Origin of the sequence: Wolbachia endosymbiont (group A) of Aleiodes leptofemur (assembly GCF_964028465.1) — a bacterium.
Taxonomy (GTDB): Bacteria; Pseudomonadota; Alphaproteobacteria; order Rickettsiales; family Anaplasmataceae; genus Wolbachia; species Wolbachia pipientis.
The window spans coordinates 689,165-804,507 of the sequence record NZ_OZ034782.1; the positions used below are offsets into that span (position 1 = coordinate 689,165).

General features: G+C 35.1%; 98 protein-coding genes and 9 pseudogenes (2 of these 107 running past the window's edge). 54 read left to right on the top strand and 53 right to left on the bottom strand.

Going from position 1 to position 115,343, the window contains the following annotated elements:
- From ABWU67_RS03805 to ABWU67_RS03820, 4 genes are all read left to right on the top strand, one after another.
- Positions 1 to 196, top strand: partial view of an IS110 family transposase gene (locus ABWU67_RS03805; RefSeq protein WP_353281687.1) — the final stretch only. 710 nt of this gene lie to the left of the window's left edge; the window shows 196 of its 906 coding nt (coding positions 711–906); its start codon lies off the left edge, out of view; its stop codon occupies positions 194 to 196.
- Between the two features lie 424 nt (positions 197 to 620).
- On the top strand, positions 621 to 785 hold the full coding sequence (locus ABWU67_RS03810) for a hypothetical protein (RefSeq protein WP_156768652.1): 165 nt from the start codon (positions 621 to 623) through the stop codon (positions 783 to 785).
- On the top strand, positions 775 to 972 hold the full coding sequence (locus ABWU67_RS03815) for an IS3 family transposase (protein ID WP_353281689.1): 198 nt from the start codon (positions 775 to 777) through the stop codon (positions 970 to 972). The genes ABWU67_RS03810 and ABWU67_RS03815 overlap by 11 nt, the downstream gene beginning before the upstream one ends.
- Position 973: 1 nt before the next feature.
- Complete coding sequence (locus tag ABWU67_RS03820; RefSeq protein ID WP_353281690.1) at positions 974 to 1,150, top strand: hypothetical protein; 177 nt, start codon at positions 974 to 976, stop codon at positions 1,148 to 1,150.
- 167 nt (positions 1,151 to 1,317) lie between these two features.
- Here ABWU67_RS03820 and ABWU67_RS03825 read toward each other — a convergent pair whose 3' ends face one another.
- Positions 1,318 to 1,464, bottom strand: a complete 147-nt coding sequence (locus ABWU67_RS03825; RefSeq protein ID WP_341822155.1) for a hypothetical protein — start codon at positions 1,462 to 1,464, stop codon at positions 1,318 to 1,320.
- A 535-nt stretch (positions 1,465 to 1,999) separates the two neighbouring features.
- On the opposite strand from ABWU67_RS03825, the gene coxB reads away from it, so the two are divergent.
- From coxB to ABWU67_RS03855, 6 genes are all read left to right on the top strand, one after another.
- A complete protein-coding gene (gene coxB, locus ABWU67_RS03830; RefSeq protein ID WP_010962498.1) occupies positions 2,000 to 2,764 on the top strand; it encodes a cytochrome c oxidase subunit II in 765 nt (254 codons plus the stop codon).
- Between the two features lie 15 nt (positions 2,765 to 2,779).
- Positions 2,780 to 4,330, top strand: a complete 1,551-nt coding sequence (gene ctaD, locus ABWU67_RS03835) for a cytochrome c oxidase subunit I (protein WP_264373931.1) — start codon at positions 2,780 to 2,782, stop codon at positions 4,328 to 4,330.
- Position 4,331: 1 nt separating this feature from the next.
- Positions 4,332 to 5,219, top strand: coding sequence for a heme o synthase (locus ABWU67_RS03840; RefSeq protein WP_353281692.1), 888 nt, complete (start codon positions 4,332 to 4,334; stop codon positions 5,217 to 5,219).
- 175 nt (positions 5,220 to 5,394) lie between these two features.
- Entirely contained in the window at positions 5,395 to 5,832 is a 438-nt protein-coding gene (rnhA, locus tag ABWU67_RS03845) for a ribonuclease HI (protein WP_151807582.1), read from the top strand.
- Positions 5,825 to 8,947 (top strand): AsmA-like C-terminal domain-containing protein, encoded by a 3,123-nt coding sequence (locus ABWU67_RS03850; RefSeq protein WP_353281694.1) that lies wholly within the window; start codon positions 5,825 to 5,827, stop codon positions 8,945 to 8,947. The genes rnhA and ABWU67_RS03850 overlap by 8 nt, the downstream gene beginning before the upstream one ends.
- Positions 8,948 to 9,016: 69 nt before the next feature.
- A complete protein-coding gene (locus ABWU67_RS03855; protein WP_353281696.1) occupies positions 9,017 to 9,976 on the top strand; it encodes an IS481 family transposase in 960 nt (319 codons plus the stop codon).
- Here the strand turns inward: ABWU67_RS03855 and ABWU67_RS03860 are convergent.
- The gene (locus tag ABWU67_RS03860; RefSeq protein ID WP_353281698.1) at positions 9,929 to 10,270 is read right to left on the bottom strand and encodes an ABC transporter substrate binding protein; all 342 of its coding nucleotides are present in this window, start codon (positions 10,268 to 10,270) and stop codon (positions 9,929 to 9,931) included. The two genes, ABWU67_RS03855 and ABWU67_RS03860, sit on opposite strands and share 48 nt — an antisense overlap.
- 676 nt (positions 10,271 to 10,946) lie before the next feature.
- Between ABWU67_RS03860 and ABWU67_RS03865 the strand changes: the two are divergent.
- Both ABWU67_RS03865 and ABWU67_RS03870 read left to right on the top strand, forming a co-directional pair.
- A pseudogene (locus ABWU67_RS03865) lies at positions 10,947 to 11,304 on the top strand (transposase).
- 131 nt (positions 11,305 to 11,435) lie between these two features.
- Positions 11,436 to 15,548 (top strand): ankyrin repeat domain-containing protein, encoded by a 4,113-nt coding sequence (locus ABWU67_RS03870; protein ID WP_353281699.1) that lies wholly within the window; start codon positions 11,436 to 11,438, stop codon positions 15,546 to 15,548.
- Positions 15,549 to 15,659: 111 nt separating this feature from the next.
- On the opposite strand, the gene ABWU67_RS03875 is transcribed toward ABWU67_RS03870, so the two are convergent.
- Positions 15,660 to 16,610 (bottom strand): IS481 family transposase, encoded by a 951-nt coding sequence (locus ABWU67_RS03875; protein ID WP_353281701.1) that lies wholly within the window; start codon positions 16,608 to 16,610, stop codon positions 15,660 to 15,662.
- A gap of 85 nt (positions 16,611 to 16,695) precedes the next feature.
- Positions 16,696 to 16,929, bottom strand: a pseudogene (locus ABWU67_RS03880) (transposase); the annotation flags it as partial.
- A 204-nt stretch (positions 16,930 to 17,133) separates the two neighbouring features.
- Here ABWU67_RS03880 and ABWU67_RS03885 point away from each other — a divergent pair.
- Positions 17,134 to 18,090, top strand: coding sequence for an IS5 family transposase (locus ABWU67_RS03885; protein WP_353282231.1), 957 nt, complete (start codon positions 17,134 to 17,136; stop codon positions 18,088 to 18,090).
- Here ABWU67_RS03885 and ABWU67_RS03890 read toward each other — a convergent pair.
- Both ABWU67_RS03890 and ABWU67_RS03895 read right to left on the bottom strand, forming a co-directional pair.
- Positions 18,031 to 19,264 (bottom strand): annotated as a pseudogene (locus tag ABWU67_RS03890) (IS256 family transposase). The gene ABWU67_RS03885 and the pseudogene ABWU67_RS03890 sit on opposite strands and share 60 nt — an antisense overlap.
- Positions 19,265 to 19,506: 242 nt before the next feature.
- Positions 19,507 to 19,959 carry an ankyrin repeat domain-containing protein gene (locus tag ABWU67_RS03895; protein ID WP_353281703.1) on the bottom strand — a complete coding sequence of 151 codons (453 nt, stop codon included), beginning with the start codon at positions 19,957 to 19,959 and terminating at the stop codon, positions 19,507 to 19,509.
- A gap of 712 nt (positions 19,960 to 20,671) precedes the next feature.
- On the opposite strand from ABWU67_RS03895, the gene ABWU67_RS03900 reads away from it, so the two are divergent.
- On the top strand, positions 20,672 to 23,458 hold the full coding sequence (locus ABWU67_RS03900; protein ID WP_353281705.1) for an ankyrin repeat domain-containing protein: 2,787 nt from the start codon (positions 20,672 to 20,674) through the stop codon (positions 23,456 to 23,458).
- A 3-nt stretch (positions 23,459 to 23,461) separates the two neighbouring features.
- Here ABWU67_RS03900 and ABWU67_RS03905 read toward each other — a convergent pair whose 3' ends face one another.
- The 3 genes and pseudogenes from ABWU67_RS03905 to ABWU67_RS03915 form a co-directional block, all read right to left on the bottom strand.
- The gene (locus ABWU67_RS03905) at positions 23,462 to 24,226 is read right to left on the bottom strand and encodes an Rpn family recombination-promoting nuclease/putative transposase (protein ID WP_353281707.1); all 765 of its coding nucleotides are present in this window, start codon (positions 24,224 to 24,226) and stop codon (positions 23,462 to 23,464) included.
- Positions 24,223 to 25,770, bottom strand: coding sequence for a group II intron reverse transcriptase/maturase (ltrA, locus tag ABWU67_RS03910; RefSeq protein ID WP_353281708.1), 1,548 nt, complete (start codon positions 25,768 to 25,770; stop codon positions 24,223 to 24,225). The genes ABWU67_RS03905 and ltrA overlap by 4 nt, the downstream gene beginning before the upstream one ends.
- Before the next feature lie 633 nt (positions 25,771 to 26,403).
- A pseudogene (locus tag ABWU67_RS03915) lies at positions 26,404 to 26,649 on the bottom strand (PD-(D/E)XK nuclease family transposase); the annotation flags it as partial.
- Between the two features lie 770 nt (positions 26,650 to 27,419).
- Here ABWU67_RS03915 and ABWU67_RS03920 point away from each other — a divergent pair.
- From ABWU67_RS03920 to ABWU67_RS03945, 6 genes are all read left to right on the top strand, one after another.
- Positions 27,420 to 29,126: an ABC transporter ATP-binding protein gene (locus tag ABWU67_RS03920; protein WP_341822101.1), complete on the top strand. Its 1,707-nt coding sequence runs from the start codon at positions 27,420 to 27,422 to the stop codon at positions 29,124 to 29,126.
- Between the two features lie 195 nt (positions 29,127 to 29,321).
- Complete coding sequence (locus tag ABWU67_RS03925) at positions 29,322 to 29,540, top strand: hypothetical protein (RefSeq protein ID WP_010962563.1); 219 nt, start codon at positions 29,322 to 29,324, stop codon at positions 29,538 to 29,540.
- A gap of 93 nt (positions 29,541 to 29,633) precedes the next feature.
- The gene (gene argS, locus ABWU67_RS03930) at positions 29,634 to 31,340 is read left to right on the top strand and encodes an arginine--tRNA ligase (RefSeq protein ID WP_010962564.1); all 1,707 of its coding nucleotides are present in this window, start codon (positions 29,634 to 29,636) and stop codon (positions 31,338 to 31,340) included.
- Positions 31,341 to 31,434: 94 nt separating this feature from the next.
- The gene (locus ABWU67_RS03935) at positions 31,435 to 31,659 is read left to right on the top strand and encodes a hypothetical protein (protein ID WP_010962565.1); all 225 of its coding nucleotides are present in this window, start codon (positions 31,435 to 31,437) and stop codon (positions 31,657 to 31,659) included.
- Positions 31,637 to 31,939: a type II toxin-antitoxin system RelE family toxin gene (locus ABWU67_RS03940; RefSeq protein ID WP_233395579.1), complete on the top strand. Its 303-nt coding sequence runs from the start codon at positions 31,637 to 31,639 to the stop codon at positions 31,937 to 31,939. Before ABWU67_RS03935 ends, ABWU67_RS03940 begins: the two co-directional genes overlap by 23 nt.
- 325 nt (positions 31,940 to 32,264) lie before the next feature.
- Positions 32,265 to 32,420, top strand: coding sequence for a hypothetical protein (locus ABWU67_RS03945; RefSeq protein WP_341822103.1), 156 nt, complete (start codon positions 32,265 to 32,267; stop codon positions 32,418 to 32,420).
- Positions 32,421 to 32,939: 519 nt separating this feature from the next.
- Here ABWU67_RS03945 and ABWU67_RS03950 read toward each other — a convergent pair.
- From ABWU67_RS03950 to ABWU67_RS03960, 3 genes are all read right to left on the bottom strand, one after another.
- On the bottom strand, positions 32,940 to 34,235 hold the full coding sequence (locus ABWU67_RS03950) for a Na+/H+ antiporter NhaC family protein (RefSeq protein WP_353281711.1): 1,296 nt from the start codon (positions 34,233 to 34,235) through the stop codon (positions 32,940 to 32,942).
- A gap of 955 nt (positions 34,236 to 35,190) precedes the next feature.
- A complete protein-coding gene (gene ccmA / locus ABWU67_RS03955; RefSeq protein WP_015589045.1) occupies positions 35,191 to 35,814 on the bottom strand; it encodes a heme ABC exporter ATP-binding protein CcmA in 624 nt (207 codons plus the stop codon).
- Positions 35,815 to 35,817: 3 nt separating this feature from the next.
- Positions 35,818 to 36,249, bottom strand: coding sequence for a hypothetical protein (locus tag ABWU67_RS03960; RefSeq protein WP_174515653.1), 432 nt, complete (start codon positions 36,247 to 36,249; stop codon positions 35,818 to 35,820).
- A 196-nt stretch (positions 36,250 to 36,445) separates the two neighbouring features.
- On the opposite strand from ABWU67_RS03960, the gene aspS reads away from it, so the two are divergent.
- Together aspS and ABWU67_RS03970 are read left to right on the top strand one after the other, a co-directional pair.
- The gene (aspS, locus tag ABWU67_RS03965; RefSeq protein WP_353281713.1) at positions 36,446 to 38,248 is read left to right on the top strand and encodes an aspartate--tRNA ligase; all 1,803 of its coding nucleotides are present in this window, start codon (positions 36,446 to 36,448) and stop codon (positions 38,246 to 38,248) included.
- A 51-nt stretch (positions 38,249 to 38,299) separates the two neighbouring features.
- Positions 38,300 to 39,562, top strand: a complete 1,263-nt coding sequence (locus ABWU67_RS03970) for an MFS transporter (RefSeq protein WP_353281715.1) — start codon at positions 38,300 to 38,302, stop codon at positions 39,560 to 39,562.
- 7 nt (positions 39,563 to 39,569) lie between these two features.
- On the opposite strand, the gene ABWU67_RS03975 is transcribed toward ABWU67_RS03970, so the two are convergent.
- Together ABWU67_RS03975 and pdhA are read right to left on the bottom strand one after the other, a co-directional pair.
- Positions 39,570 to 40,493: an RluA family pseudouridine synthase gene (locus tag ABWU67_RS03975; protein ID WP_006279888.1), complete on the bottom strand. Its 924-nt coding sequence runs from the start codon at positions 40,491 to 40,493 to the stop codon at positions 39,570 to 39,572.
- 408 nt (positions 40,494 to 40,901) lie between these two features.
- A complete protein-coding gene (gene pdhA / locus ABWU67_RS03980) occupies positions 40,902 to 41,882 on the bottom strand; it encodes a pyruvate dehydrogenase (acetyl-transferring) E1 component subunit alpha (RefSeq protein WP_353281717.1) in 981 nt (326 codons plus the stop codon).
- 55 nt (positions 41,883 to 41,937) lie between these two features.
- Here pdhA and hemJ point away from each other — a divergent pair, with 55 nt between their 5' ends.
- From hemJ to miaB, 3 genes are all read left to right on the top strand, one after another.
- The gene (gene hemJ / locus ABWU67_RS03985; protein ID WP_010082641.1) at positions 41,938 to 42,366 is read left to right on the top strand and encodes a protoporphyrinogen oxidase HemJ; all 429 of its coding nucleotides are present in this window, start codon (positions 41,938 to 41,940) and stop codon (positions 42,364 to 42,366) included.
- A gap of 53 nt (positions 42,367 to 42,419) precedes the next feature.
- Positions 42,420 to 42,698: a hypothetical protein gene (locus ABWU67_RS03990; protein WP_155968384.1), complete on the top strand. Its 279-nt coding sequence runs from the start codon at positions 42,420 to 42,422 to the stop codon at positions 42,696 to 42,698.
- A gap of 613 nt (positions 42,699 to 43,311) precedes the next feature.
- Complete coding sequence (miaB, locus tag ABWU67_RS04000) at positions 43,312 to 44,631, top strand: tRNA (N6-isopentenyl adenosine(37)-C2)-methylthiotransferase MiaB (protein WP_010962578.1); 1,320 nt, start codon at positions 43,312 to 43,314, stop codon at positions 44,629 to 44,631.
- Between the two features lie 139 nt (positions 44,632 to 44,770).
- On the opposite strand, the gene ABWU67_RS04005 is transcribed toward miaB, so the two are convergent.
- Entirely contained in the window at positions 44,771 to 46,237 is a 1,467-nt protein-coding gene (locus tag ABWU67_RS04005; protein WP_007548626.1) for a peptide MFS transporter, read from the bottom strand.
- Between the two features lie 176 nt (positions 46,238 to 46,413).
- Here ABWU67_RS04005 and ABWU67_RS04010 point away from each other — a divergent pair, with 176 nt between their 5' ends.
- Positions 46,414 to 49,905 carry a class I tRNA ligase family protein gene (locus ABWU67_RS04010; RefSeq protein WP_353281720.1) on the top strand — a complete coding sequence of 1,164 codons (3,492 nt, stop codon included), beginning with the start codon at positions 46,414 to 46,416 and terminating at the stop codon, positions 49,903 to 49,905.
- Positions 49,906 to 49,960: 55 nt separating this feature from the next.
- Positions 49,961 to 52,696, top strand: coding sequence for a hypothetical protein (locus ABWU67_RS04015; RefSeq protein WP_353281722.1), 2,736 nt, complete (start codon positions 49,961 to 49,963; stop codon positions 52,694 to 52,696).
- Here the strand turns inward: ABWU67_RS04015 and pheT are convergent.
- Both pheT and ABWU67_RS04025 read right to left on the bottom strand, forming a co-directional pair.
- Complete coding sequence (gene pheT, locus ABWU67_RS04020; protein WP_353281724.1) at positions 52,693 to 55,032, bottom strand: phenylalanine--tRNA ligase subunit beta; 2,340 nt, start codon at positions 55,030 to 55,032, stop codon at positions 52,693 to 52,695. The genes ABWU67_RS04015 and pheT overlap by 4 nt on opposite strands.
- A gap of 112 nt (positions 55,033 to 55,144) precedes the next feature.
- Positions 55,145 to 55,420, bottom strand: a complete 276-nt coding sequence (locus ABWU67_RS04025) for a hypothetical protein (RefSeq protein ID WP_007548632.1) — start codon at positions 55,418 to 55,420, stop codon at positions 55,145 to 55,147.
- 217 nt (positions 55,421 to 55,637) lie between these two features.
- Here ABWU67_RS04025 and ABWU67_RS04030 point away from each other — a divergent pair, with 217 nt between their 5' ends.
- Genes ABWU67_RS04030 through ABWU67_RS04055 form a run of 6 tightly spaced genes read left to right on the top strand, consistent with a single transcriptional unit; the run spans position 55,638 to position 60,463 of the window.
- Positions 55,638 to 56,363 (top strand): F0F1 ATP synthase subunit A, encoded by a 726-nt coding sequence (locus tag ABWU67_RS04030; protein ID WP_155968396.1) that lies wholly within the window; start codon positions 55,638 to 55,640, stop codon positions 56,361 to 56,363.
- 59 nt (positions 56,364 to 56,422) lie between these two features.
- On the top strand, positions 56,423 to 56,650 hold the full coding sequence (locus tag ABWU67_RS04035) for a F0F1 ATP synthase subunit C (protein WP_006014985.1): 228 nt from the start codon (positions 56,423 to 56,425) through the stop codon (positions 56,648 to 56,650).
- Positions 56,651 to 56,653: 3 nt separating this feature from the next.
- On the top strand, positions 56,654 to 57,133 hold the full coding sequence (locus ABWU67_RS04040; RefSeq protein ID WP_010962584.1) for an ATP synthase F0 subunit B: 480 nt from the start codon (positions 56,654 to 56,656) through the stop codon (positions 57,131 to 57,133).
- Between the two features lie 8 nt (positions 57,134 to 57,141).
- The gene (locus ABWU67_RS04045) at positions 57,142 to 57,618 is read left to right on the top strand and encodes a hypothetical protein (RefSeq protein WP_065094793.1); all 477 of its coding nucleotides are present in this window, start codon (positions 57,142 to 57,144) and stop codon (positions 57,616 to 57,618) included.
- Positions 57,619 to 57,632: 14 nt separating this feature from the next.
- The gene (locus tag ABWU67_RS04050) at positions 57,633 to 59,231 is read left to right on the top strand and encodes a glycosyltransferase family 2 protein (protein ID WP_353282232.1); all 1,599 of its coding nucleotides are present in this window, start codon (positions 57,633 to 57,635) and stop codon (positions 59,229 to 59,231) included.
- Complete coding sequence (locus tag ABWU67_RS04055; protein WP_244663076.1) at positions 59,189 to 60,463, top strand: COX15/CtaA family protein; 1,275 nt, start codon at positions 59,189 to 59,191, stop codon at positions 60,461 to 60,463. The genes ABWU67_RS04050 and ABWU67_RS04055 overlap by 43 nt, the downstream gene beginning before the upstream one ends.
- Here the strand turns inward: ABWU67_RS04055 and ABWU67_RS04060 are convergent.
- Both ABWU67_RS04060 and ABWU67_RS04065 read right to left on the bottom strand, forming a co-directional pair.
- Entirely contained in the window at positions 60,412 to 62,487 is a 2,076-nt protein-coding gene (locus tag ABWU67_RS04060; protein WP_353281726.1) for an acetyl-CoA carboxylase biotin carboxylase subunit, read from the bottom strand. The genes ABWU67_RS04055 and ABWU67_RS04060 overlap by 52 nt on opposite strands.
- 70 nt (positions 62,488 to 62,557) lie before the next feature.
- The gene (locus ABWU67_RS04065; protein ID WP_353281728.1) at positions 62,558 to 63,277 is read right to left on the bottom strand and encodes a hypothetical protein; all 720 of its coding nucleotides are present in this window, start codon (positions 63,275 to 63,277) and stop codon (positions 62,558 to 62,560) included.
- Between the two features lie 150 nt (positions 63,278 to 63,427).
- Here ABWU67_RS04065 and gltX point away from each other — a divergent pair, with 150 nt between their 5' ends.
- Complete coding sequence (gene gltX / locus ABWU67_RS04070) at positions 63,428 to 64,858, top strand: glutamate--tRNA ligase (protein ID WP_341822115.1); 1,431 nt, start codon at positions 63,428 to 63,430, stop codon at positions 64,856 to 64,858.
- A gap of 745 nt (positions 64,859 to 65,603) precedes the next feature.
- Positions 65,604 to 67,409, top strand: coding sequence for a succinate dehydrogenase flavoprotein subunit (gene sdhA / locus ABWU67_RS04075; RefSeq protein ID WP_353281730.1), 1,806 nt, complete (start codon positions 65,604 to 65,606; stop codon positions 67,407 to 67,409).
- Here the strand turns inward: sdhA and ABWU67_RS04080 are convergent.
- From ABWU67_RS04080 to ychF, 5 genes and pseudogenes are all read right to left on the bottom strand, one after another.
- Positions 67,381 to 69,706 (bottom strand): annotated as a pseudogene (locus ABWU67_RS04080) (ankyrin repeat domain-containing protein). The gene sdhA and the pseudogene ABWU67_RS04080 sit on opposite strands and share 29 nt — an antisense overlap.
- A 294-nt stretch (positions 69,707 to 70,000) precedes the next feature.
- A complete protein-coding gene (gene gmk / locus ABWU67_RS04085) occupies positions 70,001 to 70,606 on the bottom strand; it encodes a guanylate kinase (RefSeq protein WP_015588988.1) in 606 nt (201 codons plus the stop codon).
- A complete protein-coding gene (locus ABWU67_RS04090) occupies positions 70,590 to 72,395 on the bottom strand; it encodes a pentapeptide repeat-containing protein (RefSeq protein ID WP_353281732.1) in 1,806 nt (601 codons plus the stop codon). The genes gmk and ABWU67_RS04090 overlap by 17 nt, the downstream gene beginning before the upstream one ends.
- A complete protein-coding gene (locus ABWU67_RS04095) occupies positions 72,388 to 73,572 on the bottom strand; it encodes an ankyrin repeat domain-containing protein (protein WP_341822118.1) in 1,185 nt (394 codons plus the stop codon). The genes ABWU67_RS04090 and ABWU67_RS04095 overlap by 8 nt, the downstream gene beginning before the upstream one ends.
- Positions 73,573 to 73,674: 102 nt before the next feature.
- Complete coding sequence (ychF, locus tag ABWU67_RS04100) at positions 73,675 to 74,769, bottom strand: redox-regulated ATPase YchF (protein ID WP_353281735.1); 1,095 nt, start codon at positions 74,767 to 74,769, stop codon at positions 73,675 to 73,677.
- Between the two features lie 102 nt (positions 74,770 to 74,871).
- Here ychF and ABWU67_RS04105 point away from each other — a divergent pair, with 102 nt between their 5' ends.
- The gene (locus ABWU67_RS04105) at positions 74,872 to 75,804 is read left to right on the top strand and encodes a hypothetical protein (protein WP_353281737.1); all 933 of its coding nucleotides are present in this window, start codon (positions 74,872 to 74,874) and stop codon (positions 75,802 to 75,804) included.
- Positions 75,805 to 75,879: 75 nt separating this feature from the next.
- A complete protein-coding gene (locus ABWU67_RS04110) occupies positions 75,880 to 77,055 on the top strand; it encodes a CCA tRNA nucleotidyltransferase (protein ID WP_213862916.1) in 1,176 nt (391 codons plus the stop codon).
- Here ABWU67_RS04110 and ABWU67_RS04115 read toward each other — a convergent pair.
- Complete coding sequence (locus tag ABWU67_RS04115) at positions 77,039 to 77,251, bottom strand: hypothetical protein (protein WP_353281739.1); 213 nt, start codon at positions 77,249 to 77,251, stop codon at positions 77,039 to 77,041. The genes ABWU67_RS04110 and ABWU67_RS04115 overlap by 17 nt on opposite strands.
- Positions 77,252 to 77,301: 50 nt before the next feature.
- Between ABWU67_RS04115 and ABWU67_RS04120 the strand changes: the two are divergent.
- From ABWU67_RS04120 to ABWU67_RS04130, 3 genes and pseudogenes are all read left to right on the top strand, one after another.
- Positions 77,302 to 78,160 (top strand): annotated as a pseudogene (locus tag ABWU67_RS04120) (IS630 family transposase).
- Positions 78,161 to 78,250: 90 nt separating this feature from the next.
- Positions 78,251 to 78,888: pseudogene (locus ABWU67_RS04125) on the top strand (IS5-like element ISWpi1 family transposase); the annotation flags it as partial.
- A gap of 54 nt (positions 78,889 to 78,942) precedes the next feature.
- Positions 78,943 to 79,899 (top strand): IS481 family transposase, encoded by a 957-nt coding sequence (locus ABWU67_RS04130; RefSeq protein ID WP_353281741.1) that lies wholly within the window; start codon positions 78,943 to 78,945, stop codon positions 79,897 to 79,899.
- On the opposite strand, the gene ABWU67_RS04135 is transcribed toward ABWU67_RS04130, so the two are convergent.
- The gene (locus tag ABWU67_RS04135; RefSeq protein WP_353281743.1) at positions 79,869 to 81,467 is read right to left on the bottom strand and encodes a hypothetical protein; all 1,599 of its coding nucleotides are present in this window, start codon (positions 81,465 to 81,467) and stop codon (positions 79,869 to 79,871) included. The two genes, ABWU67_RS04130 and ABWU67_RS04135, sit on opposite strands and share 31 nt — an antisense overlap.
- A gap of 135 nt (positions 81,468 to 81,602) precedes the next feature.
- Positions 81,603 to 82,136, bottom strand: a complete 534-nt coding sequence (locus ABWU67_RS04140; protein WP_006280514.1) for an HK97 family phage prohead protease — start codon at positions 82,134 to 82,136, stop codon at positions 81,603 to 81,605.
- A gap of 919 nt (positions 82,137 to 83,055) precedes the next feature.
- Between ABWU67_RS04140 and ABWU67_RS04150 the strand changes: the two genes are divergently transcribed.
- Both ABWU67_RS04150 and tatC read left to right on the top strand, forming a co-directional pair.
- A complete protein-coding gene (locus ABWU67_RS04150; protein ID WP_353281745.1) occupies positions 83,056 to 84,132 on the top strand; it encodes a type I glyceraldehyde-3-phosphate dehydrogenase in 1,077 nt (358 codons plus the stop codon).
- Entirely contained in the window at positions 84,129 to 84,890 is a 762-nt protein-coding gene (tatC, locus tag ABWU67_RS04155; protein WP_353281747.1) for a twin-arginine translocase subunit TatC, read from the top strand. The genes ABWU67_RS04150 and tatC overlap by 4 nt, the downstream gene beginning before the upstream one ends.
- Before the next feature lie 53 nt (positions 84,891 to 84,943).
- On the opposite strand, the gene ABWU67_RS04160 is transcribed toward tatC, so the two are convergent.
- The gene (locus ABWU67_RS04160) at positions 84,944 to 85,399 is read right to left on the bottom strand and encodes an ArgR family transcriptional regulator (protein ID WP_338406790.1); all 456 of its coding nucleotides are present in this window, start codon (positions 85,397 to 85,399) and stop codon (positions 84,944 to 84,946) included.
- 125 nt (positions 85,400 to 85,524) lie between these two features.
- Here ABWU67_RS04160 and ABWU67_RS04165 point away from each other — a divergent pair, with 125 nt between their 5' ends.
- From ABWU67_RS04165 to ABWU67_RS04175, 3 genes are read left to right on the top strand one after another with little or no spacing between them, the layout of a single operon-like run.
- Positions 85,525 to 86,259, top strand: coding sequence for a substrate-binding periplasmic protein (locus ABWU67_RS04165; protein ID WP_341821632.1), 735 nt, complete (start codon positions 85,525 to 85,527; stop codon positions 86,257 to 86,259).
- A complete protein-coding gene (locus ABWU67_RS04170) occupies positions 86,259 to 86,906 on the top strand; it encodes an amino acid ABC transporter permease (protein ID WP_007548901.1) in 648 nt (215 codons plus the stop codon). Before ABWU67_RS04165 ends, ABWU67_RS04170 begins: the two co-directional genes overlap by 1 nt.
- The gene (locus tag ABWU67_RS04175; protein ID WP_010962606.1) at positions 86,890 to 87,531 is read left to right on the top strand and encodes an amino acid ABC transporter ATP-binding protein; all 642 of its coding nucleotides are present in this window, start codon (positions 86,890 to 86,892) and stop codon (positions 87,529 to 87,531) included. The genes ABWU67_RS04170 and ABWU67_RS04175 overlap by 17 nt, the downstream gene beginning before the upstream one ends.
- 390 nt (positions 87,532 to 87,921) lie before the next feature.
- On the opposite strand, the gene ABWU67_RS04180 is transcribed toward ABWU67_RS04175, so the two are convergent.
- Positions 87,922 to 89,121, bottom strand: a complete 1,200-nt coding sequence (locus tag ABWU67_RS04180; RefSeq protein WP_353281750.1) for a phage major capsid protein — start codon at positions 89,119 to 89,121, stop codon at positions 87,922 to 87,924.
- 48 nt (positions 89,122 to 89,169) lie between these two features.
- Here ABWU67_RS04180 and ABWU67_RS04185 point away from each other — a divergent pair, with 48 nt between their 5' ends.
- Positions 89,170 to 89,463, top strand: a complete 294-nt coding sequence (locus ABWU67_RS04185) for a hypothetical protein (protein ID WP_353281752.1) — start codon at positions 89,170 to 89,172, stop codon at positions 89,461 to 89,463.
- Positions 89,464 to 89,655: 192 nt separating this feature from the next.
- Here the strand turns inward: ABWU67_RS04185 and ABWU67_RS04190 are convergent, their stop codons facing one another.
- The 3 genes from ABWU67_RS04190 to ABWU67_RS04200 are packed head-to-tail and all read right to left on the bottom strand — an operon-like array spanning position 89,656 to position 92,062.
- The gene (locus ABWU67_RS04190) at positions 89,656 to 90,453 is read right to left on the bottom strand and encodes a hypothetical protein (RefSeq protein WP_155968486.1); all 798 of its coding nucleotides are present in this window, start codon (positions 90,451 to 90,453) and stop codon (positions 89,656 to 89,658) included.
- A gap of 49 nt (positions 90,454 to 90,502) precedes the next feature.
- Complete coding sequence (pyrF, locus tag ABWU67_RS04195) at positions 90,503 to 91,177, bottom strand: orotidine-5'-phosphate decarboxylase (RefSeq protein ID WP_264339403.1); 675 nt, start codon at positions 91,175 to 91,177, stop codon at positions 90,503 to 90,505.
- A gap of 30 nt (positions 91,178 to 91,207) precedes the next feature.
- A complete protein-coding gene (locus ABWU67_RS04200) occupies positions 91,208 to 92,062 on the bottom strand; it encodes a hypothetical protein (RefSeq protein ID WP_353281754.1) in 855 nt (284 codons plus the stop codon).
- A gap of 50 nt (positions 92,063 to 92,112) precedes the next feature.
- On the opposite strand from ABWU67_RS04200, the pseudogene ABWU67_RS04205 reads away from it, so the two are divergent.
- Positions 92,113 to 92,971 (top strand): annotated as a pseudogene (locus ABWU67_RS04205) (IS630 family transposase).
- Between the two features lie 132 nt (positions 92,972 to 93,103).
- On the opposite strand, the gene folD reads toward ABWU67_RS04205, so the two are convergent.
- The 5 genes from folD to ABWU67_RS04230 form a co-directional block, all read right to left on the bottom strand.
- Positions 93,104 to 93,982: a bifunctional methylenetetrahydrofolate dehydrogenase/methenyltetrahydrofolate cyclohydrolase FolD gene (gene folD, locus ABWU67_RS04210; protein WP_209472766.1), complete on the bottom strand. Its 879-nt coding sequence runs from the start codon at positions 93,980 to 93,982 to the stop codon at positions 93,104 to 93,106.
- A complete protein-coding gene (locus tag ABWU67_RS04215) occupies positions 93,966 to 94,541 on the bottom strand; it encodes a UbiX family flavin prenyltransferase (RefSeq protein WP_010082294.1) in 576 nt (191 codons plus the stop codon). The genes folD and ABWU67_RS04215 overlap by 17 nt, the downstream gene beginning before the upstream one ends.
- Positions 94,534 to 94,800 carry a DUF2312 domain-containing protein gene (locus tag ABWU67_RS04220; protein WP_010082293.1) on the bottom strand — a complete coding sequence of 89 codons (267 nt, stop codon included), beginning with the start codon at positions 94,798 to 94,800 and terminating at the stop codon, positions 94,534 to 94,536. The genes ABWU67_RS04215 and ABWU67_RS04220 overlap by 8 nt, the downstream gene beginning before the upstream one ends.
- A 13-nt stretch (positions 94,801 to 94,813) precedes the next feature.
- A complete protein-coding gene (locus tag ABWU67_RS04225) occupies positions 94,814 to 96,097 on the bottom strand; it encodes an HlyC/CorC family transporter (protein ID WP_353281756.1) in 1,284 nt (427 codons plus the stop codon).
- An 88-nt stretch (positions 96,098 to 96,185) separates the two neighbouring features.
- Positions 96,186 to 97,364 (bottom strand): aspartate aminotransferase family protein, encoded by a 1,179-nt coding sequence (locus tag ABWU67_RS04230; protein ID WP_006280246.1) that lies wholly within the window; start codon positions 97,362 to 97,364, stop codon positions 96,186 to 96,188.
- 275 nt (positions 97,365 to 97,639) lie between these two features.
- Here ABWU67_RS04230 and ABWU67_RS04235 point away from each other — a divergent pair, with 275 nt between their 5' ends.
- Positions 97,640 to 98,812, top strand: coding sequence for an NADH-quinone oxidoreductase subunit D (locus ABWU67_RS04235; RefSeq protein ID WP_010962676.1), 1,173 nt, complete (start codon positions 97,640 to 97,642; stop codon positions 98,810 to 98,812).
- Positions 98,813 to 99,572: 760 nt separating this feature from the next.
- Here the strand turns inward: ABWU67_RS04235 and ABWU67_RS04240 are convergent.
- The 7 genes and pseudogenes from ABWU67_RS04240 to ABWU67_RS04270 all read right to left on the bottom strand — a co-directional run.
- Positions 99,573 to 99,767: pseudogene (locus tag ABWU67_RS04240) on the bottom strand (IS256 family transposase); the annotation flags it as partial.
- 84 nt (positions 99,768 to 99,851) lie between these two features.
- A complete protein-coding gene (gene rmuC, locus ABWU67_RS04245; RefSeq protein WP_038199773.1) occupies positions 99,852 to 101,183 on the bottom strand; it encodes a DNA recombination protein RmuC in 1,332 nt (443 codons plus the stop codon).
- Positions 101,184 to 101,439: 256 nt separating this feature from the next.
- Positions 101,440 to 101,610: a DDE-type integrase/transposase/recombinase gene (locus tag ABWU67_RS04250; RefSeq protein WP_080717647.1), complete on the bottom strand. Its 171-nt coding sequence runs from the start codon at positions 101,608 to 101,610 to the stop codon at positions 101,440 to 101,442.
- A gap of 275 nt (positions 101,611 to 101,885) precedes the next feature.
- Positions 101,886 to 102,011, bottom strand: a complete 126-nt coding sequence (locus ABWU67_RS04255; RefSeq protein ID WP_264374313.1) for a hypothetical protein — start codon at positions 102,009 to 102,011, stop codon at positions 101,886 to 101,888.
- Between the two features lie 59 nt (positions 102,012 to 102,070).
- Positions 102,071 to 102,205: a hypothetical protein gene (locus ABWU67_RS04260; RefSeq protein ID WP_007548509.1), complete on the bottom strand. Its 135-nt coding sequence runs from the start codon at positions 102,203 to 102,205 to the stop codon at positions 102,071 to 102,073.
- Complete coding sequence (locus ABWU67_RS04265; RefSeq protein WP_007548354.1) at positions 102,202 to 102,336, bottom strand: IS3 family transposase; 135 nt, start codon at positions 102,334 to 102,336, stop codon at positions 102,202 to 102,204. Before ABWU67_RS04265 ends, ABWU67_RS04260 begins: the two co-directional genes overlap by 4 nt.
- 209 nt (positions 102,337 to 102,545) lie before the next feature.
- Positions 102,546 to 103,475: an AEC family transporter gene (locus ABWU67_RS04270; protein WP_006279391.1), complete on the bottom strand. Its 930-nt coding sequence runs from the start codon at positions 103,473 to 103,475 to the stop codon at positions 102,546 to 102,548.
- 463 nt (positions 103,476 to 103,938) lie between these two features.
- On the opposite strand from ABWU67_RS04270, the gene ABWU67_RS04275 reads away from it, so the two are divergent.
- Positions 103,939 to 105,102 carry a multidrug effflux MFS transporter gene (locus ABWU67_RS04275; RefSeq protein ID WP_353281758.1) on the top strand — a complete coding sequence of 388 codons (1,164 nt, stop codon included), beginning with the start codon at positions 103,939 to 103,941 and terminating at the stop codon, positions 105,100 to 105,102.
- Between the two features lie 27 nt (positions 105,103 to 105,129).
- Here ABWU67_RS04275 and prfA read toward each other — a convergent pair whose 3' ends face one another.
- Positions 105,130 to 106,209 carry a peptide chain release factor 1 gene (gene prfA, locus ABWU67_RS04280; protein ID WP_007548640.1) on the bottom strand — a complete coding sequence of 360 codons (1,080 nt, stop codon included), beginning with the start codon at positions 106,207 to 106,209 and terminating at the stop codon, positions 105,130 to 105,132.
- A gap of 98 nt (positions 106,210 to 106,307) precedes the next feature.
- Here prfA and yihA point away from each other — a divergent pair, with 98 nt between their 5' ends.
- From yihA to ABWU67_RS04300, 4 genes are all read left to right on the top strand, one after another.
- Positions 106,308 to 106,901: a ribosome biogenesis GTP-binding protein YihA/YsxC gene (yihA, locus tag ABWU67_RS04285; RefSeq protein ID WP_010962460.1), complete on the top strand. Its 594-nt coding sequence runs from the start codon at positions 106,308 to 106,310 to the stop codon at positions 106,899 to 106,901.
- 4 nt (positions 106,902 to 106,905) lie between these two features.
- Positions 106,906 to 107,817, top strand: a complete 912-nt coding sequence (gene argB / locus ABWU67_RS04290) for an acetylglutamate kinase (RefSeq protein ID WP_341821743.1) — start codon at positions 106,906 to 106,908, stop codon at positions 107,815 to 107,817.
- A gap of 518 nt (positions 107,818 to 108,335) precedes the next feature.
- Positions 108,336 to 108,797 carry a dUTP diphosphatase gene (gene dut / locus ABWU67_RS04295; protein WP_006279458.1) on the top strand — a complete coding sequence of 154 codons (462 nt, stop codon included), beginning with the start codon at positions 108,336 to 108,338 and terminating at the stop codon, positions 108,795 to 108,797.
- 63 nt (positions 108,798 to 108,860) lie between these two features.
- Positions 108,861 to 109,514 carry a hypothetical protein gene (locus tag ABWU67_RS04300; protein ID WP_353281761.1) on the top strand — a complete coding sequence of 218 codons (654 nt, stop codon included), beginning with the start codon at positions 108,861 to 108,863 and terminating at the stop codon, positions 109,512 to 109,514.
- 121 nt (positions 109,515 to 109,635) lie between these two features.
- Here the strand turns inward: ABWU67_RS04300 and ABWU67_RS04305 are convergent, their stop codons facing one another.
- The 6 genes from ABWU67_RS04305 to yidC form a co-directional block, all read right to left on the bottom strand.
- Entirely contained in the window at positions 109,636 to 109,803 is a 168-nt protein-coding gene (locus ABWU67_RS04305) for a hypothetical protein (protein ID WP_167471207.1), read from the bottom strand.
- Between the two features lie 32 nt (positions 109,804 to 109,835).
- Complete coding sequence (locus ABWU67_RS04310) at positions 109,836 to 110,453, bottom strand: transposase (RefSeq protein ID WP_265017868.1); 618 nt, start codon at positions 110,451 to 110,453, stop codon at positions 109,836 to 109,838.
- A 1-nt stretch (position 110,454) separates the two neighbouring features.
- Entirely contained in the window at positions 110,455 to 110,784 is a 330-nt protein-coding gene (locus ABWU67_RS04315; protein WP_264329437.1) for a transposase, read from the bottom strand.
- A 172-nt stretch (positions 110,785 to 110,956) separates the two neighbouring features.
- On the bottom strand, positions 110,957 to 111,439 hold the full coding sequence (gene nusB / locus ABWU67_RS04320; RefSeq protein WP_007549265.1) for a transcription antitermination factor NusB: 483 nt from the start codon (positions 111,437 to 111,439) through the stop codon (positions 110,957 to 110,959).
- Positions 111,439 to 111,867 carry a 6,7-dimethyl-8-ribityllumazine synthase gene (locus ABWU67_RS04325; RefSeq protein ID WP_006279647.1) on the bottom strand — a complete coding sequence of 143 codons (429 nt, stop codon included), beginning with the start codon at positions 111,865 to 111,867 and terminating at the stop codon, positions 111,439 to 111,441. The genes nusB and ABWU67_RS04325 overlap by 1 nt, the downstream gene beginning before the upstream one ends.
- Complete coding sequence (yidC, locus tag ABWU67_RS04330) at positions 111,845 to 113,554, bottom strand: membrane protein insertase YidC (protein ID WP_353281762.1); 1,710 nt, start codon at positions 113,552 to 113,554, stop codon at positions 111,845 to 111,847. Before yidC ends, ABWU67_RS04325 begins: the two co-directional genes overlap by 23 nt.
- A 134-nt stretch (positions 113,555 to 113,688) precedes the next feature.
- Between yidC and ABWU67_RS04335 the strand changes: the two genes are divergently transcribed.
- On the top strand, positions 113,689 to 114,204 hold the full coding sequence (locus tag ABWU67_RS04335) for a TIGR02281 family clan AA aspartic protease (protein WP_006279648.1): 516 nt from the start codon (positions 113,689 to 113,691) through the stop codon (positions 114,202 to 114,204).
- Positions 114,205 to 114,210: 6 nt separating this feature from the next.
- Here the strand turns inward: ABWU67_RS04335 and secF are convergent, their stop codons facing one another.
- Complete coding sequence (gene secF / locus ABWU67_RS04340; RefSeq protein ID WP_010082185.1) at positions 114,211 to 115,086, bottom strand: protein translocase subunit SecF; 876 nt, start codon at positions 115,084 to 115,086, stop codon at positions 114,211 to 114,213.
- A gap of 200 nt (positions 115,087 to 115,286) precedes the next feature.
- Positions 115,287 to 115,343 carry the final stretch of a hypothetical protein gene (locus ABWU67_RS04345; protein WP_353281764.1) on the bottom strand. It continues 567 nt past the right edge of the window, so 57 of the gene's 624 nt are visible here — the last part of the coding sequence; its start codon lies beyond the right edge, outside the window; its stop codon occupies positions 115,287 to 115,289.

Genomic DNA, 115,343 nt, shown 5'->3' on the forward strand with positions numbered 1-115,343 from the left:
AAAAGAAAGCGGTAAAACTATTGGTTACCGAAGGATAACAGGTGGTAGAAGCAATGTTCGTGCAAAGCTTTTCACAGCTGCTATGGCTGCTGCAAGATCTAAATCTGCACTTGGTGCTTTTTATTCTGATCTTATTGGTAGAGGTAAAAAGAAGATGGTAGCTATAACAGCTCTAATGCGAAAAATCATAGTATAGCTCTTTTTACAATAATCCGAACAGACCGTAATATGCTACTGGCCTGCTATAGCCATAAACACATATCTTATCGCATTCGGACTATTATAAGAAAGGCTATAATTGCCAATGCAAGACTTAAAGAAGCAATTAATATGAAATAAAAAAAAATCTGCATAGAAAATAGGTTAACGGATATGTGCGTCTACACACATTTAAAGCACATATTCGTTAACCATAAAATCTAAGCAGTGGTTGCTGTTTGATATAAATTTCTTTCTGTATAAACTAGGATCTTTGTTACCAAAATACATTTTTCAATTGAATAAAAATACAAAATTATCAACAAATGAGACTAAATTCAAAAAATTTTAAAAAACATAGTTGATGGCTATATTTGGCAACAATAATCGATCTATATTCACGCATGGTAGTTGGCTGGTCAATGAGCAGTTCAATAAATAAACAATTGGTTATGGACTCTTTATTAATGGCCGTTAACAAGCGTAAACCTGCCAAAAATCTACTATTACATAGTGATCAAGGTTCACAATATACTTTGCAAGGTTATCAATATCTCTTATCCATAAAAAACATAGATGAGTCATAAAGGTTGTTGTTACGACAATTCTGTTGTGGAAAGCTTCTTTAGCTCATTGAAAAGAGAAATACTTATTGATACTTCACAACACTCTGCTCAACAAACTAGAACTGCAATATTTGAATACATAGAAATTTTTTATAACAAACAACGTCACTATTATAGCTCTTTTTACAATAATCCGAACAGACCGTAATATGCTACTGGCCTGCTATAGCCATAAACACATATCTTATCGCATTCGGACTATTATAAGAAAGGCTATAACTATTGCATTCCTGAGCATTTTGATTCATCATTCTCTTTGTGAAAAACATTCCAAACTTTCTCTCCACTTTTTCTGGGTAAGGTCAAAAAAAACGCCGATATTTTAGTACATAGTAAATAGCCAACCACCACGGGGCTTCTTTTGCCTTTTTTTTATTTGGTAAATTTCTTAATGTTTATGGCTAAACGACAATCGTCATCCCGCTACGTGTTAGCGGGATCTATGCTTTGAGATACTGCGAATGAATCGCGGTATGATGGTTAAGTAAGGGATCTATGCTAAGAGATGCCAAAGACCTTCATGAAACTTTGCCCATTTGGCTTCTCTAAAGATTTCGTTTACAGAATCTAGTATAGCCTTTCTTATAATAGTCCGAATGCGATAAGATATGTGTTTATGGCTATAGCAGGCCAGTAGCATATTACGGTCTGTTCGGATTATTGTAAAAAGAGCTATAACTCAGCTATGCAGAATAAAAAAAGTTTGTATGGTATACAAATAGTGTGTTTTTTTTATAATTATTTTCTATAATACATAAACCTTTGGTCCAAGCTGTAAATGCCACCATAGGCATTAAAAGTTAATTAACAAACTGCAATGTATAATGAAATAAAGAAACTTGTAAGACTTTGATCTTACAGATTATAAACTTGTCATAAAGTTTAATAGTGTCTGTTACTGCTTTTAGGTGTGAGGCTAGAGGGTTATCAGCAGTAACAGACACTATTAAACTTATTATAGAATTTACTTAAAGTAAATACTTAATTTAAAATATTATAATATTTTTACTTACAATAGATTTATGTAAATGCTTTTTTCCTCAATTAGTATTGTACTATTATACTTGTTGAATGCTAAAAAATTATTAACCATCACTAATCTCTATTTGCATAGTAAGTTTATATATACTATTATACAGTATATCACTTAGTTTTATAGCAAACAAACAAAAGATATGGTGAAGTTATTTGCACTATTGATAATATTTTACTCAAATATATCTGTTGCCTCTGCTCCTACTTCCTGGCAATTTGGATTTCCTGCTCCTGCAACTGAAGTAATGGAGGCTGTAGTTAGGTCACATTCGTTTGTGATGCTTGTGATGGTTACAATAATGCTTTTTGTGTGGGCGCTGCTTGCTTATATAGCGTTTCGCTTTCGTAAAAGCAAAGTAACAAACATAAGTAAAACTACCCATAGTGTTCCTTTAGAAATTATTTGGTTTGTTATACCAACTATCATTGTTGGAATATTAGCCTTTGAAAACGCTAAATTACTGAAGCTACAGGAAGAAATACCGAAAGCTGATATAACACTGAAAGTTATTGGCCATCAATGGTATTGGAGTTACCAATATCCAGAATATCAAGGTGTGTCATTTGATAGTTATATTAAGGGAAAAGAAGACTTTATCGAAGGAGATTTAAAGCTATTCTCTGTTGATAACAACATCATTTTACCCGTTAATACTAACGTTCGTTTACAAGTTACAGCAGGAGATGTGATACACAGTTGGGGAGTACCGGCTTTCGGTGTAAAAATTGATGCGATACCAGGTAGGCTGAATGAGGCGTGGTTTAATATCAAAAAGCCTGGTGTTTATTACGGGCAGTGCTACGAATTGTGTGGTCAAGGCCATGGATTTATGCCAATTGTTGTTGAAGCAGTAAGCAAAGAAGATTTTAATAAGTGGATTGAAAATAGAAAATTAGTGAGTTAAATTTGGAGTATAGATATGAGTGACGCACCAAAGGGCATAAAGCGTTGGTTGTTTTCCACCAACCATAAAGACATAGGGACACTGTACATTATTTTTTCCATATTAGCTGGAATTATTGGTGGATTATTATCGGTGATTATTCGCACTCAGCTAATGCACATTAATATACTTAACAATAACTATCAATTATATAACGTAATGGTTACAGGGCATGCGTTGATAATGGTGTTTTTTATGATAATGCCAGCCCTCATGGGAGGGTTTGGTAACTGGTTTGTACCTCTCATGATTGGCGCACCAGATATGGCATTTCCTCGTATGAATAATTTAAGTTTTTGGTTATTAGTGTCATCTTTTATTTTGCTCATTCTCTCAGTGTTTATTGGTGAAGGTCCAGGTACAGGTTGGACTTTATATCCACCTTTATCACAGGTAATGTCCCATCCAAGTGCAGGAGTTGACATTGCTATACTTGCACTTCATGTTGCTGGTATGTCGTCAATTGTTGGGGCGATCAACTTTATAGTTACTATATTTAACATGCGCACAAAAGGAATGTCATTAACTAAGATGCCACTGTTTGTTTGGTCTGTCTTGCTAACAGCATTTATGTTGATTGTTGCCTTACCAGTGCTTGCCGGTGCTATAACTATGCTTCTTACTGATCGCAATGTTGGTACTTCCTTTTTTGATCCTGCAGGTGGTGGTGACCCTGTGTTATTTCAACATTTATTTTGGTTTTTTGGTCATCCAGAAGTTTACGTAATTATTTTTCCTGCATTTGGCATCATAAGTCAGGTTGTATCAACTTTTTCTCACAGACCTGTATTTGGTTACATAGGGATGGTTTATGCAATGATAGGTATAGCAGTATTTGGCTTTATGGTTTGGGCTCATCATATGTTCACTGTTGGGCTTAGTGCTGACGCTGCTGCATTTTTTAGCACTACCACAATTTTTATCGGTGTTATAACTGGTGTAAAAGTCTTTAGCTGGATTGCAACTATGTGGGGTGGAGCAATTGAGTTTAAGACCCCTATGCTATTTGCACTAGGTTTTATTTTTATGTTTGTTGGCGGTGGCATAACGGGAATAATTCTTTCTCATGGTGGAATAGATAAGCTCCTGCACGACACCTATTATGTTGTTGCTCACTTCCATTATGTCATGTCACTTGCTGCATTATTTGGAGCTTTTGCTGGCTTTTATTATTGGATTGGTAAAATGTCGGGTAAACAATATAATGAGCGCTTAGGTCAAATCCACTTTTGGCTTACTTTTATTAGCACCAATATCACTTTTTTACCTCAACATTTCTTAGGATTAGCTGGTATGCCAAGGCGTATACCTGATTATCCTGATGCGTTTATCCCTTGGAATTATATATCCTCAATTGGTTCGTATATGTCCTTTGTTTCAGTTATGTTTTTTGTGTTTATAGTTATACATCTCTTTAAATGGGGCAAGAAAGCTGGAGATAATCCTTGGGAAGGTGACACCTTGGAATGGACGGTATCTTCACCACCGCCTTTTCATACTTTCGAAAAGCCACCAGTGGTAAAATAGAATGTACACAAGTGTTTTGCTAAATGTTGAATCAACAATACTGGATTTTTGGCGTTTGCTGAAGCCAAGGATAATGTATCTTGTGGTATTTACTGCAGTTGCTGGTATGGTTACTGCACCAGGTAGTATGCACCCTTTTCTAGCACTAATATCTCTTATATGTGTTGCTCTTGGCTCAGGATCTGCAGGTGCTATAAATATGTGGTATGACAAAGACATAGATCTGCTCATGGAAAGGACAAAAAACCGCCCTATACCTTCAGGTAGAGTTTCTGCAGAAAGCGCGCTTGAATTTGGTATAACTCTTGGAATATTGTCAGTATTTATCATGGCAATAGCAGTAAACTATATTTCTGCTGCTTTACTTGCAATCAGCATATTGTTTTACGTTTTTGTATATACGATCTGGCTCAAAAGACGCACTCCGCAGAATATCGTTATCGGTGGTGCAGCAGGTGCTTTCCCTCCAATGATTGGCTGGGCAGCTGTGACTAATTCTGTCAGTTGGGAAAGTTTCATTTTATTTTTAGTAATTTTTATGTGGACTCCACCACACTTTTGGGCCCTATCTTTAAATAAGTCTGAAGACTATGCAAAGGCATCGATTCCAATGTTCAATATTGTTTATGGTCCGGAAAAAACAAGAAAATATATATTAATTTATAGTGTTTTGCTGGTGCTAACTAGCTTGCTTCCGGCTCTATTTTTGAAAAAGGCTTTACTTTATCTAAGCATGGCAACCTTTGAAGGTTGCGTTTTTATTTGGTACGCTGTATCTGTTGTGAAGTTCAAGAATCACAGCTCACAGAAAAAAATGTTTTCTTATTCAATTTCTTATCTATTTTCCCTATTCGCCAGTATTATTTTTTGTTCTATTGATTTATTTTAGTTATGAAAGAACGGCAGAAGCATAAAAACTATTTTTTACTTTTCCTTTTGGTAATGCTCGTTGTCACACTTTTTTTTGTTTCTATAATAAAATTTAAAGGTGCAGCTTAAACTACCTTTAGAAATTGTGCTTTCATAAAAGCAACTATATACTTTGTTAACCGATATAAACAAAGATGAGTAAAAAAGAAGTGACAATATATACGGATGGGGCGTGTTCTGGTAATCCTGGAGCGGGAGGATGGGCAGCTATCATATTATTTCAAGATTACAGAAAAGACATTTATGGTAGAGAAGAAAATACCACAAACAATAAAATGGAGTTAACAGCGGTGATCAATGGGCTGAAAGTATTGAAATTTTCTTGTAATATTAATTTATATACGGATAGTCTTTATGTTAAGCATGGAATAACAGAATGGATAAATAAGTGGAAAATGAATGGCTGGAAAACAAGTAATAAAAAATCAGTAAAAAATATGGAATTGTGGAAAGAGCTAGACAACGTTGCTTCACAACACGAAATTGATTGGAAGTGGGTTAAAGCACACAGTGGCGATAAGTATAATGAGGAGGCTGATAGTTTAGCAAGAAAAGCAATAATCGATGCTTAAAAAAATTACTATATTATTTTCCGTAGCTTTATTATTCATATTGTGCTTCTTTATTTTTTTTAAGCCTTTAGAAATCAATATTAATTATATTGATTTTTATGTTAAACATAAAATATCAAAAATATTTGTTGGCTCAAGCGTTAATATGGAGAATACCTCAGTTGTTTGGCAGAAAGATGGCAAAGATCCGTATTTAGTCATTACGGATTTGGCAATAGCAAACCCTAATTTTACTATAAAAGTTCCTGAGCTTTTTGTACATTTTAAGTTAAGTTCCTTATTTAAAGCTAGCACAAATCTCTCTCAGGTTTCAGCTGATAATGTGCATGTATGTATCAAGAGAGAAGAAACTAATGTTAATCCGCAAAACTCATTAGACCTTTTGGATAATCATTATTTAAGTAGTAACCGCCTTCCTTCGGTGTCATTCCAGCGCGTGACGCTGGAATCTAGAAAAAAAGAAACAAGTAGTCAAGCTACTTGGATGACAAGGACGAGTGCTGGGATGACAGGAAAAAAAGATACTGGGATGACAGGGAAGAATTTCAAGATGACAGAAAGTAGTGCAAAAAATCTATTAAAAACAATAAGGGAATTTTTTTTTGACTTAAATGCGGATTCAAAAATTGAATTTACTAACATCGCTATTGATAAAAGCACAGAAGATGAATTTTTTATTGATAAATTATATATAGGGAAGGGGGAAGATTTTAATGTTTTAGATATTCATGTGAATACAAAAGATGGAAAGGGATTTTTGGATGATTTATCAATTACGATAAAAAATCGCAACAATTTGCTAAATGTGTACGGGACATTTTATGATCTAAAATTGGGACTATTGAGCAAGTTTTCTACATTAGTTAAAAGCTACAATTTGGACAAAAATATAGGATTCAAAGGAAGCTTCTCAGTGAAAATTAATAAAAAGGATGAAATTGTAGATGGAAATATATACGTATTGAATACAGAAAATTATTTGAACAAAAATTTGGCCTTAACTAATGTAAATATAAATTTAACATATAGTGATGGAATTATTAGTGTAAAAAACTTCCATTTTAAGTTAAATGACACGTATCTCTCTTTGATAGGCAAAATGAACTTTAGTACAAGTCATGCTTTGCTTAGAATTAATATTAGTAAGTTTGCTGCAAAGGATTTATGTACTTATATACCAGATAGTGTAGTAAATAGTAAATTTAAAAGCTGGTATTGTGATAATATTGATGGGGATGTTTTAAATACCATTGTAAGTTTCAATGGCAAAATTAACAATTTGGTTGATGACGATCTGTCAGACATTGTAATTGTTGCTGATATAGAAAACGGTAGCGTAAAATTTGATGAAGATTTTGAGCAAGTAAAGGAATTAAAGGGTGATTTGATCATCAAGAATAACGATCTTGAAATTACTGTAAATAGCGCTAAGTTTCAGAATTTCACTGTTAATGGTGGTGATATTGAAATGAAATCTCTAAATAAGGAAGATTCAGTTCTAACCATTAATGGCAAAGCTGTAAGTGATGTGTATGGTTTATATGAGCCTATAAGATTTAAGCTGGATGATGTGGTGAAGGTTGAAAGGGATAAAGTAAGTGGAATGGCAAAATCCGTATTTAATTTTCGCATTTTTAATCTAAATGCTGATGACAAAAAAGTAGACTTCTCAGCAAATTTTCATTCTGAAATTGACAATTTGGCCGTCTATAATGCAAGTCTTGGTAAATATGATATTAAGCTTAGTTTTGGCAGTGACTTTATAGATTTAAATGGTAGTGGTATGGTGAATAACACACAGCTATTATTTGACCTGAAAAGTAGCAATAGGAATGAAAGTTTCGCCTGGAATTTGACCGGAGATTTACCCGCTCAAATATTTAATTTTGATAGTGGCTATGTCAGTGCAAATTTAGAGTCAGTGATAAATCAAGATAAGACGGGGTATGTTAATGGTGATATAGATTTATCAGAATTTGAATCACATTCAAGCTACTTAGGGTGGAAAAATCGCTTTGAAGATCACAATAAAATTTTGTTTTCTACAAGGTTAAAAGGAGCAGGTGAATTGTTAGTAGATAAATTAGACATTGTAGGAAATGACCTAGATATAAAATTCAGCGGAAGAGTAGAAAATGGAAATTTATATTTAAATTCTAGTAGCTTTAAATTGCCTGATAATGATTTTAGTATAGAAATTGAATCAGGTAAGGAGAAAAATGCCATAACTATTTATGGTGAGGAAATTAACTTAAGTGATATTTTAGGCTTGCTTGGCAAAAACAGTAATGGATTAAATAAAGATATAGAGATTAGTATGAATGTTGACAATGTAATTATGAAAGAAGGCATCGTTATCAAAAATGCTAAGCTGAATGTAACCTGTACTAAAGGTAATTGCAATGGAAGTCAATTTACAGGGCAGTTTCTGGAAGATAGCAGCAACATACTAGCAGAATACAGTGGAATAGGGCTCGAAATATATGCGGATAATTCAGGTATGCTTTTGCGTTCCTTAGGCATTAGTAAATCAATTAAAAACGGCAAATTGTCTTTTTATCTCTCTCCTCAGAGAGAAAGTGGAGAACATTATGGTACGTTATCCATTAGCAATTTCTACATCAAAGATGCTCCACTACTTACTACTTTATTGTCGATGTCTTCATTGCCTGGCATTGTAAATGCCATAAAAAATGAAGGTGTATACTTTTACAAATGTAATGCACCTTTTTCATACAAAGATGGCACTATTGAAATTGAAGAATCTTGGCTTGAAGGGGCGGAGTTAGGTATTAGCACTGGTGGTAAGCTCGATATTAGAAATTATAAATTCCAGGTTGCAGGACAAGTAATACCAGCATATTCAATTAATAAATCTTTGTTAAAAATTCCTATAATTGGAAAACTTCTTACTGGTGGGAAAAGTAGGGGAATCGTTTCAATAGACTATAAAGCAAGTGGTGATGACAAAAACAATAACGTATCTGTTGATCTTATCTCTTCGCTAACTCCAAACCTATTAAAGAGGTTATTGGGAGTGTTTGATCGCATTATGACAAAAACTAACGAAAGTGGCTTAAAAGGTGGTGTGAAAAAGAAATTTGGTTCGATATGACCAAAAGGGAAGTTGATGTATGGTCCCAGAGAGTGATGGTATACTATCATCATCATTTAAGGAGTCATTATGGGACAGATATTACATGGGTGCGCCAAAACAACACAGACGATTCGTAGAGCAATACAAAATAGAAAAGAGAGCATAGCAAAACTCTCCAAGCATTATAACCTTAATCCAAAAACTATTATTAAGTGGAGAAAACGTTCATTTACGAAAGATGCTGATATGGGTCGAAAGCATCCAAGATCAACTGTTTTAACGCTAGAAGAGGAAGCTATAATAGTTACATTTCGCAAGTATACACTACTGCCACTAGATGATTGCCTTTACGCTCTGCAGTCTACAATTCCGCATTTGACTCGCTCTAGCTTGCATCGTTGTTTACAAAGACACAACATTAGCAGATTACCAACTGTTGATGGAGAAGTTAAGTCAAAAAAGAAATTCAAACAATATCCTATCGGTTACTTTCATATTGATATTGCTGAAGTTAGAACTGAGGAGGGCAAATTACATTTGTTTGTTGCTATTGATAGGACATCCAAATTTACCTATGTTGAGTTGTGTAACAGTGCTACAAAACCCATAGCTGCTGAGTTCTTACGTAATTTGATTAGAATTTTACCGTATAAAATCCATACTATTTTGACAGATAACGGTATACAATTTACAAACCAGAAGCGTCATAAGTATGCTTTCCAACATATATTTGATAGAGTTTGCGAAGAGAATGTTATTGAACATCGTTTGACAAAAGTTAGCCATCCTTGGACGAATGGGCAAGTCGAGCGTATGAATAAAACTTTAAAGGATGCTACAGTTAAGAAGTATTACTATCAATCGCACCAGCAACTTAAAGAACACCTTTATAACTTTGTTATGGCTTATAATTATGCAAAGAGACTCAAAACTCTTAAGGGTCTTACTCCTTATGAATTTATATGTTATCAGTGGACACAGTCTCCAGAATTATTTATACTAAATCCACACCATCACACTCTGGGACCATACAGAAATAGTCATTAGAGAGGTAGAAGAACCAATAGGCATGAGTATGTCTTGATGCTGCATTTGCTTAATTATTGTGAGTAAAGCATTAGGATCCCCATGAGCATTTTTAACTGTAATTTTAACACTCTGGTCTTGCAACGATTCTTTAATTCCATTAACAATCTGAGTCATTGCTTCATGTTCAAGAGGTACAATAATACCAATATTTTTATGATTAGCATAAACTGCAACAGTAAAAAACAGGACAGATAGAAACGCTAAAAGATACTTCTTATAATAGAAAGCTTTAAAAATGACGGAAAACAACATCGTGATACCCTATAAAAACTACAATTCAAACAAAGCCTAAAATTGATGTAAAATTATTTACGCCAACGCCATCCTTGATTTAAATTATTAATTTCTACAGATATCATATATATAAATTCTATTATTATATAACTAAGTCTAATATGTTTTAAATATAATGTCAATTATATTTGAAGCAGTGAAAATAGCATTAGAAACATACTGCGAATTAGCGTCGTAAAGGATTTAATTATTTACTTTCCCCAAAAACACAAAAATAGTACGTATATTTACGAGAACGCGTTGCGTAAAAATAGGGTTGTAAAAATAAAAGCTTGAAATTGTTACAACAAAATTAGGCAAACCAGTTCGTACGTAGATTTAGCGAAAGTGATCCAATATAGCTGGTTTTAGCTTACAGTGAAATTACCATATAAAAAAGTTCGTATGGTACACATGGTAGTCCAACACAGTCCAAAACAAACTCTTCTCATAAAAGCTAACATTTGTTGCTCGGCATAGTTAGGATATTTGTTCTTTTAACATTTTAGTATAAGCTTACTTAAGGATGTAGGAAAAAGTCAAGGCCGTTTACAATTAAATAGCAAGTTTACTGTCCCAAATGTGGGAGGAAAACCCTGGAGTTGAAGTCCATCCTTTCAAGAATATAATTTTAAGATGAAAAATTTGCAAGAATGTGGAATATTATAGAAAAAGCAGTCACTCTGCATATGAATGTACATATCACATAGTGTGGATAACAAAATATTGATATCCAGTATTGGTTGTAGATATAGGGCAGAAAACTAAAGAAGTTGCGGAAGAGTTAAGTATTAGCAAGTTAGTGCAGTTAATAAGAGAAAAAAGTTCCAGAAAAATCCACCAAAGCTTTCCAGAGTTAAGAAAAAGATACTGGATTATTGGCAGCAGGCTACTTTGTCAGGACTAGTGGAAATGCAACAGACAAAATGATAAAAAGTTATATTGAGAATCACCCTAATAAAATGGGTAAATTGTTTGACTCTCTAAATTTTTCTGCTATCATTAGAGCTTAATGTAGTTGGGTTGATGAGTGTTAGAAAGAAAAAGATATTTGTTTGTTGCAGGTTTCTTCCGAGAGTTTTTTTCTTCGATAGAAGGTTCTCGAACGTCCATAAGAGCTGAATCTAAAGATTCCAAAGCCTTAGTGAGTGAAGTATTGTCGTTCATATCCGGAGCTGGTGTAGGTGTAGGGGTTGCCTCTTGTGCTTTTGGTCTTGGGGCTTCTGCTTCTGTTATGGGTGCTGTACCTTCATCAGCGTCTATTGCTAGGTACATTTCTTCTCTAGTTGCAAGTTTCATTTGTGATGACAAGCTTAAAAATATTAAATTTGTTAACTTAGTTGATAAGGTTAATAATGATGTATTAGAGGATCTTGTAATTCGGTGTGGAATCGAGCTTTTCCAAGCTTTTCAATTTCAAATTCTTCAATTCACTGGTAATGAGATAAATGAGTCAGTTCTGGGAAAATTATCGTGTGCTGGAGCTTGGAGGGCAAAGGAATACCTTATTAGGACTGGCCCGTCAGAGCTTTCATGTGATGAAATGATAAAAGCTGTTCTTTTAGGTAAACTTAATGATATGCGCTATTCTCATTCGTTAGCTTTTACACACAGTTCACAAACCATATGTGCTAATCAAGTTTACGAAAAAACAGCCGTCTTAGTTTCTTCTTCGTTAGTGTTCTCATATTCTCAATCTTGTATTCCTGAATACGGCTTAAGAAGCCCCTTAGTCTTTGAAAAAGATGCTTTTGAAGGATTTCCTCAAGGTGTAAGCTATTATGTTAAAAAGATAGATATCTTTCCATCACAAAGTCTACATCCCTGTGCTTCGCAGCAGATCGATTTTGAACGTGAAGTTGAATTAATAAAGGAAAGCATCTCGGGGATGAAATTAGCAACAAAGTATGATACTAATGAGATTAAAGTCTTATTCACAGAATTACTAGCTGAGTTCAAGCAAAGGAGAGGGATTGGCCAATCGCAAGGTCCTGATGATGGTAGAGGAGGATCTGGAGGTCACGGTGGTGGATCTGGAGGTTACGGTGGTGGATCTGGAGGTTACGGTGGTGGATCTGGAGGTTACGGTGGTGGATCTGGAGGTTACGGTGGTGGATCTGGAGGTTACGGTGGTGGATCTGGAGGTTACGGTGGTGGATCTGGAGGTTACGGTGGTGGATCTGGAGGTTACGGTGGTGGATCTGGAGGTTACGGTGATGTTGTTGTTGATATATCAGAAGATATGGACATCTCCTTGAGTTCATCTGATAATAAAGTGTCTAGACATTCCTTAAGTAGAAAGCGAAGAAGTGATTTGCCTACAGAGGCTAATAAAAAGAAAAGATGTATTGAAGGAGAGGAAAAAAAATCTCAGCATTTTGTCGATGATGGCAAGCTAGATAAAGTAAAGTCTTCAGTCAAAGTCGTGCATAGATTGAGTAGTACTAATACACAACGTGTATACGGTAAAAATCTTGATTTGATTTACGTAAACAGTTATTTGGGCCAGACTTTTGTTCATGAAGCTGTCTGCAATTTTAGTTATTTGAAGGTATCATCACTGCATATACGGGATAATACTATGATAAATTTAGCCGATCGTGATGGTACAACCCCTTTTCATTATGCCTGTACAGTAGGCAATTTACAAATGGTAGAGCTTCTGCACAAATGTCAAGCTAATCCAAATTTGACTGATAATTTGGGTAATGATGCCCTCTGCTATTCTGCCTTCAATGGTCGGCTCGAAATAGTGAAGTTTCTATTCGCACAAGGTTATGGTTTTAATTTGGGATATAAAGTTCCTCCTCTTCATCTTGCTGCCCTCGGTGGTCAAGTAAAAACTCTGGAATTCCTCTTTGAAAAATTTAGTCGTTGTATGAAGGAAACTTCTCATGATAATAATCTGATTCATTTTGCCATTGCAAGTGGTAAAAGGGAAGTAGTAGATTTCCTGATCAAAAAAGATCGTAGTTTGTTGGATAAAAAAGACGATACTTGTGTAAGTCCCACTATTTTTGCTGTTCTACATGGTCAATTGGAGGTATTAAAATTTCTGATCAAGGAGGGAGCTGATATAAGTGCAAATGATTCTGGTGGAGCGAATGTTCTTCATCATGCCGTTTTAAGTGGTAAATCAGATATAGTAAGTTTTTTAGCAGAAAACTATCCTGAGTTGATTGATGTAACTGACAGGTACGGTATTAGTCCCTTTGGCTATAGTATGTTAATGGATATGCAATCTATAGGAGAATTTCTTTTTAAGCAGCTAGTTCACTCTAGTAGAGATGGTCTATTAAGTATAAATACCTTGGGTGTTATTGTTCAGCATGGTCATTTTGCGCTAGCAGAAATTCTCTTGAAAAGCTCTCTTCAGCACATGAAGAGGGTTAATAAAGATGGCGTGACTTTTCTTATTATGGCTATCCTTTCATCTGGTGAATTAAAATTAATAGAATTTCTGGTTAAGCAAGATACTAATCTAATTAGTATGCCTGGTAGTGAAGGGGTCACACCTATCTACTATGCTATCTTGCTTGGCAGATTAGAGTTAGTAAAATTTCTAGCCAGACAGGATCCGCATTTAGCTACATCACCCGATAGAGATGGCATTTTCCCTATTGATTTTGCTGCTTTTCTTAATAAGACGAGGATTGTAGCGTTTCTAAGTACCCTACATTCTGGGTATGAATGTCTTGAGTTTCTAGCGCAGCATTACCCTCACTTGCCAACTTTGTGTTGTGAACAAGGTAGAACTTTTTTGGATCTAGTTGGTGTTTGTAGTGAGCTTAATCTTATAAAACTTTTGCTTAAAAAGCGCCCTGATTTATTAAGGGCACATGATATGTATGGAATGGCTCTAATTCATTATTCTATTTCATTTTCCAGGCTAGAAGTAGTAGAATTTCTATTAAACATTCAACCTGGTTTGATCAGATTCCCTAATAAACTTGGTCTTATTCCTATCAAATTCGCTATCTTCAATAACGATCTAAAAATGGTAAGCTTTCTTAGCAGAAAGGACCCCACGCTTATTATTGACAGTCATCAGAATAGGGATTTGTTTTCTTGGGCTATCATGTTGTGTCGATTGGAATCATTAGAATCTATATTTAGAATACACCATAATGTAGATAAAGAGCTTTTAGCATTTCTATTAAGCTTTGCCTATGAAAATAATAGATTTGAAATAGCAAAATTTCTAACTACATCGTTCCCTTTTTTAGAAAGTAGATATTTTGTAAGCTCTATTGAAATTCAAGATAAGGCATTGCAGCGCATATTACAGAACATAAACAATATTCTTGGATATGGCAACCAAATACGAGATGTGGATGATCTCCTTACACTAGAATTTGCAACATTAAATGAGTGTTATGATTACTGCCTTCAATATCGGGACATACTCCTCGCTGCAAAGCAATATGGTCTTCATAATTGTAGCAATCAAAGTTTTGCAGTAACCTCCATGGAGGTAATCCATGAAGGAGATAGAACAGGTTACAAGTGTGTGAACAATGTGTTAACTGAATTTAAGCAAAATGTAACATCAGATACAAGTCGTCAGGTAACTTTAATTGTTAATCTAGGTAATAATCATTGGGTTACATTAGTGATTATTTACCGAAGTGAGAATTACTTTGCGTACTATGCTGACTGCTATAACATGGGCGTTGAAGCCGGTGTAAGTCGTTCAGTTGAGGATGTCTTAGGAGAAAATGTTAGAATCGAAGATGTTTCCACTGTGCAGGAAGGAGACTATTATGATAGTGCCATCTGGGCATTAGAAAATGCTCAAGCTATTAATACAGCTTTGCTAGAAAATAGAAATGTAAATGGTTGTTTAAGGTCTCATATGGATAAGAAAATTAAGAGGGAAAGTATCTCGCTGGAATTAGAGAGAGAAAATAATTCAGTATATCTACCTATTCAAATCGAGATACCTGATCAAAGTCGAGAACAGATTTATAACTTACTCATCAAATCTTTAAAACACAAGAGTGCGAGAAGGGCAGAATTGTCTACATGTATGGTAGAATGCTTTAGGGTGTGCGATCCTGAACTTTTTGGAGAAGAAGGAGAAGAAGTTACTATATCTCGTGTAGAGCGTATTCCTGCTTCAGGACAAGAAGCACCTATTTTGCTTAATGTTAGTGGTTCTAGTAATTTTGGTAACCCGCGTTCTGCCTTGGAAGTTCCTGAAGCTAGTAGTGTTTTTAACCATAACCGTTCAGGCGCCACCAACTCTAGAAGATGAGTTATTTCACGTAATTTTGTACTATCACGCTTGCATAACACCATAGGTTTTGGCTGCCTGTTTAATGTGCACAACGCAAATCTATGTAGGTTAGTGAAGAAAATAGAGCCATTAGATGTATGGTCCCAGAGTGTGATGGTGTGGATTTAGTATAAATAATTCTGGAGACTGTGTCCACTGATAACATATAAATTCATAAGGAGTAAGACCCTTAAGAGTTTTGAGTCTCTTTGCATAATTATAAGCCATAACAAAGTTATAAAGGTGTTCTTTAAGTTGCTGGTGCGATTGATAGTAATACTTCTTAACTGTAGCATCCTTTAAAGTTTTATTCATACGCTCGACTTGCCCATTCGTCCAAGGATGGCTAACTTTTGTCAAACGATGTTCAATAACATTCTCTTCGCAAACTCTATCAAATATATGTTGGAAAGCATACTTATGACGCTTCTGGTTTGTAAATTGTATACCGTTATCTGTCAAAATAGTATGGATTTTATACGGTAAAATTCTAATCAAATTACGTAAGAACTCAGCAGCTATGGGTTTTGTAGCACTGTTACACAACTCAACATAGGTAAATTTGGATGTCCTATCAATAGCAACAAACAAATGTAATTTGCCCTCCTCAGTTCTAACTTCAGCAATATCAATATGAAAGTAACCGATAGGATATTGTTTGAATTTCTTTTTTGACTTAACTTCTCCATCAACAGTTGGTAATCTGCTAATGTTGTGTCTTTGTAAACAACGATGCAAGCTAGAGCGAGTCAAATGCGGAATTGTAGACTGCAGAGCGTAAAGGCAATCATCTAGTGGCAGTAGTGTATACTTGCGAAATGTAACTATTATAGCTTCCTCTTCTAGCGTTAAAACAGTTGATCTTGGATGCTTTCGACCCATATCAGCATCTTTCGTAAATGAACGTTTTCTCCACTTAATAATAGTTTTTGGATTAAGGTTATAATGCTTGGAGAGTTTTGCTATGCTCTCTTTTCTATTTTGTATTGCTCTACGAATCGTCTGTGTTGTTTTGGCGCACCCATGTAATATCTGTCCCATAATGACTCCTTAAATGATGATGATAGTATACCATCACTCTCTGGGACCATACATCTTATAGCTCTTTTCACAATAGTCCAAAATCCTATAGAAAAGCAGAATCAACAGCATGACGAAAAGATGTAAATAGAGGAATGTTTTTCCTAGCTCTGTTTTTTATAGCAAACCAGTGATGCTCAATTTTGTTAAAGTCGGGAGAATAAGGCGGTAGATATAAAATTTCTGCACCAACTCCTTTAGCAAGTTCAGTAATCTTATTAGACTTATGAAAAGTAGCATTATCAAGAATAACAGTTTGTCCAGGTTCCAAAATCGGTGTGGCTTTGTTGCATAGCTAGTGTTGGTTGAGGTTATTGTAAGAAGAAAAGCTTTTTAATATATGGCTACTAACGCATTTTGTTGTAAAATAGGCATTTTTCAAACAAGTACAACTTATGCCACAAAAAATGAGAGTAAGTAACCGAAGAGAATATAACGAGTTTCTCAAAAAAAGAGGAAATGTTTTCATTTTGTTAATCAAGCCATAGAAAATTGGTATGAAAATAGTCCAAAAGTTGCAGGTGGCAATAACACTTATAGTGATAAAGTTGTAATTTTAATACACATAATAGTTCATCTTTTTAGAATTGGCTTGAGACAAGCTGTAGGTTTTGTAAAAGGTTATATGGTACAAATAGGCAAAAAACTTAAGATTATCAGCTATACACAAGCTTCCAGAAGATTTAAAAAGCTTAATTTGAAGATTGATGACCATAGAAGCAATAAAGATGATCTGGAAAATGTTGAAATTGCCGTAGATAGCACTAGAGTTAGTATCTACAATAATAACGGTGGGCATAGTAAGCTTAATATTCGAAAAAGAAAATACAGTGGTTATGGTCAAGTAAGAAAATTACATGTTGTTTTAAACATAAATGATAAGAAAGCAATAAGCATGAACTACACTAGTGGTGTTGCTGTAGACTATTTGCCGGTCTGCGATATGTTAGAAGAAGTCAGTGATAAATATAACATTTGTTCTATTCGAGCAGATGCGGCTTATGATATAAAAAGTGTGTATAAAGAATGCAGAAAATACAATATTGTGCCTATTATTTGCCCTAGGAAGGATACTAAAATTTGTTTAGCTGACTACTTATCAGAAAGAAATAAGTATATTAGTAGAATTAGGTCATATGAGAATTATGAAGATGGTATTAATGAATGGAAGAAAAAAGTTAAGTATGGAGCACGGTCTTATATTGAAGTCTTTTTCTATAGGTTGAAGCAAATATTTGGGTTTGGCTTGAAAAATAAATCAGAGGTAAATCGTGAAAAAGAGCTGTTAATTAAGTGCTACTTATTGAACAAATTTACTGATATAGGTATGGCTAAATTTAAATTAGCGGGAACGTTCAAAGAAGTATGTCAAAGCGAATTTCTAGTTCAACTCAATTTTCAATCTATCTGGAAAGAAAATATCAAGTTGAGACATAGTTAAAGCCCGATTAGGCAGAGCCATAGTTCATTTTTGCTCTACCTTCTTTATAGCACAATATACCTGTTTATACAAGGCATTTGTGCTAGTAAATGAGCCCTTGGTTTTAGTGAATTTTCTGATCTGTCTGTGCAGCCCCTCAATTGGATTTGTAGTGTAAATTAGCCCCCTAACTGGGCTAGAATACTTAAAATAACCAGATAAATTTTCCCAATTGTTCTGCCACGATTTTATAACTAAAGGATATTTCTCACCCCATTTTTCTCCCAGCTCAAGCAAATAATTCTCAGCGATTTCTTTACTTGAAGCACGATATATTTTCTTCAAATCATTCATGAAAACTTTCACATCTTTACTGGATACATATTTCAGAGAATTTCTTATTTGGTGTACTATACATAGCTGCACTTCTGCACTGGGAAATACACTGTTGATGGCTGCAGGAAAGCTTTTTAGCCCATCTACACATGCAATCAGAATATCTTCTACTCCTCTTTCTTTGAGGTTATTTAGCACTCCCAACCAAAAGTTAGCTCCTTCACTTTCAGCCAAATAAAAGCCCAGGACTTCTTTTCTGCCATTTTGGTCAATGCCTAATATATTGTACATACATTTACTTACGCAATGTCCATCCTCTTTGACCTTAAAGAACATCCCATCCATAAATACTATCGGGTATACTGATTGCAGTGGACGACTACGCCATTCATTGATTATAGGCAGTAATTTGTCGGTAATACTTGATATCTCTGCTGCCGATATTTTGTGATCATAAATTTCCTCAACGTGTGACGCTATATCTCTATAGCTCATACCACTGGCAAATGTGCTCAAAATCTTCGTTTCAAGCTCTGGATGTAAGCTTGTTTGCCTTTTTTTTGACTATTTGCGGCTCAAAACTTCCTTCTCTATCTCTTGGCGTTAACAGCTCAAATGAACCTGCACTTGTACGTAAAGTCTTTCCATTCCTCCCATTTCTTCGGTTATTTTCTTCACTTTTAGCTGACATGTGGCTTTCTATTCCACCTTCCAGACTTGCCTCTAGCAGCCTTTTTATAAACGGTGTTAATGCTCCATCTCTTCCTGTCAATGGTCTACCTTCTCGTATAGACGATAGAATATTTTTTTCTAATTCTTTATAATCTACCAAACTTGTAGCACTATTTGCTTGACTCATATCAAACCTCCATTTTTTATATCAATTTATTACTTTTTTTCGGTTTGACACACTTCTTTGAACGTTCCCACAAATTTACTGATATAGGTATGGCTAAATTTAAATTAGCTGCGTAAATTCACTGTGATTTACATGCCTATCAGTGCTATGCAACAAAGCCATACCGCATCCAACACCTACCGCTAATGCAGCTATACCGCCAAAATACTACCAAAGTTGGGTCTATTGGAGTTTCACCGTATCTATTTTTTTACTAAGGGATTAGCTCCTTTGTCTAATAGAACTGTTACTACCTCTGTATGGCTGTTTCTAGCAGCTATATGTAGAGGAGTCCATTCATAATTGTTTTTCTCATTAACATTAGCTCCTCTGTCTAATAGAGCTATTACTACCTCTGTATGACCAAATTCAGCAGCTATATGTAGAGGAGTACATCCATCATTGTTTTTCTCATCAACATTAGCTCCTCTGTCTAATAGAGTTGTTACTATATCTTTATAGCCATGCAAAGCGGACAGATGCAACAATGCAAATTTGATATTAACTTCTTTATTGTTTGATGATACATCAAACAGGTGTTCTAAATCAAAGGATTTTTGTTCCCACTTTTTGTATGTCTCTCGAAATTTTTCTTTTAAAATTCCTTTTATTTGTTTAAACACATCACCCTTGGTTAGGTTTACTGCTGCTAGCACCTCTCCCCATTGTTTATGTTCTGAAATTACCAAGTATCCTCCATCTTCACTTAGTGCAGTTGTTCAACTGGACTGTTACATCCTTTAATAGGGAAGTCAAGTAGCTTCAGAGACATACTAACTAAAAATTAGTGTTATAAAAATCTTGAATGTTTACTTTTTTAAAAAACACGAAGATAGTACGTATGTTTGTGAGAACGCGCCTTGTAAAATAAGGTTGTGAAAACAAAGGTGTGAAATTTTTGCAACAAGGTTAGGAAAATTAGTTCATATGTAAATGTGACAAAAGTAGTCTAATATAGATGATTTTATGGTATAGTAAAATTACTATAAATAAGAGTTCGAACGTATCACATGGAAGACCAACGCATCCCAAGAAAAACAGTTCTCACGTTTCTTGGTTTTGCTTGCTGGAAATGGTTATTTTGCTTGAGATTTTAATAATATATAATGCTAAATTAACAATAATTTATCTAGAGATAACAGAGAAATTTATGATAATTGTGTATTTTTAATAAAAAAAATTTTTCTATTAGTATAGTTCTTTTTGTAAAAAATGTTTTTAGCTTTTTCATCACTTTATTGCTCAAATAAACTAAAGTATTGATAAAATGACAAAATATATATATTATCGAATAGTAAGAATCATCAGATGAAATCTAATTGGTTGTTTATGGTATCTATTGGGTTGGGTTATTTTAGGTAGTAAGTTATGTATTCTATATTTTATTGTAAGGGGTTTAATGACCATGATTTAGGTGATGGCGAAAGTCCTTTAAGAAAAAAGTTCAATGCAATAATTGAAGATTTAGAAGAAAATAAAAGTACAAATCAGGGAGATATAAAGCTAATACGTGGCAAGGGAGGTGTTAAGTATTTTCGGGCTAAATTAAGTGATAGGGACAGATTATTATTTAAGGCTATGAAGCATGGTGACAAAGATATTTTTGTTATTTTAGAAGTGATTCTGAATCATGATTACAGAAGGTCAAAATTCTTAACAGATGAAAAAAAAATTGAAAACATAAAAATAATAGATCAAAACAGTAAAGAAGTTTCTGATAGTACGGGTGAAGTGAAGATTAGAGATGCTCCACAAGTCTGTTGGTTAGGTAATTTTATCACTCTTAGTGCAAAGCAAGAAGATATAGTTGAAAATGCTAAAGATTTACCTTTAGTTGTTAGTGGATCTGCTGGTAGTGGAAAGACATCTGTAGCTTTGGAAAAACTAAGGAAAATAGAAGAGGAATTTAAGAAAGGAAGAATTTTATATATTACCAAGTCTGAAAATCTTATAAAACGATCAAAAGAATTGTATGAATATGTATACTGGGATGAAACTGCTAATGACTTCAAGATTGGCATTCCAGATAGAATTGAGTTCTTGTCTCTTCATGAGTTTCTTGAAAAGCAAGCAGAAGGTATAAAAGGAAAGAAGCCGGTTGATAGAAATAAGTTTTTTTCATGGTTCAATGAAATATGTAAGAAAGATAGATTTAAAGAATATAAAAAAGATGGGGATAAAATATTCGAAGAATTTACAGCTGTAATAGCTGGAGGAGACTTAAAAAAAGAGGAATATAAAGAGTTAGGAAAGAGACAAGCTATATTTTCTGAGGAGAAAAGGGATCATGTCTATGGTCTTTTTGGAGAGTATAAGGAATTTATAGAAAAAGATTCAGAGTATTATGATCCTAATCTTATCGCTCATAAGTGTACTGAAGAAAAAGTTTATGATGTAGTTGTTATAGATGAAGTCCAAGATTTAACTGAAAGCACATTGAGTTCAATATTGAAGAGTTTAAAAGATGGAAGTAAGGATAATTTTTTATTATGTGGCGATGTTAATCAAGTGATACATCCTAGTTTTTTTTCTCTATCTAAGTTGAAGTCTTTTCTCCATAAAAATGCTGCTGACAAAGAACCATCAGTTTGTTTTCTTGAAAAGAACTATCGTAATAGCCAGCAAGTTATTGAATTATCCAATCGTATATTACACTTTAAGAATTATTGTTTTGCTTCAGAAGATAAGATAACAGAAGAGGAAAAAAAGCTTTTTTTCATGAAAAGTGATACTGAGAACGAGGGTAATGTCGACTTTACCGCTGAGGATAAAGAGCAAGAGATGGCAAGAAAAGTACCTGAGTCGATAAATTGGGCTGTTTTAGTTCTGAATGATGAGAGTAAAGAAGATGCTAGTAGATTGTTTAACACTCCACTTGTGTTTAATATACATGAAGCCAAAGGCTTGGAGTTTAAGAATGTGATTCTTTACAAGTTTATGTCCCATGAAGCTTACAATGAAGTATGGAATATAGCAAAAAAAAAGACAGATGAAGCGAAGATTGAAAATGCTATTAAGAAAATCCGTGATTCGTATCACGCAAAGAATGTGAAAACTTCAAGAAATAAGGATAAGGGAGATAAATCTTCTGAGGAATATAAATTCTATATGAATGCCCTGTATGTTGGAGTTACTCGAGCTATTAATAGTGTCTATGTTATAGGTAATGAAGGAAAGTGTAATTTATTGCGGATAATAAAATCGGAGAGAGTTAGTAATACAGATATTAAGAAAGAAGAATCTACTCCTGAAGAATGGAGAAATATGGTGCTAGAGTTAATAGATAAAGGAAACATAGAGCAAGCTAAAAGTATAGAAGAAAAATTGCGACAAAAAAAAGAAGAAAAATATGCTAAAGAGATTATGAATGCATTGAAAGCTAAGGAGTATCATGAAGAACTTCATAACTCAGATAAGAACAAGCATACAAGTTCAGTGTTAGAGAGTGATATAAGTTCTAGGTCTTCACAAAGCTCAGAACATGAAGGAAAAGAAGATGATATTAGCAAACCTCAAAATAAAAAGGGTAAACATAATAAAAACAAAAAGAAAAAAGCTAAAAAATGTCATCAAGTTCAAGAGGTAAAACCACAGCTTTCTTTAGAAGATAGTACTAATAGAAAACACAATAGCAAAAAGCCTCAGAATGAAAAGTATAAACAGGATTTAAATGACGAAAAGGAATCAAAAAGATTAGAGAAAAATACAAAGGAGTTATTTTCAGCTTTAGAAAATGGTGATTTGCAAAAGGCTAAGAAGTTAATTAAGAAAGGAGTTAATATTAATGCTGAGGATAGCAACGGTTATACTTCTTTACATATAGCAGTGGTAAGACGTGACATGAATGTGATTAAATTTCTTCTGAAGCATAAAGCTGATATCAATGCTAAAGCTGAGGGAGGTTATACTCCTTTACATCTTCCAGCAGAAGTAGGTCATAAAGATGTAGTTGAGCTTCTTCTGCAGCATAAAGCTGATGTTAATGCTAAGATTAAGGAAGGTTTCACTCCTTTAAGTATAGCAACGCAAAACGTCCACAATGATATAGTTAAACTTCTTCACAAATATACTAAAGAAAACTCTCAGCCTAATAGTAATCTTAATGGCGCTTTTGTTTCTAATCATTCTTCTCAAGCTCAAGGCTTTAATGGATAAAATTTAAATCCTTAACCTTTTGATTTCATCTATTGAAAGGCCTGTGATTTCAGCGATAACATCTATAGAGACACCGGCCTTGAGTGAGTTTTTTGCAACTTCGATTTTTTCTTCTTGTCTACCTTCTTGTCTACCTTTTTCATGACCAACTTTAAGACCCTCATCAAATTTTTCAGCAAAAGCAGCAATCTCATCCATTATGCGTTTTTTCATTTGCTCATATGCTAGTAACTCTTCTTCTGACCAATTAAACTTATTCATTTCTTCATAAGCTCGTTTTATTATTACGTCACTACCAACTATTTTATCTAGGTCCTCTTCGCTTGTTTCTGCTGCATATCGGAAAAAATAACACCATTTTTCTACTATATTTTCTAGTTGGTCTTCTTTTGTCTTTGTAAATTTAGGTAGTTCTATGAATACGAAGTAAAAATCCTTTAAGTCATGTTCAAAGCTATTTTGATCTAAAATGACATGATTAGATTTGTACTCAGCCTTATCTGGAAAAATAATACAATCAGCAACAGCAATAAAGATAATTTCTTTGAGGTTATGATAATCATCACCTTGATCAGCTTGACTTGAGTAGGCTTTGGCAGCATAGTATTGAGCACGCTTTTCGAAGCCTTTGGTCTTAGTAAACTGGTCAGGTAAGGAAGCAGTATTACTACTACCCCCTCCCTTAGAAACGCAGCATGCAGGTTTCCCAACACTACGCTTGAGCCCCTTATCTAAGTTCTTCTTTTCTAGAACCGGCTTGTCCTTCATGATTCCTCAGGAAACATCATTCTTAATGGTGACACCAACAGTAGAGAACCTTCTCTTGAGAAAGAGCTTGCTAACATTCTTGTTCGTTTCACTCTCTCATCAAAATACTTTTTCCATTTTAAGTCAAGGGGATTTGCATCCGCTCTGATTTTAACATGTCGTCTGATAGGTATATCAATCAGCTTAAGCAGTCTTAAATACCGTATCTCTTTTGGTTTGTTCTTGCATAGGGGTGCAGCAAAAACCCATTGGCGTTGACCCATTACTTTGAAGTAACGATTCTTTATCCAACGTAATCCTTTACGAGGATGTCCTTTCTTTGCCCATTTCCATAAACTATGCCAAATTTCATTGTCGATCTTTCTAAACGCTTTTTTAGCACACACATGGTGATAGTAACTTCCCCATCCTCTCAGTAGAGAGTTGAGTGACTTAATTACTATAGCCTGAGTGTTCGCTATATTTGCTTTTATCAATGTACGTGCTTTATTAAGAAGTCTTTTAATACTTTCTTTCGAAGGTTTAATAATTAACTTCTTATTATATCTACGTACATTACAACCAAGAAAGTCAAACCCTGTTGTGATAGATGTAATCTTTGTCTTCTCTTCTGACAGAATTAAACCTCGCTCATGAAGAAAAGATGATACTAAAGGCTTAACTTCCTTTTCCAGTACTTCATGTGTGAAACCTGAAATAATAAAGTCGTCTGCGTATCTGATTACATTCACTCCACTTCTGATTTTGTTTCTTTTTCTACTGCCGAGTTTACCAAATCGACTTTCCAATAACTTTTCAAGTCCGTTTAAGGCTAAATTGTCTAGTATTGGAGAAATTATACCACCTTGCGGGGTACCTGCAGTTGTGGGATACAGAGTTTTTGATTCTAGGAAGCCAGCTTTTAACCAACTATGCAGAATTTTTTTCTCCATAGGAATATGCTTCATAAGCCATTCATGATTAATGTTGTCAAAGCATCCTTTGATATCACCTTCAAGTATCCATTGTAGTTGATTACGACTTGCCGGTAACAAATGACAAGCTACTGTAGCATCTGCACAGGATCTTTTAGGTCTAAAGCCATAGGAGTGACGATCACTGATCGTTTCAGCTATCGGTTCCAGAGCAAACAGATATAATGCTTGCATGGCTCTATCTTTTATCGTGGGTATTCCAAGAGGTCTTCTTTTGCCATTAGATTTACTGATATAAATCCGTTTTAGCGGAGAAGGTTTATATCCTCTTTGCTTTAACTGCTTTATTCCTTGAAATTTAGCATTGCAAGTTGACCATAGTTGACGATCTACACCCGCTGTGTTTTTTCCTTGGTTTTCAGTTACTCTCTTAACAGCCAAAGCTTTTCCGCTAAAAGAGCGTGTGAGAAGATGTTGTAAAGTTTTTACCTTACCCCATCTTCCTTCTTGGACAGCCTTAACAATACATCTTTGTAGCCTCACAATAACTTTCTGGCATTTCTTCCATGGCAACTGCTTCCATGCTTCAAAGCTTTTGGTAGATGCACTTACAGGTTTACTTGTAATCATCTGCTTTCCTACCTTAAGTGGTTAACAAAGTTTCTTGTCACGAGGGACCAAACGGAAGTCTGCTCGTTTTCACGCGAATTAATGTTACAAATTCTATCCATTTCGTTACAAAATGGCATTCGCTTTCTCCATTCTCCTTTACCTGCACTTCCATCAGCATTCCTTGCGGTTTGCTTGCCATGTAGGCGAAAATACAGGCTTACCCTGTTTCTCCATTCATACAATAGTGGGTTAGGTGGCTTCTCTATACCGGTGGAGTTATTATTTGCGTACATCTAGAAATGAAAAATGTAACTTATCCACATTACCTTTTGGTCAGAGCTTATCAGCATCTTTAGCTCTTTCATCGTATCGGTACTTATAAAGCTTCACTTACGTTCACCATACCACTAGCCTAGCCCTCCAACCACATGATGCTTGCAGTTTATGCCCCTCTCACGATTGAGCATCTTCTTTTTCAAGAGGAGGTTCATTGTCCGCATCGCTTGGCACCAACCGGTTGCCCGATTCGCACTGATGCGTAGACTCAGACGGCAAAACATCTGGTTTAATAAGTTTTAGAATCCTTTCAGTTTCTTTCTGAATGAATTCCTCTCCTTTTAAACAATATGACCGAAGACTTTCAGGTCGCACCATTTCAATCACATACCTAGCCCCACTAGAGTCCCTGCAAAGAACATCAACTATACTTTGCTTATCAGAGGCAATTTCAGGATCCATTATAGTACTGAGGAATTCCACTTCTTGTATAGTATTTATCTCGGTAAACCCTAAAATATCATTCAAAAAATGTATGAGAATATTCTTATTTTTTTCAGTGCCAAAGATTCTTTTAAAGGTTAAATCCAGCTTAGGCTCGAGAAACTTAGATAAAGCCATAGCCAAAGTGCTTAAAAATATTAATAATTATACACTATTATTAACAATTATTCAACCATATTTTTGAAGATAGCTATGCCGCCGCGAACCGTCATACCGCCGCGGTATCTCTTAACATAGATCCCTTACTTAACCGTCATACCTTAACATAGATCCCGCTAACACGTAGCGGGATGACGATTGTCGTTTAGCCATAAATACTTAAGAAATTTACCAAACGAAAAAAAAGGCAAAAGAAGCCCTAGTCATTGTCTATTTTCAGTATTGGCGTTTTTTAAGTCTTAAACACTTCAATTTAGCTGCTTTTAAATGCAACTCACCTTAGTTTAAATGTTTAAGAAATTTACTAAGCAGAAAAAAAGGCAAAAGAAACCCCGTGTTAGCTAGTTGTCACTCTCTAATCCTGTAAATTGGCGTACTATACTGTCTTAAACGACTTATAAGCGCGTTTCAGCTTATATAGGTAAAAACCTAGAAATGTTGTGAAGACATAAGGTGCACATAGTGCAAAAAATTAAAAATAAGACGCCAACTACGTTGTTTTCTTGCTGTTTAATCTGCACAGATGAAGATAACTGAATACCTTCAATACCATGATAAGAGGACTGGCGGAGTTTGTCAAGCAAGTTTTTCGTTTCTGCGGGCTACTACCCTTTCTTGGTGGACTAAAATCACAACAGCTGCAGAACCTAAATTGCTTCATACTACACCTTTCCCCTTTCCCCTGAAACTAAAATCTATATACTTAACTTTAGAAACTTCAAAATACGATGCGATCTAATATTAGGCAGTTATTTTACTATATAAAGCCTAATCTATCCTATTTTGTCATAGCTTTTATTGCAGTTTTATTTTCAGCCTTAACGATCCTCCTCTTTGGCAGAGGCTTAAGCAATATAATTGATTCTGGCACAGAGCACGATTTTACTACCAAACTATTAGTTGCAATACTTATAGTTTTAGCCATTTCTCTCACTGCATTTACTCGGTTATATTTCATTGGCATTGGCAGCGAGAAAGTTATCGCAAGAATCAGATATGACTTATATAGCAGTATCACTAACTTGCAACCAAGTTTCTTTGAGAACACAGGCGTACAAGATGTTATCTCAGCGTTAATTACTGATACCTCTGTGCTGCAATCAATAATAAACAGCAGCTTACTAACCATATTACGAAATTTTGTGATTCTGATTGGCAGTGTTGCTATGTTATTATATACAAATATACAACTAACTGCGTATGCAGCCGCAATAATACCTATACTACTCATTATCATGACCTCACTTGGAAAAAAAGTGCGTAGCTATGCACGCTTTGCCCAGGATAAATTAAGTGAGCTTGCGTCATTTAGTGAGGAAAATTTTAGATCTATAGTGACTATCAAATCGTTTGTACTCGAAGAAAATGAAAAAACCCGTTTTAAGGAGTATTTAAACTCAGTATCAAAATCATACGTAAAATTAGTACTCTTGCGTGCTATTCTAGTAACTCTAGTTATCACGTGTGTGATAGGTTCACTAGTTGTTTTGCTCTTTTTTGGTATTAAAGAAGTCTTAAGCAATAATATAACTATTGGAAAACTCTCCTCATTTGTGTTTTATTCAGCGCTCGCAGCAGGAGCTATAAATAATTTGAGCGATAATATCAGTGATTTACAACGAGGTCTTGGAATAGTAGAGCGTTTATTTGAATTTAAAAATATGAAAAGCTCTATAGCAGATCCCGATGATCCTATAAAAATTTGTAGTGTTCAAAAGGGAATTTCGTTTAATGGTGTAACATTTTTTTATGCTGATAAGCCAGCATTAGATAACGTATCATTTTCTATAGAGGCAGGTCAAGCAGTATCAATTGTTGGACCATCTGGCAGTGGTAAAAGCACCATTTTAAAGCTTCTGCTCCGTTTTCATGATCCAAACAAAGGTAGCATTACTATCGATGGGCACAATATTAAGTCAATTGCGCTAAATGACCTCAGATCGTTGTTTGGCTTAGTGCCACAAGATCACATGATATTTTCTTGCTCAATAATGGAAAATATACTATATGGCAAACCAGGTGCCGAATATGAGGAAGTGAAGCAAGCAGCCATCAGCGCTTATGCGATGGAATTTATTGATAAGCTGCCTGATAATTTTGATACATTTGTAGGAAAAAGAGGATTAAAACTTTCTGAAGGACAAAAACAACGTATTGTAATAGCAAGGGCCATACTCAACAATCCTCAGGTTTTAATACTGGATGAAGCAACCTCTGCCCTTGATTACAAAAGTGAGAACCTCGTGCAAAAAGCATTGAGCAAGTTAATGCAAAACAGAACAACAATCGTAATTACACACAGGCTATCAACCGCACTCAAGACTGACAAGATTATAGTAATTAATCATGGAAAAGTAGAAGAAGTAGGAACTCATGACTTTCTAATGAGTAAAGACGGGCTGTATGCAAAACTGGCGAAGATACAGTGGAATTGAAAGAAAATTTAAATCATACCGCTAGTTGATATGCTAGATTTATAATTAAAATTATTAAATTTTTAATTTTATTATTTTATAATGGTTCCATAGTTATCCGGAAATTTCGTGATCTGTAGTTTCTTTCATTCACGTTATATTCATAGCTTGTTCTATCTTAATGTAATTCCAATTTTGACTGTATAGGAGGTCTCTATGTTAAAACATAACTATAGTGATAAAATCAATAATCGCTATTCATATACTAACAAATTTTCTTATAGTGATGAGGGTGTAGACGAGACGATCAAGGATAAAATCACAACTGAAGATCAGGTAGTAACTGATGATGTTGAAGAGCCTGATGCTGGTAATGATGGTTACAGCGAAGGTATGGCTTTCTCTTACCATGGTTACGGCAACGACTTAATATAAACTCTGATCCAGGAAGATAAAATAGTTAAGATAAACCTTCAACTAGTCCCACTTATTCACTATACTGCTATAGATTTTATAGCAATATAGTGAATGAACATTTTTAAGCAGATTTCTTCTCTAATCTTTAGTAAATTGAATGAGTTGAAACAAAGGGGTGTTATAAGCACAAGTGCAGCAAACTTTATCATAGAGCCTCCAAGCAATAGAGTCCATGGAGACATTTACACAAATGTTGCTATGGTGCTTGCAAAGCATGAAAAGAAGAATCCCATTGAAATTGCAGAGGTTTTAGCCAAAGAATTTGAACTTTTTGATGAAGTTGCAAAAGTGGAAATAGCAGGCTCTGGTTTCATCAACATGCACTTAAAAATAGAAGTGTGGCATGGAATTTTAAAACAAATAAATGAGCTAAAAACAGAGTTTGGCACCCTAGATATAGGGAACAATCAGGCCATTAATGTTGAATTTGTATCTGCAAATCCAACTGGTCCACTGCATATTGGTCATGCAAGAGGGGCAGTATTTGGTGACGTTCTGGCAAATTTATTGAAAAAAGTTGGTTATAAAGTTACTAAGGAATACTATATTAATGATGCTGGAGCGCAGATAGATACGCTAATTCGGTCAGTATATTTGCGGTATAAGGAAGCTCTGGGAGAAAAAATCAGCATCGAAAAAGGTTTATACCCAGGTGAATATTTAAAACCAATAGGGACTGGGCTGGCCAAAAAATATGGCGCAGAGCTTCTAGAAAAGCAAGATAATCAAGTGATTAGAGACTATACTTTAAGTTCTATCTTAGAAATCATAAAGGAAGACATGAACTTACTTGGAGTAAATCATGATGTTTTTACTTCAGAGTATGAGCTACAAAAAAGTGGCAAAATTGAAGAGAGTATAAAGATATTGTCTGACAAGGGTCTAGTGTATGAAGGGTACCTGGAGAAACCAAAAGGCAAAGAAAGCGAAAATTGGACTTCCAGAAAAGAGATGCTATTTCGCTCTACAAAATTTGGTGATGACGTTGACCGTGCATTGAAGAAAGAGGACGGCAGTTGGACTTATTTTGCCTCGGATATCGCTTACCATTTTGATAAGATATCGCGTGGTTTTAACAATATGATCGTAGAGCTTGGTAGTGACCACGGCGGTTATGTCAAAAGACTCAAAGCAGTCGTCTCTGCGCTCAGTGATGATCAAGCAAAAATAGAGGTAAAACTGCATAATATTGTGAATTTTTTCGAGAACGGCAAACCTGTTAAGATGTCCAAAAGATCAGGAAACTTCCTAACAGCAAGAGATGTAGTGGAAGAAGTTGGCAGGGACATAACTCGTTTTATAATGCTAACACGCAAGAATGATATGGTCTTGGACTTTGATTTTGCTAAAGTTAAAGAACAGTCAAAAGACAACCCTATTTTTTACGTGCAATATGCGCATGCTCGTGCTCATTCGTTAATGCGTAATGCTCCAAAAGAGCTCCCAACAGCAGATCCTTCACTTTTAAGGACAGGTGGAGAGCTCTTCCTCATAAAAACCTTAGCAAAGTGGCCAGATGTGGTAGAAATTGCAGCAAGGCTTTGTGAGCCACACAGAATTACTTTCTACTTACTTGAAGTTGCAGAAGCGTTTCACGTTTTATGGGGGTATGGCAAGAGTGATTTAAACATGCGTTTCATACTGGAAGACAACTTAAACCTCACCGCTGCAAGAATGTTTCTCGTGCAGGCCTTAGCACACGTCATCGCTTCTGGACTTTCTATCTTCAATATAGAGCCTTTGGAAGAGATGAGTTGATTTTTTTATGCAAGATTGTTTTTTCAACGAATAGAGAAGTTGACAAAATTAAGTAAAAATGTTATAGCTTATAGTAGTATTTTCTGGTTAATATATGGCTCACAGTCAAAAAAAGCTCAATGTTAATGTAAGTTTTGACAGTAAATTGGCTCAGTATCTTACAGAAATGGCAGAGACTCAAAATAAAACTATTCCTGAAGTTTTAGTAGATTTAGTGGAAGAAGAGTTCGAAGAAGATGTAGAGCTATCCAAAATAGCTGACGATCGCCTCTCTGAAGGTGAAGAAGAAGTAGAGGATGATGAAAACATCTGGAAATAAAACTTACACTATAAAATTCTTAAAAAATGTTATTGAAAAAGAAATTCCAGCTCTTCCGGCAAAGATTAAATTAATGGTTCAGGAGGCCATAAAGAAACGCCTTACAGTTGATCCTTTTAATCTAGGAAAGCCTTTATGTCATAGCTTTAGAGGGCAATATAGGATAAGGGTTAGCAACTACCGTATAATTTACATCATAAATCATTCAGAACGTAAAGTACTTATTACTGCAGTGGGGTATAGAAAAAACATTTACAAACACAGAAGATTACACAATTAAAAATATAAGAAAGATCTCACCGCTGCAACTTGTCCAAGCCTTAGCACACGTCATTGCTTCTGGACTTTCTATCTTTAATATAGAGCCGTTAGAAGAAATGAGTTGATTTTTTTTGTTACAATATGTAATGATCAAAATATTATTCAAAGTAGGGTAAAGTTATGACGATCAGTTTTAGGGAGTATTCAACTGTATTCACTGAAGTTGCGGAACAGACAGATTTAAATGGAAATAACATAATTGAAAGAATAAAAGGGCATTAGCATAGATCCCGCTAACAAGCAGCGGGATGACGGTTGTCAGGGTGTCAGGCTAGTACCTTCTCTTGTCATCCCAGTGCCCAGACACTGGGATCGAGAAAAGTTTGCTTGTGAACAAGCAAACTAGCATGGAAAGTGGTTACAACATTTTCGATGAGATTATATGGAAAACTGTATTCCAGTGTCAAGCACTGGAATACATCACAGGGGCACTGGAATGACACCCTTTACGGGCTCTTAAATTGCAACTATAAATGTTTAAGAAATTTACCAAATAAAAAAAAAGGCAAAAGAAGCCCAATGGTGGTTGGCTATTTACTATGTACTAAAATATCGGCGTTTTTTTTATTCTAAAACGCTTGATTAAGAGCGATTTAGCTGCTTTTAACTTGCAACTAACCTACACCGCAAGTGTTTAAGAAATTTACTAAGCAGGAAAAAAGGCAAAGAAACCCCGTAGTAGCTAGCATTCAAATTCTCCCTTGTCAATTTGACGTTTTTTGCTGTCTTAAACGCTTTGTAAGCGCGTTTCGGCTTATATAGGTAAAAACCCAGAAATTTTTAAAGACATGCGATGCACGTAGTGCGAAAAATTAAACATGAGACGCCAAATACCCTAAGTTTTTTGTCATTAACCTGCACAGATTGCGAAGATAAATAAATAGCTTCAGTTTCATGATAAGGGGGTTGGCGAAGGGTGTCAAGTAATTCCGTTCCTTATGGGTAAAAAAAGAGAAACTCTAAGTTGCAGCCGCACAATGTTTCTCTTTTCTGCTGTTGATGATTATTTCGCCTATTGTAACTGCCGCTAGAATAAAGCAATAATATACCTGTGTTAATAAAGAAATAGGTGATACAGAGGCGATGCTACCTGCTAGCAATAGTTGGGAACCATAAGGTAAGATACCTTTTGTAGCACAAGCAAAAACATCTAATAAGTATGCGCTGCGATGTGGCGCAATACTGTGTTTTTGTGCAAGCCTTTTTGCAATGCCACCACTTAGTAAAATAGCAATGGTATTATTGGCAACTAAGGTAGTAAACATAGACGCAATTCCTGCTATCACAAATTCAGCTTTAGTTTTTGTGATATTGCTTTCATCGATGAGTTTATGCAACGCTTTTTGACCTTGCTTGTACATTATATGGCTCAATCCACCGATAAATAGAGCAAATATCACTATTTCGTTTACTTTTTTGAAACCGTCATACACGTCATGAGGAAATTGAATGATAGCATAGTCAAAAAAAGTTATTCCTAGCACACCAGCAATAATTATGTTTATAGTTATTGTTACTAAAGTGGCGACTTCAAGCAGCCCCATGATTATTAAAGAAATGTAAGGAATAATTTTTATTATAGAATAATAATCTAAATTTGATATAGAAATAATTTTTGTACTATTTGAGGCAACTGCTAGGTAGATGAGTGTTATAATGCTGGCAATAAGTGCAACTTTAGAGTTCATTTTAAGTTTATCTTTTGCTGAAGCTTCCTGTGAAGAAACAGATGCAATGGTGGTATCAGATATCATCGAAAGGTTATCGCCAAGCACGGCACCACCTACTACAGTTGCAGTTCCTATTTCGAGACCGAAAGCTCCACTTTTTGCCAGATTAACAGCTATAGGTACCATCAGCGCAACAACTCCCATAGATGTGCCAATTGCAGTTGAAATAAAAGCAGAAGCCAAAAATACTCCAGGCAGCAGTAATCTTGCTGGAAGGAAATTAAGAATTAAATTAGCAACAGTGTCTGCGCTACCGATTGATTGAGTCACCGCAGAAAATGCTCCAGAAAATAAAAAAATTAAACACATAGTAAGGGTGTTTTTGTCACCCATGCCCTTGATAACAGTATCGATGTTATGCTGAATTTTATTTGTACCACGTGAGACAGCAAAAAATAGTGCTGGTAATAAGCAGATTACTGGTGAAACCTGATGAAGTGGATTATCAGTTCCGATAAAAGAAAAATAAGCACCACTTCCAAGATACAAGATTAAAAAAATAATCAAGGGGACAAAAGCTGTCATTTTACTGTACCTAAACTTATAACTATAACTAATTAAGTGGTTTTAAGCAAGTTTGGTTTTCACTAGTTCTACAGGAAGTCAATAGCAGAGTTTTAAACTTCATATTTAATCTACTAAATAAATAGCACATGTAGCTTATTGCTTGACAATAGGATCTAATTGTTGTCTAGATTCCAGCATCACGCGCACAACTGTACGAACATTTGTTTGCGAAGAAATGTTATAGCTGGTTTTGCCTCAAACACAAAGATGTCATCCGAGTAGCTGACTACTTGGATCCAGAAAATTTTGCTGCGAGTAAGCAAATTTGTTTGGTGAGCATAGAAAGTGGAATGTGTAAGCGCAGCCTCAACAGGTTGTCATCCAAGTAGCTGACTACTTGGATCCAGATTGGATACTGAGTTGGTGAGTATAAAAGTATAGCTAACGCGAGCTCTACGTCATACCGCCGCAGAATAATTAACCGTCATACCGCGATTCATTCGCAGTATCCCTTCGCGGTATCCCTTAGCCGCTAACAAGCAGCGGGATGACGAGCTTATCGTCATGCCACCGCGAACCGTCATACCGCGATTCATTCGCGGTATCTCTAGATCCCGCTAACAAGCAGCGGGATGACGGTTGTCGTTTAGCCATAAACATTAAGGAATTTACCAAATGAAAAAAAAGGCAAAGAAAACCCGTGCTAGTTATTCACTCTCTATTTTAAAATTTGACGTCGGGTGATGTCTTGAACAGCGCGTTTCAGCTTGTATAGCTAGAAGTTTTATAAAGACATAAGGTGCACATAGTGCAAAAAATTAAACATGACACACCAGATATACTAAGTTTTTTTGTCGTTTTATCTGCACAGACTGAAGATAAATAAATAGCTTCAGTTTCATGATAAGGGGACTGGCGAAGGGTGTCAAGGAAGTCTTTTCGTTTCTAATGGTTGTTAACGTGCTGCCAAAAACTATGCAAGAAGTCTATTGAAATCGCGTATATCAATCGTTGTAAAATCACACAATTGCTCTGTAGAGCTATGCCCTGTAATAATTACTATACCATTTTGCTCAGAGCGTATTGAGATTAAGTTCAGCACTAATTCACACGTTGCACTATCAAGATTACAAAATGGTTCATCTATCAGCCAAACGTTTGCATTAGAAATCAAGAGGCGAGCAAGCGCAACTCTCCTTTTCCAGCCTGCAGAAAGTTCGCCATATCTAATATTAAGTACAGGTTGCAACTGCAAGCAACAAATAGCTGCCACAATCAATTCTCTAGTATTTCGTATTCCTGCCCAGAATTCTACGTTTTGAGCAACAGTTAAGCTATCTTTACAGGCATTCTTATGGCCTATATAGACCATAGAAGATATATAGGATTTTGGATCATCATATATATCTTTTCCGCAGTGCCTTATATTGCCTGATACCGGCGGTAAAAGTCCAGATAAACTTCTAATTAAGCTGGTTTTACCACTACCATTTGGACCAGTGATTAGAATCTTTGATTTTAGCTCAGCTTTAAAACTGAGATTCTTAAATAGTACCTTATTATTACGAGTGCAGGATAAATTTTCACATTCAAGCATGGATTATCTGCCCTTTCCCTTATGTTTACCTTGAGTTGAAGCCTGAGCTTTTACAAACAGCTCCCAAAATCCTTTCTGTCCGCCTTCTCTATGTATCAATTGTGCAAAACGCTGCATTAAACCATTACCCATCATAACCATCTTTGTCCATTTACCTACCGGTTTTGCTATGTCAACTATTTCTGGATCTTCTTTATAAACTTGCACATCTTTTTGTTTCTCGCGTAGCGTTTCTTGTTGTTTCATCAACTCTTTTTGCTTATTTTTTTGATATAATTCATTGAATTTTCTGTCTTCTTCCCACTCTTCTTTAAAAACTTTTCTAGGAAATATGATTTTTCTAATGCGATTTTTGTATATTTTTCTCAAAAAGAGAAATACTGCAGCTACAGCAAGTAATGTTACGCTATATAATATGATCTGTGTAAGTGGCATTTCCTGTATCTAATTCATTAAAAATACCCTTACTATTATACCATAATTATAGAAATTGTGCAATTTTTTTGCGGGTAAAGACAATATAAAAGCAGTACTGCTCTATTTCGAAAATTGCGCAAATATCTGACGAACGGGCTTGTATGTAATAAGGTTTATTTCTATACTTCTTAAAGAATTTAGAAGTAAAACAAATATGAACTGCTATAAAACTCATACGTGCAATGAACTGAGGAAGAACGACGTAGAAAAGGAAGTTACCCTTTCTGGATGGTTATATCGTAAGCGCGACCATGGTAACCTAATTTTTGTTGATTTAAGAGACTTCTACGGAATCACTCAGCTAGTATTTAATAATGACAAAGACTTTTTTGATGAGATATCAAATTTAAAATTAGAGAGTGTAATTACTGTTACAGGAATAGTTGAAGCTAGAACTGAAGATACGGTAAACAGCTCTATTTCTACCGGAGAAATCGAGGTGATGGTCAACAATTTGCGCGTTGAGTCGGAAGTTGAGTTCCACCGTGATGAAGAAATAGCGAAAGAAGAAAGAAGTATATTAGCGAGCATTGCTGGCGAACAAGAATATCCGGAAAATATGAGATTTAAATATCGTTTTCTTGATTTAAGGCGTGAAAAAGCCCGCAACAATATTATTCTGCGCTCACAAATTATTGCAGAACTCCGCAAGCTCATGATAGAGCGAGGATTTTTAGAGATTCAAACTCCAATACTCACTGCTTCCTCTCCTGAAGGAGCACGCGACTACCTAGTGCCAAGCAGGCTAAATCCTGGCAAGTTCTATGCATTGCCACAAGCTCCGCAGATTTTCAAACAGTTGCTCATGGTCTCAGGGTTTGATAAATATTTCCAAATCGCACCGTGTTTTCGTGATGAAGACGCAAGGGCTGACCGTTCTCCGGGAGAGTTTTATCAGCTAGATCTTGAAATGTCTTTTGTAACTCAAGAAGACATCTTTCAGATTATTGAGTCTACCTTATATAGAGTGTTTGCTAAATTTTCTCGCAAGTCTGTCGATAAAGATTTTCCACGCATTACATACAAAGAGGCAATGCTTAAGTATGGTTCTGACAAGCCAGATTTGCGTAATCCACTATTAATCAGCGATGTTACAGAAATTTTTCGTGATTCAGGGTTCAATATTTTCAAAAGCAATATTGAGCGTGGTATGGTAGTGAGAGCCATCCCTGCACCTAAAACAGCAGAGGAACCACGCAGCTTCTTTGATAAAAAGATAGAACATGCGCAAAAAGAATTCGGTGCTAAGGGTCTCGGATATATAACGTTTGATAAAGATGGAACTGCGAAAGGCCCAATTGCTAAATTTCTTGATGAAAATAGGCTAAACCACATAAGAGAAGCAACAAACATAGAGCCAGGAGATAGTGTATTTTTTGCTTCTGACAAAGAGAATGAGGCGGCAAACATTGCAGGAAAAGTACGCACTCTTTTAGGGTCGGAACTCAGTCTTATAGATGATAATATCTTCAAGTTTTGTTGGATCATTGATTTTCCATATTTTGTATATGACGATAAAAGTAAAAAAATCGATTTCTTTCATAACCCATTCTCCATGCCACACGGTGGTCTGAAAGATTTAGAGGACAAAAATCCACTGGATATCCTTGCTTACCAATATGATCTTGTTTGCAATGGAATAGAACTATCAAGTGGGGCGATTCGTAATAACAAACTGGATATCATGTATAAAGCTTTTGCCATTGCAGGTTATAGCCGGGGAGAAGTTGATACAAGATTCGGTGCACTTGTACGTGCATTCAGATTTGGTGTTCCTCCTCATGGTGGAATAGCACCAGGAGTTGATAGAATAGTTATGCTGCTTGCTGATGAGCCAAATATTCGTGAAGTAATCTGTTTTCCTATGAACCAGCAAGGTGAAGATGTTCTAATGGGTGCTCCTTCCAAGGTGGAGGATAAGCATTTACGTGAATTATCCTTGAAGGTTATTGAATGAAAAATTTTATAGCAAGGAGCACCGGTTTAGGTTATGTTAAATTGAAAGACCATGAATAATATCCAAAAAGCAATACTATCGGGCATGATCTGTAACATGATTGTGTGGTATGAACTCACTCTTTTTGGAGTATTAACAGATACAATCATCAACGTTTTTTTCCCATCAGAAGATCATTATTTGAGTACACTCAAATTCCTTGGTGTTTTTGCAATTGGTTTTGCGTTTAGACCAATTGGTGCAGTAATTTTGGGTTATATGGGAGATAAGTATGGCAGAAGAAAGACTTTACTTACTTCAGTAATATTAATTTCAATATCATCCACAATTATGGGAATTATACCTGGGTATAAAGAAATAGGGTTGCTTTCACCTGTATTGCTTGTGTTTTGTAGAATAGTGCAAGGAATAACTGCAGGAGGTGAAACAAGCATTAATACAGCATTTACGATAGAGCATTCAAAAGATAAAAAAAATCTAGGTTTCTTAGGAAGTATGAAGCCCTTTAGCGGAGCCCTTGGAACGCTCTTATGCATAACAATGATATTTATCTGCAAAAGAGTTACAGGTGAGAACTATGAAATATGGGGATGGAAGTTGCTTTTTTATTTTTGCTTTTTTTTGGGGACAATAGGTTTTTTAACTAGGTACATATTAAAAGAAAGCTTAGCATATAAAACTAATAAGTACGCTAATAATTTAGCACATTCACCATTGTTAGAACTAGTAAGAAACTATAAAAGACCGCTTATTATTTCAATCAATCTGGGAATTGCTCAGAATGCAATTGTCTACGCAGCAATAATGTTTTATAATATATCAATAAAAGAGCTAGTTATTTTATCTATTAGTGTTAAAGATTTAATGAGGATAGTAATACAGGTTGTATTTGCAGCATCTGCGGTACTTTTTGCAATTTTATCTGATAAAGTTGGAAGAAAACGCGTAATGATTCCTGTACTGATTATGCTATCTCTGATTGGTACATGTGTATTACTATTATTATCTTCCGTTAACCACTATGTCGTAATAATAACTTACTTATTGATTACTATACCAGTAGGTGCATCTTTTGGAATATATGGTTCTGTTATTTGTGAACTGTTTCCAACAAAAGTAAGATGCACTGGCGTAAGCTTAGCAAATAATATATCTGCAGGAATTTTTGGTGGCCTTTCTCCATACATATGCATGTGGCTTATAGAAAAAACCGAAACAAAACTTGCAGCAGGCATTTATCTTACTGCCTGCGCATTAATTAGCCTAATATCTGTGCTTCAAATTAAAGCCAAAGACAGAAAAGTTGATTGGTGAAATCGTTTCAGTCGAAAAATAGCGCTTCAATGGATTTTTCGATGTGTTTAGTGATAGGAGCGGTGATAGTGATTTCTTTATTGTTTGGCAGTTTTAAAGATAAAGAATGCGAATGAAGGTGAATTTTATTTGCTATCCCATCAATAAAAGCTTTTTTACCACCATATTTACCGTCACCAAGAATAGGGCAATTTATATGAGCTAAATGTGCACGTAACTGATGGGTTCTGCCGGTAATTGGTTGTAATTTTAAATAAGCAACATTGTGTTTGGATTTTGCTATAATTGAAAAATGCGTAGTGGCATTCTGAGGTGAATTTTCATCAACGACCACTTTTTCTTGACCTGAAACATATTTTTTCACCAATGGATAGTCTATTGTTCCACTATCCTTGCTCGGTATGCCAGAAGTTAATGCTAAATAAGTTTTTTTTACTCTTCGTCCTTTAAATTCTTCCATAAGGTATCTGGCAACATTAGCGTTGCGTGCGAATATTATCACTCCACTCGTATCTCTATCTAGCCTATGGACAATTTTAAATGTTTCTCCCTCTCTTATTTGGTCAAGCAAATCACTCATGCTAATCTTTACTTTTACGCCACCTTGAACGATGACCCCTGCGGGTTTGTTTATAGCTAGTATATATTCGTCTTCATATAATATGTTCTCTCTTAGTAGATTCACTAACTTTTCATTATATTTGCGATCAGAATTAGCGTTTTCAATATAATTCAAGTGCTTCAGCGTTATAGTTTGCCCAGAATTTACTCTATCACTGGACTTTGCTTTGCAATCATCAACTTTGATTAATCCTTTCCTTAAAGATTTTTCAATTACAGATTGCTTTAGATCAGGAAAGATTCTTCTGATGTACCTATCCAGCCTAACGTTATCGTCTTCTATTAATATGGTTTTTATACTTTGTAGCATCCCATTATTTATAATGAATATCTAGTGAAATGTCAATTATTGGTGTCATTCCAGTGTCAAGCACTGGAATGACACCGAAGGGGCTACTGCCGTCATAAAGGAACCAGTGTCAGCTACTCGGATGACAGGAGAAGGAGACTACTGAGATGACAGCTAGCCTGACAACCGTCATCCCGCTGCTTGTTAGCGGGATCTAGAGATACCGCGAATGAATCGCGGTATGACGGTTCGCGGCGGCATGACGTAGAGCTTGCGTTAGCTATACTTTTATACTCACCAACTCAGCTGGATCCAAGTAGTCAGAGCACTGGGATGACAAAAAAAGGAGGGCACTTGGATGACGGGAGAAGGAGCTATTTGGATGACATCGTTTACTATACAATGTTTGTACAGTTCTGGATAAAAAAATTAGCTAACAAATTTATAAACATCAGTATACAGCTCATCAACGCTTGGTTCTTTACTATTTTTGGCAAAATCTTCCGACTTTTTTACTAAATCACGTATTTCCTTATCAATTACTTTGCACTCTTCTTCTGAAGCCATTTTATTATCTGTCATGTATTTCTTTAAAGTGCTTATAGGGTCATGATTTTGCTTCATATCTTCAACTTCTTCTTTTAAGCGATAAGTAGCAGGATCTGACATTGAGTGACCGCGATATCGATATGTCTTCATTTCAAGCAGGATAGGCCCTTTTCCGCTGCGTGTGTGTTCCGCTGCTTCGCTTGTAGCCTCATAAACAGAGAAAAAATCCATTCCATCAACTTGTTTTCCAGGAATACCAAAACTTTCTCCTCTTTTATATAACTCTGTTACTAAAGTTGACCTTTGCACGGAGGTTCCCATTGCGTATTCATTATTTTCTATGATGTAAACCACAGGCAACTCCCACAAAGATGCCATATTAAACGATTCATATACTTGTCCTTGATTTGCAGCACCGTCGCCAAAATATGTAAATACCACATTATCTTTTTTCTTATATTTATTAGCAAATGCTATTCCTGTGCCAATTGGAACTTGTGCTCCCACTATTCCATGCCCGCCGAAGAATTTTTTTTCAACGTCAAATACGTGCATCGAACCACCTTTACCTTTCGAGCATCCTGTTTCTTTGCCGGTAAGCTCTGCCATTACAACATTTGGATCAGAATCACATGCGAGCATTAAGCCATGGTCTCTATAACTTGTGATAAAAGCGTCACCTAATTTTGATGCAGCTTGAGTTCCAATTGCAACTGCTTCTTGTCCTATTGATAGGTGACAGAACCCGCCTATTAATCCCATCCCATATAATTGTCCTGCTTTTTCCTCAAATCTGCGTATGAGTAGCATTTTCCTGTAGAATCCAATTATCTGTTCTTTAGTGAAATTTTCTGCTTTCATATCGATTTCTTTTTCATTAAACTAACACAATACCAGGAATTTTAAATTTTTGCTAATGAACTATTACCACTGGCTTGAGGCTTTTCACGTTATCTCTGTTATCATGTGGATGGCAGGTATGCTTTATTTACCCAGGCTTTATGTCTACCATGCAACTGTAAAACCGGGATCGGAAAATGATAGCTTGCTTCAAACAATGGAAAAGAGGCTACTTAGATATATCATAAACCCTGCAATGCTTTTCTCACTTGGTCTTGGAATTACACTAATGGTTATTAGGGAAGCATATCGTGAAGGATGGTTTCATGTAAAAGCATTTGCAATACTTTTGATGTTAATTATTCATATGCTACTTGCAAAATATAGGAAAAATTTTGCAATGGGTTCGAATAAGAAGTCACATATTTATTTTCGCGTTTTAAATGAAGCAGTTACAGTATTGATAATAGTTATAGTTATTATGGTTGTTGTAAAACCTTTTTGACTGACCTTACCCAAAAAAAGCAGAAAGCTCGTATCTGTTCAGATGCATGGCTAATGTACAATACTGAAATAAAAATTCCAGTGCTCCCTTTCTTGTCATCCCAGTGCTTGACACTGGGATCCAGCTTTCTTTACAAATTCACCAAAAGTGCTTCATTCTATAACGCAAAACCCATACTCACCAAACTCAATGCATTACTTGCAATTAAGTTTCCTGGATGCCAGTGTCAAGCTACTCGGATGACACCATTCTTTTTCCTGGATCCCAGTGTTAGCTACTTGCATGACACCATTCTTTTTCCTGGATCCCAGTGGGCTTTGTTGCATCGCTAGCTATGATGGATAAAGATAAAAAAGGTAGAGAATATCAGTAGCTTATTATTCTGGTATTTATAACAAGAACGGTCAGTGAATACCTAAATTTGAGTAAAAGAAATTTCACTACCACTCACTAATCCGGCTAAAATTCAAGAATTTCAATGCTTTAGCTATTTTCAATAGAATTAAATTTATTAATATAAATAATAAATTACTATTCTTAAATTTGATCAGATTGATTGGAAAAAAACAAGATTTTCAATAGGTTGCTTATAATCCTAACTATAGTTAGCCTTTCATAAGTAGCGATGCAACAAAGCCATCCCAGTGTCAAGCACTGGGATGACAAGAAGAGGGCACTGCCCTCTTGGATGGAAGCCAGTGTTAGCTACTTTCATGACACCCTGACAACCGTCATCCCGCTACTTGTTAGCGGGATCTAGAGATACCGTGATGGTATGACGTAGGGGTTGCCGAGAACTTGTCATCCCAGTGCTTGACACTGGGATCCAGTTTTTCGTATAATGTTGTCAAAATCTATTGTGCTAGCAAGTTCACTAGCGTCACGCGCTGGTCTGTTAGACATTTACGTGTAGGGTGAAGAAATTTTGAAAAAGACATACCAAATATGAAAGGCCTATATATTAAAACTTACGGCTGTCAGATGAACGTTTATGACTCCGTTTTAATGGAAAATGTAATTAAACCTTTGGGGTTCAACGTTGTTAGTGATGCAGGGAAAGCCGATTTAGTGATACTGAATACTTGTCACATTAGAGAGAAGGCAGCAGAAAAACTTTACTCAGAGCTTGGGAAGATTCATTCGTTACGAAAAGAAATGACTATAGTGGTGGCTGGGTGTGTAGCGCAAGCAGAGGGAGAAGAAGTGTTCAGAAGGGCTCCTTTTGTTGATATTGTTGTTGGTCCGCAGAGTATCGCTACCTTACCGGAGCTGATAGTCAAAGCAAGCAGAAGTAAAGGTCATGTAATAAACACTGATTTTCCTGAAGTTGCAAAGTTTGATAAATTGCCAGATGAATGCTATGGCAATAGCCAGGGGTCTTCTGCGTTTCTTGCCATACAAGAGGGTTGTGATAAATTTTGTACGTTTTGTGTAGTGCCCTATACTCGTGGAGCTGAGTATTCACGGCCAGTGAATGAAATATTTCGTGAAGCATTGAAATTAGTTGCAAATGGGGCAAATGAGATCAATTTGCTTGGTCAGAACGTCAATGCTTACCATGGGGAGTGCGAAGGGGAAGTGTGGGATTTAGGAAAATTAATTAGTCATATTGCTAAAATTGAAAAGCTAGAGAGGATTCGTTATACAACTTCTCATCCAAGAGATATGCATGAATCTCTCTACTTGGCACATGCGGAAGAGCCAAAGCTCATGCCGTTTGTTCACCTGCCTGTGCAGTCTGGTTCGAATAAAATATTGCACGCGATGAACAGGAAACACACTGCAGAGGAGTATTTGGAAATAATAGACAGATTTCGCAAATTGAAACCTGAAATCGAATTTTCTTCTGATTTTATTGTTGGTTTTCCTGGAGAAACCGAAAAAGATTTTGAAGAAACTATGAAATTAGTAGAAAAAGTTAGATATGCTCAGGCTTATAGTTTTAAATACAGCCCAAGACCAGGCACACCGGGAGCGGAAAGAAAAGATCAAGTACCAGAAGAGGTTAAAACAGAGCGCCTTCTTCGTTTACAGAAATTAATTAGTAAGCAACAACTTGAGTTTAACCAGAGTATGGTAGGTAAAACTATACCTGTTCTATTTAGCGATAAAAAAGGTAAACACCAAAACCAAATTATTGGTAAAAGCCCATATATGCAATCAGTGTGCATTGATGATTCTGAAGATAAATACAGGGACAAAATAGTAAATGTGAAAGTGTTGGAAGCTCGGCAGAGTAGTTTGCTGGGGTGTGCATTTCACTGATTTTAAGCAGCGTTAAATATAAATCTTAAGCAAAGAGTATTGAAAAAATGCAATCATAATCTTTTTCAAAAGTTACAAAGTTTAATTGCTACCTCTGCTGAACGGGTACCTTAAACCTACAAATTTGAGCTTACCTATATCAATTTTTTGTACAAGATGAGTTAGTAACAACTTTATGTATAAAATTGAAGAAGAATAAAAATACAATAACGAGCATTAAATTAAATATTCCCACCTTTAAAAAACCCTCTTTATATATTTCTAAAGATTCTAAATAATTTATTTTACCATTTACTGAAGGAACTGACATAAATTTTGATATTGCAACTCCGGCTAGGTTAGAAAACGCTAATGACAGCATTACTATACCCATCACTACTCCTCTAAGGTTTTTGGGGGCTAGTGTAGTTGCTTGTTCTTGGACTAATGGAGCAATACATAATTCTCCCAGTCCCATAAAGGAGATAGCAATTATTAAATATAAGTATTCTACTTTACCTTCAATGTTAGAGTTTAAACATCCTATGTACAGTGTGAAAAAACACATAGCCATTGTCAGAAGGCCAAGGGTAAACATGGAAGTTGCATATTTTTGCTTAAACTTCATGTATGTTCCAAAAAGAAAGCCAAATATTATAATTGACAAAGGATTTATGGCTTGAGAAACTGAAGCTGGGATTGTTATACCTAATACATTGTTAATAACGTTTCTTTCGGTGAATAAGTTAACCAAAGAGCCAAGCTGCATTTCTAAAGCAAAAAAACACAAGAAAAATACCACAAGAATAGATAATGCCACTAATTTTCGTCTTTGTTCTGCTGATAATTTAGATATTATATAAATAAATATGCCCAGAGCTGTTATTCCAATAAATATGAGCATATTAGTAAAAAATTCACTATGTATAAGCATTTTAGCAATTATTGATGATGACAGAAAGCTTCCTATCAATACTATACCAAAAATTTTAATCCCTAATATGCGCTTATTCATAAGCTCTGGATAAGGAGAAAGGCCGCTATCTCCTAAAAGATTCTGAAATTTGAGAAAAAAGATTAGCCCTATAGACATCCCAATACCAGCTAAACCAAAGCCGTAGTGCCAGCCAAACAAGTGGGCTACATAACCACATGAAATAGAAGCCAATATTGCTCCAATATTCACACCTACGTAAAATAAAGTAAAGCCTCTGCTACGTTCAGGATCGTCTTTGCCATAGCATGAACTAAGTAAGTTAGTTACGTTCCCTTTAAACATACCAGTACCTATGGCTATTAGAGATAAACCTAAATATAATAAACCTGGTTCAAACTTAACCAATGACATGCAAGCATGACCTGCTATCATCACTATCCCTCCAAGCAACACCATGTTGCGGAATCCCATCAACTTATCAGCTAAAAAACCTCCAAGTATTGGTATAGCATAACCTGTTGCAGCAAATAATGAGTAAATAGTAAAGGCCCTCTCATCAGTGAAACCTAAGTGAGAAGTCAAAAATAGGACCAAAAGTGCCCTCATTCCATAGTAAGAGAAACGTTCCCACATTTCAACAAAGCACAACATTTTTAAAAATTGTGGAAACTTATCTGTCTTCTGATCCATAAAATACCCCTAAAGCTTGGGTTAATGTTAAGTAAAACAATAAAAACTGCAAGTAAAACTTAAAAAAAGGTATTGGAAGCTCGGCAGAATAGTTTGTTGGGGTGTGAGCTACGGAAATATTTTTGAATTTGTAATTTTTCAGAAAGCCCTATATTCTTTAGTTTTACATAGCGAACATGAAGTCAAAGCATTATCCTGATACAGTAAGTAGTCCTGATTTTTTATCGTTAGAAAAGGAAATCATAAAATTTTGGCAGGAAAACAAAGTTTTTGAGCGGTCAGTTGAAGAACGTTCCAAGGATAATTGTTTTGTCTTTTACGATGGGCCTCCGTTTGCAAATGGACTTCCGCATTATGGACATTTACTCACTGGTTTCATCAAAGACGCATTTGCAAGATATCAAACTATGCTTCAAAAAAGGGTTGAACGTAGATTTGGCTGGGATTGCCATGGATTGCCGGCTGAGATGGGTGCAGAAAAAGAACTTGGAATATCTGGTAGAACTGAGATAGAGAAGTTTGGTATAGATAAATTTAACGATCATTGCCGTACTTCTGTGATGAAATTTTCATCAGAGTGGGAGAAGTATGTAAATAGGCAAGCAAGGTGGGTAGACTTTCACAATGACTATAAGACTATGGATAAATCATTCATGGAGTCGGTCATGTGGGCATTCAAGCAGCTTTATGATAAGGGTCTGGTGTATGAATCAGTGCGCGTTGTACCATATAGCTGGGCATGCGAAACTCCATTATCTAATTTCGAAACAAGGCTTGATAACGCGTATAGAGAAAAAGTTAGCAAAGCTGTAACTGTTGCATTTGAGCTTTTAGAAAACCCACAGCAATTTAAAAGTGTTAAACGAAAGTGTAAATTACTTGCTTGGACTACAACTCCTTGGACGTTGCCGAGCAACTTGGCTTTAGCAATAGGAAAAGATATTAAGTATTGTGCAGTGTCAGTCCACCCTTTGATGTCATTCCAGCGCGTGACGCTGGAATCTATTTCTGGATCCCAGTGTCTGGGCACTGGGATGACAGGGAGTAGTGAAGGAAGTTCAATGAATGGTGAAATATACATTTTTGCTGAAAGCTACTTAGAGAAATTTATCAGCCACTCTGAACAAAACAATATTCCATATGAAAACTGCAATATAAAACTTAAAGCGAATGATCTTGCAGGTCTTTCTTACAAACCACTGTTTGACTATTTTAAAGACACAAAAAATGCATTTCGCGTTTTTATTGCTGATTATGTGACGGAAGAAGACGGTACTGGCGTTGTGCATACTGCTCCTGGATTTGGTGAGGAAGATTTTTACCTTTGCCAAAGCCATGATATTCCAGTTATTTGTCCAATTGATAACAGTGGAAAATTTACTGCTGAAGTTTCAGATTTGGCAGGGGTTCATGTTTTTGATGCCAATGATACAGTAATAAAAAAATTGAAAGGGCAGGGAAGTTGGTTTAAGACTGAGCAATATATTCACAATTATCCACACTGCTGGAGAACTGACACTCCTTTGATCTATCGCACTATGCCTTCTTGGTATGTTGCCGTTACAAAATTCAAAAGCAGAATGGTAGAGCTAAATAAGAGAGTTAATTGGATACCAAACCACATTAGAGATGGTCAATTTGGAAAATGGCTTGAAGGGGCACACGATTGGTCAATTTCACGCAATCGATTTTGGGGTACTCCAATTCCCGTATGGAAATCAGATGATGCAAGATATCCAAGAGTAGATGTATACGGTTCAATAAAAGAACTAGAGCGAGATTTTAATGTTAAAATAGATGACTTGCACAGACCATTTATCGATACTTTAACAAGACCAAATCCTGATGATCCAACAGGAAAATCGATTATGCGTCGTGTGCCTGACGTATTTGACTGTTGGTTTGAATCTGGCTCGATGCCATTTGCGCAAGTCCACTATCCATTTGAAAATAAGGAACGGTTTGAGAATAACTTTCCTGCGGATTTTATTACCGAGTACATAGCACAAACCAGAGGTTGGTTCTATACACTTTTTGTATTGTCTACTGCTTTGTTTGACAGTGAACCATTTAAGAACTGCATATGCCACGGTGTTGTTTTGGATGTAAAAGGGCAAAAATTGTCCAAACGTTTGAATAACTATGCAGATCCAATGGAGGTTTTTGATAGATACGGTTCTGATGCACTGCGTTTTCTTATGCTTTCTGGATCTATTGTTTGTGGTGGTAATTTGCTACTCGATAAAGAAGGAAACTCAATACGAGATGTTTTGAAAAACGTAATAAAACCTATTTGGAACAGTTATCACTTTTTTACCATGTATGCAAATGCAGATGGAATTAAAGCTGAAGTTTGTAAGGATTATCAAAGTACTATTGATCGCTACATGATTTCCAAATGTTTTGAAGCTGTAGATGGCATACAAGCTTCTATGAACAACTATAATTCCCAAGAGGCTTGCAAAATTTTGATGAACTTTTTTGAAGTGCTAAATAATTGGTATATTCGTCGCAGTCGCGAGCGTTTTTGGAAAAGTGATTTGGATCAGGATAAAACTGATGCTTATAATGTTCTATATACGGTTTTTTATTACATACTAAGAGCTGCAGCCCCTTTGTTGCCACTTATAACAGAGAATATGTGGCAAGGGCTTAAGTATGAAGAAACATCTGTTCATTTGGCTGATTTCCCACAATTAGAGAAGTTTGATAGTCAGCTCATTGCCAAAATGGATCTAGTGAGAGAGATATGTAACTCTGCACTCTCTATTAGAAACACTTTTAATATACGCATCAGACAGCCACTTAGTAGTATGACGATTTATCATAAGTCTTCCTGCGGTTTTCTTGACGATACACAACCCTCTGTCATTCCAGAGCTCTCTCCCGTCATCCCAGAGCTCTCTCCCGTCATCCGAGTAGCTGACACTGGGATCCAGAAAGAAAAGAAATGGTCAAGTGCTGGAATGACACCAAGCATGAATGAATATCAAGAGATGATAAAAGATGAGGTGAATATAAAAAAACTAGAGTTGGTAAACAAACTTGAAGATATTGCGTCACTAGAATTAAAGCTAAACTTTCCTATGCTTGGGAAAAGAATTCCAGACAAAATTAAGAAACTAGTTCAATATGTCAAAGAGGGGAAATGGTGGCAAGTTAAAAAAACTCACTCCGACGTCATCCCAGTGCTTGACACTGGGATCCAGATGCAGATTCCAGCGTCACGCGCTGGAATGACAGAAGGTTCCGCAAAAGGTTCAATATTTTTAGGAGATGAAACAGAGAACTATGTTATAGAAAAAGGCGAATATGAACTATTATTAAAAGCAAACAGTGAATTTTCCTCCGTGTTTGATAACAACAAAGGGATTGTGATTCTGAACACCACTTTAAATGATGAATTGATTCTAGAAGGGCTTGCAAGAGATGTTGTGAGGCTCATTCAGGAAACCAGGAAACAAGCTGATTTTCATATGTCCGATAGAATCAGAGTAATAATCAAAACAGAAGATGAGAAAATTAAGGAAGCAATAAATACGTGGATTGAATATATAAAAGAGCAGACCCTTGCCTTATCTTTGGACATTAATACAGAAATTGGAACTAACTTTTATTCTAAGGAGTACCAAAATTTGATAGTTGGTATTAAGTTAGATTGTCAGTAGTTGAAAGTTGTCATTGTTTATGCTATACTTAGGTTACTTGAGGTAAGGTTATAATATGAATAAGGCTGTTGCAGATGATTATGAAAAAGTTGTTAACAATAGTGATGGTTTAGGTAAAGTAGAATCTATTTCCAATGTTGCTTTGGAAGAGGAAGAAGAGTTTTTTGATGCTATGGAAGCTGTTTCTAATGTAGAAGAAGGGAATAATTTAGGTCTTGCTACTTCAGAAGAGGAAGAAGAATTTTTTGATGCTGTGGAAGAACAAGAGCCGTTAGCTAATTTTAACGTTCCACTCAGTATATTTCATTATAAAGATTATAACTCTGATTTTTTTACTTCCTGGTATAATATATCAAGCGAAATATTTAAGGAAATAAATAGAACTTGCCCAGAAAAGAAAATATTAAATTTAGCTCTGTCAGTTTTAATGCTTCCTTATATTGCTTTTACTGCACTGGGATTAGTCGTATGCAGTAGATTTCAAGCAAACAGCAAGACACAAGACAGTGTAGGGGAAGATAAGACAAAAAAGAGTGAAACTGGCGTGCCAAAAAGATTGGCATATGGCGCTCTTGCTGCAATAGCAATCTTTGTTAATGTAACTGTGCTTGTAGCCTTAATTGTTCCTGCAACAGTTGTTTTGGCTACTTTCTATCTTTTAAATAGAGAGCTATCTCATTCTTTAGTTACTGTGCTTAAAATAAGTATGGGACTGTACTCTAATAAGCACCAAAATATCGAGGTATCTTTTCATGAAAAGGAAGTTTCTAGTACAAGCATTGCATGTGATATGGAAATAAAATTTCCACCACAATTTAAACAATTACTTAGAGATTTATGTGAAGATGAAAATAATAAGTGGTTTAGTGTGACACAGGATGCAGAGCGTAATATCGTACTGAAATTGTCAACTAGCATCGATTTAAAAAATGGTCTTAAGCCCTTACGTAATGAAATCAAGGATGTCCTTGCAACTTCTATTCAAGAATTTGCGAAGACTCTGGAAGAACTGATAAAGCTAGAAAAGAAAGAGATTACATATGATAAATTGAAGGAATTATTGAACGAATTCAAGTCGAAAGTGGTAGATAGTATAGGTCCTAATTTGACAAGTCACTTAATACAAAGTGCTTATCAAGTTGCCTTTATACAAGCAATTAAGTTTCAGCGAGATAGACGGGGAGAAGATTTTTCGCTGGAAGATGAGATAAGAAATACTTTGGTAAGACAAGAATTGGAGAATCAAGGTAAGGAATTGCCAAGTGAAAAAGAAATGATAATAAAAGATCTAAAAGAACTGCTATTAGGTGATGATATAATGGAGTTGCTTGATAACGCAGATGATATAAGTGATGATGTGCTTCTTGTGCTTAAAGCAAGGTGGAAACAGTTCATAGAAGAAGATGACATAGCTGAAAGGAAAGTAATTGATATATGTAAAGATATATATCCTAAAGAAACAGAAGAAGCTCTAAATAATGCTAAAGAAAGAATTAAAGATTTAAAAAAAGAAGGAGAAGAAAGATATGTTAGGATACATGGAGAATTGAAAAATATATATGATGAAGGAAAAAACAACTTAATAAACAATGATTTAAAGAGGAAATTAGAAGATCTTTTTAAGTTCGAGTATGATAATCAAGAGGTTGAGCAAAGGCTAGTAAAATCAGTGATAAAGAGAGCTGAAAGTAAGTTAAGTCAATCAGATATACCAGATAAGGAGAAGCAAAGCTTAGGGAAGCAGCTTAAAGATTTAGAAAAGGAAGCTTCAGCTAAAATAAATGACTTTGTAGAAAAGATGTATTTAGAAGTAACAAAGTGTAAAATGCTAAATTTATTTAGAGGTCAAGCAAAGTCTATGAAAGGTTTATGCGACCTATTAAAAGAAGATGCGCCAAGTCTAATAGAAAGGATTGGTGCGCATCGAGCAGAAATTGCAAAATGCTTGGAACAACCTACACTATTGAGAGAAATAATAGAAAGAAATGAGGATTTGAATAAGTACTTAGAAGATGAGCAAAATAGAAAAGGAGCAGATACAGAATTAATACAAAAGCACTTAAAAAATAACCAAGAAATTCTGAAAGCATTAAAACAGTTAGAATTAGAAGAAAAAGGATTGTTAATAAATGAAGAAACAACAAATGATTACAGAGAAGAACTAGAATCTCGCGAAAAAATAAAGTTTGCAATAATAGAGGATGATTTACTGAAGGAGTTCGAGCGTGAAACTTTTAACGAAGAAGCAGTTAAGAAGTTGTTAGAGGAAGCGGAACTGGAGTACTGTTTAGCAGAAAGATGCATCAAATATCCTGTAATTAAAACAAAAGATAATATCAAACATTTTAGTCAAAATTTATTGTCTCCTTTGATAGACAGACTGGTGAAAAATATAATAAATAATGTGCCAAAAAGCGATAAGAGTTCATGGTTGCAACCTATAAGAGCTATTCAGACAGGCTTGGGATATATTAAAACAGGTCTTGCCGTTGCAATATACGGGGATAGGAGCACAGAAGGAAAAGCATTGAGTGTGGCACATGATACTCATAAGGAAGTAGAGACATTTCTTCAATGTTTTCAGTCAAATTATGAAGGTGTTGGAGCCTTTTTAGGTAATTTATTTTCTGATGATGGAGAAACATTTAAAAATGATATATGGCCTAAAGTAGAAGAGCATTTGCGTGGAATGTGGGATAGATTTTTTAAGGATATTGAATTCAATATTGGAAATAGATTGGATGAAGTAAGAGTAACACAGCAACGGCAGGAAACTGTGATTACAGCTTAAGGATGAGCTCTCAAAGTTCCTTTTGTACTTTCACACACTAAGTTAACTATCATATTTGATTCCTTTTGGATTTCCTTTTCAGTTAAAGTGTGAGTTGGAGAGCAGAAAGTAACTGATAATGCTATAGACATCTTGTTCGGCTCTATGTTACTTCCATGGTATACATCGAATATCAAAACTTCTGTGATGAGCTCTGAGCTTTTTTTTACCACATTGATTATGTTACCTACTTTCACATCCTTATTTACAATAAATGCAAAATCACGTTTTACACTTTGGTATTTATAATCGATAAATTTCTTTCTACTTACAGGTAAATTTTCAATATTTTCTAATATCACCTCAAAACCTACAACTTTTTGCTTGATGTCAAAAAGATCTAATATATTAGGATGCAACTCTCCAAAATAACCTGCTACTTTATTCTTAAAAGAGAGAGTGCCTGACTTTCCTGGGTGGTAATGTTCTTTTTCTGCTCTCTCTATCGTTAAATTATCGCAATTGACGTTAAAACACTCCAAAGCTGCTATGCAATCAGCCTTTGCGTCAAAAACATCTACTTTCCTATCAGTATTATAATGGTTTCGCGGTAAATTATTCCCTGTTCTTATTCCACTTAAAACATGTTTAGACTGAGCTTCACCATCGTAAATCGGCCCAATTTCGAAGATTGCAAGATTAGGTACTCCATGGGCAATATTATCAGCAGTGACTTGCAATAAATTTGGCATAATACTTGGTCTCATCATATTAAAGTTATTGTTAAACGGATTATCGATGATAAATAACTTATTCGAGTAACCAAATTTTTCAGCTGTTGATTCACTCATAAACGACCAGGTTAGCACTTCATGAAACCCTCTATTTGTCATCAAAATGCGCAAATTGTCGTATGTACTATCTACTTCTTCAACATTATTTGGTAGTGGTTCTTCTTTTATTTTGTCATAGCCGTATATTCTTGTTACTTCTTCAATTAGGTCAACCGGTATTGTCACGTCCGGTCTCCAGCTTGGTACTTGTACATTCCAATTGCCTTCGGTTTTTTTATCAATACTAAACCCTAGTTTCGTTAAGATATCAAGCACCTCATCAGGCGATACAGACACACTTCCAAACTTGTTCACATCCTGATAATCAAAGCTCACCTTGGTGTCAGCACTATCTAAACTGCCAGCAGACACTACGCTTGAGGTTTCTCCACCACATAAGCCCAGAATCATTTTAGCTGCAAGGTTGAGTCCATCAAAAGTAAATCCAGGATCAACTGAACGTGCAAATCTGTAACTAGCGTCTGTGGAGATGCTCAGCTCCCTTGAGGATTTAGCAATAGAGATTGGATCGAACAAAGCTAATTCCAAAAAAATATTGGTAGTTTCAAGAGTACATTCACTGCACTTACCACCTATAATTCCAGCAACTCCATGAATATTTTTATCATCAGAAATAACGCTCATGTCTTTGTTTAATAAGTATTCTTTACCGTTTAAACCAGCAAATTTTTCTCCGTCGTTTGCTTTGCGTACTACAAGCTCTCCTTCTATTTTTTTTGCATCATACGCGTGCATTGGGCGGCTGAAAGATATCATAATATAGTTCGTGATATCAACTATTGCAGAAATGGAGCGCATTCCTATTGATTCCAGCCTATCTTTTAACCATTTTGGGCTTTCTTGATTTTTTACATTGGCGATGTATATTCCACTAATAAAACTTTCCCCGTCAGTAACTTCAACATCGATTGGTGAATTTATGGAGCTGGTAAGTTGTGGAATGCTTAAAGTCTTTAATGTTCCAATTCCAGTTGCAGCAAGGTCGCGAGCTATTCCATAAATGCCTAAGCAATCTCCACGGTTTGGAGTAACATTTATATCAATTACAGGGTCACAATTGAAAAATTTATCCCCTACTTTATAATCATCGGAAAGCTCGATTATTCCTTCACTTTCCTCTTGAACCAACGCAAGTTCAGAAGCAGAGCAGAGCATCCCTTCACTTAGCACTCCTCGTATTTTTGTAGGCTTGATTGTGAAATCACTTTCTGGCAATGTGCTACCAAGAGATGCAAGCACAGTTTTCATACCTTCTCTAACATTGTTTGCTCCGCAAACTATTTGTAGAATTTTACTTCCGTCATCTACTTTACATAATTTTAATTTATCAGCATTTGGATGCTGTATCACCTCTAATACTTCTGCAACAATAAAACCAGCTAATTTGGTATTGTCGATCACATCTTCTACTTCTAACCCTATGTGAGTTAATTTATCGGTAATTTCTTCTAAACTAGCATTGGTTTCTAAATACTCCAGTAACCAAGATAACGTGAATTTCATCGATCTAACAAGAAACAAAAAAGTTATTGTAATATAAAATGTAGTGCTTTTAAAGCTTGTTGTAGTGGAATACTTCTACATCATTGTTTATGATGTAGAAGCTTTTGTAACTTTATATCTTCTTGCGAAGAGAAAGAATTTTTTCTATATCACCTTTTAAATCTATCTCCAGAAAGAATTTAAGACTTTCATAATCCCAGGCATCCTCATCAATGTTACCATCAAAAAAGAAGTGTATTATTGCATTGTTGAGTCCTATGTAATAATCGCGAGTATCTTCGTCAAGGAAACAATCTACTGATTCGATGTATCCGTTACCAAATTCCTGCTCCAAATTTAAAGGATGATTAGTGTTAATAAAATCTATTTCGTTCATTATATACCTCACTAAAAATTAAATTATAATCAAAATAAGATATTAAGTCAAGATATTGAATAATTTAACAAGATTAGTAAATTTTAAAATACAGAGCTGACTGTAATTAACATTCTAATTACATATTTTGTTAATATGTTAATGTTATAATAATACAGAGCTTTATCTTAATTCTTGACTTTGTCCTATAAAATTCATACTTTATTTACTGTTTATAATTCAGATTAAAATGGCATTAAATCCGCTGGAACAGTTTAAAGTATATACGGTAATAGAGTTACCTAGGTTATTTGGGTATGACGTAAGCTTTACCAATTCATCTCTTTTCACGATGATTTCGGTGATATTGGTGATACTCTTTTTGCTTTTTGGAATAAAGAAGGGGGCAGTAATACCAGGATATTTGCAAGCTGCAGTTGAGTATGTATATGATTTTGTTATTTCAATAATAGAAAATAACACTGGAAGCAAAGGCTTGCAGCACATTCCATTGATATTTACAGTGTTTATTTTCATTTTATCGTGTAATTTAGTTGGTGTTCTTCCTTATAGTTTCACGGTCACAAGTCATGTGATAGTCACCTTCGCTTTATCGATGGTGGTTTTTATTTATATAACGATTGTTGGATTTAAAGAAAGGGGAGTAGAATTTTTACGCATATTGCTACCAAAAGGAACTCCTTCGTGGCTTGCACCTATAATAATTATTATTAAGTTGTTTGCTTATTTAGTAAGGCCGGTTAGCCTATCAATAAGGCTTGCAGCAAATATGATTGCTGGTCATACAATCATCAAAGTGATAGCAGGGTTTATTGTAAATATGAACATATTTTTCACTCCTGCGCCGTTTTTGTTCATAATTGCATTGATAGGATTTGAAGTATTTGTTGCAATTTTACAAGCTTATATATTTACTATATTAACATGTGTATATTTGTCAGATGCAGTAAAGTAATTGACTTCCTTGTAGAATATTTTACAATTATATTATAAAGAAATAATTAAAGGTAATATATGGATTTAGTAGCTTTAAAATTTATAGCAATTGGTTTAGCTGTGTTTGGAATGCTCGGCGCTGGTTTAGGTATAGCTAATATCTTCTCTGCTATGTTAAATGGGATTGCGAGAAACCCTGAATCAGAAGGTAAAATGAAAAGTTATGTTTATATTGGTGCTGCCATGGTTGAAATCATGGGATTGCTTGCGTTTGTACTTGCAATGTTATTAATATTTGCTGCTTAACAGATGCCACAGCTTGATGTTTCAACCTTCTTTTCTCAAGTTTTTTGGTTTTTAATTTTTTTCTCTTCACTTTTTTTCGTAGTAAGTTGTTTATTTTTGCCAAAGTTAGATGAAATAATAAGCACTAGAAGTAAAGAAGTATTGGGTTCTTTTAATAGTTCTGTTCATCTTTTAAGACTTACGGAAGATCAGATTACCAAGTATAACGCAGCTTTAACCCAAGCTAGAATACAGGCAAAAAAAATCATAGATGATGCACTTGCTCAGGTAGAAGAAATGAGAGCTAATGTTAAGAATATATTAGAAGAGGAAGATAAAAAAAAGAGCAAGCTTATTGAAAAAAAAGTGGCAGAATTTAAATCTGAATATACTGATCAGTTAAAACAAATGGCTACTAGTATTGCTTTAATTTATTATACTAAATTGACTAATTCTGAAATTGAAGAGGAATTTATTGCTGACTTGGTGTCCAAAGAATTTTAGGGGTTTTTATGTCTACATCACTGATTATCGGTCTTGCCTTCTTGGTAAGTTTTGTCCTTTCGTATAAATTGCTAAAGAAAGTGATAAAAAATGCGCTTAACAATAAGCGTAACAAAAGCAAATTTTCAAGTGAAGAAACTGAAAAATTCAGGAAAGATATGTTGGAGTATTACAAAAAATCTTCTAAAAAATACAAAGAATTAGATGCAGAAGTTAATAAAATGATGAATGAAGCACTTGATAAAGCTAATAGTATCATTAAGCACAATAGACAGCAGCTAGATCAGACATTAGATGACAATGCCCATTCTAACTTGAAGAAAGTCACTGACCAAGTTGAAAAAGCTCTTGGAGATTTACAGGCTAACACAGCGAATATAGCTGCTGATGCTGTAAAAAAAATAATGCATGAACGTAAAGATGATAAGCGTAGTAGCGAGGTCATATCTTCATTTTCACGTGACTTAAATAAAAAATTGCATTAGGTTCAATGCAACAATTGCCTATACTTCAAGCTGATAATGTAGAAAAAATTAAGTTTGATTCTAGTTTGTGCAAAGAGCCAGAGAAACTTTTTTACTATAAATTTAATATAATTCCTTGGCAAAAATTAAATAATACTACTTTTTTTATGGTTGAAGACACAAGCCGAGATATCAACCGTTGGGTCGAAGCTCATTACGGTATTGACTATGTATTAATAAAAGTGGATAGCGAACAGATTTTAAATCTTCTTAACTCGCACTTTGGTATTTCAGAATTTGCAAGCAACTACTTATATTACAAGAATCCTAATTTTTCAGCCAAAAGCATTAAACTAAGCTCAATATTTTTTGCTTCTTTCTTTATTGTAACTTCAATTTTAACACTAACAGAGAAATATACATATTTTGCTTTGATGTTGATATTTATAATCGGATGTTCTAGCTATTTATTCAAGTTTATAGCTACAATTTTTAACTTATGTAAAACCTCCAACCAAAAAGTGGATTATAGTAAGCTGAGTGAAGAAGATTTTCCTATATATACTATTTTATTGCCTGCTTTTAAAGAAAGTGCAGTGATAGAGCAATTGGTTGAAAGCATTGAAAGTTTGGATTATCCAAAATCAAAATTAGATGTGAAGCTTCAGGTAGAAAGTGATGACCAAGAAACGCTAGCAGCTATAGAAAAGTACACTTTACCGCAGTATTTTGAAGTAATAAAAGTGCCTCATTCTTTGCCTAGAACAAAAGCCAAGTCATGCAATTATGCTATGAGCTTTGCTAGAGGAAAGTATGCAGTAATATATGATGCGGACGATAAACCAGACCCATTGCAGTTAAAAAAAGCACTGATTGAATTTAATAAGGACGACGATAAGCTTGCCTGTGTACAGGCGAAATTAAATTACTACAATTGTGATTATAATTTTCTCACAAAATTCTTTTCTCTGGAGTATATGAACTGGTTTCAATACTTATTGCCTGGATTCCAAAAAATGAACATGCCGATGCCTTTGGGTGGTAGCAGTAATCATTTTTCAGTAAAAATTCTAAAAAAAGTGTTTTTCTGGGATGCTTATAGTGTTACCGAAGATGCTGACCTTGGTTTGAGACTTGCACAAATGGGATATAAAACCAGGATGATTGACTCAGAAACATTGGAAGAGTCACCAATTGCTGTATTTGCTTGGATTAAGCAAAGAGCGCGCTGGATCAAAGGCTATATGCAAACTTATATTGTTTATTTAAAAAATATAAAGTCACTTTATAAACACACTGGATTTAAGGGAATTTTGCTATTGAATCTTTTTGTTGGCTCTGCAGCTTTTATATTTTTTACTACTCCATTTTTACTGCTTTCATTGATATTAACTAAAGTTTTAAATGAATTATTTTTGTACTACTTTGTAGTGGTATACGTTACTAACCTGATTCTTTTGGTAATAGCTGTCAAACAGCAAAAGATGCCTTTTTATTTTTATATAGTATCGATATTTTTTCCGGTCTATAGTCTGCTACATAGTGTTGCAGCTTTTCTTGCCTTATGGGAATTTATTCTTTACCCTGAGCGATGGAACAAAACTCAGCATGGTTTATGGAAGCAAAACCTGTAGCTATTTGGCTTTTTCTCTGCTCGGTCATGGTAATTCTCATGGTAGGGATTGGTGGATTTACCAGACTTTCAAAAGCAGGATTGTCAATCACGGAGTGGAAACCAATTACTGGAACATTACCACCACTGAGTGAACAAGACTGGCTACAAGAAAAATTAAAATACGAAGCTACACCTGAATATAAAGCACTTAACTATGGTATTAGTATGGAGGAGTTTCGCGCTATATACTTAATAGAATATGTACACAGATTGGTTGCAAGACTAACAGGTTTAGTTTTTGTCCTGCCATTTATATATTTCATATTAAGAAGAAAAATATCTAAAAAGGTAGTAATAAAGCTATGTGTGGCATTATTATTTGGAGCTTTACAAGCTTTTGCTGGTTGGTATATGGTTAAAAGTGGTTTAGTAACTGAACCTCATGTTAGCCACTATAGGCTTGCACTTCACTTATTATTAGCATTAATTATCTTTGCATTATTGTCATATCAATTTTTTGATTACCAAATATGGATCCCAGTGTTACGTACACAACTATACGAACATTGCAGTATAAGAGTAATTTTCACCAAGAAAGATGTCATCCCAGTGCCCAGACACTGGGATCCAGAAAACTTAACTTTAAATAAGTGGCTGCATAGTAAAAGCTGGATTCCAGTGTCAGCTACTTTCATGACACCATTTGCTGTGCAATTTATTTTCAAAAGTAAGCGTTCGTACAGTTGTGTGTCAGCTACTCGGATGACAGGATTTCAATCTACTAACAGTAGTATATATTACACAATACTTATTCTGATTCTAATTGTAATACAAATAATTTTCGGCGCATTTGTTGCGGGATTAAATGCTGGTTTGATTTACAATACCTTTCCACTAATGGACGGACAAATCGTTCCAGAAGATTTATTTTTCTTACAGCCTATATGGCTGAATATCTTTGAGAACAGAGCGACAGTGCAATTTATACATCGAGCACTGGCATTGCTAATACTAACTTTGGTAGTAATACTCACAGTAAAAAATGCTAGCATAAAACCGGTATATATTATGCTGCTCTCCGTCGTCATTCAGATCATTTTAGGTGTAATTACTCTATTATTGCACATACCAATAGCCATTGCCATAGCTCATCAAGTGTTTTCATTTATCTTGTTTGGGTCAAGTTTGTACTTCTTATGTTATTTAAGAAAGCAGACTACATCACCAATCTGCACATTTTTTCCTTCTTGAACGGGAATATTTTTTATCACCATTGCTGCTTCAGCACATATGATATTTTCCATTTTCATTGCCTCCACCACAAATAAAGGTTGTCCTATTTCCACCTGATCTCCTACATTTACGTGCAATTTAACTAATAAACCAGATATTGGGGATTTTACAGCATCTGCTGAAATCCCTTCTGTTTCATTATTTAGCATTAACCTACTTAATTCAGCTACATGAGGCTTAAATATACAACACTCAGCTTTCATGCCTGCATGCCTTATGAAGTACTTGCTGCCTTGTCTTTCTATTTTAAGTGCTATATTGGTATCGTCATTAATTGTGATATATAGCAATCTATAACTTGATTTCCACTTGCCTATAACGGAGTATTTATTGTGATTATATACCGTTATTAATATATTATCTTGGTATTTTGCATTTACGGAGTACTCATTGTCATTTATATTCACTATGAATAAATCTCTTGCACGGTCACCTGCCATCCGAGTAGCTGATACTGGTGCCCCTTCTTTTTTACTAGATTCCAGTGTCACGCACTGGAATGACACCTGAGATGTTTCATTCACTGCTTTATGATGGTACCTTTCTTCATTTTCCAAATGAACATATAACGCAGTGAAAATAAATATTTTAATATACTCCTCTGTAACAAAATCGCCGTGAAACCCACTAGGGTAATGATCTGGAATGAATCTCGTATGGAGCTTTGCTGCGATAAAATTTGGGTGATGGAAGATGGATTCTAGAAATTCTATATTATTTGTTACTCCTTCTATATAGCATTCAGACAATGCTTTTTGCATTCTGCTGATCGCTTTTACTCTATCTTTTCCATATGTTATCACTTTGGCAATCATCGAATCATAGAACATGCTAATTTCTGAACCTGCAGCAACTCCATCATCTATTCTTACATAATCATTTTCACCCGGTTTATCGTAATATTTTATTCTTCCGCTGGAAGGGAAAAATTTCTTCGATGGGTCTTCAGCGCAAATTCTACTTTCTATTGCAGAACCAGTAAGTTTAATATCATCCTGATTGAATCTCAATTTCTCTCCACAGGAAGTTCTAATCATTTCTTCTACTATGTCTATTCCAGTTATAAATTCTGTTACTGGATGCTCAACTTGCAATCTCGTATTTACCTCAAGAAAATAGAAGTTTTGGTCTTTATCTACAACAAACTCAACAGTGCCTGCTGAAAAGTAACCAACCTGCTTTGCTAGAGAAACACATTGGACATACATTTTTTGTCTTACTTCTTCACTAATGAATGGACTTGGCGTTTCTTCTATTATTTTCTGGTTATTCCTTTGTATCGAGCATTCTCTTTCTCCAAGACACACTATATTGCCATATTTATCTGCTATGATTTGTATTTCAATATGTCTTGGTAGTTCTATATATTTCTCTATAAAGATACTGCCATCCTTAAAACTTTTCTCTGCTTCATTTGTTGCTGATGTGAACGCTAGTTCAATTTCTTTTTTGGAATTTACAATTCGCATTCCTTTGCCACCACCGCCTGATGCAGCTTTAAGCATAACCGGAAAGCCAATTTCTTCAGCAACTTGAGCTGCGTGGGCAGCGTCGCTAATCTTACCCATATATCCTGGCACTACATTCACTCCAGCTTTTTTTGCCGCTTCTTTTGCTGTTATTTTGTTGGCTGTAACTTCTATTGTTTCTGCACTGGGGCCGATGAAGTCTATATTATGTTTTTGAAGAGCACGTGGAAAATCTGGATTTTCTGCTAAAAAACCATAGCCAGGATGAACCGCCTCAGCACCTGTTTCAACTGCTACTTCACATATTTTTTCAATGTTTAAGTAACTGAGGCAAGATGGCGAAGGGCCGATATATCTTGACTCATCTGCTTGTCTTACATGCACAGAATTTACATCTGCATCCGAATATATGCATACACAAGATATACCCATCCTACGAGCAGTTCTGATAATCCTGCAGGCAATCTCTCCTCTGTTTGCTATTAAAATCTTACTGTACTTCTTTTCCGTCATCGTATGAGTATACTTTCTTAAGTTGAGAAAGTAAATTTCTATATCATTGCCTGCAACTTTTTGTTATATATCAGACAGCCACCCTTGCAAGATCTGTACTACTAAAAGTTTCCACTGGAGTGCTCATGTCATGCAAGTCATGTATCTCACTACACACTTTGCCTGACAGATACGCAGCCCCGCCAGAAATTATCCCAGCCATCGTAGTCAGTGCCATAGATTGAGAAACTAAAAATAAAAAGTATAAAGACAAACATAAAGCAGCAATACACGCTATAGCTCCTATTATGTATAAGCACAGGTGAAACTTCTGGTTACATATGAAGCTGTCTTTTATGCCTGCGATTTCTTTTATTTCTTTTTTGACTGTCTTACTAAACCAGTCAAGAGGAGTCTTTTTAGATTGATCTAGCGCACATCTATTGCACAATGCCTCTTTAACATAATTCTTGACATTTTCTAATTTTTTCGGATCACAATTTGGGTTAGTTTTTTCAGACTCCAAATGCTTGAATATTTCTTTTACTACACTTGGTAATATCCCCACTTCTGCTGCTATATGAAATGGATTTTCATGATCTTTATTGTACTCTAACAAATGAACATTACTTTCAACACTTTTCTTGAAAATAGATAAAAACTTATCAACCTTTCCTGTTTTTGCAGCTAAATGCAGGAGATTATCTCCCCTAATTCTTTGTTTTGTTTTATCAAAAGGGCCGGTGTAACGCCAATTGATATTAGCTTCATTATCTGAAAGCAATTTTGCTATATCTACAAGTCCATCCATAACTCACCTCGCTATATTCAACCAATACTAAATTATACAACACAATTTATGAAAAATAAATAAAATTTTATCTCTCAGAACAAATAAATTCTAAATTGTTACAAACATAAATTTTAGCTATCATCATTTACATTACTGTAACAGACAAATATGCCAGGTATAGTCACGAGATTTGCTCCATCACCAACAGGATTTTTGCACATTGGAGGAGCTCGTACTGCTTTATTCAATTGGCTCTATGCAAAGCATCATGGTGGCAGGTTTTTGCTAAGAATTGAGGACACCGACAGAAAACGTTCAACGAAAGAAGCAATTGATGCAATTATAGAAGGGCTAAGATGGCTCGGTATGAGCTATGATGGGGAAATAGTATATCAGTCAAAAAGAATAGAGCGGCATAAAGAAGTAGCAAACCTTTTAGTTGAGAAGGGTAGGGCGTATCACTGTTATTGCCCTGAGGATGAAGTTGCAGAAAAGAAAATAAAAGCAAGAGAAGAGGGCAAGATATACAAGCATAAATGTACTACAAAACCTCCTTCTTGTCATCCAAGTAGCCGACACTGGGATCCAGAAGAAAATATGTGGTCACGCGCTGGAATGACATCCGGTGTGAGGTCAGTTATCCGTTTCAAAGTGCCAGACTCACAAGAGATCGTCATTGATGATAAAATATACGGCCAAATCAAAGTAAATAGCAACCAGCTTGATGATATAGTGATCTTACGCTCTGACAACACTCCAACATATATTTTTGCTGTCGTAATTGACGATCATGATGCTGGAATAACTGATATAATACGCGGTTCTGACCATCTCACTAATACCTTTAAACATCTGCTAATATACCAGGCTCTTGATTTTGACATTCCACGCTTTGCACATGTGCCGCTTATCCATGGGGAAGATGGGAATAAGCTATCCAAAAGGCATGGTGCCACAAGCGTTTGCGATTATGAAAAGATGGGAATATTGCCAAAAGCGATGCGTAATTACTTGCTGAGACTTGGCTGGAGTCACGGCAACGATGAGATTATTAGCGATGAGCAAGCAATAGAGTGGTTTAATTTAGAAAGTATTGGTCGTTCACCTGCACGGCTCGATTTCAAAAAACTGGAGCATTTGAATAACCACTATATTAGTAATATGAGCAATGAAGATATTCTGACTCTAATGCTTAGAGAAAATACTCTAACTGACAAAAAAAAGGGCTATTTACTGCAGGGACTGACAGAGCTAAAAAAAAGAGCAAACTACCTGACCGAATTATTGGATTTAGCAAAATTTTATATTCAAGATCCGCCACTTGATTTAAGTGAAGAGGCTGAGCAAATTGTCAAATCTAACCTCGATATAATCAAGTTACTCGCGTCATTTCTGTCAAAGATCGGTGATGAAAATTGGAATAAGGGTTTTTTATCTTCTCAGATCAAGGAATGTGCAAAATTGCACGATATGAAAATAAGCGATGTATACCACTCATTACGCGCCCCTATAACTGGAGTAATGGATGCACCTGGAATCATTGATATCATGGTGATTCTTGGTAAAGATGAGTGTATAAGAAGGTTACAAGCAATTTAAATGAAATAAGAAAATTTCTTGACAAGCTTTGCCAGCCCCTTTATCATGACAGTGAAGCTATTGTATTTGCTTTCGCCAATCTGCAAATTAAAAGGTAAGGATTACTTAATGTATCGGCGTCTTATGTTTAATTTTTTGCAGTATATAGATACTGTATGTCTTTACAAAACTTCATCTACATCTAGATTTTTATCTAAATAAGCTGAACGCGCTTACAAAGCGTTACAAGACATCAAAAAATGCCAATACTCGACAAAGATAGTAAAAGACTAGCTAACTCGGGGATTCTTTGTCTTTTTTTCTGCTTGGTAAATTTCTTAAACATTTGCAGCGTAAGTTAGTTGCAATTAAAAGCAGCTGAATTTCGCTTGTCAAGCGTTTAAAACATAAAAAACGCCAATATTTTAAAGCGGATAATAACCACGGGGCTTCTTTTGCCTTTTTTTTCGTTTGGTAAATTTCTTAATGTTTATAGCTAAACGACAATCGTCATCCCGCTGCTTGTTAGCGGGATCTAGAGATACCGCGAATGAATCGCGGTATGACGGTTCGTGGCGGCATGACAATAAGCTCGTCATCCCGCTACGTGTTAGTGGCTGAGATACTGCGGCGGTATGACGTAGGATTGCTGTCATCCCGCTACTTGTTAGCGCCGCGGCGGCATGACGTCTTAACTATAGAAAACTTGTATAGATTTTTTCTACTTCTGTGATATCATAAGCCTGTAATGATAAAATAAGTAAATATGGATAAGTCAGCGTATGAGATCATAGAACATGAGTATGACGTGGTAGTAGTAGGTGCAGGTGGAGCAGGGCTCAGAGCAACGCTTGGGATGGCTGCAACTAATTTTTCAGTTGCCTGCATTTCTAAAATTTTCCCTACACGAAGTCATACAGTTGCAGCACAAGGCGGAATTAGTGCAGCTTTAGGTAATATCGGTGAAGACGATTGGCGCTGGCATGCATATGACACAATAAAAGGTTCAGACTGGCTTGGTGATCAAGATGCAATAGAATATATGTGTAAAAACGCTGCTAAAGCTGTTATTGAACTTGAAAATTTTGGCGTACCTTTTTCTCGTACAGAAGATGGCAAAATATACCAGCGTTCCTTTGGTGGAATGACAACTCACTTTGGTAAAGGAAAATCAGCGCAGCGCACTTGTGCGGCAGCAGATAAGACTGGGCACGCAATCCTTCACACTCTATATCAGCAGTGTCTTAAATTCAACGCTGAATTTTTTGTTGAATACTTTGTGATTGATTTAATTATGGATAGCGAAACCGGAGCATGCTGCGGAGTTCTTGCTTGGTCGCTATGCGACGGCACATTACATAGATTTCGTGCGCATAGAGTGGTGTTAGCAACAGGTGGATATGGACGTGTTTATTTCTCTGCAACAAGTGCGCATACCTGCACAGGTGATGGTAATGGCATGGTAGTAAGGGCTGGATTACCACTTGAAGATATGGAATTTGTACAATTTCATCCAACAGGAATATATGGCTCAGGGTGCCTGATGACAGAAGGATGCCGTGGTGAAGGGGGGTACCTCGTTAATTCTCAGGGCGAGAAGTTTATGGAACGTTACGCACCAAAAGCAAGAGATTTAGCTTCCCGTGATGTGGTAAGTCGCGCAATAACAATTGAAATTAGAGAGGGAAGGGGGGTTGGACCAACAAAAGATCATATGTATTTAACTATAGCGCATCTTGATCCGGAAGTAATAAAACTCAGATTGCCGGGCATCAGCGAAACCGCAAGAACTTTTGCTGGAGTTGATGTCACTAAAGATCCAATACCGGTCATTCCGACTGTTCACTATAACATGGGTGGCATTCCAACCAATTATTATGGAGAAGTGATCACGCTGAAGCAAGGTAAGGAAGAAGTGGTAGATGGACTATTTGCAATTGGAGAAGCTGCATGTGTTTCTGTGCACGGTGCAAATCGACTTGGTTCTAACTCGCTTCTTGATCTTGTGGTTTTTGGTAGAGCTGCAGCGCTCAGAGCAAGAGAGAAACTAAAATCCGGTACACCACATAAAAAATTGCATTCAGACTGCACAGACTGGATAGTAGATAGATTTAATAAAATGCGATTTGCCTCCGGTGGGCTAAAAGTAGCAAAAATACGCAGCGAAATGCAGAACACTATGCAAAAGTACGCATCAGTGTTCCGTGTTGCTGAAGTTTTAGAAGAAGGCAAAAAAGCTATAAAAAAGGTAGCAAAAATGATGCCTGATATTTCACTTGAGGATCGCAGTATGATGTGGAATAGTGATTTAGTTGAAGCACTGGAGCTTGCTAACATGATCCCACAAGCGGTTATTACCATGGAATGCGCAGCTAATCGCGAGGAAAGCAGAGGTGCCCATGCTCGTGAAGACTTTCCTGAACGTGATGACAAAAACTGGATGAAGCACACTATAGCGTGGCTTGAAGAAAAGAAAGGGCAAATTAACGTAAAAATTGATTATAAAAAAGTGGCTGAAAAAACTCTGAGCGGTGAGATTGATTTCATAGCGCCAGAGAAGAGGGTTTATTAGTCAGCCCATCTAAGCTTATTTATGAATTGACGTAGTATTGATATATCGCTCATTTTGGTAGCTGGATTTTCTGCACATTCTGATTGATTTGATGATTTTTGCACCTCTTGCTCTTCTAAATCGTTGGACTTATTTTCTATATCTTTAACAGAGTTATTGCATTGTGTATCATTTTTTGGTGCGTTATCTTGAAGTGTAAGTTGCTTTTCTTCAGTAAACTTTCCTTTAATTTTTCCAAATCCTTCATAAATATTTTCTAAATTCAAGTAAATAAGATAACAAACTCCAATAACTGCTATAATAGATGAGGCAGTTGCAATTGTAATAATTCCTTGAGAAGCACTGAATATTGCTGCACAGGCTAAAGCAGCAAATACAAGCGTTGTCACTGCTTTACAAGCAACATTATTGATGTACTTCACAATATCGCGTGCTTTTAACTTCCTGCCAAAGTTGCACTTCAGTTCAGTTCTCATATCATCTGGAATAAGCGCTCTACCCATTGATTTCTCTATTCCTTTTATAGTTTTATAATACTCTTTGCTCCATAATCTTTCGGGTAGTATTAACTGCTTTGGATCAACACCATTTTGCAATAATTTTACACAGAACTTGATCGTGTTATCACGGCTCTTAGGATTGACCAAATTATGTTTATCTTTTGTCGTCTTAGTAATTAGCGCTACTTGTAGTGGTGTGCGTTCTTTTTCGTTAGCGGCGTTTGCAGCTTTACTAAATTTCTCTTTTTCCACCGAATTTAAAATCAACTCTAAACATGTAACTTTTTGTTCTCCTTTGAATGAAGCAATATAGTGCAGAGCATTTTTTTCATCTTTATCTTGCACAGTAATATCTGCACCATTTTTTAGCAATAGTTCTAGGGTTTCATACCTTTTAGTTTTTTCAAAATTTTTACCTGTACATGATTGTTTCCCGCTCTTTTTTTCTATATACTGAAGTAATCGGTGAAGAGGTGTTTGCTGTTTGTTTCGAGTATTTACCAGTTCTTTGTTTTTTTCTAGTATAAGCTGAGTAAAGTTACACTTTGCTTCTTTCTTTAATGTCACAGCACAGTGTAAGACCGTATCACCATCTGCATTTTTAGTAGTAATATCATCACCTCTCTGTAGCAAATCATTAAATCTATCTATATTTTTATCTGAAACTGCTTTATGTAATGGGTAACCACCGTCGGTAATTTTCGCGATTTTAATTACTACCGAGTTTTCTGTCTTTTGGTCTAACTTAGACTTCTTTACTGACTCTGCTAATTTTTCTAAGAAATTACGATAGTATGTCTTTTGCTCTTCTTTTAAGTCTTGTAATTCTTCTTTAGACAACTGCAAATCATCAATATTTGCTCCTAATTTGAGCAATTGTATAGCAGATACTATTGTATTATCGTAGTGTGGTATAAGTTTTTTTAAAGGTGTTAAAATTTTTCTAGGTGTAGTCTCAAAACTATGTTTTTCTTTTGTTACTTTACTAAGTAACAATGCTTGCAGTGGTGTTTGACCGTTGCCATTTTTATCGTTTACAGCTTTTTCAAGTTGTGCTTTAAGTTCTTCCTTCTTACTCACATTTAGTACTGTATTTAAAAAATCAAACTTTTGTTTTTTCTCTAATTGTGTAACTATTAGGTGTAAAATATTATTTCCTTTCTCATCTTTTATGCTGCTAATATCCGTGCAATCTTTTAGATATTTTTCAAATTTCCTGTTATTTCCATTTTTGATCGCTTTTAGTAATAGAGCATTGCTATTTGTTATTTCGTTGCTTTTCTCTACTTCTTGATCTTCATTTGCTGTATTAGGGTTACTGATTGAATGTTTCTCATAATCATCACCAGCATCGCTACTGTAGTCACTTTCAATTCCACTGTCCCTACGATCATTTTGGTTACAATATTTGCTATTATAAGTAATTTCTGAAATTGCTTGCTTTACTCGCTCTTTTGTTTCATTTGATATTTTTTTCGATCGTTCTATTGCTTTATCTAGCACTGGAAGGAAGCATTGGACATAATACCTATAATATTTTTCTTGTTCTCTAAGTGATTCTTCTAATTTAGTTAATACTTCAGGACTAGCATCTTTTTCAAATAACCTTTTACACTTCTTGAGGGTTCCATCTTGACCTCTTGGTTTTTCACGCTTGTGTTCTTCTTTTTTTACCTTTCTCTCTATAATGCCATACAATTGCTCGTCTTTTCTATCCTGCTCTTGCTTTTTATTTTTATCTATGCATTCACCTAATTTATCTGCATTAGTAGTTAGTGCAGTTATATCTATACCCATACTAAAACCTCAATATTAAAAGCTATTTAAGTTGTCAGCACTAAACTAACAACCAAGAAGTTTGACTTTTAAATTGAGCTAAACGTTGTATATGTGATCAAAATATAGGTGAAAAGGCAGAAAATTAATTTCTGTGAGAAAATTTGCCGTCATAGTTAAACCTCACTTGAACAGTTGCTACTATTTTAACCATTTAATCTTAAAAAATAATAAATATAGCTAAACTGTGAAATGTGCTATTGGCTAAAATAGGATAAGAAACTATAGCTGCAAATATCCAAATTGATGTTTTTATCAGTCTTCCAGACTTGGTTTTTCTTTTAGTTTTTTAAGTCTTTCTTTATTTAGTATGGAGCTTATCTCTTCTACACTTTTATCAATATCATCATTGATTATTACATAATCATATTTATCACGTTTGCTTATCTCTTTTTGAGCTTCGGCTAATCTGCGCTCTATTTCGCTTGCATCATCACTATTACGCTTTTGCAAACGCAACCTAAGCTCTTCCATTGAAGGGGGAAGTATAAAAACACTCACAACTTTTTTTCTCATGAGCTTGAATAAGTGAAATGCTCCTTGCCAGTCTATGCTGAGTAAAACGCTTATTCCATTGCTTAAGTTTTGCTCTATAAAATTTCTTGGTATACCATAAAAATTCTCAAAAACTTTGGCGTATTCAAGCATTTGGCCAGCTTTGCATAACTCGTGAAATTTTTCTTCGGTAACGAAAAAATAGTCTTTTCCATTTATTTCGCCGGGGCGAGGCTTGCGTGTAGTCATAGAAACAGACCTAACTAAATTAGTTGATTGCTCAAGTAATTTTGCTGATATAGTAGTTTTTCCAGCTCCAGAAGGGGAGGATAGAACCAATAATACGCCCTCACTTTTTACGGTCATTTTTCTTTGCATTTTTTAACATGGTGCTTTTTGGATCAGAGTTTAAAAAGCTAGAACCTTCTAAATTAGAATTTGATAAGTTGGTGCCAATGAGAGAAGAGTTATCAAAGACAGTATAGCGCAAATCGGTCTTTTCAAAATTTGCCTTATTCAAATTAACGTTTACAAACTTTGCTCTACTCAATGTTGAATTAGAAAAATCGGCATTTTCTAAATTCATATTCTTAAATTCAAAGTAAGAATAATTTACATTAAATTTTTCACCCTGTGATATTTTCTCTTGCAAATCTCCAATTGAAGTTATAGCATTTTCTAACCCTGCAAGTTTTTTCTGTCCTTGATTGTCAATCAAAATTGAATTATCAAATTTGCAACCTGTTAAGTGAGCATCAACAACTGAACTTTTATATATGCTTGAAGAGTGAAAAGACATATCACTAATTGTTGAATTACTCAAATTGCTAAGAAAAAAACTAGTTTTCCTAAAGGCATTAGCGTGAAGCAAAGAAGATCTGAAATCGCTTTCAATAAAATTTGAATTAGTTACTTTTAAATTGGACCAACTCGAATTATCAGCTAATAAATTAAAGAATGTTGAATTTTCTATTTCACTGGAATCAATATTATGGCGAGAAAGTGTACTGTTATAAGCTTGAGAGTCTTGGATTTTTATCTTATACATTGAAGTTGTAGAAAGGTCTGAATCTTCTATCTTGACATAGGTGAATAGTGAATGGTCAAAAAATGAGCCATTCATGTTAGAATTTGCAACTTTAGTATTATGAAACTTTCCGTGACGAATGTCAGCATTAGAGACATTAACTTGATGCAGTTCACTAAAACTAAAATCAATATTGGATAAATCAGCATCATGAAGATTTGCTTCAGAAACATATGCATGTTTTATCTTGGAACCATTTAGTATAGATTGAACAAAACTTGAATTATCGTCATTCACATAGGAAATTTGTGTGTTGCTTAAATCAGTTTCGTCGAAGTTACTGTTAATTATGATAGAAGAATTAAGGCAGGCATCGGAAAGATTGCTACCTGTAAAGTCTGATTCTTTTAACTCTGCACCATATATGTTAGCATTTTTTAATGAAGAAAATTGTATCTTTAATTTATATGCATCCACTCCAAAGAAACTTGCATTATCAAGGTTGTTTTTCTGCATAACAGTATCGTTTATTTCACTATCACTAAAATTTACGTGGCTAACATTCGAGTTTGATAAGTTGGAGAAATTCATTTTCACATTCGAGAAATTAGTATGCAAACCAATTACGTTGTGCATACTTACTTTTTTGAGATCGGAACTGATAAAATCAGCATAACTAACATTAGACTGATCAAATACGATATCTGTTAAGTTTGCAGAAACAAATTTTGTAAAACTCAAATTTGTACCTTTTATTTTAATGCCATGTAAATTAGCATTGGAGAAATTAGCACCACGTAAATCAACATCAATGAAAGACACGTCGGATAAATCGGTGTTAGAAAAATCAGCACCAATCAGACTTACTCCATCAAAAACAGATTTACTTAGGTACAGTTGGTTAAAATTAGCTCCATTTAAGTTAGAACCAAAACCTTTCTTAAAATCTTCTGGCACGCCCTCTTTGTCGCACTGCACCAAAAATTCAGCAAAGTCTTTTTTACTGTAAGATACGTATTTTGCATCACGCAGAGCATTTAAAAAATCACTAATCTGATTTTTTTCATCATTTATTTCGTTTCCATAACATAAATGACCAACTAAAATTAATATCAAAAATCTAATCATCTTGCTTATCGCACTGTATTTCTTTCGTTTTCACAGCCCAATCGTACATTGCTGAGCTTTCTTTATTGTCTATTTTTCTATCCTCCAAAAGATGTGGCATCATTTCGGCAATCGCATTTATTATATTGATCTGCTTTTTTTCGATTGCTATATCAATTGGGGATTGAAAATTATTGTTAACTACTCTAAGATCAGCACCTTGTAATAAGAGAAAGCGCACTATGTCTACCTCACCTTGTTTAACTGAATAAATGAGAGGAGTATCACCCAATTTATTTCTAAACCTTAGTATCTCTTGAATTGTTAATCCAATTTTTTCTAGCTTACTTATTACTCCTCTTAAGCAAGTTAAGTTGTTCTTCTTAATGCAGTAAAAAAATTGCTTACTGTAATCATCAATAAACACAGTTGTAGGAAGATGCTCATTAAGGCTATCATATTGTCGTTTATATATTGACTTGCTTTGTATGTCTTTATGACCCCATTCTTTTATTGGTTCTCTGTTTAGCTTTGTCCATTTTTGTAAATTTTTCTTTTCACTTTCATCTTTTTTAGTTATAGGTTTTACTCTATTGCGGTCCTTGGAATTACTGTTTGTTTCTTTCACTTTTTTTTCTTCAAACTGACTCTCTACTTTTTCTTTTTTTCCCTCTAATAATTGACTCGCATCACTTTTTGAAAGTTCATTATCTTTTATATCAATCTTCTGATCAGCTTGTAGATTTTTTTGCGGGTTAGCTGTATTCTCATTTAAATCAGCACTTAAAGGCAAAGGCTCTGGTTTCAAATCTTTATTCACTTCTTTATTGGCCACATTTGGTAAATTTTGAGCAAATTTGTCTGTGCTTCCTTCTAGCTGGTCATTTGGCAAATCTTTATCAATCCTTTCACCTTCACTTATAGTTTTTTCAACCACGAAAGCTTTGTTCTCGTTGTGTTGCAGTTTCTCTTTATCGGTAGTGCCGTCTAATCTTTTGCTCTCAGCTTCTTGTGTTTGTTTAGCATCGACGTTGCTTTTCAACTCATCTTTTTGATTTGTGCTATCTTGCTTCCTTACACCTACATTTTCGTTTTTATGAACTGATTCAATTTTCTTTTCTTCAAGCTGCTCTACGGCAAACAGGATGGGTGATCCGAATACGACAGCTAATAATATAAAATATAAAATATTCTTCATAAATATCCCAAGCATAAGCTTAATTAAAATGATACTATAATCAAATGATTAATCTACAGTAAAAAATGCCTTAGATAAAAAACCAATAGAAAGGATAAATTACTACACATTAAACCTAAAGTGCATTATATCACCATCTTGCACGATGTAATCTCTGCCTTCAAAGCGAATTTTTCCTGCGTCTTTGCAAGCTGATTCACTTCCATACTTTATGTAGTCTGCAAAGCTTATTGTCTCTGCTTTTATAAAGCCTTTCTCAAAATCAGTGTGGATTACACCTGCTGCTTTATCGGCTGTTGACTCTATTTTTACTGGCCATGCCCGTGCTTCTTTGGGGCCCACAGTAAAGAAAGTTATCATACTCAGCACTTCATACATAATACGCGCTACTCCATCAAGGCCTGATTCTTGTAAGCCAAATTCTGATAAAAAACTCTGTTTTTCCTCTTCAATATCAAGATTTGCAATATCTGCTTCGAGTTTTGCTGAAATGCAATAAAATTTGCTTTTATTTTCCTCTGCCATTCTCTCTACCTTTTTAGATAATTCATTGCCAGTTATAACATTTGTATCTTCAACATTGCAAACGTACATAACGGGCTTTGTTGTCAGCAATTGAAGCGACTTCATCTCATCTCCATCGATATTCTCCAAACTTCTTGCAGGTTTACCTGATTTTAAAGTAGCTAAAACCTCTTGCATTAATTCAAGTTGTCTCTTTAGCTCTTTATCACCTTGCTTTGCTTTCTTTTCCAATTGAGGAAGCCTTTTTTCTATGCTATCAATATCAGCTAGGATTAATTCCATTTTTACCACTTCAGCATCTGATATTGGATCTATTTTACTGTGTACATGGCTGATATCGTTATCCGTAAAGCACCTGAGCAGATGAACAATGGCATCAACTTCTCTGATATGGCTTAAAAATTTATTGCCGAGCCCTTCACCTTTGCTCGCACCCTTTACCAGACCTGCAATATCTACAACTTCTAATTGGTTATAAATTATCTTCTCTGAACCTGCAATTGCTGCGATTTGTTTCAAACGTTGATCTTTTATCGAAATCTTGCCTATATTTGGCTCAATTGTGCAAAAAGGATAATTTGCAGCTTCGGCTGCACTTGACTCTGTAAGCGCATTAAATAAGGTTGATTTTCCTATGTTTGGTAACCCAACTATACCGCAGTTAAAGCTCATATTTGCTATGTAAAATTATAACTATTGCATAATTTAAAAATTTCTGCTATACTTAATTAGTTACAATCTTGTTGGTATATAGCTTAAATTAAGGTAAAAACTATGACTACAGCTAAGAAACGGAAACTACCAAGTGACTTTCATGATGTTGAGGTTGGAATAAAAAGGCCCAGGACCTCAGGGCAAGAAATAACTCTTTTAAATAGTAACCCTTACCCTGAAAATTTCTATGTAGGACAAGCAATTGGTAATGGAAGCTGTTTTTTTGACTCGTTCAGGCAAAGTCTAGAACAACAGAAAGGAGAGCAAGTTACTGTCGAAAAATTAAGAAATGATTGTAGGGAATTTGCACAAAAGGATCCACCAAAGTGGTTTACAAATGCAATCGTCAATAGTCATGATAACAATGGCCAGCACCGTAGTGAAACTGTAGATGATTATACAGCAAACATTATGCGTAACGATAGATGGGGTGATCCTGACGTTGAAGGCAGAATACTTTGTGAAAAGTATAAGGTAAAGCTACATGTTATAGAGAACCAGACTGTTGATAACCAAGATCTGTCTTTGCATGAATTAATAGACAATTCAGGTTCAAAAAGTGCAGGTGAATACAATAAAGTTGATTATGATGATAGTAGTATTGTGCATATAATAAACAAAGGCGGATTGCATTTCGAACCATTGCTTGATAGAAATAAAAGTTTAGCAAAACAACTGCAAGAGGAAACCAAACTTAAACAAGAGCAAGAACAAGAAGATTTCCTATTAGCAAAAAAACTGCAGCTAGACGAGATCTTAGAATATTGTAACCTTTCAAAGGATATCTCTGAGAGAGCAGAGATTGAAAAGGGATTTGATAAGTTATTGGCAGAAAATGCTAATGGAAAAATTGGTGATGTTGTAGGGCAGTGCGTTAGTGATATAAAGCAGCGCATAGAGCAGCAAAACCCTTCAAGTTTACTAAGATGTGGTAAGGAATCGATGGCAGAACCATTTCATCAACAACGAGCACCACAACTTGTAAAATCTTAATAGCCCTGTATATTTTTATATAGGGCTTTTGCAAGCATTTCATATAATATGAACTTGCAGTACGTACTAACCTAAATGCAAGTTGACCATGAGACTAGTTTAATTATTGATGCCATAGAGGAATTTGGTGGTGAGGCTAGGCTTGTCGGCGGGTGTGTGAGAGACTCAATTTTGCAGCGTGATGTCCACGACATCGATTTAGCTACTAATTTGCTTCCCAATCAAACGATTAAAGCGCTAAAACTCCGTAATATTAAAACTATTCCAACTGGCTTAAAACATGGAACTATCACTGCGGTTCTAAATCAAAGATCTTTTGAGATCACAACACTAAGGCATGATGTGAAATGTGATGGTAGGCATGCAAAAGTAGAATTTACCAATAATTGGCAAGCGGATGCTTCAAGGCGCGACTTTACATTTAATGCTCTGTATGCAGATAAGCATGGCCATATATATGACTACTTTGGTGGTATAGAGGACTTAAAAGCGCGAAGGTTAAACTTTATAGGCAACGCTGAAGATAGAATTAAAGAAGACTATCTACGTATTTTAAGAGCATTTCGTTTTCATGCAAAAATATGTGTCGGAGATTTGAGTGATGAAATACTAAACGTATGCAAAAAGCATTCGCATATGATTCAAAACCTCTCTGGAGAGAGAATAAGAGATGAAATACTTAAATTGCTGGAGTGCAATGATCCTTTTCCAACACTTAAGAGCATGCAAGAATCTGATGTTTTGCAAAAGATTATCCCAAAAGAAGTAAAATGCGAAATTCTGTCTTCGCCACTTCTTTTGGGCACTGATGCACTAGTAAAATTAGCGTTACTCCTTAGGACTACTAAAAAAAATGACAGGCTAAGTCTTGGAGAATATGTAAGCAAATTTTTACGTCTTTCGAACAAGCAAAAGAAAAAGCTGCTATTTTTACTATCCAACGATATCAAAACAGAACTCTCAGAAAAAGAGCAAAAAAAATACATATCTTTATTTGGTAGAGAATTATATTGTGATTTAGTGAAAATTTGTGGTGTTGAGTCTGGAGAAAATGTTGATGAATACATTTCATTTGCTAACACATTCAATATTCCAAAATTTCCTTTATCTGGCGATGATTTAATAAGTATAGGTCACCAGCCAGGAAAAAGTTTAGGTAGAAACTTGGAATTGCTAAAACAACATTGGGAAGATAGCTCCTACACTTTAACAAAAGAGGAGCTGGTGCTTTATGCTAAGAGCCTATTCTAACTGCTTTCTGACTGTTCAATGAATGTATGCTTGCAATATTAGGGGAACTCATAGAGGAATTAGGTATATGTTCTTTTTTAGCTTTTTCTGTTAATTGATATTCGTTTACTCCTCCTTGAGTTTGATTACACATTCCCTGATCTGGAGATAAAAATTTATCTCTTATGCTTAATGCCAGTTGTATAGCTCTTTCCACAGAAGTCCGGATATGATAAGATTAAGGATAGATGGCGATAAGGAGGTTGGATGCCGGCAGCATATAGTTATGATTTAAGAAAAAAAGCAATGGAAGCACTAGACGAAGGGGAAAGCAGAGAAGCAGTGGCAGCAAGATTTAAAATTGGACGAACTACTTTGTGGGAGTGGCAGCAAAGAAAAAAAGAAACAGGCGACTTTCAGTCAAAAAACTCGGTAATGGAGGTTACAATCAGAAAATTATCGACTGGAATAAGTTTATCGAATTTGCTAAAAAACACGGTAGAAAAACTCTGTCGGAAATGGCTAAACTTTGGGGCAACGTTAGTATCGAAACGATCCACCGAGCTCTCAGAAAAATTGGATTTACGCGCAAAAAAAGACATATGGATACAAGGAAAGGAACGAAGAAAAACGTGCTGAATTCTTAAAAATTATAGCAACAAAAGAACCAGAAAACTTAGTGTATATAGATGAGTCTGGGATTGATAACACGGAGGACTATCCATATGGGTATTGCCAGAAAGGACAGCGATTTTATGCCCTAAAATCTGGAAAAAAAACTCAACGAATCAGCATGGTTGCAGCCTTAAGTAGAAGAAAGATAGTTGCTCCATTAACATTTGAAGGCCACTGTAATATGGATATTTTTAATGGATGGTTTGAGCAATTTTTGGCACCGATCTTAGAACCTGGACAAACTGTCATTCTTGATAATGCTACTTTTCATAAGTCTGATAAGCTTATCAAGCTCGCTAAAGGAGTCGGTGCAGAAATTTTGTATCTGCCGCCTTATTCTCCAGATTTTAACAAAATTGAGCATCATTGGTTTGCTATAAAAAACAGAGCCAGGAAAAACATTCCTCTATTCGAATCCTTTCGTCGTGCTGTTGATTCTGCCTTCCTATGACCTATTCGGACTATTATGAGAAATGCTATAAGAGGTTGTCCGGAAACAAGTAAAAGGCTATAATATCTGAAATTTTAGTACGGGGTAAAGATGAGAAAAAAGTATCTAACAGATCTAAGCGAAAGGGAATGGGCAAGAATAGAAAAACACTTCAGAGTATCATACAAGAAAGGAGGAAGGCCGCCAAAGTATAGCAAAAGAGAAATATTAGAAGCAATTTTCTATGTATTGCGTACAGGGTGTCAATGGCGGTATTTACCAAATGATTTTCCGCTATGGAAGACTGTGTATGAGCAGTTCAGGCAATGGAAGAAGCAGGGAATTTTTGAGAAAATGAATTATGAAATTACAAAATATAGTAGAAGAAAAATAGGAATGAATGAGCAGCCGAGTGCCTGTATAGTAGATAGTCAATCTGTAAAGACTACAGAAAAGGGGGGATCAAAGGCTATGATGGAAGTAAAAAAGTAAAGGGTAGAAAAAGGCATATAATTACAGACACTCAGGGTTTTATACTAGGTTGTTACGTAGGCGCTGCTAACGAAAATGATAGAGATGGTATTAAAATAGCATTAAACAATATGAGAACAAAATATACTAAAGTTAAAAAAATGTGGGCTGAAATGGGATACCAAGGAAGAAATTTAAAGAATCACATAAAGGAAGAATATGACATAGATATTGAAATTGTTAAAAGGCCTCCATGTAGATTTTGGGTGCACAAAGATATGTATGGTCCCAGAGAGTGATGGTATACTATCATCATCATTTAAGGAGTCATTATGGGACAGATATTACATGGGTGCGCCAAAACAACACAGACGATTCGTAGAGCAATACAAAATAGAAAAGAGAGCATAGCAAAACTCTCCAAGCATTATAACCTTAATCCAAAAACTATTATTAAGTGGAGAAAACGTTCATTTACGAAAGATGCTGATATGGGTCGAAAGCATCCAAGATCAACTGTTTTAACGCTAGAAGAGGAAGCTATAATAGTTACATTTCGCAAGTATACACTACTGCCACTAGATGATTGCCTTTACGCTCTGCAGTCTACAATTCCGCATTTGACTCGCTCTAGCTTGCATCGTTGTTTACAAAGACACAACATTAGCAGATTACCAACTGTTGATGGAGAAGTTAAGTCAAAAAAGAAATTCAAACAATATCCTATCGGTTACTTTCATATTGATATTGCTGAAGTTAGAACTGAGGAGGGCAAATTACATTTGTTTGTTGCTATTGATAGGACATCCAAATTTACCTATGTTGAGTTGTGTAACAGTGCTACAAAACCCATAGCTGCTGAGTTCTTACGTAATTTGATTAGAATTTTACCGTATAAAATCCATACTATTTTGACAGATAACGGTATACAATTTACAAACCAGAAGCGTCATAAGTATGCTTTCCAACATATATTTGATAGAGTTTGCGAAGAGAATGTTATTGAACATCGTTTGACAAAAGTTAGCCATCCTTGGACGAATGGGCAAGTCGAGCGTATGAATAAAACTTTAAAGGATGCTACAGTTAAGAAGTATTACTATCAATCGCACCAGCAACTTAAAGAACACCTTTATAACTTTGTTATGGCTTATAATTATGCAAAGAGACTCAAAACTCTTAAGGGTCTTACTCCTTATGAATTTATATGTTATCAGTGGACACAGTCTCCAGAATTATTTATACTAAATCCACACCATCACACTCTGGGACCATACATCAACTCTTGAATCTTATTTGAAAAACATTTCATTTTAGCCTCTGTTAATTTTCCTGTAACAATTTCTTTAAGCAATTCTCCTGAGTCGTTATTATTATTATTCTTGCTATTAAAGCTGTGCAAGATAGAGTCTACAATCTTATTTACCCCTTCTTGTTTGTTAAATTCTAATTTTTTTACGCATTTTCTAACAGAAGGTGACAACTTGGCTTTTAACGTGTCATCTCGTAGTTCTTTACCCATATTTTTTCCAATGTTACAATGTTCGTTGACAACTTCTTTAACCTTAGCTTCTATGATCTCCCTTGCGGATTGTTTCAAATTACTTTCTAATAATTCAAGCAGCTTACTGCTTTCAAATTTGCCATCATCTTGATTTGATAGAGACTTTATAGTTTCATTAAGCACGTTATGGCAAAAGTGTTTCTCTTTAAATTCAGGAAAACCTTTTTTTAACTCCTCGTTTTTCCCAGATAAAAAGTTATTGAGACCCTTATCCCTAGAAAGCTTATTGGGCAAGTTTCGTAATTTTGAAAGAGTTGATTTTGCAGTAGATACTGTACTCACTGCACCTGCCTTTTTAGCCAATTGACCTTCTTTTGCTTCCTGTAGTTTCTTAGTGTCAGCTTTCAATTGACCTTCTAAATCAATCTCCAATTGTTGTTTAGATTCTTGAACACTTTGTAATTGCTTCCCCAAGTTCTCCATTTCACCCAATTGAGCAGTCAATGTATTCACACTTAATCGTAGAGCTTTGTTTTCATGACCTAAGTCACTGACTTTATTTTCTAATTCAGTATTTTTGTCTTTAGCCTGACACAATTTATCAGTCTGTGATTTAAGTAAAGCCACTAATTTGCTAGCTTGCCATTGTTGATTCAATTCAATTAATTTATCCTCCTTGTCCTTTAACCTACTCTTAAGTTCTATTATTTGTGCTTGCAGACTTTCATTATCTTTCCTAGTAGCTTCAATTTCTTCTCCTTGCTCTCTTATTATCATGTATTGATCAAATATAGTTTTCTGTTGTTCATCAACTTTATCCTGCATTGCTTTTTTATCTTGTTTGTATTTGGTTAGTTCCTCTTCTCGTTCGCCTGCATCTTCTGTAAGTCCCTTATAACTCTTTTCAAGTCCTTCAATTGCAGATCGTAATTCTCTATTTTCTTCTTTTAAGGAAGCATTTTGTAAACGTTCAAGTTCTAATTCCTGATTTATGCCCTCCAGCTGTTCTTCTAATGCTTCATCATCTTCCTCTGTTATCAATGCTACTCCATCAGTCTGAACCCCTCCATCTTTGTTTATCACTACACTTTGGCTCTCTTTCTCTACAACTTCAGGTTTTAAGTCAACTTGAACACTTCCATCTATTGTCTTAAAAGCATCAGTTTGAACTTCATTGTTTGCAGTAGTTTTATCGTAGTACAAAATATTTTCTGCCCATCTATTCCATCTCTTGGGCAATATTCGTCCAATCGTTTTTAGATATAACCAAGCAAATACAGTAGACCAGCTGTATTTTTTTTCCTTTCGCTTAATATTAATTTCATAATTAACCTTATTATTAATATTTAGCATAAAATTACCTTATTTTTTAACTTTAATTTACAGAAAATTTTAATAGTAATAAAGTTGTATATATTAGTATAAATGTTAAACAAATACTAACACAGGTGTCAAATTATGGTAAAGTCTTTGCCCGCCTAATACACTTTAAGCAGAAATGTACATGTCTGCAAGTACAGCATTTGCTTTTTCTATCGCTCTTGCTAACACTTCCTGTTCATTGTTCTGATTTTTCACATTGATTACCTGAGCAGCCAAGTTTGCAGGAAAAGTGACCAAACTGACTTCCCATAATTCCACTTGTTTTAACACTCTAGCTCCACTTTTATGATCAACATCATACTCTATAGGTATATAGCCGATGGAAAGTCCGTTAATTGCCCCAGTTTTGAGCATCAAATACACTTCTTCTGCTTTCTGAATACCCAAAAGTAAATGTGCGGTTATATACAGGCCAACATCATTTTCGTAAATATCTATGATACTACCTATAGGTTCGTCAGGATTATGCTGCCAAAGGAGTTTTATTTTATTTCTGTTTAAATTTTCCTTAAATGCTCCAGGCAATATCAGATCATTTTGTTTATCAACTATATTAAAAACGCTAGCATAACCAGAAAATACACCGTTTTCTCCTATGCTTTTTATTGACAATGGTGAATAGAGAAATTTCTTATTCATAAAGCCTCCTGTAGTATTGGGAATTTTGTTTCGCAATGCACTGCGATATAATTCTATTATATGCAGTGCTCTAAAAGGGGGAAGCACTTTTCTTAGTTACTAAAAACGCTAAATTGTAATATGGTACAATGTTACAACGATGTCATGAAAGTAGCTGAAACTGGTTCCTTTATGACGGCAGTACCTTCTCCTGTCATCCGAGTAGCCTCCTTTTTTTGTCATCCCAGTGCTTGACACTGGGATCCAGAAGACTTAATTTCAACCAAGTGGCTGCATAATAAAGGCTGGATTCCAGTGTCAAGCACTGGAATGACATCACAGGGGCATTGACCTCTCTTGGGCTCTTTTAGCTATAAACATTAAGAAATTTACCAAATGAAAAAAAAGGCAAAAGAAGCCCTGGGGTTATTATCTGCTTTAAAATATTGGCGTTTTTTATGTTTTAAATGTTTGACAAGCAAGATTTAGCTGCTTTTAATTGCAACTAACCTACGCTGCAAATGTTTAAGAAATTTACCAAGCAGAAAAAAAGACAAAGAATCCCCGAGTTAGCTAGTCTTTTACTATCTCTGTCAAGTATTGGCATTTTTTGATGTCTTGTAACGCTTTATAAGCGCGTTCAGCTTATTTAGATAAAAATCTAGATGTAGATGAAGTTTTGTAAAGACATACAGTATCTATATACTGCAAAAAATTAAACATAAGACGCCGATACATTAAGTAATCCTTACTTTTTAATCTGCAGATTGGCGAAAGCAAATACAATAGCTTCAGTTTCATGATAAGGGGGCTGGCGGAGTTTGTCAAGCAAGTTTTTAGCCCTGTCTCCTTGCTATAATGTTCATATCGATAGAAAAGCAAAAGAATAAAATGAAATATCAAGTGATATCCTCTATAATTAAATTTTTTGAATGAAGAGATGACGGTTCGCGTAGGAATTAATGGTCTGGGTAGAATAGGCAGAGGCGTATTGCGTGCTATTTTCGAAATAGAAGAATATAGCAAACAAATAGAAGTTGTAGCTGTCAATGGATCGCTCAGTGCAAAGCAGCATGCACATTTGATTAAATATGATTCTGTTCATGGCAAATTCAGTGGTGATATTGATTTTAATGAGTCTCAAAATTGGATTTCTATAAATGGCAAAAAGTTTTCTTTATATAGAGAACGGAATCCTGAAAATATTCCTTGGAATGTTGATGTAATACTTGAATGTACTGGTGCATTCAATAAACGTGAAGAAGCAATAAGGCACAATGCAGAGAAAGTAATTGTCTCTGCTCCAGTTCCGGATGCTGATGTCACTATAGTTTATGGTGTGAATGACGATATGCTCGAAAAAGAGCATAAAGTGATATCAGCAGGTTCTTGCACTACAAATTGCCTTGCTCCGATTGTGAAAGTCCTACACTCCAGTTTAGGTATAAAAAGCGGTTTTATGACTACTATACATGCCTACACGAATGATCAAAATGTTCTTGATGGTAATCATAAAGATTTGCGTAGAGCAAGGGCTTGCGGATTATCTATGGTGCCAACTACAACCGGAGCAGCAAAAACAATTGGTTCTATAATTCCTGAATTAAAGGGCAAGCTAGATGGCACTGCCGTCAGAGTTCCGGTTAGCAATGTTTCTATGGTTGATTTTACATTTACGACTGATAAGAAAGCGACCGTTAAAGAAATCAATGAAATGTTTAAGGATGCAGCTCTCTCCTCTACGTCATTCCAGCGCGTGACGCTGGAATCTAATTTCTGGATCCCAGTGTCAGCTACTCGGATGACAGAGGGTTATCCAATGTCAAATGTACTTTCTATATGCGAGGAACCTTTAGTCTCAATAGATTTTGTGCATAACCCTTATAGTGCAATTGTGGATTTAACTGGTACATATGTTACAGGTGATATATGCAGGGTTGCAGCGTGGTATGACAATGAGTGGGCTTTTTCGCTGAGAATGTTAGACATAGCATTATTGAGCTATAGTAAAGTATGAACTGGAACTCAAGCAAATACGCCTCATTTTATGAGCACTTTGCGGAACTCAGAAAAAGAGTTATCTTTTGCTTTCTATTTTTTTGCGTTGCTTTTGGTTTTTGTTATTACTTTAAGGAAAATATATACCGTTTTTTACTCGCACCTTTAATAGAAGCAACAAAAGGTAGCAAAGGTTTTTCTTTAATTTACACAGACTTAACAGAGGCATTTTTTGTGTATCTCCAAGTTGCAATAATGAGCACACTTTTGTTTTCTTTTCCTGTGTTTGCATGGCAATTTTATATGTTCTTAGCACCTGGGTTATATAAAAGTGAAAGGGCAGTGTTGTTGCCATACTTGATTGCAACACCGGTTTTATTTGTAACGGGAGCTACTGTAGTCTATTACTATATATTTCCTTTAGCCTGGAAGTTTTTCATCACTTTTGAACATAGTGGGAAATCTTTCGGTATACCAATAGAGTTTATGCCATCAGTTAGCGAATATTTAGACCTCGTTCTCCAATTTATGTTTGCTTTTGGCACTGCATTTCAAATTCCAGTAATACTCACATTAATGGTGAGAGTTGGGCTACTGACTGCACAAAGTTTGTCAAATAAACGTAGAATTGCAATAGTGGTAATTTTTATTATTGCTGCAATCTTAACTCCACCTGATGTATTAAGCCAAGTAGGGCTTGCAATACCTATGCTGATTCTATATGAATTGTCCATTCTGATATGTAGGTATATTGAAAAAAAGAAGACAAAGATTTAAACAAAGAAATCCCTCTTATCTCCTTTATATCACATTTTTAACTTACAACATTCTTATTCAGGACTTAAATATGGAAATGTTTCATAAATTGATTGTAATACTTTGTTAAGTTCAGTCTTACTTTTGATGATCAATAATACTGTATCATCACCTGCTATAGTTCCTATAATTCCTATGTTTTTGCTATTATTTAATGAATAAATAACATATTTCTGATCTAGAAAGTAAGCCAGACTGCTAGCTTGTCCTGGTTGGGTATGTAGTACTATTAAACCAAAATCCGAAATTTGCATATTAAGTATCAATGGTAATTGATACTGGTTGATATCGATTACTTTATACACACCAGCAACTTTGGCAATTTTAAGTTTTTTTAATTTTCTTGATAAAGTAGCCTGAGGAATGTTGTGCCCTCTTTCTTTAAGCAAGGTCTGTAAATCGCTCTGCTCTAAAATTTCGTGATTTTGAATAATATTTAAAATATGTTCACCTAGTGTGTTGTCATGCATTATGCATTTTCCTCATATTGAATATGTAATAAGTATATTTGAAATTATATTCATTATTTCTTGACTATTCAATTTTTAATGTCTATATTCATAAGATGAATAAAATATGAATATAAATTAGTAATATGAAAAAATACATTTTAAATGCTATTATAGCGATAAGTATTCTATTAACAGGATGCAAGGAAGATAAATACGATAATATCATTAAATTTGCAATTTCTGCAGATTATCCACCTTTTGAATATCGTGAAAATGGTAAATTTACTGGCTTTGACATTGAGCTTGCTCAATTAGTAGCAAAAGAGTTAGGTAAAGAAGCAATATTTAAAGATATGCAGTTTAGTACTATATTTGCAGCATTGCAAAGTAATTCTGTAGATGCTGCTATATCTACTATTGGTAGCACAGAAGAGCGTGAAAAAAATTTTGATTTTTCAAATAGTTATTATACAGGGGAATTTGTTATTCTATATCACAAAAATAAACCCATAGCCGGTATAAACAATTTAACTCACAAGAAGATAGCCGTTCAACTAGGAACTGTCATGGAAATTTGGCTAAAAGAGCATGTTCCTACAACAGCTCAAATTATTGCTATAGACAATAATAATCAAGCTGTAGAAACATTAAAGTCTGGTCATGTTGATGGCGTCCTAATCGATGGGTTCCAAGGTAAAGTATTTAGCAAAAAAAATCCTGGTCTATCATGGTCAGCCATCGCTAAGTCAGATAATGGTTATTCTATTGCTGTGAATAAAGGATCTGATTTAAAGGATAAAATAAACGAGGCATTAAAAAGTTTAGAAAGTAAAGGTGTAATACAAAAAATAGCAGAAAAATGGCTAGGAGATAACTGATGCAGGAATTAATTTCTAATTTCTTGTTTGTTGGAACAGGCCTTGCCTTTACTTTAAAATTATTGATTGGAGGACTGCTTTTAGGTATGAGTCTAGGAGGGTTATTTTCAGTACTCAGATATAATAAGATCTGTATTCCATTAATTAATGGAATTATATCTGTAATACGTGGCACCCCCCTTATATTACAGTTAAGTGTTGTTTATTTTATGACTCCAACCATTGCAGGAATTAAATTAAACATATTTAGTGCTGGCATTATAGCATTTGGTCTAAATAGCTGTGCTTATATTGCTGAGATTTTACGAGCTGGTATTGAAACTATATCAAAAAACCAGTTTGAAGCAGCTAAAACTTTACAAATACCTAGTTTCTATATGTGGAGAGATATTATATTACCACAAGTTATTAAAAATATTCTTCCTGCAATGATAAATGAGATCATTGCACTCCTTAAAGAAACGGCATTAATCTCTACTATTGGTGGTGTTGATATTATGCGCTCTGCACAAATGCTTGCAGCAGAACAATTTACTTATTTTATACCACTTTGTCTTGCTGGGGCTTATTATTACGCTCTTGTATTACTAATTGAATATATAGGCAAAAAGATTGAACAGAAAGGTATATATGATAAAAATGCATAATGTTTGTAAATTATTTAATAATGTTCCAGTACTTAATAATATTAACCTGATTATAGAACAATCTATAGTTGGTCTTGCTGGTCCTTCTGGTAGTGGTAAATCAACATTGTTACGTTGTATACAAAAACTCGAAGTTTTAGATTCTGGTAGCATTGAATGCAATGATAGTACTGGTTTTGTATTTCAGGATTTTCAACTTTTCTCACATATGACTGTCTGGGAAAATCTTACATATGCTCCCAAACTTAAAAACAAAACTCAGGATCAAAGTGATTCACTACTTGAGTCTTTGGGTATTGCCTCTAAAAAAAATGATTACCCTAGTAATCTATCCGGTGGGCAAAAACAGCGGGTTGCGCTTGCCAGAAGCTTAATGATGAATCCAAGGATTCTATTATGCGATGAGCCAACGTCTGGTTTAGACGTAGCAACAATAGTCGACGTTGTGGAACTCTTACAATCAGTTAGAGATATGGGTATTACTATGATTATCGCTTCTCACAATTTGGATTTTTTAACAAAAATATCAGATCGGATTATTCTGTTAAAAAACGGAAAAATAATTGTAGATATCAATCCTAAAGAAATTGATGAACCAACAAACTATTTAAAAAATAATTATTAAAAGAGAATCACTCATATCATACTGAGAGCTATAACAGATTTTAGCATCGAAAATTACATAATATACATTATGGAAAACAAAATTACATAATGTAAGAAGCAATGCTAAAAATAAAATCACATAATATAGCAAACTATAGCTAACCCAAGAAAGGTTTTCCTACGTCATACCGCCGCGATATCTCAGCATAGATTCCGCTAACAAGTAGCGGAATGACGAATTTTTGTTTTTCAAACTGTCGGTAAATCTAAGTCAGTTTAGCTATATGTGTCAAGCACTGGGATGACACCCTCCTGATGGGCCAAAATCACAATGTTCGTACAGTTATGGAATGAATCGCGGTATGACGTGTTGCTTTGATCAGCTATAAAGATGATGCTGCGGAAGTTTTTAGTACTTGCTCGCAACTTTCAACAATTTAATAGCACTGGTGTTTACAACCTCTCCGCCGACACGCTTAGTGACAAAAAACCTCACATAAGGTTTATTCGTATAAGGGTCTCTTAATATTCTCATTCCTCTGTTATCTACAATCTTATAAGCTTGTTTGAAATCTGCCATCGCAATTACTGGTAGCTGATTGTTTGGCGCTGGTGGCATATCGGCAGATTGATATACTGGTATTCCCATTAAAGTATCTGGAGCTTCAAGCGACAGACTTGGCTGCCAGAGATACTGACCTGTTTGAGATTTTAGCAGCCTGATATCCTTCAACGTACTCCTGTTCATCAAAAATGATGCATTTTTGGAATAATATTCGTCCAGAGAGTAATACAACATCATTATTGAATCACTATCTAATTTTTCAGTTTTAACTTGCTCTATTTTATTATAACTGTTTCCATTTTCATAAGCTAAAATTCCTTTTGGTTGAAAAGTGCCCTCACCCTTAATGAAGGCTTCGCTTTCTTCCTTACTAAAAGTCTCGGCAATCTTTTCCACCAGCCAACTCTCAACATCGACAAACGCATCATCGAGTAACTTTTGTGATATTTGTGGTTGAGCATATAACTCGTAAGTTGTGACGGAAATCTTTTGGATTTTGGGCGTGTCCGTATCTTTTGCAAAATCATACTTAGACTTATTGCCACCGTCCTCATCATCTACTGTTTCACTGCTCCAACCTTCACCGGCGCGGTCAAAATCTTCTATAATGTAATCCAATGTTTCAGTAGAGATTCTTTGACTGGAGCATATTTGTCGCATTGGGGACGAATCAGTTACGCGCTTGTTTATGCGTTTTACAATATGCGGAGTAACTAGATACCCCCCGATATCACTGTCATCTCCACTGAGGGTTTTGTGTGATAAACCGCTTTCCATTCCCTTGCGGATATAATCAGAAAAATATTTATCGCTTGTGCTAAAATCTGTATTTACTTCTGGGCGTTGAGCTGCAGTTTCGATCAAGTCTAAACGCTCTTTGCAACTATCAATGGCATTATTTACCTTGCATAGCTGCTCAATTGTTGCAGAATCAGCACGCCCTTTGCTTTCAATTTCTTTTAGTTTGCGATCATTTATTAATTTAAATTGCTCCCATGATGAAGCGAGTTCATTGATACGGTGAGCGATATCGGTAAGTGACATAATAGCCTCCTTTGAAAATGAAATAAAAATGGAAATAAGGTAATAGGAATGGCATCCATAGATGTTTCCCACGGTTGTACGAATATTGCAATATGGTACATAGTAAACGATGTCATTCCAGTGCTTGACACTGGGATCCAGCTTCTATGCAACTTAATTAAAAACGTTTGTTTTAGCGTAAGACAACTACCTTTAGCTCATCAGCTCAGTTATAAGCAAAATTTCTGGATTCCACTGTCAAGCACTGGAATGACATCATCTGTTGTGCAATTTACCTTTAAAAATGAATATCCGTACAGTTATGTGCTTGGCACTGAAATGGCATCATTTTTTATCTGTTGAAAATGTAAACCGAAAAATAGCGTGGCACTTTGTGCCACGCTTAGTACTGTAAGCTTAATCCAGTAATTAAATTAAGCGAGATAAAATAAAAGATAATGACACTATATAATGTTCGTTCTTTTATGTCAAGCACTTTTTTGAATTTTTTTGGTGATAATTTTTATCCAGTTATTTTATTATTGTAGTATAATTTCAATGCCAGATACTATCATTATGATCACTATCTAAATTTAAATCGTAATTATCATCAAATTTATATATCCCCTCCATCTCTTCTCTATGCAATTCATGTGAATCACCTAAAGCTTTTTGATTAGAAACGTCAACACAATACTGTAACAGTGCTCTTAATGCTCCAGCACTATCTTGATCTAAATTAAAATTGCTAAAATCAAATTTCTGCATATTCTCCACATGTCCTTCTCTACATAACCTACATATCTTAGCAAAAGCCCTTTCACTTTCTCGACTCCAAGCATTAAGAAAGTAAGGATCTACTACTTTGCTAAATTGTTTCTCTATCTCTTCAAGAGAGCTCTCTGGATTAAGTTCTAATATTACTTTGAAAATCCCACTGCCATGGAATCTATAAAATTTACTAGATAAGCTATCTTTTACAAAATTAACTGCATCATCTATTGTAACACCAGAGCGAGATTCAAATATCATCTCAAATGCTCCATAACAACTATCAATACCAAAATTAATTATTTTTTCCATAAAATCAATTACCTCTTCTAAGGAAATTTGTGGCTTATTCCTCAAGATAACTTCTAAACTCTTGACAAAATTATGCCCATGCTGACCCATAGCATGGGTTTTCCCATTTATTGTATAATGATATAGCTTCTTATTTTCTATTATATGCTTATTGCACTGGTAGATATGTAGCTTATTCAATTTGCCAGAATATTCCTCTATTTCCTTATCTGGTAATTTTGAGCGGAATTCCTTGATTACTTCGCGTATTATTCTATTGATATTACTCATGCTTATTCCTAATTAATATGTTAGTATTTTTATAAATTAAGTTATTATATTAAAATTCTTTCATGGATTTCAATATTAGCTCCGCACTACTTGTAGTTTTTGTAATGGGTCTGCCAATGACGATATAATCAGCTCCTGAATTTATTGCTTCTTTTGGTGTTGCTGTTCTTTTTTGGTCGTCATGACCTGGATCTATACGAATTCCTGGAGTAATAATTTTAAAGTCTTCACCGCACTCTCGGCGCACTTCTTGAGCTTCTAGTGCAGAACAGACTACTCCATGGAGTCCAATCTTTTTTGCAAGCTTTGCAAGCAAAATTACCTGTGATTTTGCCTCTCTTGCTACTCCAAGCTCGTTTAAATCCTCATTGCTCATACTAGTTAGCACTGTCACTCCAATCAGCTTTATTTTTGTGCCTTGCACTACACTTAGCGCTTCTTCAAGCATTTTTGTTCCACCGCTGATGTGCAGAGTTAACATTTCAACGTTCAGAACTTTTATTACTTCAACTGTTTTAGCTACAGTGTTTGGAATGTCATGCAATTTCAGATCTAAAAAAATTGGTACATTGCATTTTGCAACTTCTTGCACTCCAGAAAGACCTTGAGCAGCAAAAAATTCTAATCCCAGCTTTACCATGCCAACTTTACCACGCAGAGCATTAGCTAGAGAAATAGCCTTATTTAAGTCTTGTGTATCCAGTGCGCATATTATTGGGTTCATTATCTTGCATGATTTATCTTATAATAAGACTCATTGTTGTGTTTTGCAAATACTTTCACTCTGATTACGTTCATAAGATTCTGTCAATAGTGAATTTGGCAATTTGATCGGAGTGGATGAGCGACTTGCATATCCAAGATCCTCCAGTAAACAATCAAACGTTTCCTCTGATGGTGATTCACATCTAGAATCTTCACCTAGCGTGAGTTGCATAATTTCCTTCAATATAAACTTTATTTTTTGAGTCTCCTGTAATATTATTTTTCTACTACGATCTCCGATCGCTTCATTATTGTTTACCAATTTTTCTACCTTGTCTACCACAGATTCTAACATTTCCGGTAAATAACCCTTTTTCTCTTCTGCATTTCTCAACAAATCTTCTTCAAGTTGTTCTATTTGACTGTCTCGCTCTAAAAGTAAATTTTTTAAACCTTTTACCTCATTGTTACAATCTTTTCTTATTCCGTCTAACTCAAAAGACTGATTTTCAATTAAACCATTTGCTTCATCTAACTCGTCAAATTTCTTTTCCAATTTTTTAGATAAATTTTCCTTTTCTTTATTGATTTTTCTGATTTCACATTTTAGGTCATCTAATTTTGTATGCAACTTTTTTTCTTCCTCATATAATATATCTCTTTCTTTATAAAGTGTGTCTTCTTTCTTACGTAATATATCTCTTTCTTTATAAAATTTGTCTTCTTTCTCGTATAACTCCCTTATTTCTTTACGTAATTTTTCTACTTCCTCATTCAATTTTTTATTTTCTAATTCTTTGCATTGATTATTGTCTATTTTCCCTTTCAATTCTGTTATACGTTCTTCTTTTTCTTGTAACTGTTCACGTAAACACGAGATTTTAAGATGTATAGCTCTTTCCACAGAAGTCCGGATATGATAAGATTAAGGATAGATGGCGATAAGGAGGTTGGATGCCGGCAGCATATAGTTATGATTTAAGAAAAAAAGCAATGGAAGCACTAGACGAAGGGGAAAGCAGAGAAGCAGTGGCAGCAAGATTTAAAATTGGACGAACTACTTTGTGGGAGTGGCAGCAAAGAAAAAAAGAAACAGGCGACTTTCAGTCAAAAAACTCGGTAATGGAGGTTACAATCAGAAAATTATCGACTGGAATAAGTTTATCGAATTTGCTAAAAAACACGGTAGAAAAACTCTGTCGGAAATGGCTAAACTTTGGGGCAACGTTAGTATCGAAACGATCCACCGAGCTCTCAGAAAAATTGGATTTACGCGCAAAAAAAGACATATGGATACAAGGAAAGGAACGAAGAAAAACGTGCTGAATTCTTAAAAATTATAGCAACAAAAGAACCAGAAAACTTAGTGTATATAGATGAGTCTGGGATTGATAACACGGAGGACTATCCATATGGGTATTGCCAGAAAGGACAGCGATTTTATGCCCTAAAATCTGGAAAAAAAACTCAACGAATCAGCATGGTTGCAGCCTTAAGTAGAAGAAAGATAGTTGCTCCATTAACATTTGAAGGCCACTGTAATATGGATATTTTTAATGGATGGTTTGAGCAATTTTTGGCACCGATCTTAGAACCTGGACAAACTGTCATTCTTGATAATGCTACTTTTCATAAGTCTGATAAGCTTATCAAGCTCGCTAAAGGAGTCGGTGCAGAAATTTTGTATCTGCCGCCTTATTCTCCAGATTTTAACAAAATTGAGCATCATTGGTTTGCTATAAAAAACAGAGCCAGGAAAAACATTCCTCTATTCGAATCCTTTCGTCGTGCTGTTGATTCTGCCTTCCTATGACCTATTCGGACTATTATGAGAAATGCTATAAATATTTAATAAATTTGACTACTGAGGAATTTCAAAAATCTCAATTTTTTATTAATTGTGATATGGTAGATTCTATCTTCATATAGCTTTCCTCTTCATACCTCAACTAATGAAATCAGAAGCATCAACTCCCTTTTGCAAGCAAGCAGCAATAACAGTGTTCATCATTAGAAATGCAATGGTCATTGGGCCAACGCCCCCGGGTACTGGGGTCATAGCTTTGGCTTTCCCTTTTATTCCTTCAAAGTCAACATCACCTACAAGCTTTCCTACGTTAACGCTATTTATGCCAACATCGATCACTATTGCACCTTTCTTTATCCAGTCTGCTTGAACAAAATTTGGCTTTCCGACTGCTGCAACTACTATATCCGCTTTAGAGCAATATTCAGCTAAATCCTTGCTTTGTGAATGCAAGATGGTGACAGTGCAGTTTTCTTGCAATAGCAGGTAAAACATTGGCTTGCCCACGATATTTGACCTACCAATTACCACTGCGTTTTTACCGGAAAGGTTCTCTTCAATTGACTTAATTAAATGCAAAGAACCTTTAGGAGTGCAAGGTATAAGGCAGTTTTTTTCACCTTTAACTAATTTGCCAACGTTTTCATCATGAAAGCCATCTACATCTTTTTCAACACTTACTGTGTTAATTACTCTGCTTGCACTAATATGATTTGGTAAAGGCAATTGCACTAAAATGCCATGCACAGATGGATCTTCATTTAATTCATTGATTTTTTCAATTAATTCATCTTCTAAAATATTATTAGGCAAAACAATGGTCTCAGAACTTATGCCTATTGATTCTGCTTTTTTCTGTTTGTTGCGAACATAAACCTGACTTGCTGGATTGCTACCCATGAGAATTACTTTCAGGCAAGGAAAAATGTTATACTCTCTCTTTAAAATATCAATTTTTTGTGATAGCCTCTCACATAGGTCGTTTGCTATTTTTTTACCATCAATAATAATTGTCACTTCCTTGCCACTCCTTAAAGTCGGGTAATTTGATATCAAATAAATCCAATACTTTGCCAACAGAATGATTAATAATATCATCCAACGATTTCGGTTTAATATAAAAAGCAGGCACTGGTGGAGCAATAATTGCTCCCATCTCCGTTAATTTTAACATATTTTGTAAATGCCCAAGATGCAGTGGTGACTCTCGCACCATAAGAACTAACTTTCTTCTTTCTTTTAGCGTTACATCTGCAGCCCTTGTCAATAGATTGGAAGTAACACCTGATGCGATTTCAGACATTGTCTTCATAGAGCATGGTGCTACAATCATCCCTGAGGTTTTAAATGAGCCGCTTGCTATTTTTTCTCCAATCTTTTCTTCAGAATAGTAAAAATCTGCAAGTGATGTAATATCTTCAAGTTTTTCTTTAATCTCGTGAGCTAAAGTTACTTTCCCAGCACGACTTATCACTAAATGAGTTTCATAATCGACGTCTTTCAACGCTTCTAAAATACGCACACCGTAAATAGAACCAGATGCTCCACTTATTCCAATTACAATTCTGCTATTCACTTAACTCTTCTTCGTAGCTCATTCCCAATGCACGTTTATAGGTATCAAGCAATATTTCTTGTTCCTCTCTGTCATCATCATCCATCTTCCTCAGCCTAATAATTTGTTTCATCACTTTTATATCCCAACCTTCATCTGCGGCTTTTGCATATACATCACGAATGTGATCTTGCACATCCCTCTTTTCTTGTTCAAGTTTTTCGATTCTCTCTATGTAACCCTTCAACTCTTCAGCCGTTATTTTTACTGTATCTTCCATGAAACTCCACTAATTAATTGCTGCCACTAATATTACCAATTTTTACTTGTACTTCAACAACAGTAATAATATTTTTATCTTTTTTTAAAATCTTAAAGCGAAAACCATACATGGAAAACTCCTCGCCTTCGTCAGGAATGCGCTCTATTTCATTCACAATCATACCTGCTAGAGTTGTAGCTTCTTCATCAGGGAGATTCCAGTATAACTGCCTGTTAATGTCCCTAATAGTAGATTTTCCTTCTATGTGATACATATTATCAGATATTTTCTTTATAAAATTCTCCGTAATCAAATCATTTTCATCCGAAATTTCTCCAACTATTTCTTCCAGTATATCCTCAAGAGTTACAATTCCCTGCAGTGCTCCATACTCATCAATAACAAATGCAAGGTGTTTCCTGTTCTTACGGAAGTTGTGAAGTTGCACGCTGAGCGGTGTACTTTCTGGTATGAACCAAGGCCTTGACATAACTTGGGTAATGTCAACTTCTTCCGCTTTATTATTCTTTTCACGCAAAGCATTTATTAGAGCTTTCACGTGAATTACACCTACAATGTTATCTGGTTCCTTCTGCCATAAAGGTACTCTACTGTGACTGCTGGTTAAAATCTCTCTTATTAACTCTTCTTTATTCCGATCTATATCAAGAGAAAATAGGTTTCTTCTATGGGTCATAATTTGTGATATCTCTGTCTCAGCCAAATCAAGTATGCTGCTTAGCATATCTAAATCCTGTTGCAACATAGTTCCTTCACTGCGGTGAAGAGTAATCATATTACGCATTGCATCCGCTGCAGATATCACTTCCTTATCTTTATGCAGCCCACATAATTTTAGGATGAGGTTAACAATAAATTGAATACCTAGTGTCAATGGAGAAAAAATCTTTACAAAAAACAATACAAAATAAGCAGAAAATGATGCAAATTTTTCAGGATTTTGAATAGCATAAGTTTTTGGTAGAACTTCGCAGAACAATAAAATACAAAATGTCATTATAATTGTTGATAGGAGAATGCCCTCATTTCCAAAAAGATTGATAAATATTGCTGTAAATAAAGCAGAGCAAGTAATATTAATAATTGTATTGCCGAGCAATACCGTTCCTATTGTCAATTCTTTCCTATTTAATAAGCGATCTATTACCCTGGCTTTTTTGTTACCGTCTAGCTTTAGCTTATTAACTCGAGAACGGCTAATTGAGGTTAAGCCTATTTCTGCTCCTGAGAACAAAAACGATAAAACTAACAAAACAAAAATTGCTGATGATACTAAGACCAATAACCAATCCATTAAAGTACGATGTTATTGTGATAAAAAATAAAATTAATTTTACATGTTATGAGAGGCATTTGCAAGCCTGAATTTATATTGCCGAATTTTATATACCTTTAATCTTAAAAAACAAATCATAAAGCATATTACACGCTGCGTTCACATGCTCATCCTCAATGATAAGTGGTGGGGTTACCCTTACTACTTTGTTGTTTAAAACCCTAGTTATTATTAAACCTTTATCAAGAGATCGACTAATAATTTTATCAGCTACAAGAGTTGCTAGTTCTATTCCCATTAGTAACCCTTCTCCACGAACTTCTAAAATCATCTCAGGAAATTCTTTAGCTAAAAGCAACAGCTTTTCTTTTAAATATTTACTAATTCTTTTAACATGATCAAAAAAGCCTTCTTTTAGCATTATATCGAGCACTGCATTACCAACAGTCATGGCAAGTGGATTGCCACCATAGGTTGATCCATGAGTTCCTGGAGTAATTGCTTCTGCTATATAATCTTTCACTAAACATGCAGCTACAGGAAAACCGTTACCCATAGCCTTCGCACAGGTTAGCATATCAGGTTCAATGCCGACATTTTGATAATGAAATAAAGAACCGATGCGTCCATATCCGCACTGCACTTCATCAAAGCACAAAATTATTCCTTGAGCTTTTGTTATTTCCCTTACTTTTTGAAGATATTCTACGTCTAGTGGATATACTCCACCTTCGCTTTGTATGGGCTCTAAAAATACAGCAGCTATTTCATTGTTGATTTTTTCTTCTAATGCTTTAATGTCATTTCTTGGCACTTTATCAAAACCAGAAAGGAGCGGAGCAAAACCTTCGCGTGATTTTTCATTGCCTCCAGCAGAAATTGCAGCAATACTGCGGCCATGAAAGCCTCCTTCAATTGTAATAATACGATTACGTTTTGCTTGCCCTTTTGAATAAAAGTAACGACGAATAAACTTAATTGCAGCTTCTGTTGCTTCAAGCCCACTTGAGCAGAAAAAAACTTTATCTGCAAAAGTAAGGGTTGTTAAACGCTCGGCAAGCCTTTCTTGCTCGGGAATAGTGAAAATGTTAGAGCAGTGCCATAATGAGCTCGATTGCTCTTTCAGCTTATCTGTAATGTATGGATGACAATGCCCTAAAGAAGTTGTAGAAATACCTGCAGCAAAATCTAAATATTTTTTACCATCTTTATCAAAAAGATATGCCCCTTCTCCCCTGACTATAGGAGTGTCAAGTCTATTATACGCATTAACAACATGATCCATTTTATAAGTATTGTGGTATTATCTATACTATACCTGAAATGAATCCATTAACACAAAGCTTTTCCTTTAACCTCTTATGCTACTTCAACTAAAAATTTGGCTAATGCAAACCTTTTTTGTCATTCTATAGCTAAAGTGACTTGGTTTTACCAACACTTATTAGCCATTGTAAAAGTTTTTGTTTCTATTGAATGATAGTTGTAGCCTATGCAAGAAGTTTATTGACTTTGAGCGCACTTTAGCCTATACAATTTTAATATCTTAAACTACTGGACATGCCCGATCTAAAGACAATGATGTTAAATTTTGGACCTCAGCACCCAGCTGCACATGGAGTGTTGCGTCTTGTTTTAGAGATGGATGGTGAAGTGATCGAGAGGGCAGATCCCCATATTGGGCTTTTGCACCGCGGTACTGAAAAATTAATAGAACATAAAACGTATCTTCAAGCTTTGCCTTATTTTGATCGCCTTGATTACGTATCACCAATGTCACAAGAGCATGCATATTCACTTTGTGTGGAGAAATTGTTGCAATGTGAAGTGCCAATTAGGGCAAAGTATTTACGTGTCTTGTTTTGTGAACTGACGAGAATACTAAATCATTTACTGAACGTTTCTTCTCAAGCACTTGATGTTGGAGCAATGACCCCTCTTTTATGGCTCTTTGAAGAAAGAGAAAAAATACTGGAATTTTACGAAAGAGCTTCAGGTGCAAGGTTTCACGCAGCTTACATCAGGCCAGGTGGAATTGCAGCAGATGTTCCAGAAGATTTGATTGAGGATATTGCAAAGTTTATAGAGCAATTTCCAAAATATATAGACGATGTTGATGAACTTTTAACAGAAAATAGGATATGGAAGCAACGCACTGTAGGAATTAGTGAAATATCAATTAAACAGGCACTTGATTGGGGCTTTAGTGGCCCAATGTTGCGCGCTGCTGGGCTTGCTTGGGATTTGCGAAAAAGCCAGCCATATGAGATATATGATCAACTAGATTTTGATATACCGATCGGCCAAAATGGCGACTGTTATGACCGTTATCTAGTTAGAATGGCAGAGATTAGGCAATCTATCAGTTTGGTGAAGCAGTGCATAGAGAAAATGCCTGAAGGGCAAATAAAAACTGAAGATAGAAAAATTTCTCCACCGTCAAGAGCAGAGATGAAAAAATCTATGGAAGCTCTGATTCACCATTTTAAGCTCTATTCAGAAGGATATCACGTACCAGAAGGTGAGGCTTACGCAGTTGTTGAGGCACCAAAAGGTGAGTTTGGAGTGTATATAGTTTCAGATGGTACCAATAGACCTTATAGGTGCCGAATAAGAGCACCTGGCTTTGCGCATTTACAAGCCTTAGACTTTATGGCAAAAGGACACATGCTTGCTGACGTTGCAGCAATTATTGGCTCACTCGATATAGTTTTTGGTGAGATTGATAGGTAATCATTGGTACCCGTTCAGGCAATGGCGTCATGCAAGTAGCTGACACATAACTGTACGAACATTTGTTTGCAAAGGCAGTATGTTAAGTGTTATAGCCGATTTTGCCTCAAACACAAAGGCAGTGCCTTGACTACTTGGATCCAGAAAAATTGATTGTGTACTATACAACATTTTTGATCAAAAGCGTAACCGTTCACTGTTAGACTGCATTCTGTGATTTTTAGCAAAACATGATCTTTCATTTGAGCTTCCTTCAATTTAAAATAAATACAGAAAATTGCTGCCTATAGCTAAACTGACTTAGATTTACCAACAATCGTCATCCCGCTACTTGTTAGCGGCTAAGAGATACCGCGGCGGCATAGCTATCTTCAAAAATATGGTTGAATAATTGTGTGTATAATTATTAATATTTTTAAACACTTTGGCTATGGCTTTATCTAAGTTTCTCGACCCTAAGCTGGATTTAACCTTCAAAAAAATATGTAGGGTCAAGAACTGGCGCGCCTACTTTAGGGTTTGGTGGCTGATCCATTGTTTTCACAATAGGCCTCAATCCAAATTCCCATGTTAACGTTTCCAGCTCCCGCCTCGTCAAACGCAGCATCCGCACTACGCTTTCCTAGCAGATTCTTTACCAAAGTTTATAACATATTGTGCTGGTGATGCTTTCGGTTTGTAATACCTTATTCTATAGTCTGAATATAGACCCAGCGTTTTGTATATCCATTCGCTACTCCACTTCTTCCAACCAAACCCTCTCTTCACTTTCAGCTAATAAGTGATTTTCTATTTCACCTTCCAAACTTGCCTCCAGCAGCTTTTTTATAAATGGTGTAAATGCTCCATCCCTTCCTGTTAATGGTCTGCCTTCCCTTATTGATGACAGTATATTTGCTTCCAGTTCTTTGTAATCTACCAAACCGGTAGTTCTGTTTACTACTTTCTGACTCATTGTCAAACCTCCATTTTTTTTATATCAATTTATTACTTTTTTTTTGGTTTGACACACTTTTTTGAACATTCCCTGTTAAGATGCCTAATCTACTTTCAGCTCCTCAGTATGTAAACTGCGTGGTAAAGACTCTAATTCCTTTGCAGCACTTAAACTTTTATTTTTTGCATGTATACCAAGCTTATTGAATTCTCGAGCAGCAGGAAACACCCTTGCTTCAAGAGAGCCAGCAGTTTTATTATAATGATCAACAGCACTTTTTAAGCTCCTGCGCAAATTATCAAAGTTTTCACCCATTGTGCAAATGCGCTCATATAAAATATGACCTAGTTCACTGATTTTCTTTGCGTTTTCAGCTATCATCTCTTGCTTCCATCCATACGCTATTGCTCTCAGCAACGCAATTAGAGTGATCGGTGTTGCAATGATCACTTTTTTTTCCACTCCAATCTCTATCAAAGCAGGCTCATATTCCAGTGCTGCGCTAAAAACCCCCTCCCCTGTTAAGAAAAGCACCACAAGTTCTGGCGTATTTTCAAATTGATTCCAATACTCTTTTTTACCCAAATCATTTATGTGTTTTTTTATTGCCAGGGAATGATTCTTTAATTTCTCCTTTTGTATTTGCAAATCATTTTGTGATATAGCATCCATGTAAGAATCAAGCGGCACTTTAGCATCTATTATTATTTGCTTTCCAGATGGCATTTTGATTATTAAATCAGGACGCAATAAATTATCCTCGTTTTTATCAACCACTGACGGCTGAGTAAAAAAATCGCAATATTCAATCATTCCCGCCATTTCTACCACCCTTTTGAGTTGCATTTCACCCCACTTTCCTCTGATGTGAGGCTTTCTCAAGGCATTAGCAAGGCTGGAAGTTTGGTTCATCAGCGCTCCAATTTGCTCCTTTAAACCTTCATAGGCCCCTACCCTCTCTTTTTCCAGCTCGCGTATTTCATTATCAAATTTTTCTAATTTTTCTTTTATTGGAGTTACAACTTCGTTGATCGTTGCTTGTCTTTTTTTGAAATCGCTTTCCGTTTCTTTTAATTTACTATCGATTACTTCCTTTGCTAAGTTCAGAAAATTATTGTTATTTGTCTGCAAAGCATCAAGAGAGAGCGCTTTAAAAGTGTTTGTTAATCTCTCCTCTGCTTTTGTTAGTAATTCTATTTCCTTTTTCTTTTCCTCACGTTCTTTTTGCAGAGTTACTTCAAGTTCTGCTTTTTTGACCCTTAAATCAACTATTTCTTCATTCTTCGTAAGCAAAGTTTGCTTTGTTTCTTGAAGTTCTTGCTCTAATTTACATAAATTACCCTCAAGGTTTGCTTTCTTTTCGCTCAGTTTTTTTACGATAATGTAGAAAAATAGTAATAGAGAGACAACCAGAGCTATAGAATTGAAAAGCATCAGAATAAAAAAGCTGTATTTACAATTCTATATGATTTTTGTGTGTATAAGAAAGAAAAAAGGAGCACCTAAAGAGGTGACCTTACCCAGAAAAAGTAGAGAGAAAGTTAAGACGTTTTTATCATGAGAATAAATTGTGCAGGAATGCAATAGTTAATAGTAGAATGTCTACGTTATTTGTTACAAAAGATTTCTATGTATTCAAATATGGTAGTTCTGGTTTGTTGAGCGAGAAGTATCAATAAGCAGCTCCCTTTTAAGTGAACTTTTCTGCAACAGAGTTATCGTAACAACAGCCCTTATGGCTCATGCTGGAAATGATGTTTTTTGTATTCAATAGAAATTGGTAATTTTGAGAGGTATACTGTGACCCTTGATCGCTATGTAACAGCAGATTTTTATCGGGTTTGCGTTTATCAACGGCCATCAATAAAGAATCTATAACTAATTATCATGTTACTCATTAACCACCATGCGTGAATATAGGTCAATTATTGCCGCCAACAACCTTCTTTAGTTTTTATGTAGGTAATCCCAAACTTTATTTGGCTGATCAGTAGTAAAATTTTGATCCAATGTGTTCGGAGCCACAACTCGGTTGCTTATTTGCTGTTTTTTATTTTTGAACCTTCGTCTAAACTTGGCTTTAATGCCATTTTCTTGCATAACACTTTGTACTGTTTTAATTTTTGCCTAAAGCTTTTAATTCAGCGTGAATTTTAGGGGCTCCATATCTGCATTTAGAAGCTTGATTATTTTTTGAATATCTGCTAGAAGCCCTTCTTTTGCTAATTCTTTACTGCTTTTTTCCTTAGCAACCCATACCACCAGTACAAAACCCTACATAGTTCCTGTGTTTTATAGCAATTTCTATATAAAAGAATACTTTACTCTTTTTCTTTGCCCAGGGCTTTTTTTAAGATGTCTCTTTCTCTTATTAGCTCTTTTTTTAGATCAAATCTTTCTTTGTCATAAGGAGCCTTTGCCTGGAAATGCGTATGCTCCAGACATTTTTCCATCATATTTTCTTACTTAACATACTGCCATCTATACCTAGATCTTTTGCTATTTTTGTACTTGCTTGACCTGTTTCTTTAACCAGCTTAACAGCTTCTAATTTGAATTCTGCTGTATATTCTCTTCTATTTGTCATATTTTGAAAAAACGTTTTATTTTACTCCAAAAACGTCTTAACTTTCTCTCTACTTTTTCTGGGTAAGGTCAATTTACCGCCGCGGCGCTAACTAGTAGCGGGATGACGGGTTACCAAATTGTAGAAGTTGCTTTAGCTATAAATTCAAGTTTTATCAATGTCTTGTGTTGTTACCCAAATAATGGTTGTGCAAGCGCTTAATTTTTTGATCAAAAAGGAACAAGTTTAGTAAAAAATAATGATATTATTAGTGGAACATAAAACAGTCCCACTGCAGTACTGATTAGAAGCAACAGAGTAGCTTTATCTGGTTGATAATTCAAAATATTAGCAAGTATTATACTGGACCCAGAAACTGGAATAATAGCCAGCAACATCAGTGCTTTATATATGCTCTCATCGTATATACCTATAACATGCTTGTCTAAAAGGACAATTCCTAAAACAAACAGTGGCCAGAATACGTACTTTGCTGTAATAGTGATCAAAGCAAGCTTCCAATCTATTTTAAAGCTTGCAATATTCGCAATGCTCACTCCAAGTAGCACCATTCCTAATGTGACAAATGTACTTCTAATATTCATCATAACATCTGTTAAAAAAGTAGGTATTTGTATATCGTATATACTTAAAAAGAAGCCCAGAACCATCGCATAAAGCGAAGGAAGTTTGAACAACTTTAATATGCATTCTTTTGCGGTATAAATACCATTTGCAGCTATGTAAAATCCTAAGCTGTTTTCAAATAGCGCCATTCCTATATAACAAACAACATATACAGATACTGAATCTTCATCAAATAAAGCCATGGCAATCGGCAGGCCAAAATAACCCATACTTGTGCTGCCCGAGCTAAATGCTAATATGTTTCTTGTGTTATCCTTAAATAAAAAAGAAGAAAGATAATACACTGATAAGGACATAGTGCTACCTATAAACCATATCAAAATCGGCAGAGAAATTACTTTTAAGTTAACTTCTGTATGAGAGACTCCATATAAAATCACTATTGGATTAGCTATATAAAAAAGTATTTGAGATATAGTGTTTCTATCAATTTTAAGATATTTTCCTGCTAAGTAACCAATAAATATTGTAATATAAATAGGTAATATTTTGAGAAAAAGAGTAAGGAACATACTAGCCTATTGTAATATTTTTGATTGATAAAGTGACATTAGATCTTAAGGTGTTGTAAAAGTAAACAAAATTTATTTTCCAATTTATCGAGCTCATAGTTAATTAAATTAGTGCCAAAATTTGTTTTTATATAGGACTTAAGAATGACATTTGTATGATAAAATTATGTTAAGTTTCTGTAAAGCTTCTTGCATATTTTTGAATAATGACATATTTACTAAAAATTAAACTGCTTGTAGTAATTTAGACGGACTGTTGAAAAAGTAAGAGGAAATAAGTAAAGTTAGGACAGAGAGTAAGAGCTTTAACATAGTTGTCATATTTTTCTTTAATTAACCCTAGTGTCCAATTTATCCACCATTCCTTCACATGAGGTGTTTCTAACCATTTTAATAACAGTAAAAAATGTTTTCTTTCAACGCTTTAAATGTGATATTTTTATTCATTAATTAAAAATCTCAAATGTTACTACCATTTCTGTTAATCCTGTCTCTCATTGCCAAGTTCATTGAAATTGACATTTCCGTACCTAGTTTTCCTGATATGGTGCACTATTTTAACGTACAGGAAGGCATAATTCAATTAACTATTGCTTATAATTTCCTAGGCTTTTGCATAGGAGGGTTGTTTTTTGGTCCATTGTCTGAATGCTATGGCAGAAGGAGAATTATGATCATAGGTAACACTTTGTTATTAATCGGCGCTGTTGGTTGTGTTTTTGCACCGTCGATTTTTTGGCTTTTAATCTCTCGCTTTGTTCAGGGCATTGGTGTTAGCACATCTGTAGTTGTGTTTGCAATCGTTGCAGACAGCTACAAAGGCGACGAAGCGGTGAAATTTATTGGAATCATGAATTCTGTTCTTACAGTTGTCATGGCAATTGCGCCAGTGTTAGGCAGTTTCATCAATGAAATTGTAGGATGGCGTGGTAATTATGCAACTGTTGCAATACTTTGTTTGATCTCTTGGGTTTTGCTGCTTTTAGCGTTACCAGAAACAAAAAAGAACCGCGATATTTTCAGTTTGAAAAAAACGATGAAAGATTACAGAAAACTACTATCTAATCCGAGGTTTGTTACGTTGTCTTTGATGTCAAGCCTCTTTTCTGCTGCGTATATGTCATTCATTACTTGTGGACCTTTTCTGTATATGAAGACTTTTGGTTTATCTAGCACTATTTATGCACTACATCAAGGTGCAATAGTTGGGTGCTTCTCACTCATCAGTCTATTTGCTGGCAAAATCTTGCAGAAACTTGGAGCAATAAAGTGTGTAATTTCTGGTACGAGCGTGGGTGCTATTGGGTCTCTATTGCTTGTAATATTCAGTATAATTGTACCCCACTCTTTCTACTTAGTAACACTGTCTATGATTATTTTTTCTATCGGTTGTGCAATTTTCCAGCCAGTGATTTTTAATGCATCAATAAATGTTTTCCCTGAAATTAAAGGCACAGCTTCTTCTGCAGTCTCGTTCATTAGAGCTTTTATCATGGCTATTTTTATCGGCTTAACAAGCTACATTTACAATGGTCAAACAATTAGTGTAGCTGTTCTTGTTTTATCCGCGATAGTACTAGAACTTGTTTTTACTGTCTATCTATTGCGTTTAAAAGATCCTATGTAATTAATAAAGATATTCCATTGTAGGCTGCTAACTTTCCCCTGCCAATCTTTCTGCTTCATTACGTGAGATTAATGCCTCAATAAATTCATCTAGTTCGCCTTCTTTTATAATCTGCTCTAGCCGATGTGAAGTTAGATTAATTCTGTGGTCTGTTATTCTTGATTGTGGGAAATTATATGTTCTTATGCGCTCGGAACGATCACCAGAGCCAATCTGACTTTTCCTCATTGTTGACCTTTCCATTTCTTTTTTTTGTCTTTCAATTTCGTATAGCCTTGCCCTCAATACTTTGAGCGCTTTAGCTTTATTTTTATGCTGCGATTTTTCATCTTGCTGTATCACAACTATCCCTGTTGGCAAGTGGGTGACCCTTACTGCGCTGTCAGTTGTATTCACTGATTGCCCTCCAGGACCACTGGATCTATAAACATCTATTCGTAAGTCTTTTTCTTCTATTTTAAAGTCAACTTCTTCTACTTCAGGTAATATCGCAACAGTAGCGGCAGAGGTATGCAACCTTCCTGAAGATTCAGTTTCTGGCACTCTCTGTACTCTGTGCACTCCTGATTCAAATTTCAACCTTGCAAAAACTTCTGTTCCATTAATGAGTGCAGAAGCTTCCTTATATCCACCTATACCTGTATTAGAAATGCTTATTGGCTCGAACTTCCAATTTCTTCTTTCTGCATATTTTTGATACATACGAAATAACATTGCTGCAAATAATGCTGCTTCTTCTCCGCCTGTACCTGCTCTAATTTCTAATATTGCATTTCTTGAGTCATCTTCATCTTTGGGCAATAATGCTAACTTTAATTTTGCTTTTATTTTTGGTAATAATACCTTGTGCTTTTCGAAAAATTCTTCTTTTGCTAACTCTTTTATATCACCTTCGCTGTTTTCATCTTTCATTATTTCTTCTAAGTCTGAAATTTCCTCTTTCAGCGTGTTATATTCATCAATTATCTTGATTATTGGCCTGAGCTCAGAGTATTCCTTTGAAAGGGTAATGAATTCTTTTTGACTTAAATTGGTAGGATTTTCCAAATTCCTCTCTATATCATTAAATTTTTTCTTTAAGTCTTGTAAATTATTTTCCATATCCATATAGCACAGATCTAGCTAAGTAATATATACTGAAATAAAAAATTTCTTATATCAAGCAATAACACTATAATATACCTACTACCTTCTAGTTGAATATAATGGCAAAACAGATAACATCAAACTGCAATTTCATATTTGGAGCTTCGGATATAAAATCATTACCAAATGAGTCGGCTCCAGAGATTGCGTTTGCTGGTAGATCAAATGTAGGAAAATCCAGTCTGATCAACTTACTGATAAACAGCAAAAAAGCTGCCAGAGTTTCCTCTAAACCTGGATGCACTAGACAAATAAATTTTTACTCTATGTACGATGATAAGTTCAGACTTGTTGATCTACCAGGGTATGGCTACTCTCATGCAGGCAAGGAGGAAATTATACAATATTTAAACTTAATTGAGTATTATCTAATTCAAAGAGAAAATCTAAGAAGAGTGTTTGTGTTGATAGATAGCAAGGTAGGATTAAAAGAAATAGACAAAGACTTCATTTATTGGTTAATATATAATAACATTAACTTTAACATTGTGCTAACAAAAATAGATAAAGTAAGTCAAAAAAGCTTAGGTGCTGTTATAGAAGATATTCAAAAATGGATTAATAATGAGAATGTGTCAATTCATCAAATGAGCATCCGTGTTAAGCATAAAATAACCAAGGTAAGAGATGAGTTTTTCAAGTTTACAAGATAAAAAAATGAAGAGTAGTGAATTTTTAAAGGGTGAGGTATCATTTGAACAAAAAGCAGAAATATTACTTGAAGTGCTATCTAACATACCTAGCTTTGTAGGCGAGACTTTTGTCATTAAATGCGGTGGTACAATAATCTTAGATGAAACACTATTTAATACTTTTGTGCATAATGTTGTCTTGTTGAAGCAGCTTGGTATAAATCCGGTAATAATTCATGACGGAGAATATGAAATTAACTCGGTGTTAAAAGTGCTGGGTATGGACAGTAAATTTGTGAATGGTATCAGACTTACAGACAGAGACACTATGAAAATCATTGAAATGGCACTGTGTGGCTCAGTTAATAAAAAAATTGTTCAGCATATAAATTCTGCTGGTGGTTCAGCTATTGGATTATGTGGAAAAGATGGTAACTTAATTAAAGCCGAAAAAATAACCGCTACGCTTAGAGAAGATAGATCAAATAATATCGAAAAGATATTAGACATGGGGTTCATCGGTAGACCCACTGAAATCAATCCTGATATATTATTTTTTATTGAAGAATCAGATTTTATACCAGTTATTGCACCAATTGGTCATGGAAAAGATGGGGAAACATATCATATTGATGCCGATAGCACTGCAAGCGCAATCGCAATCGCAGTTTCTGCATCTAAAATGATAATCTTGAGTGACACAGATGAAGAAATAGATAAAATTGGTGGCAGGAAGATATCTGTTAAAAATTTAAATGCATCGATTGATTGTGGGAAAATTAAAGGGGAAAAATTTATTGAAAGGCTTATGGCATACGTTAAAATGGCGGAGGAATGTGCTGGAGTTGTTCACATAGTTGATGGTAGAATACCTAACATTATGCTTGATTTATTTACTGAGAGTAATTCAAGCATATCGATTGTGAGTGATTTATAGCTATACTGCTTGCAACTACACGAATACCAAGAGGGTGTCATTCAAGTAGCTGACACTGGAATGACAACAATCTACGTCATACCGCGATTCATTCGCGGTATCTCTAGATCCCGCTAACAAGTAGCGGGATGACGGTTGTCAGGGTGTCATCCCAGCGCCCTTATGATGTCATCCCAGTGCCCAGACACTGGGATCCAGAAGACTTAATTTCAACCAAGTGGCTGCATAATAAGGACTAGATTCCAGACTGGAATGACATCATAGAGGCACTGGGATGACAAAAAAAGGAGCACTGAACTTGTCAAGGAATTTTATGGCCTAGCGTCACGCGCTGGAATGACATCATTTACATTTATCACTTTTGCAGATACAATTTATAGCCTTTCTTATAATAGTCCGAATGCGATAAGATATGTGTTTATGGCTATAGCAGGCCAGTAGCATATTACGGTCTGTTCGGATTATTGTAAAAAGAGCTATACATGCTATAATTGAGTCTTCATAGATGGTAAATTGGAGTGCAAAGAAGTAAAATTAAAGTAGAAATAAAAAGATTATCACACGGAGAAGACTTGTCTCTTCCATGTTATGCAACTACGCAGAGTGCTGGCATGGATCTTTATGCTGCATTGAATGATTCTGCTGTTTTAAATCCACTTGAAAGATTACTTGTTCCAACTGGAATTGTGATTGCAATACCAAACGGTTTTGAGGGGCAAATCCGCCCACGTTCTGGTCTTGCTGCAAAACATGGAATCACTGTCTTAAATTCTCCGGGCACTATAGACTCTGATTATCGAGGTGAAGTTAAAATTTGTCTAATTAATCTAAGTAATCAGCCATACGAAATAAAAAGAGGAGATAGAATCGCACAAATCCTTATTTCTCCTGTATCTCAGGTAATTTGGGATGACAGAGAAGAATTCTGCGCAGAAGAAACCGGTCGCAATGCAGGGGGCTTTGGCTCAAGCGGCAGGTAGCTTACGAAAAAGCTTGACTATGACAGTTTTTTTATTTAAGCATATTAATATTTGAGGTCGTTTATGCTAACTTTCAAAAATCACTGTGGTCAATTCCACAAAACAAATACTGCACTTGTTGCATTTACTTCTTTGTATGTCATAGGCGCAGCAGTAGCACTTTCAGCACCATATTGGGTGTCTTCAACTTGCACGCTTGCTCCACTTGCAGCTTTTGCAGCTACACCACTTGGAATCGGTATATTAGCAATTGTTGCTGTTGAACTGGTTAGTTCAGCAATGCACGCTATCAGCAAAAACAATGAAATATCTGAGTTGAGAGCTCCGAAGATTGTTGTTAATAACGATAGAAAAAACGGTAAAGAAACAGCATTGCTAGTAACAAAAGACACATTTAAGGAAATGGCAAGGAATAACCAAGTTAAAGATGAAGAAGGTAAGGTAGAAAAGGGTAAACATTATATAGCCTTCAGCTTAGAAGGCAAGAACTACCGTATTATTGTTGATATTAATCAGCTTACCAATACGCTAGGCAATACTTTACTCTTCGAGATAGGTTCACTAAAAGAGAAAAACGATGAAGGTAAGTTCGAGGCAGTAAATGAAACAAAGTGGAATAAAACATTAGGTTTAGACAAAGATGGTGCTAAAGGGGTTAACACTTATTTAGGCTCACTTATTGTTGAACAAGTTGCTTCTCAACAACAGACAGTATAGCCAAGTGAAATAAAAGAGGTAGATTAAGTCTGCCTCTTTGTTTTTTTTGATTTTTAGTGTTACGCGCATAACTGCATGGATGTTGCGATTCTCAAGGCAACGTATCTGTTTAGATGCATGGCTAATGCTGAAACAAAAATTCCAGTGTTCCCTTTCTTGTCATCCCAGTGCTTGACACATAACTGTACAAACATTCATTTTTGAAGGTAAATTGCACAACAGATAATGTCATTCCAGTGCTCCCTTTCTTGTCATCCAAGTAGCTGACACTGGGATGGCTTTGTTGCATCACACTTTATGAGATGGTGATTTATGGTAAATTCATGTAACTATCTCAAATTTAGCCATACCAATATCAGTGAATTTATTAAGCAAATAGCATTTGATTAGCAGTTCTTTTTCTCGATTTATCTCAGATTTATTCCTAAAACTAAATCCGAATATTTGCTTTAATCTTGAGAAAAACCCTTCAATATAAGATCTTTTCCCATAATTTACTTCTTTTTTCCATTCTTTCATGCCATCTTCACCGTATAATTTTATTAACCTAATAGCAGCATTCCTGTCAGACATATAATCTATTTCTGGATGTTCTGCCGCATTGTTTATTGGTGGAATTTTTGTCTTTATATCATATTCGTTACACAACTTATAAAACTTGTGCCTATCACATGCCCTATCTGCATATAGTACTTTTATGACATACTGAAAATCGACTTCTTTTAGCAAATCACAAGCTCCATAGTGATCAGAGTAGACACCGTTACTGTATTTTACAGCTATGGCTTTTTTGCTGTTTGTATTCAACATTACATGCAATTTTCTTGTCTGTTCATAGCTGCGATACTTTCTATCTTCGCTATTTTCTTTGCTATGACCAGGAGTGTTGTTGTATATACTAATTCCTGTACTGTCTATAGCAATTTCGATATCTTCCATATTATTTTCTGCAATCATTGATCTTAATATTGAGTTTCTTAAACCTTCTTGATGATTGTGAATAGCTGATAACTTGCAAATTTTTCCCAATTTGCTCAAGGTATCCTGCTATAAACCCAACTGTTTGCCTCAGGCCTATTCTAAATAAACAAGTTATTATGTGCACCAAAATTACAATTTTATCGCTATAAATATTGTTGCCACCTGGTATTTTTGGACCATTCTCGTACCACTTTTCTATGGCTTCGTTGATATAATGAAAAATATTTCCTCTTTTTTCTAGAAATTTGTTATATTCGCTATGGTTACTGACCCTCATTTTTTGTGGCATATTTTTTCTTTCAAGGTTAAATGGCTATTTTATAATGAATTTTGTCAGTAGCCACCAGATTTTTTCAGTTGCTATGCAACAAAGCCATTCCAGTGTCAAGCACTGGGATCTGGTAGACAATGTTCATACAGCAGCTACTCGGATGACACCTTGTGCTTGCTGGCTATAATTGCTAAGGATTTTTATTTAATTTAACTGCATCTTTTGCCTTATCCAATAACCCATTAATAAAACCAATTTCGCTTGGTTTATCAAGTAAATCAGATGCAATGTTAGTATATTCATTAATGACAACTGGAACTGGCGTATCACAATTAGCTAACTCACATATTGCAACACGCAAAATAGATAAGCTTATAAGATTTAACCGTGAAAGGGACCAACTTGGGTGTAAATAAGACTCTATTATTTTATCATATTCTTCACTGCTTTTTATAACCTTATATAACAAGTTTTCTAAGAACTGATGTTCAAATTCTTCACATTCAAATATATCTTTCAACTTATTTATGTAGTCCTTAAGCTCACAATTTTCCAGTTTAAAAGTGCTTTTGTTGTAACCTACGAAAATATTTGAATAAGCAATTTGTACAGCAAGAAATCTTGCCGTGCTTCTTTTTATGCGCCACTTTTTATCTACTGGTTTTTCCTCCATTATTTTAATTTATTGTGTAAATCTATCATACGCAAAACAGTTGAGGCTGCATGGCCACCAACGTTCTTTTTGTTTTTATCAGCTCTAACTAGTGCTTTATCTTTGCTGTCAGCGGTAATTACACCCATACCAAGGGGTATTGCATAATGCATAACAACCTCATTTAAGCCTTCAATTACTCCTTTACAAACATATTGATAATGATCGGTTTCACCGCGAATTACGCACCCAAGAGCTAAATAACCATCATAATTAGTATGCCCACTCTTGACTGCAAAAAGAATTGTAGCTGGTATCTCAAATGTACCAGGAACCTCAACTACATCGTAACTGGCATTACTGCCTTTTAATTTATCAATTGCACCTTCAAGCAAAAGGTTCGCTATTTCAGTATAATAAATCGAATTAACTATTAGTATTCTCGACATTTACTACCACTTTTTTTGTTAAAAACAACTTTATTAATGACTGTTGAATTAGAGTTATAATATTACTAAATATCCAATATATTACCAGGCCGGCAGGAAAAGAAGAAAAAATAAAGACAGAAATGTAAGGTAAAAACTTCATAACATTTACTTGAATATCATCTTTACTGGTTTGATCTTTCTCACTTAGCTTCTGCTGAATTATCATGGTGGCACCGAAAATTATAGGTAAAATGCCTATAGAAATAGGAAAGTTATAATTAAACAACCCAAATAATGTAAAGATGTTCGTTGGGTCAGGAGCTGAAAGATCCTTAATCCATAAAAAAAAAGGAGCATGCCTCATCTCTATAGTAACAAATAATACTTTATATAGAGCAAAAAATACCGGTATTTGTATTAGCATGGGAAAAATGCTCGACATTGGATTTACGTTGTTTCTCTTAAACAATGCAATTGTCTCTTTATGCTGCTTTAAGCTGTCATTTTTATACAACTCTTTTATACGAGTTAATTCAGGCTGCAGGCTTTTTACCTTAAACATCGAAATATATGATCTATTAAATAAGGAAAGCATCAAAAGTTTGATTACTAAAGTCAGCAATAATATTGCTAAGCCAAAATTTTTTAAAACGAAGTTAAAATATTCAAGCAGTAAAAACACTGGTTTAGTTATAAAGTAAAGAACACCAAAATCTACAGCTTTATCAAACAGGGGTATATTGAGAGTGTCCTTATAAGAATCCAGTAAATTCAACTTTTTTGCTCCAGCAAAAAAATAATTCACATTAGAAACGCTTGCACCAGGAAGTATGCTCTTGTAAGGTTTGACAAAATCTACTTGGAATTTATCAGTATTATTAACGTTTGTGTGTTTAATGCTTACATTTATTTTATCAGATTTTTCAGGTATGATGGCTGTGAGCCAGTATTTATCAGCAAAACCAAACCAATTTTTTTCACTCGTGCTTGCTTTTATTAAATGTTTTTTGGAAATATCCTTATATGTCCACTCCTCTAGTTTATTATCAAATGCACCCAGTACTCCTTCATGGGATATCCAATAAGATTCGTTGATACTGTCACGTTTACGGTTAATTTTACCATAAGGAACCAAAACTACATTATCCTTTGTATTATTTTCAACAACTTGCTCAACTTTAAACATGTAATTATCGTCGAGGTTAATTTTCATTCTAAATAAAATGCCATTCTCATTGTCCCAAGATAAATTGACCTCTTTTTGATTAAGTTTATCTGCTCGCCAGACTGCTTTAGAATCTGGAACTTTAATCTTGTTACTCGGATCGAGCCACCCAAATTCTGCAAAATATACATCTTTTGATTCTGCAGGTGACAGTAACACCACTTGTGGAGAAGAAGAACTCGGTTCTAAGTGGTAATTAGTTAAAATTAATTCATCAAACCTTGCACCTTTCAGAGAAATTGATCCTTTAATCATGTTATTGGTTAAACTAACCCTCTGTTCTCGAGTAGAATTAATAATTTCAGAACGATTTTGGTATATTATAGGAGCAAGGTCGTTAAAAGATTCGATATGTTCAATATTTTCAATCAATGGCTGGTTTTGGTTTGTACTAAAAAAATTATCATAAATAATACGCCAAGACACCATGATTAACATGGAAAGGATAGCTGCCAAAATTAAACTTTTTGCTTCTGACATGAAATTAAATCAAACATATCTTCTTAAAGTGTATACTAAATATTGTACTAAAACAATGAAATTTACTTATTTTTAATAATAACTTTTAACGCTGATCTTTAAAATTTATTTTAATAGCTTCAAATTTTAACAATATGAACGCGGTGAAAAATCTAGTTATTTGGTTGCTAATAATAGCCACTACTGCAATGCTTATTGATTCACAAAGGGACAAACTAAGCGACAGATTTCTCAGTACTTTTTTACCATATAAAGGAAGAATTCAAAATAGCGGTCAGAATAGTGGAAGTATTGAATTTACGAAGTCATATGATGGACACTTTTATATTCAGGCTCAAGTCAATGATCGCAATATAACGTTTTTGCTTGATACTGGAGCAACCGATATTGTTCTATCACAAAAAGACGCATTACATGTTGGTATTAACTTACAAAATGTTCAGGATTTTAAAATATATGAAACTGCGAAAGGTCAAATAAAAGCTGGAGTGGTTCAAATACCTCAAGTTAAAATAGGAAATTTTTTGATTAATGATGTACAGGCAAGCGTTAACACTCATTCTATGTCTCATTCACTACTTGGAATGAGCTTTTTAAGGTATTTTCATTTCACTATAAGAGATAATAAGTTGATATTATACCGCGACTAAACACTTCTACAATCTACTTATCAAAGCTCTGTAGGTCAATATAGGAGCAGAAATAAATATTGCAGAACAAGTGCCAATCAAAATACCAAAAAAAATGATCAAGCTGAAGTCTCTCACTGCATCTGTGCAGATTAATACCAAAGGAAGAGCAGCAAGAAGGGTTGTACCAGAAGTTAATATAGTGCGAAATAATGTAGCGTTGATACTTGCATCTACTACCTCACTCATCCGCCCACTTTTACCACTCCTGCGATACTCTCGAATCCGATCATATATAATTACTGAGTTATTGATTGAATAACCAATGACAGTAAGGAGAGCTGCAACTGATGAAATATTAAACTCAATGCCAGTTAGGCTAATAAAACCAACAGTTAAAATCACGTCATGAATCAGTGCTGTTATTCCACTGAATCCACATTGCCAATTAAATCTAAACCAAACGTAAAAAAATATTCCAACAATCGCGATCAACATGGATAACATTCCTTCAAATATTTGTGTTGAGCTTATTTGTGGGCCAACATAGTCTATTTTACGATAGCTTATTGAGCTCCCCAGCTTTTCTTCTAGTATGCTTTTTATCTTTTTGATTTTATCTTCATCTCCTTCATCTTTAAAACGCATGACTAAATTATCACCCGCTTTTGAACTCTGCACTGTAAAACCATTTTCTTTTAATGCATCGAGAATAGAGTGATTCTCATCTGAAGATTTTATCTCTATCAAAATTCCGCCTGCAAAGTCTATGCCTAAGTTCACTCCACGCAGCACAACAGTGAATATTGAAAAGATGATAAGAATAATGCTAATTAATGCAGTCAAATCCCTATATTTACTAAACTTGATATCGAGGTTGTCTGGAATGAGTCTAAGTGCCATGCTATTTACTTAAACTTGAATTTTATATACTTTTCAAAAAATTCACTAGTTTATTCTGTGATTGTTTGATTATGTCAATTTTTCCATCAGTTAATTCTTGTCTGTCAATTAAGTTCTATCTAGCTTGCATACTACCATTTTGAAGTACATTACAAAAGCGAAATACTGCCAATTTGGCCCATCATTTCATCTCTGCAAGCTTATCCCCCCCTTGCTATGTTAGCAACGCAACCTAAGCTAGGTTCCTTCATAGCAGT

What these genes read in the sequence shown, in the direction of transcription:
- ABWU67_RS03850 (WP_353281694.1), top strand. Translation starts at nt 5,825, where the DNA reads ATGCTTAAAAAAATTACTATATTATTTTCCGTAGCTTTATTATTCATA.
- ABWU67_RS04190 (WP_155968486.1), bottom strand. Translation starts at nt 90,453, where the DNA reads ATGAGTAATATCAATAGAATAATACGCGAAGTAATCAAGGAATTCCGC.
- ABWU67_RS04275 (WP_353281758.1), top strand. Translation starts at nt 103,939, where the DNA reads ATGTTACTACCATTTCTGTTAATCCTGTCTCTCATTGCCAAGTTCATT.
- miaB (WP_010962578.1), top strand. Translation starts at nt 43,312, where the DNA reads ATGAAAGGCCTATATATTAAAACTTACGGCTGTCAGATGAACGTTTAT.
- coxB (WP_010962498.1), top strand. Translation starts at nt 2,000, where the DNA reads ATGGTGAAGTTATTTGCACTATTGATAATATTTTACTCAAATATATCT.
- ABWU67_RS04185 (WP_353281752.1), top strand. Translation starts at nt 89,170, where the DNA reads ATGGCATCCATAGATGTTTCCCACGGTTGTACGAATATTGCAATATGG.
- ABWU67_RS03925 (WP_010962563.1), top strand. Translation starts at nt 29,322, where the DNA reads ATGTTAAAACATAACTATAGTGATAAAATCAATAATCGCTATTCATAT.
- ABWU67_RS03900 (WP_353281705.1), top strand. Translation starts at nt 20,672, where the DNA reads ATGTATTCTATATTTTATTGTAAGGGGTTTAATGACCATGATTTAGGT.
- ABWU67_RS03940 (WP_233395579.1), top strand. Translation starts at nt 31,637, where the DNA reads ATGATGAAAACATCTGGAAATAAAACTTACACTATAAAATTCTTAAAA.
- ABWU67_RS04230 (WP_006280246.1), bottom strand. Translation starts at nt 97,364, where the DNA reads ATGGATCATGTTGTTAATGCGTATAATAGACTTGACACTCCTATAGTC.
- ABWU67_RS04300 (WP_353281761.1), top strand. Translation starts at nt 108,861, where the DNA reads ATGCTAACTTTCAAAAATCACTGTGGTCAATTCCACAAAACAAATACT.
- ABWU67_RS04095 (WP_341822118.1), bottom strand. Translation starts at nt 73,572, where the DNA reads ATGAAGAATATTTTATATTTTATATTATTAGCTGTCGTATTCGGATCA.
- argS (WP_010962564.1), top strand. Translation starts at nt 29,634, where the DNA reads ATGAACATTTTTAAGCAGATTTCTTCTCTAATCTTTAGTAAATTGAAT.
- ABWU67_RS03990 (WP_155968384.1), top strand. Translation starts at nt 42,420, where the DNA reads ATGTACAATACTGAAATAAAAATTCCAGTGCTCCCTTTCTTGTCATCC.
- ltrA (WP_353281708.1), bottom strand. Translation starts at nt 25,770, where the DNA reads ATGATTACAAGTAAACCTGTAAGTGCATCTACCAAAAGCTTTGAAGCA.
- tatC (WP_353281747.1), top strand. Translation starts at nt 84,129, where the DNA reads ATGAACTGGAACTCAAGCAAATACGCCTCATTTTATGAGCACTTTGCG.
- ABWU67_RS04165 (WP_341821632.1), top strand. Translation starts at nt 85,525, where the DNA reads ATGAAAAAATACATTTTAAATGCTATTATAGCGATAAGTATTCTATTA.
- ABWU67_RS04105 (WP_353281737.1), top strand. Translation starts at nt 74,872, where the DNA reads ATGACTACAGCTAAGAAACGGAAACTACCAAGTGACTTTCATGATGTT.
- ABWU67_RS04225 (WP_353281756.1), bottom strand. Translation starts at nt 96,097, where the DNA reads ATGGATTGGTTATTGGTCTTAGTATCATCAGCAATTTTTGTTTTGTTA.
- ABWU67_RS04055 (WP_244663076.1), top strand. Translation starts at nt 59,189, where the DNA reads ATGGAACAAAACTCAGCATGGTTTATGGAAGCAAAACCTGTAGCTATT.
- ABWU67_RS03905 (WP_353281707.1), bottom strand. Translation starts at nt 24,226, where the DNA reads ATGAAGGACAAGCCGGTTCTAGAAAAGAAGAACTTAGATAAGGGGCTC.
- ABWU67_RS03975 (WP_006279888.1), bottom strand. Translation starts at nt 40,493, where the DNA reads ATGCTACAAAGTATAAAAACCATATTAATAGAAGACGATAACGTTAGG.
- gltX (WP_341822115.1), top strand. Translation starts at nt 63,428, where the DNA reads ATGCCAGGTATAGTCACGAGATTTGCTCCATCACCAACAGGATTTTTG.
- ABWU67_RS04325 (WP_006279647.1), bottom strand. Translation starts at nt 111,867, where the DNA reads ATGTCGAGAATACTAATAGTTAATTCGATTTATTATACTGAAATAGCG.
- yihA (WP_010962460.1), top strand. Translation starts at nt 106,308, where the DNA reads ATGGCAAAACAGATAACATCAAACTGCAATTTCATATTTGGAGCTTCG.
- ABWU67_RS03960 (WP_174515653.1), bottom strand. Translation starts at nt 36,249, where the DNA reads ATGCCACTTACACAGATCATATTATATAGCGTAACATTACTTGCTGTA.
- rmuC (WP_038199773.1), bottom strand. Translation starts at nt 101,183, where the DNA reads ATGCTTTTCAATTCTATAGCTCTGGTTGTCTCTCTATTACTATTTTTC.
- ABWU67_RS04305 (WP_167471207.1), bottom strand. Translation starts at nt 109,803, where the DNA reads ATGCAACAAAGCCATCCCAGTGTCAGCTACTTGGATGACAAGAAAGGG.
- ABWU67_RS04160 (WP_338406790.1), bottom strand. Translation starts at nt 85,399, where the DNA reads ATGCATGACAACACACTAGGTGAACATATTTTAAATATTATTCAAAAT.
- ABWU67_RS03970 (WP_353281715.1), top strand. Translation starts at nt 38,300, where the DNA reads ATGAATAATATCCAAAAAGCAATACTATCGGGCATGATCTGTAACATG.
- secF (WP_010082185.1), bottom strand. Translation starts at nt 115,086, where the DNA reads ATGGCACTTAGACTCATTCCAGACAACCTCGATATCAAGTTTAGTAAA.
- ABWU67_RS04060 (WP_353281726.1), bottom strand. Translation starts at nt 62,487, where the DNA reads ATGACGGAAAAGAAGTACAGTAAGATTTTAATAGCAAACAGAGGAGAG.
- ABWU67_RS04335 (WP_006279648.1), top strand. Translation starts at nt 113,689, where the DNA reads ATGAACGCGGTGAAAAATCTAGTTATTTGGTTGCTAATAATAGCCACT.
- ABWU67_RS04315 (WP_264329437.1), bottom strand. Translation starts at nt 110,784, where the DNA reads ATGCCACAAAAAATGAGGGTCAGTAACCATAGCGAATATAACAAATTT.
- ABWU67_RS04265 (WP_007548354.1), bottom strand. Translation starts at nt 102,336, where the DNA reads ATGACAAATAGAAGAGAATATACAGCAGAATTCAAATTAGAAGCTGTT.
- ABWU67_RS04030 (WP_155968396.1), top strand. Translation starts at nt 55,638, where the DNA reads ATGGCATTAAATCCGCTGGAACAGTTTAAAGTATATACGGTAATAGAG.
- ABWU67_RS03875 (WP_353281701.1), bottom strand. Translation starts at nt 16,610, where the DNA reads ATGGGACAGATATTACATGGGTGCGCCAAAACAACACAGACGATTCGT.
- pyrF (WP_264339403.1), bottom strand. Translation starts at nt 91,177, where the DNA reads ATGAACCCAATAATATGCGCACTGGATACACAAGACTTAAATAAGGCT.
- ABWU67_RS03935 (WP_010962565.1), top strand. Translation starts at nt 31,435, where the DNA reads ATGGCTCACAGTCAAAAAAAGCTCAATGTTAATGTAAGTTTTGACAGT.
- pheT (WP_353281724.1), bottom strand. Translation starts at nt 55,032, where the DNA reads ATGAAATTCACGTTATCTTGGTTACTGGAGTATTTAGAAACCAATGCT.
- ABWU67_RS04110 (WP_213862916.1), top strand. Translation starts at nt 75,880, where the DNA reads ATGCAAGTTGACCATGAGACTAGTTTAATTATTGATGCCATAGAGGAA.
- ABWU67_RS04015 (WP_353281722.1), top strand. Translation starts at nt 49,961, where the DNA reads ATGAATAAGGCTGTTGCAGATGATTATGAAAAAGTTGTTAACAATAGT.
- ABWU67_RS04170 (WP_007548901.1), top strand. Translation starts at nt 86,259, where the DNA reads ATGCAGGAATTAATTTCTAATTTCTTGTTTGTTGGAACAGGCCTTGCC.
- ABWU67_RS03920 (WP_341822101.1), top strand. Translation starts at nt 27,420, where the DNA reads ATGCGATCTAATATTAGGCAGTTATTTTACTATATAAAGCCTAATCTA.
- ABWU67_RS04010 (WP_353281720.1), top strand. Translation starts at nt 46,414, where the DNA reads ATGAAGTCAAAGCATTATCCTGATACAGTAAGTAGTCCTGATTTTTTA.
- ABWU67_RS04235 (WP_010962676.1), top strand. Translation starts at nt 97,640, where the DNA reads ATGCCCGATCTAAAGACAATGATGTTAAATTTTGGACCTCAGCACCCA.
- ABWU67_RS03840 (WP_353281692.1), top strand. Translation starts at nt 4,332, where the DNA reads ATGTACACAAGTGTTTTGCTAAATGTTGAATCAACAATACTGGATTTT.
- ychF (WP_353281735.1), bottom strand. Translation starts at nt 74,769, where the DNA reads ATGAGCTTTAACTGCGGTATAGTTGGGTTACCAAACATAGGAAAATCA.
- ABWU67_RS03815 (WP_353281689.1), top strand. Translation starts at nt 775, where the DNA reads ATGAGTCATAAAGGTTGTTGTTACGACAATTCTGTTGTGGAAAGCTTC.
- gmk (WP_015588988.1), bottom strand. Translation starts at nt 70,606, where the DNA reads ATGACCGTAAAAAGTGAGGGCGTATTATTGGTTCTATCCTCCCCTTCT.
- pdhA (WP_353281717.1), bottom strand. Translation starts at nt 41,882, where the DNA reads ATGAAAGCAGAAAATTTCACTAAAGAACAGATAATTGGATTCTACAGG.
- ABWU67_RS03825 (WP_341822155.1), bottom strand. Translation starts at nt 1,464, where the DNA reads ATGCTACTGGCCTGCTATAGCCATAAACACATATCTTATCGCATTCGG.
- ABWU67_RS04150 (WP_353281745.1), top strand. Translation starts at nt 83,056, where the DNA reads ATGACGGTTCGCGTAGGAATTAATGGTCTGGGTAGAATAGGCAGAGGC.
- ABWU67_RS04090 (WP_353281732.1), bottom strand. Translation starts at nt 72,395, where the DNA reads ATGATTAGATTTTTGATATTAATTTTAGTTGGTCATTTATGTTATGGA.
- ABWU67_RS04005 (WP_007548626.1), bottom strand. Translation starts at nt 46,237, where the DNA reads ATGGATCAGAAGACAGATAAGTTTCCACAATTTTTAAAAATGTTGTGC.
- ABWU67_RS04135 (WP_353281743.1), bottom strand. Translation starts at nt 81,467, where the DNA reads ATGCTAAATATTAATAATAAGGTTAATTATGAAATTAATATTAAGCGA.
- ABWU67_RS03950 (WP_353281711.1), bottom strand. Translation starts at nt 34,235, where the DNA reads ATGACAGCTTTTGTCCCCTTGATTATTTTTTTAATCTTGTATCTTGGA.
- ABWU67_RS03860 (WP_353281698.1), bottom strand. Translation starts at nt 10,270, where the DNA reads ATGTTGTTTTCCGTCATTTTTAAAGCTTTCTATTATAAGAAGTATCTT.
- ABWU67_RS04260 (WP_007548509.1), bottom strand. Translation starts at nt 102,205, where the DNA reads ATGATGGAAAAATGTCTGGAGCATACGCATTTCCAGGCAAAGGCTCCT.
- argB (WP_341821743.1), top strand. Translation starts at nt 106,906, where the DNA reads ATGAAGAGTAGTGAATTTTTAAAGGGTGAGGTATCATTTGAACAAAAA.
- aspS (WP_353281713.1), top strand. Translation starts at nt 36,446, where the DNA reads ATGAACTGCTATAAAACTCATACGTGCAATGAACTGAGGAAGAACGAC.
- ABWU67_RS04045 (WP_065094793.1), top strand. Translation starts at nt 57,142, where the DNA reads ATGTCTACATCACTGATTATCGGTCTTGCCTTCTTGGTAAGTTTTGTC.
- ABWU67_RS03820 (WP_353281690.1), top strand. Translation starts at nt 974, where the DNA reads ATGCTACTGGCCTGCTATAGCCATAAACACATATCTTATCGCATTCGG.
- sdhA (WP_353281730.1), top strand. Translation starts at nt 65,604, where the DNA reads ATGGATAAGTCAGCGTATGAGATCATAGAACATGAGTATGACGTGGTA.
- ABWU67_RS03810 (WP_156768652.1), top strand. Translation starts at nt 621, where the DNA reads ATGAGCAGTTCAATAAATAAACAATTGGTTATGGACTCTTTATTAATG.
- ABWU67_RS04140 (WP_006280514.1), bottom strand. Translation starts at nt 82,136, where the DNA reads ATGAATAAGAAATTTCTCTATTCACCATTGTCAATAAAAAGCATAGGA.
- ABWU67_RS04250 (WP_080717647.1), bottom strand. Translation starts at nt 101,610, where the DNA reads ATGGCCGTTGATAAACGCAAACCCGATAAAAATCTGCTGTTACATAGC.
- ABWU67_RS04180 (WP_353281750.1), bottom strand. Translation starts at nt 89,121, where the DNA reads ATGTCACTTACCGATATCGCTCACCGTATCAATGAACTCGCTTCATCA.
- yidC (WP_353281762.1), bottom strand. Translation starts at nt 113,554, where the DNA reads ATGTCAGAAGCAAAAAGTTTAATTTTGGCAGCTATCCTTTCCATGTTA.
- ABWU67_RS04220 (WP_010082293.1), bottom strand. Translation starts at nt 94,800, where the DNA reads ATGGAAGATACAGTAAAAATAACGGCTGAAGAGTTGAAGGGTTACATA.
- ABWU67_RS04035 (WP_006014985.1), top strand. Translation starts at nt 56,423, where the DNA reads ATGGATTTAGTAGCTTTAAAATTTATAGCAATTGGTTTAGCTGTGTTT.
- ABWU67_RS04310 (WP_265017868.1), bottom strand. Translation starts at nt 110,453, where the DNA reads ATGGAAGATATCGAAATTGCTATAGACAGTACAGGAATTAGTATATAC.
- ABWU67_RS04175 (WP_010962606.1), top strand. Translation starts at nt 86,890, where the DNA reads ATGATAAAAATGCATAATGTTTGTAAATTATTTAATAATGTTCCAGTA.
- ABWU67_RS04130 (WP_353281741.1), top strand. Translation starts at nt 78,943, where the DNA reads ATGGGACAGATATTACATGGGTGCGCCAAAACAACACAGACGATTCGT.
- ABWU67_RS04270 (WP_006279391.1), bottom strand. Translation starts at nt 103,475, where the DNA reads ATGTTCCTTACTCTTTTTCTCAAAATATTACCTATTTATATTACAATA.
- ABWU67_RS04065 (WP_353281728.1), bottom strand. Translation starts at nt 63,277, where the DNA reads ATGGATGGACTTGTAGATATAGCAAAATTGCTTTCAGATAATGAAGCT.
- prfA (WP_007548640.1), bottom strand. Translation starts at nt 106,209, where the DNA reads ATGGATATGGAAAATAATTTACAAGACTTAAAGAAAAAATTTAATGAT.
- ABWU67_RS04040 (WP_010962584.1), top strand. Translation starts at nt 56,654, where the DNA reads ATGCCACAGCTTGATGTTTCAACCTTCTTTTCTCAAGTTTTTTGGTTT.
- hemJ (WP_010082641.1), top strand. Translation starts at nt 41,938, where the DNA reads ATGAACTATTACCACTGGCTTGAGGCTTTTCACGTTATCTCTGTTATC.
- ctaD (WP_264373931.1), top strand. Translation starts at nt 2,780, where the DNA reads ATGAGTGACGCACCAAAGGGCATAAAGCGTTGGTTGTTTTCCACCAAC.
- rnhA (WP_151807582.1), top strand. Translation starts at nt 5,395, where the DNA reads ATGAGTAAAAAAGAAGTGACAATATATACGGATGGGGCGTGTTCTGGT.
- nusB (WP_007549265.1), bottom strand. Translation starts at nt 111,439, where the DNA reads ATGGAGGAAAAACCAGTAGATAAAAAGTGGCGCATAAAAAGAAGCACG.
- ABWU67_RS03855 (WP_353281696.1), top strand. Translation starts at nt 9,017, where the DNA reads ATGGGACAGATATTACATGGGTGCGCCAAAACAACACAGACGATTCGT.
- ccmA (WP_015589045.1), bottom strand. Translation starts at nt 35,814, where the DNA reads ATGCTTGAATGTGAAAATTTATCCTGCACTCGTAATAATAAGGTACTA.